The following is a 115,343-nucleotide window of genomic DNA, read 5'->3' as shown; positions in this document are numbered from 1 at the left end:
AGCCGAGAATCCGGCGGTGTTTGGTGAGCTGTATGAACGGCATTCTGCAGCGATTCACCGGTACGCGGTTCGTCGTGTTGGCGCGAGTGCCGCGGATGACGTCTTGTCCGACACGTTTCTTGTCGCTTTCGAACGCCGGTCGAGTTTTGACCTGACGTGGGCGGATGCCCGTCCCTGGTTGTTCGGAATTGCCACCAATCTGATTCGGAAGCATCACCGCGAGGAAAAGCGCGAGCTGAAGGCGGTGATGTCGAGCAACATCGACCTCCCGTTCGATGACACCGCTGCGGTCGGGCAGAGGGTCGATGCGGAGCGGGCGGTCCGCGGTATGGGTCAGGCTCTTCGCAAAATGCCGGCGAGGGATCGTGATGTGCTCCTGCTCTTTGCGTGGGGCGGTCTCAGCTACGAGGAGATAGCCAACGCGACGGGCTCCCCAGTCGGGACCGTTCGTTCACGCCTCAACAGAGCACGCACCACGCTACGCACCGCCACAACTACCGAAGCAAAAGTTTCACCGAAGGAGATGAACTATGGACGAGTTGACGCTTCTACGCAAAATTCATGAGACGCCGGAATCAACACTTCAGACGATTACTGAGGGGCGGAAAGCAATGGACAAAGCAATCAGCGGAGCCCGAACTCGCACAATCGCGAAGACGAAAGCTCGACGCCGAACAACCTGGACGCTCGGACTGACCGGAGTTGCAGCCGCCCTCGCCGTGGGGCTGGTCGTGACTGACGTCGTCGGCATCGCGGGTCTGCGACCGGGAGCTTCAGCCGCCGCCGCAGAAGTCTTGAACAGCGCAGCGCAGGCGGCCATTGCGACGTCGGACCCTGTAGTCGGCCCAAGCCAGTACCTGAGAATCAAGACGGACGCCGTCTTCGGCGGCACCCTCGGAAAGGATGATGGCACGTTGGTCACGTTTCTGGCGTCAAACACAGACACCCTCTACATTCCGGGAGATTCAAATCGCAACTGGGTGTGGGACCGTTCCGCGCGCAAACCCGTCAAATTCTTTGGGAACCTCACGGAGGAGGAGCAGGCCGATACCTGGAAGAGCCTTAATGCAGATGGCTTTCAAGGCCAAGAACTCCTTGATGCACGCAACGGCGCTTTCTATGGTTCCGACGCCATCGACACGCCTGAATCGCTCGCGAAGCTGTCTCGAGACCCGCGGATTCTGCTCAACCACATCTACCGGATAAACATCGGGGCCGGCCGGTCGGTCGACGGTCAAGCATTGGTGCATATTGCAGACATTCTGCGCACTGGCCTCGCGACGGCGGACCTCCGCGCAGCCCTCTACAAGGCCGCAGCCATGATTCCGGGCGTGACCGTCACGGAGCAGCAGGTGACTTTGGATGGGCGGTCTGGAATTGCGATTGGGCGCACCGAGGACGCTGACCACACACGTCAGGACATCATCATCGACCCCGCCAATGGGCTCGTCATCGGGGAGCGCGAGGTGCTCCTTGAATCGGCGAACGGATTCCCCGCCGGAACGAACCTCAGCTCAACGGCGGTGACAACCACCGTCGCCGACTCTGTTCCAACGGCCGCGTCCAAGTAGGTCAGCCCGCGAGCTGAAAGGAGACAAGGCATGAACGCACCACTCACCGCATATGGTGTCCCGATTGACCCCACCGCAATTTCGATGGCTCCAACCGAACCAATCGACATAGCGGACCTCATCGCCCGTCAGAAGACCGGCCGCGGCTCCGACTAGTTACTCGCCTCCAACAAAATGCGCCTCGCTCTCAAAGCGGGGTGCATTTTGTGGTGTGTGAGCCACGAAGCACACGTGCCTCGGTCGAACGACAGAACGCTCATTTGAGACCTGCTGCGACTCCGCCCCCGTATGGAATAGGTAGGTGGAGGCGGTGCCCACGCTTCAGCTCATCGCAGATGGCTGGCTGAATCGCGAGATAGGTCTGGCAGCTCCACTCCGTCAGCGGTAGCGGATGATGTCCGTGCAGGAGGTCATTCCCCTGGCCAGAGTCGAGCTTTCAAGCCTACTTCGAGCTTGGCGATTGTTTCCAAGTCGGGCCACACCCGCCCATCAAGGATGGAAGCGAGCGTGACGTGCACGAGGCCGCACTCAGTAGCGGCGGCACGGAGGCTTCGCTCGCCGATGGATGCTTTGAGATTGAGAGCGAACCGCCTGGCGACTTCCCCGGGGACCGTGGACGAAGGAGAATCGGGCCAGGCAACGGTCAGGTCGCGCGGTTTGGGTCGAGTCGGCCTAGGCATTGGACCGGAATGATACTGAGTTGGCCAGCGAGCTAAGAATCAAGCTCGCCTCCAAAAGTCTCACTGAGGTGGGAAAAGTCACATCTTGCTCAAGAAGTGACAAGTGAGCGGATGACGGGAATCGAACCCGCGCTATCAGCTTGGGAAGCTGAAGTTCTACCATTGAACTACATCCGCGCGACCGGGAATCTCAAGAACAGACACCGGAACGGTGCCAGCTTAGCAAGCTCGCGCCGATAGGCTGGCACCGTGCTTCTCTCGGACCGTGACATCAAGGCAGAACTTCAGGCAGAACGAATTGGCCTTGCGCCATACCAGCCGGAGATGATCCAGCCATCCAGCATTGACGTGCGCCTGGATCGCTTCTTTCGTCTGTTCGACAACCACAAATACCCCTTCATCGACCCGGCCGCCGACCAGCCAGACCTCACCCGTCTGATCGAGGCGGCGCCAGACGAACCCTTCATCCTGCACCCCGGCGAGTTCGTGCTCGGCTCGACCTATGAGCAGGTCACCCTGCCCGACGACATCGCGGCCCGCCTCGAAGGCAAGAGCTCACTCGGCCGCCTCGGCCTGCTCACGCACTCGACCGCCGGCTTCATCGACCCCGGCTTCTCGGGCCACGTCACCCTCGAGCTCAGCAACGTCGCGACCCTGCCGATCAAGCTCTGGCCCGGCATGAAGATCGGGCAGATGTGCTTCTTCCGCCTGTCGTCGCCGGCTGAGAAGCCCTACGGCTCGCAGGAGTACAGCTCCCGCTACCAGGGCCAGCGCGGTCCGACCGCGTCGCGCTCGCACTTGAGCTTTCACCGCACGGATGTCTCCGACGACCGCGGTCTCGCGCTGGAGCCCAGCGGCGAGTAGGCGCCGCCGCACGATATCTCATTGGTCGCGCCTGTCGAGACTCGGTGAATCGACGCTCAGACGCAACACGAGTTCAGAGATCGGCTCGCGGGATTTCGAGACACGTGCTCGCAAGCTCGCGCGCTCCTCGATCAACGAGGAGGTCAGGTGCTGGGCAGTGCGCACGTCGCGCCCGACGCACGCCGACATCACGAAATACGGATGCAACATCCCCCGGGTAAAATTGGGGCATGACCTCCGCAACCGACCCCCGTTTCGCCGAGGCGCTCACCGCCAGCGGCCCGACTCCGGACTACCCGGTGCGGATGAGCAGATTCGGCCAGCTGGTCGGCTCCTGGTCGGCGAAAGGCTCGCGGCTCGACGAAGCGACCGGTGAGTGGCACGAGCGAGAGTTCACCTGGATCGCCGAATTCATCCTCGACGGGCGCGCGGTGCAAGACGTCGAGGTCGTCGCGAGCGACACGCATCCGTCTGGCTTCGAAACCGTGGCGACGGCCGTGCGCGTCTACGACCCGCACGCCGGCGTCTGGCGAGTGAGCTACTTCGCGCCGACGATGGGGGAGTACTGCAACCTGATCGCCACAGCCTGGCGTCACGGAATTCGCCAAGATGGAACCCGCACCGACGGTCGCGCCATCCGCTGGAACTTCACCGGCATCACCGAAGACAGCTACACCTGGGAGGGCTGGCTGTCTGACGACGAAGGCGTGACCTGGCACCTGATCGAACGCAACGAGGGCACGCGCATTCGCTGAGCGAGTTCGGCGGGCAGACCATCCCGTTGGTCGAGGAACGAGCGAGCTGCGTGTCTCGAGGCCCAGCGAGCCAATCCCTCAACGCAACCACCGTTCAGGGATCGGCTCGCCTGATCTCGAGACACGTCCGACTCCGTCGGGCGCTCCTCGATCACCGAGTTGGAAGCACTACTCGGGGCGCAACCGCAGGTTCTGCATGCCGCCGTCGACGGCGATCGACGCACCCGTCGTCGAACCCGAACGCGGGCTCGCCAGGTAGGCGACGGCATCCGCTACCTCGCCGGCCTCGACCAGGCGCCCGTGCGGCTGGCGCGCATTCAGCGCGGCCCGCTCGGCCTCTGGGTCGGGAGCCTGCGAGAGCAAACGACCCACCCACGGGGTGTCGGCGGTGCCGGGGTTCACGCAATTAACGCGGATGCCCTCACGCAGGTGATCGGCGGCCATCGCGCGGGTGAGCGATAATACGGCACCCTTCGACGCGGTGTACAGCGCACGCGCAGGCAGCCCGGCGGTCGCGGCGATCGAGGACGTGTTCACGACGGATGCGGACGGCGACGCGAGCAACCAGGGCAGCGCGGCGCGCGTCACCCGGGCGATGCCAGTGACGTTGATGCTGAACACGCGCGCCCACTCGTCGTCGTCGTTGTCGGCGATCGTGCCGATCGCACCGATGCCGGCGTTGTTGATCACGATGTCGATGCGCCCGAACTTCTCCGCCACCGCGGCAACGGCCGATCGCACCGAAGCGTCGTCGGCGACGTTGGCCTGCACGGCGAAGTGTGCGGCATCCGCAGCCTCTGGCTGTAGGTCGAGCACCGCGACGGAGGCGCCGGCGTCACCGAGGCGCGCGGCAATCGCCGCGCCGATTCCTGAGGCACCACCCGTGACGATGGCGACGAGGCCGTCGAACTCCTGGCCTGACTGGCCCGGCTGGCTTGACTGGCCGGACTGGCCTGAGCGGCCCGACTGGCCCGACTGGCCCGACTGCTGGCTCATTTGGCTGCCTTTTCGTGTGCGATGAAGTCCTGGCGCTGACGGCCCAGGCCTTCGATTTCGATCTCGCAGACGTCACCGGCGGCGAGATAGGGGAAGCGTCCGGAGAGTGCGACACCCTCGGGCGTGCCGGTGAGCACGAGGTCGCCGGGCTCGAGGGCCAGGTACTGGCTGAGGTGCCAGATGATGAACTTCACGTCGAAGATCTGGTCGGCGGTGGTCGAATCCTGACGGATCTCGCCGTTGACCCAGCTCTTCAGCGAGAGGTTCTGAAAGTCGACCTCGTCGGGCGTGACGAGCCACGGGCCGGTCGGGTTGAAGCCGGGGGCGCATTTGCCCTTCGACCACTGGCCGCCGGACACCGCCATCTGAAAGTCGCGCTCCGAGACGTCGTTCGCGGTGACGAAACCGGCCACGTGGTCGAGCGCGTCGTCGGGGGAGTCGAGGTAGGAGGCCCGCTTGCTGATGACGATGCCGAGCTCGACTTCCCAGTCGGTCTTGGTGCTGCCCGGGGGAATTTCGACCGAGTCGTTCGGTCCGACGACGGTGTTCGGCGTCTTCAAGAAGATGATCGGAATCTCGGGCGGCAGCGAACCGGATTCGGCGGCGTGCGCCGCGTAGTTCATGCCGATGCAGATGACGGCACTCGGGCGCGCGATCGGCGCGCCGATGCGGAGTGCGGAGGCGTTCGGGATCTCAGGCAGCCAGCCGGCTTCGAGCGCGACACGGGCGCGCTCCGGCCCGTCGGAGGCGAGAAAGTCGCCGTCGATGTCAGCCGTGAGCGTCAAGAGATCGTAGTGACGCCCCTCGTGAAAAACTGTCGGGGTCTCCTGGCCGATGGGGCCGAGGCGGGCAAACTTCATGCGTCAACTCTCTTCTCTGGGGGTCTCGCAGCTGCGCTCGGCCGGGCCGGAACGTCAGAACAATAATGACGGTTTCCGGCCTTGATTCCAAGGAAAACGAGCCTGAAGCCACGATTGACATTCTATACATCGGATGTTTAGGCTCGAGGTGCCCGACTAAGGAGACTCCTCTGTGACTACTGTTCTCGCGCTGGAAACCAGCGACATCCGTTTTCCGACTTCGACTTCGCTCGACGGTTCGGATGCGATGAACCTCGACCCCGACTATTCGACCGCGTACGTGCGCATCGTCACCGACGCCGCCGACGGTCACGAGGGTCACGGGTTCGTGTTCACGATCGGTCGCGGCAACGACGTGCAGGTCGCCGCCATCCAGGCGCTCTCCGCCCACCTCGTGGGCCGCAATGTCGAAGACCTGCTCGACAACATGGGCGCCACCTGGCGCGAGTTCGTCTGGGACTCCCAGCTGCGCTGGCTGGGCCCCGAAAAGGGCGTCATGCACATGGCCATCGGCGCCGTGGTGAATGCCCTCTGGGACCTCAAGGCCAAGCGCGCCGGCCTGCCCCTCTGGCAGCTGCTCGGCCGGATGACCCCTGAGCAGATCGTCGAATTGATCGACTTTCGTTACCTCACCGATGCGCTCACCCCCGACGAGGCGCTGGCGATCCTGCGTGCTGCAGTCCCCGGTCGCGCCGAGCGTGAGGCGCAGCTGCTCTCCGACGGCTACCCGGCGTACACCACAACTCCCGGCTGGCTCGGCTACAGCGATGAGAAGCTCGTGCGCCTGGCCAAGGAAGCCGTCGCCGACGGCTTCAGCATGATCAAGCTCAAGGTGGGCGCCGACCTGCACGACGACATCCGTCGCATGCGCCTCGCTCGCGAGACGGTAGGCCCCGACATTCGCATCGGCACCGACGCCAACCAGCGCTGGGGCGTTGACGAGGCCATCGAGTGGATGTCGCACCTGGCCGAATTCGACGTGGCCTGGATCGAAGAGCCCACCAGCCCCGACGACATTCTCGCCCACGCCGCCATCGCCCGCGGGGTCGCCCCGATCCCTGTCGCCACCGGCGAGCACATGGCCAACCGCATCATGTTCAAGCAGTTCTTGCAGGCCGACGCCCTGCAGATTGTGCAGATCGACGCCACCCGCGTGGGCGGCGTCAACGAGAACATCGCCATTCTGCTGCTCGCCGCCAAGTTCGGGGTGCCGGTCTGCCCGCACGCCGGCGGCGTCGGCCTCTGCGAAGCCGTGCAGCACCTGTCGATGTTCGACTTCGTCGCCGTGTCGGCCACCTCAGAGGGTCGTGTGATCGAGTTCGTCGACCACCTGCACGAGCACTTCGTCACCCCCGTCGTCATGCGGGGCGGCGCCTACCAGGCCCCGACCGCACCGGGCGCCGGCACCGAAATGCACGCGGCCAGTCGCGCGCAGTATGCGTTTGGTTCCGCAGATTCCGCCGCCTCCATGCTCGCCTCCCATGTCTAACCCGAACGTCGGGCGCGCGGGCGTCGACCCGGTGGGCGTCGACCCGGTGGGCGTCGGCGGTGTGGGCGTCGACCCGGTGGGCGTCGGCGGTGTGGGCTTCGGTCGCCTCGGCCTCGGCACCGCCAATCTCGGCAGTATGTATGTCGAGATGACGGATGCGACCGCTCACGAGATCCTGCAGGCCGCGTGGGATGCCGGGGTGCGCTACTTCGACACCGCGCCGCACTACGGGCTCGGCCTCTCCGAGCGTCGCCTGGGCGCGTTCCTGGCGACCAAACCGCGCGGCGAATACCTGGTCTCCACCAAGGTGGGCCGGTTGCTCCGGCCCAACCCGGAGGGGGTGGGGGCTTTCGACATGGAGAACAGCTTCATGGTGCCTTCAGATCTGAAGCGCGTCTGGGATGCGTCTGCCAACGGTATCCGTCGCAGCGTCGACGAATCGCTGGAGCGCATGGGTCTCGACCGGTTCGACGTCTTGTTCCTGCACGATCCCGAGCGCTACGACCTGGCCCAGGGCATCAACGAAGGCATCCCCGCCCTGGCCGCCCTGCGCGAGGAGGGTCTCGTCGACGCGATCGGTGTCGGCTCGATGACCACGGAGGCGCTGCTCGCGAGCGTGAACACGGGTCTGATCGACCTGCTCATGATCGCGGGCCGGTTCACCCTGGCCGAGCAGCCGGCGCTAGCTGACGTGATTCCGGCCTGCCGCGCTGGTGGCGTCGGAATCGTCAACGCCTCGGTCTTCAACTCTGGCCTGCTCGCCACCGACAACCCGGGTGCGAACGACCGCTATGAATACGGTCAGGTGCCGGCCGAGCTGCTCGCCCGCGTGCAGCAGATCGCCGCGGTCTGCAACGATTTCGGTGTGAGTCTTCCCTCCGCCGCCCTGCAGTACACGCTGCGCGACGAAAGCGTGCGCACGGTGGTGGTCGGGGGCAGCCGCCCCGAGCAGATCGGCCAGAACGTGTCGCGCATCAACGCAGAGATCCCCGAGGCACTCTGGGATCGATTGACCGAGAAGGGTCTCCTCCCGGCATGAGTTCACACCGCACGCCGTCGCCGTCGCCGCGCATCGACGCGCACCTGCACCTCTGGGACCGGTCGGTCAGCGACTACGCCTGGCTGGTGCCGGAGTTCGGCGCGATCTACGACGACTTCACCCCCGTTCAGGCGAAGACGGAGCTCGATGCGGCGGAGATGGTCGGCGCGGTGCTGGTGCAGGCCGAGGATTCCCTCGTCGACACCCAGTTCATGCTCGACGTGGCCAGCGGTCATCCGTGGGTGCTGGGCGTCGTCGGCTGGGTTCCCCTCGACGATCCGGATGCCGCGGTGCAGGCCCTCGATCGGTGGCTCGCGCACCCGGCATTCTGCGGCGTGCGTCACCTCCTGAACGACGACCCCCGTGCCGACTTTCTCGATCTGCCGCCGGTGCGCACCTCGCTCGCCGAGCTCGCCAGGCGCGGGTTGCCGTTCGATGTGCACGACGCGTGGCCCCGGCACCTCGGCCAGGCGGAACGGGTGGCTGCGGAGCTCCCGGAGCTCACCCTGGTGATCGATCACCTGGCCAAGCCCCCGCGGGGACGCCCGGATTTCGGTGACTGGCGCCAGAGCATGGCTGCCGTCGCTCGCCATCCCAACACCGTCGCGAAGCTGTCGGCGCTCCGCCGGCCGGATGCGCCGTTCACCGTCGACGCCCTGCGCGAGGTGTGGGACTTCGCCCTGGAGCACTTCGGACCCGACCGCCTGATGTACGGCGGCGACTGGCCGATGACGGTGGCGGCCGGCGGCTACCAGCCCACCTGGCAGGTCATGTCACAGCTGGTGGGCGAGCTCAGTGAGGCCGAGCAGCGCGCGATCGTGGCCGGCACGGCGAGCCGGGTCTACGGCATCCGTTTGCCTGCGTAGCGACCAAGTAGCTGCCTCGCCGCGACCTCGCTGCGACTTCGTCGAAATGGCGTCGCGCGGGTCGAATGCCGTTACGCCGGTTGGCGCCGACCGGCGCAGCGGCATTCGACCGGCGCAGCGGCCATTTCGGCCACGTGGGCCATCTCGTTGGTTGAGGAAGGTGCGAGCGCAGCGAGCCCCTGTCTCGAAACCCCGTGAGTCGATCTTCGAACGCAACCCGCGTTCACGGATCGGCTCACGAGATCTCGAGACACGGCCGACTCCGTCGGCTGCTCCTCGGTCAACGAGAGGGCGAAATTATGCCGCTAGTGCATCTCGATCGAGCGCACAGCGTTGACCTTGTCGCGGATGAACCGGTTCGCGTGCGCAGCCAGATCGTCGGAGTCGTCCCAGAGATTGCGCCAAATGCCGAGCATGCGCGAGAGGTCGGCGTTCACGACCGACGACGAGAACGATTCGAACACCACAGGGCCGTCGTAGTTGACCCTGGCGAGCCCGCGAAAGAAGGAGTCGAAGTCGACAGTGCCGGAGCCCAGGTAGCCACGGTGGCTCTCACCGATGTGCACGTAGCCGAGCCGATCGGCGACGTCGAGAACCGGGGAGAACATATCCGACTCCTCGATGTTCATGTGATACGTGTCGAGGTGCACCGACACATTGGGGTGATCGACCTCGTCGAGAAAGCCCAGCGCCGCGCGCCCCGTGTTGAGCAGGTTGGTCTCGTAGCGATTGACGACCTCCAACGACAGGTGGATGCCCAGGTCGGCTGCGCGGGTGGCCAGACGGTTGATCGCGGCCGCGCTCGAGGCCCGTCCGGCCGTCGTCGGCGGTTCCATGTACTTCTTCATCGCGCTGTAGATGACGCCGCAGAGGCGGGTGCCGCCCATCGCGCCGACGATGTCGAGACACTCGGTGAGCATCCGTTCGCCGGCGTCGACGACCTGAGTGTCTGGACTGGTCAGATCGGTGGACTCGCTGAGCCCGAGCGACGCGGTTGCCCCGAGGTCGTGATCGGCGAGAAGCCGGGCGGCCAGATCGCGGTCGAAGGTGGCCGGGCCCATCAGCGGGATCTCGATGAGATCGAAACCGGCCTTTTTGGTCTTCTCGATGGCCGTGGTCAGACCGGCCCGGTCGAAGGTTCCGGTGAATACGAGGGCGTGTGCGCCAATTTGCACGGAAGCGCCTTTCTACAAGTTCGTCATTGAATTCGGCTCGCGCCGGGGGTGTGCTCAACCATAATCGGATTCGACAAGATTAGATACATTAAGATACAACTGGAACTGAGGCCGATTCGATATCTAAATTGGTCCGACGTTTACTCGATTTATGTGGCATGCTCTAAGTGCTCCAACCCGTGAAATACCCTCCAGTGAAGTAGGTGAAAGTGTGACAACGCAGCTGTTGAAGGTCAGCGGAATCAGCAAGGCCTTCCCGGGCGTCCAAGCGCTTAAGGACGTGCAGTTCGAGCTGAACCGCGGTGAGGTGCTCGCCCTTGTCGGCGAGAACGGCGCTGGCAAGTCGAGCCTGATGAAGATTCTTTCCGGCATCTACACCAAGGACGAGGGAACGATCGTTTTCGAGGGCAATGAAGTCGATATCGACAGCCCGAAGACGGCGCAGGCACTGGGCATCAGCATCATCCACCAGGAGATGAACCTGATGCCGCACCTGAGCATCGCCCAGAACATATACATCGGACGTGAGCCGCGCACCGGTCTGTTCCTGCAGGAAGGTGCCCTCAACCGTCAGGCCGCCGAACTTCTGAACCGTCTCGGCATCGCGCTGAACCCGCGCGACCTCGTCGAGACCCTCACGGTCGCCAAGCAGCAGATGGTCGAAATCGCCAAGGCGCTCTCGTTCGACGCGAAGGTGCTCATCATGGATGAGCCGACCTCCGCCCTGACCGACTCTGAGACCGAGACGCTGTTCACCCTGATCGAGGGCCTGAAGCGCAACGGCACCGGCATCATTTACATCTCGCACCGGATGGATGAACTGCGTCGAATCGTCGACCGGGTCTCCGTGCTGCGCGACGGCCAGTACATCGGATCTCTCGACAAGGGCGAGATCGATATCCCGACGATCATCGAGATGATGGTCGGCCGCCACATCGAAGAGGGCGCCCGCCCCCAGGCACGTGCACACGCCGATGCGCCGATCGTGCTCAAGGTCGACGGACTCAACACACGCGCCCTGCTCAAAGACGTCGGTTTCGAGCTGCGCCGCGGCGAGATTCTCGGCTTCGCGGGCCTGATGGGCGCCGGACGCACGGAGGTCGCCCGGGCGATCATCGGCGCAGACCCGTCCGAGAGCGGCACCGTCGAGGTCGCAGGCAAGGTCGTCACGATCACCCAACCGGCCGATGCGGTCAAGCACGGCATCGGCTACCTCTCCGAGGACCGAAAACACTTCGGACTGCTGCTCGAGCAAGACGTGAACACGAACATTCTGCTTGCTTCGCTGCGCGACTACACGGATGCCCTCGGCTTCGTGCACACGGGCAAGGGCAAGCAGACATCGCGCGACTACGTGAAGTCGTTGCGCATCAAGACTCCCTCGATCACGCAGACGACGAAGAACCTGTCCGGTGGAAACCAGCAGAAGGTCGTCATCGCCAAGTGGTTGGCACGCGACTGCGACATCCTCATCTTTGATGAGCCGACTCGCGGCATCGACGTCGGTGCGAAGGAAGAGATCTATCAACTTCTGAACGATCTGGTGGCAGAGGGAAAGTCGATCATCATGATCTCCTCCGAACTGCCTGAGGTGCTTCGGCTATCCCATCGCATTGTCGTCATGGCCGGCGGTCGCATCACCGGTGTGCTCGATAACGAAGACGCAAGCCAGGCGAAGATCATGGACTACGCAACCCGCATGGGCGACGAGAAAGAGTAATGACACCTATGAATGCAACCCCCGTCATCGACAAGGCGCCCACGCCCGACACCGTCAATCAGAAGCTGGGCGCGAGGAATTTTCTTCAGGCGAAACTCCAGCAATCGCTCGCGTTCGGCACGCTCGTTGTGCTGCTGGTGTTCTTCTCCCTCGCGAGCAACAACTTCTTCACCTGGAGCAACATCTCCGGAATCCTGCTCTCGACGGCAGTGATCGGGATTCTCGCCCTCGGCACCACCTTCGTGATCATCACTGGCGGCATCGACCTCTCGATCGGCACCGGTATGACCCTCGCGGCGGTCATGACGGGCGTCTTCCTGGTGAACATGCAGTTGCCCCTGATCGTGGGTGTGATCGGTGGTATCGCCACGGGAGCGTTGATGGGTTTCATCAACGGTTTCAACATCGCGGTGTTGAGGTTGCCTCCGTTCATCGCCACGCTGGCCATGATGATGATCGCCCAGGGCCTGGCCCTCGTGATCTCGGGTGTTCGCCCGATCTACTTCAGCAGCGTTCCCGGCTTCAAGGCGATTGCGCTCGGCACCATCATTCCCGGGCTTCCGAACGCCGTGCTCATTCTCTTCGTGCTCGCCATCGTGGCATACCTGGTGCTGAGCAAGACGATCGTCGGCCGCTACACCTTCGCGATCGGCAGCAATGAAGAAGCAACGCGTCTGTCGGGTGTTGACACCCGCAAGTGGAAGATCATCATCTACACGGTCGCCGGTGTCTTCACCGGTATCGCCGGTGTCGTGATCGCCTCCCGCCTCGACTCCGCGCAGCCGCAGCTCGGCAGCGGATATGAGCTCCAGGCGATCGCCGCCGTCATCATCGGTGGCACGTCGTTGCTCGGTGGTCGTGGCTCGATCATGGGCACCGTCATCGGCGCCCTGATCATGAGCGTGCTGATCAACGGTTTGCGCATCATGTCGATCCAGACCGAATGGCAGAACGTCGTCGTCGGCGCCGTCATCCTCGTCGCCGTCTTCACCGACTCGCTGCGCCAGCGCCGCTCGGGCTCCTAGCTCAACCAACACTCCTCCAGACACGGAACGGCGGCTTTCCCCGAGGGACCGGGCCGCCTCTCCTTGCCGACCCTGCGTCGGCAACCCAGCGAAATTCCCACCACGAGCACGAACCTGCAGCGCCCGGTACTTTTCGCGCACCTTTCGGCCCCTCACACACAGTGCAACTAACAATGGAGTTATCGATGAAAACAGGTAAGAAGGCCATCTTCTTCGCCGCCGCAGCAGCTGTGGCAATCGCCCTTTCCGGCTGTTCGGCCGACGCCGGAGCAAGCGGCGGTGACAGCGCCAGCGGCGACCAGCCGTACATCGCGCTCGTCTCGAAGGGCTTCCAGCACCAGTTCTGGCAGGCCGTGAAGACGGGTGCAGAGAGCAAGGCCAAGGAGCTGGGCGTGAAGGTCACGTTCGAAGGCCCCGCCGCCGAGACCGAGATCGACAGCCAGCTGCAGATGCTGCAGGCCGCCATCGACAAGAAGCCGGATGCCATCGGTTACGCCGCGCTTGACCCCGAGGCTTGCATCCCGCTGATGGATGCTGCCAAGGCTGCAAGCATCCCGGTCGTGCAGTTCGACGCGGGGTGTAACAGCGACTACCCGCTGAGCATCGCCAAGACTGACAGCCTCGGCGCCGGTGCGCTGGCGGCCGACAAGATGGCCGAACTGATCGGTGAGAAGGGTGAGGTCGCCATCGTCGGCCACAGCCAGATCAACTCGACCGGTGTCGAGCGTCGTGACGGCTTCGTCGACCAGATGAAGAGCGCGTACCCCGACATCACGATCGTCGACATCCAGTACGGCGATGGTGACCACCTCAAGTCGGCCGACATCGCGAAGGCTATGATCGCGGCCCACCCGAACCTCAAGGGCATCTACGGCACCAACGAGGGCTCCGCCATCGGCGTTGTCAACGCGGTTGGCGAGCTCGGCCTCAAGGCCGGCGATATCACCATCGTCGGTTTCGACTCTGGCCAGGCTCAGATCGATGCCATCGACAGCGGCCTGATGGCCGGCGCGATCACGCAGAACCCGATCGGCATCGGTGAGGCAACCGTTCAGGCCGCCTTCGACGCCATCAACGGCAAGACCCCAGAGAAGGTCATCGACACCGGTTACTTCTGGTACGACAAGACCAACATGACCGACCCGGAGATCGCGGCGGTTCTCTACAAGTAATCTGTACGGCTAATCTGTACGGCACGACCTGTTGGGCCCCTCTTCGAACCGGAGAGGGGCCCAACGGCTTATCTGCCCTAGCCGTCTGCACGCCCGACCGTTGGCACATTTGGAAGGAACACCGTATGTCCGCGAATGAACCCCGCCGGTTCGAGCCGGCCGTGCCGTTCGGCAAGCTCTCTTTCGGGGCGGCCTCCCTCGGCAACCTCTTTCAGGCGATCTCCGACGACGAGGCCGAGGCGACCTTGGAGACCGCCTGGCACCTGGGCATCCGCTATTTCGACACGGCGCCCCACTACGGGCTCGGCCTGTCGGAGCGGCGCCTCGGCCGGTTTCTCGCCGGCAAGCCGCGCGATGAGTTCGTGATCAGCACCAAGGTGGGGCGGTTGCTCGAACCGACGCCGGAACGGGCTGCGGAGCGGGACAGCGCCTGGTTCGACGTGCCGGCGACCGCGCGGCGGGTCTGGGACTACTCATTCGATGGCATCCGTTCGAGCCTGGACGATTCACTCGAGCGGCTCGGACTGGACCGGGTCGACGTGCTCTACCTGCACGATCCGGAACAGTACGCAGGGCCAGGCACGCTCGGGGCGGTGGCATCCGGTGCGCTTGCCACCCTCGTGGGCCTGCGTGAGGAGGGCGTCGTCTCGGGTATCGGAGTCGGATCGGCCGATCTGGGCATCCTCGCCGACGCGCTGGATCAAGCCGACCTCGACATACTCATGGTCTCCAATCGCTACAGTCTGCTCGACCCCTCCGCACGCGCCGAGCTGGCCCCGATGTGCCTCGAGCGCGGGGTGTCGATGGTCTCCGTCGGAGTGTTCAACTCCGGCCTCCTAGCCGAGCCGGTGCCGCGGAGCGATTCGCATTTCGAATACGGCGACGTGCCTCCCGGGATGCTCGCCCGCGCGCAGCTCGTCGCGGAGGTGTGCTCCGACCATGGCGTGGAGCTGCCGGCGGCGGCGCTGCAGTACAGCCTGCGCCATCCGGCTGTCGTCACCGTCGCCGTCGGTGCCGGCCACCCGGAGCAGGTTCGACAGAATCATGAACGCATGCACGCCGAACTGCCCGATGAGCTCTGGTCGGCACTGCGGGAGCATGCTCAGATTCCGGTCTAAGCGGGCATTTTCTGCTCATCCGAGCAGTTCGGTCACGAACGTGTATCTACGTGGCCTTTTGGGTCGGCGACCCCACTAACCTATTCGAATCGGCAGAGCTGCCGATCATGACGATGGAGTTATAAATGGGGATTTCCAAGAGTGCCGTATTCGTGGCGGGGGCCGTTGCCGCCGCTTTGATCTTCACCGGATGCTCGGCCGACACGTCGACGACAGAGGCCGGCGGGGGCTCGTCGGACAAGCCGTACATCGCCCTGATCTCGAAGGGGTTTCAGCACGAATTCTGGCAGGCCGTGAAGAAGGGCGCCGAGCAGAAGGCCAAGGAACTCGACGTCACGATCACGTTCGAAGGCCCGGCCTCCGAGACCGAAATCGACACTCAGCTGCAGATGCTGCAGGCGGCCATCGACAAGAAGCCGGCCGCGATCGGCTTCGCACCCCTCGACCCGGTCGCGTGCGTTCCGCTCTATGAGGCGGCCGAAGCAGCAGGCATCCCGATCGTGCAGTTCGACGCCGGCTGCGACAGCGACTACGCGCTGAACACCGCCAAGACCGACAGCCTCGCTGCCGGTGCGCTGGCGGCCGACAAGATGGCCGAACTGATCGGTGAGAAGGGCGAGGTCGGCATCGTCGGCCACACCCAGATCAACTCGACCGGTGTCGACCGTCGCGACGGCTTCGTCAACCAGATGAAGAGTGCCTATCCCGACATCACGATCGTCGACATCCAGTACGGCGACGGTGACCACCTCAAGTCGGCCGACATCACCAAGGCCATGATCGCGGCCCACCCGAACCTCGCGGGCCTTTACGGCACCAACGAGGGTGCTGCCGTCGGTATGGTCAACGCGCTGAGCGAGCTGGGGCTGAAGCCCGGCCAGATCACCGCCGTCGGCTTTGACTCCGGCCAGGCCCAGATCGACGCGATCAACAGCGGCCTGATGGCCGGCGCGATCACGCAGAACCCGATCGGAATCGGCGAGTCGCTCGTGCAGGCTGCAGTCGACGCCATTAACGGCAAGACCCTGGAGAAGACCACGGACACGGGCTTCTTCTGGTTCGACAAGACCAACATGGATGACCCGGAGATTGCCCAGGTTCTCTACAAGTAGTCGGCTACTCACCGAACAGGGCGCTCGTGCTTCGGCGCGGGCGCCCTTCTCTGTGTTCGTTCGTGCTCACGCGTGCGCTCAAATCGTCGCTCGGAGGGCAGGTCGGGCGACGATTTGAGCGCACGCGCGGGTGCTGCGTGGGGCGGAATCCGATCCGCGCCGCGGCGATTCGGCCATCTCGTTGATCGAGGAGCAGCCGACGAAGGAGGCCGCGTCTCGAGATCTCGCGAGCCAATCCCACGAACCGGGGTTGCGTTTGAAGGTCGGCCAGCGCTGTCTCGAGACGCTCGCTGGCGCTCGCTCCTCGACCAACGAGAGAACGGCTCAGGGCGCGCGCGACGGCCCCGACCACGCGAGAAAACGCTGGGGATTGGCGGTCAGCATCTGCTCGACCGCGTCGGTTCCGATGCGTGCCCGCAGCTGCGGCAGATAGCGCTCGCCCAGGTAGGCCAGGCCGGGCATGCCGCCGTAGGCCAGGTATCGGGTGCGCCGTGCGACATCGCCCCCGAGCAAGATCTGAGCGGATGCCCCACCCTCGACGACCGCGGAGGTCAGGTCGAGAAGTTCGGCGTCGCTGCGCGTGCGCGGCCGGGCCATACCGTCGTAGCCGAGCCAGGCGCCGCGCGCGGCCAGCTCGAGGTGCAGCGCCGGATTCGGATCGCGGTCGGCATGGGCGAGCACGACACGGTCGGCGGGAACCCCGTCGATGGCCAGAAGATCGAGTGCCTCGTGTGCCGCGGTGCAGAACTCAAGGTGCACCATCACCGGGGCGCCGGTTTCGACGTGCGCGGCGGCGACGGCCTCCAGGGTGGCCCGTTCGAACGGGGTGATCGACCAGTAGCCGATTCCGGCCTTGATCAGGCCGGCCCGCACTGGTGCGCCGGTGTCGTCGGAAGCGCGGGGGTTCTCGTCGTCGATCAGGGGACTGTCGTTCCGGGGCCCGCCATTCTCGGCCCCCTCGTTCCTGACCACGTCGCGCCGCGGCATCCCGTGCAGCAGCTCGTCGAGGTATCGCTCGGCCCGCTCCGATGCCGACAGGCCGCGGATCGGGTGATCAGTCGGGTAGTGCGCTTCCCGGTGCGCCCCGGTGGTGGCGACGATCGCGAGGCCGGCGGCCAGGCTGATGCGCGCCAATGCCTCGGGATTTCGGCCGAGGCCCGACGGGGTCGCGTCGATCATCGCGTCGAATCCGCTCGCTACCAACAGTGCGGCCTCCGCGCCGGAGGCCGCCTCGTCGTCGAGCTCGTCACCGGGCAGCAGCGGGCTCACCTGAAACAAGTGCTCGTGATAGTTCACCCGGCCGAGCAGCGCCGGGTCGAGATCACCGCGCACGGTGCGCACGAAACTCATCGCGTCGCCGCTGCCGCCTCGGAGAGGGCCTGAACCAGTTGCTCGTTCAGTTCGACTCCGAACACCTCGGCGATCACCTGCGACCAACCGTGAATGAAGTAGCGCCAGCCGTCGACGACAACAAGGTTGCCTGAAGCCTGCTGCGCTCGCGCCTGGGCCAAGAACTCGAGGCTTCCGCGGTAGTTGAACTCCCAGACCACTGCCTGCGCCGGAAAGCTGGCGCCCTCGGGTACCGGGGAACCCGGGCGGTCTTTGCCGAGGCCGCTGGCGTTGACGACGAGGCTGTGCGGCGGTGCGGCTGCGAGGAGATCGCGCGTCACCTCCGGGCTGTCGGCGAGCAGATAGCTGATCAGTCCGGCGGGAGTTCCGCGGCGCGCGTGTACAGCGGCCAGGTGGTCGAGGCGCTCCTGGCTGGTGTCGGTGACGACGATCGACGCCGGAGCGTCGGCGCGTTCGGCCAGGTACCAGGTGAGGGCCGTGCCGGCGCCGCCTGCGCCGAGGCAGACGACGTGCCCGCCGGTGCGGGCGAAGTGATCGTTCGAGAGAAACTCGCCGGCCGCGAGGCCGACGGTGATCGGGTCCTTGGCATGGCCGATCAGTTCGCCCCCATGTTTGGAGATGCTGGACACCTCGCCGCAGAGGCGACCGAACCGGTCGACCTCGTCGAAGAGCGTGCCGGCCGCTTCGTAGAGACCCATCTTGTGGGTGGTGACAAGTGCGCCGCGGTGATCGGGGTCATCCCGAATCTGTTCGACAAGCGCCCTGTACTGCTCGGGCGTCGCGTCGAGCGGCAGATCGTGGCCGATCAGCCGGTCGGTGGGGAGACCGAGAATCTGGGCCCAGGCCGGAAAAATCGTCATGATCGACGACTGGGCGGTGCTCACGCCGACGAAGCCCATGTATCCGGCAGAGAGGCTCGTGCTGGTCGAGAAGCTCGCGCCGTTGGCCGCGCTCGTGCCGTTCGACTGGTTCGTACCGTGGGTGCCTGCGTCGCCGCTCATGCCGCGGCCCCGGTCTCGGATCCCAGACCGCTGAACAGGCGAGCCTTGCGCTCGACCTCGTCGAAGCGCCCGGCCGCGAGGTCGGCGGCCGATACCAGGTCGCCCCCGGCGCCGACAGCGATGGCGCCGGCCGCAAACCACTCGTCGATATTGCTCGGAGTGACCCCGCCGGTCGGCATCAGCGGCACGTGCGGGAACGGGCCGCGCAGCGCCTTGAGAAACCCGGGGCCGCCGAGGGAGGCCGGGAAGATCTTGACGACATCGGTGCCGTAGTCGACGGCGGCCATGACCTCGCTGGGGGTCAAAGCGCCCGTCATCACGACGAGCCCGGTCGCCTTCATCGCGGCGGTGAGCTCGGGCCGGGTGCCGGGACTGACCAGAAAGCGGGCGCCGGCCTCGGCGGCATCCGTCGCCTCGATCGCGGTCGTGACGGTGCCGGCGCCGAGGTAGATGCTCGCGCCGTAGCGGGCCGCGAGCTCACGGATAACGGCGGGCGCGTCGGGTGTCGAATAGGTGATTTCGAGGCCGGTCACGCCACCGGCGACGAGCGCGTCGGCCGCCTGCAGGGCCACGGCGGCAGAGGGGGCGCGCACGACGGCGAGAATGCGGGTGCGGGCGAGCAGGGCAAGGGGGTCGGTCATCGACTCAGCCTTTCGGGGTAACGAGATGGGGAGGGGTGTCGCCCGCGAGAACCGCGAGCAGGTTGGTCACGGCGATCGAACCCATGTTGTCGACGGCTTCGACGGTTTGGGCCCCGAAGTGCGGGGTCACGAGCACCCGGTCGGCGAGGTCGTCGGCCAGCAACGCCGAGGCATCGCCCCGGGTGTCGCCGGCCAGGGTGTCGGCCGCAAACGCGGCCACGGTGCCCGCCCGCAGCGCGTCGGCCACGGCGTCTTCGTCGATGAGATCTGGCCGGGCCGTGTTGATGATCACCAGCCCGGGGCGGGCGGATGCGAGCCAGACACGTGTCACGATCGTGGCTCCCCCCGGAGCGTGCAGGGTGATCACATCGCAGTCGCCGGCCATCGCCGCGATGCTCGACGGGGTTGCGCCGGCCTCGATCAGCTGTGCGTCGCTCTGCCAGGGGTCGTGGGCGAGAATGCGGGAGCCGAAGCCGGAGAGACGTCGCGCGACGCCCTGGCCGATGCGCCCGAAACCGACGATGCCGACGGTGAGCGAGCCGAGTTCCCTGCCGCGAAACACCGACCAATCGCCGGCACGCACCCGGCGGTCGCCGAGGGTCGTGCCGCGAAGTGCGGCCAGCATCAGGCCGACCGCGTGGTCGGCGACCGCATCGCTGTTGGCGCCTGGGGTGTTCGTCACGATGATGCCGCGCTCGGCGGCGGCCTGCACGTCGACGGCCTCGAAGCCGACGCCGTAACGGGCAACAACACGCAGATTCGGCGCCGCGTCGAGGTGGGCGGCGGTCACCGGGCCGGTGCCGGCGACCCAGCCGACGGCATCCTGCAGCAACGGCCGCAACGCATCCAGTGAATGGTCGGCCGGTCCAGTCACGACGCAGTGCCCGGCCGCGGCCAGGCGGTTGACGAGGTCGACCGAGCCGGAGGAGAAGGAGCGGCTGGTCGCGAGAATCGTGCTCATCAGTTGCCCATTCGTTTCGCAAACCAGGGTTCGAGGCGCTGGTAGCCGTCGGTGAAGAGGGCGTGGCGTTCGAGGTAATCGGTGTGGCGGGAGGCGTCTGGCGTGAACTCGGCCGTCACCTCGGAGAGGTCGCGCGCCGCGCCGAAGTCATCGACCAGGCCGAGCCCGACGGCAGCGGTCACTGCCGCGCCCAAGCTGTTGCCCTCTTCGACAATCGTGCGTCGGCGCACGGTCACGCCCCAGATGTCGGCCATGATCTGCAACCAGACATCGCTGGCGGCGCCGCCGCCGATCGCATCGACGCGTTCGATGGGTGCGCCAGACTCACGGAAGGCCTGGATGCAGCTCAGCAGGTTGAACGCCACGCCCTCCAGCACAGCCTTGGCCATTTCGGCTCGGCCATGGTGTCGAGAGATGCCGAGAAACGCGCCGGCGGCATCGGGGTTCCAATGCGGGGAACGCTCCCCGAGGAGGTAGGGGAGAAAGTAGAGCCCTCCGGTGGCCGCGTCGGCGGTCGATGCTTCGGCGACGAGGGTCGACAGCGCGGCGCCCGACGGTTCGGGGGTGACCAATTCGGTGACCCACTGCAGCGCGGCGCCACCGGCCTGCATCGTCGCGGTCGGCACGAAGCTGCCCGGAACGACGTGATTGAAGGTCATGGTGCGCATCAACGGGTCGTGCACGGGCGTGGTGCTCGCGAACGAGATCCAGGAGGAGGTGCCGAGGCAGACATAGGCACCGTCTTCGGGCGCGACGACGCCGGCGCCGACCGCGGCGATCGGTCCGTCGCCGCCACCCATCACGACGCGCGTGCTGCGATTCAGGCCGATCAGGTCGGCGGATGCGGCGGTGAGCGTGCCGAGGATGTCGGTCGAATCGAGAATCTCCGGAAAGATCGAGGCGGGCAGGCCCGCAGCCTCGATCAGCTCGGTCGACCATGCGCCCACGCTTTGGTCATAGGCGTTCGTGCCAGACGCATCCGATCGGTCGGTGGCGAGGCGACCGGTGAGTCGGTGGGCGATGAAGTCTTTCGCCACGCAGAAGTGACGCACGCGCTCGAACACATCGGGTTCGTTGTCGCGCACCCACATCACCTTCTCCAGCGAGTAGGTGGGGTTCAACCGGTGGCCGAGCAGTGCGTAGCCGCGCTCCTGGCCGATGCGGCGCTCCAGCTCGGCGGTCTGCGCGGTGCTGCGGGTGTCGGCCCAGATCAACGCGGGCCGCACTGGGAGGTACGCGGCGTCGAGCAAAACGGCGCCCATCATCTGGCCGCTGACCGTCAAGCCGGTCACGTCGGACGGGTTGACTTCCGAGCGCGTGATCAGGGTGCGGGTGGCTTCGACTACGGCGTTCCACCAGTCCTCTGGGTTCTGCTCTGCGGAGCCGCCCGATCCGAAGTTCACGCCGTAGCTGACGGTGATCGCGGCGACGAGGCGCCCGTCATCGTGGTGCAGAGACGCCTTGTTTCCGGTCGTGCCGAGGTCGTGGGCGATGATCATGGTGTCAGTCCCCGGAGTATGCGACGAACTCGACGCCCGTGTCGGTGCCGGTGTTGCCGTTGGCGGCGGTGTTGTCGTCGGTGGCGGCCAACACGCGCAGGCCCATGCCGTGCTCCAACACCCAGCCGTAGTCGTGGCCGGCCCCGCCCGGGTAGACGGCGAGAAAGGAGTACGGCTCGGAGCCGATGTTGATGCTGCGGTGCGCCCAGCCGGGCGGCATGTAGCCGATCGTGCCGGGCGTCATCTCGACCCAGCGGGTCTCGGCGCCGTCGAACATCAGTAGTCCGCCGCGGCCGGAGATGCCCAGGTAGATCTCGCCCTGGTGGTTCGGGTGCTGGTGGCCCTTGGTCATCCAGAGTTCTCCGCCGGTGGCACCTGGCTGGATCGTGGTGATCGACTGCGGCAGTTCGCGGTCGACTTCGGGAACCTGCGAGGAGACGACGGAGTAGACGACGGGGTCGCCGTCGGCAACGGCCTGCTCCCAGGCGGCGCGGTCACGGAACAACCCTTCGAGGTCGGACATGCGACGGGTCAGGGTCGGGCCTTCGGGGCTGAGAGTTCCCGCCGCCGGGTCGAACCGGATGCTCATCGGGGGAACGGGAAGGGGGGAATACTCTGACACGGCGGTCTCCTCGGTCGGTGTGCTGCTGCTCTGCGGCAAATTCACCCTACCTGTAATTACAGGCAGCCTGTAATTACAGGTTGAAAATCAGGGCCGGTCTCCGAATCCGACCCGGCGTCGTGACGTTCCCCACTCGTCGAACTGTGTCACATGACGGGTTTTCGCACGCGGAAACGGTCATGTGGCACAGTTCGGCGCCGGGTCTGGCTAGCTGGTGCCGGTATGCCGCAGCGCCGCCGTGCTCTGGTCGTCCGGCGATGCGGTGAGCTGAAATTCGAACCGGCTGCGGTCACCGCGGTGGTAGGCGATGAAATACTCCATCGGGCGGTCGAGCTCGTCGTAGCCGACGCTGCGCAGCACGAGAAGAGCCTGGCCGACATTCACGCCGAGCAGGGCGCTCTGCTCCGGATCGGCCGAGGAGGCCTCCGCCGAACGCACACCGCGCACCGCGCGCACGCCGTGCGTCGCGAGCAAGGCGTACAGGGACTGGTCGCGGAGATCTTCGTTGAGCACCAAGGCACCGACCTCGTAGGGCAGGTAGGTGGTGGTCCACGACCACGGCTCGCTGTCGATGAACCGGAGCCGGTCGATGGCGACGACCGGAGTCGAGAGCGCGACGCCAAGGGCATCCGCTACCTCATCGTCGGCGGGAACCACCTCTTGCCGACGCACATCGCTGTGCACGTGCCCGCCGCGGGCGGTGACTTCCTCGAAGAGGCCGGTGAGGGTGTGCACGAGGCTCTCGGGGGTCTTCGGGTAGGCCACGAAGGTGCCCTTGCCCTTGACCCGGTCGATGACACCCTGATGTTCGAGCTGCGACAGCGCCTGGCGCACCACGGTGCGGGAGACGCCGAACTGTTCGCAGAGCCTGTGCTCGCCCGGCAGCACGTCGCCGGGGCGCAGGTTCAGGCGCGCGATGTCCTCGATGATGCGGTGTTTGAGCTGGTGGTACATCGGCAGCGCGGAATGGCGGTCGAGGTCTCCCGTATCGCCCAGGGTGTCGCCGCGGGTATCGGGTGTCGGCGTCGCATCGGGCTGCGCGGCAAGCAAATCAGCTGTGTTCATCAGTGGGCCTTTGTCATCGGGTCAGTTGTCGTGCAGAGGCGAGCAGTGCGTCGACATCGTCACGGTGGGGGAGGCTGGGTGAGGCTCCGCGCTTCGTGACGGTCAACGAGCCGGCCGCGATGGCCCGCTCGATGGCGTCAGGAAGCGGATAGCCGAGGGCGAGGGAGGCCCCGAGGTAGCCGGCGAATGCATCGCCGGCCGCGGTCGTGTCGACCGCGGTGACGGGGATGGCCGCGAATCGCACCACATCGTCGGCGGAGACCAGCACGGCACCCGCCGCGGCCATGGTGATCAGGGCATAGCGCGCGCCGCGCGTGGTGAACCAGCGCCCGGCTTCAATGGCGGATGCCTCGTCGGTCACGGCGATCCCGGTGAGGATGGTGGCCTCGGTCTCGTTGGGAGTGACGATGTCGACCAGCGGCCAGATCGCATCGTCGAGCACTGCCGCAGGGGCGGGGTCGAGCACGACGGTCAAGTCGGCCTCCCTGCCCTTGCGGATGGCGTACTGGGTCAGTGCCCAGGGAATTTCGAGCTGCGTGAGCAGCACCTTCGAGGTGGCACCGTGCTGGGCGAATGCGGAGTCGATCTGGGTCTCGCTGAGGGCCGAGTTGGCCAGCGGCACCATCACGATGTCGTTCTCCCCCGAGTCGTCGACACGAATGTGCGCGATGCCGGTCGGGCCGCCAACCGCGCGCACGTGGTCGATGTTGACGCCGGCGGCGCGGAGGCCGTCGGTGACCAGATTCGAAAAGAGGTCGGTGCCGACGCAGGCGACCATGCGCGCCGAACCGCCGGCGAGGCCGGCCGCCACCGCCTGGTTGGCGCCCTTGCCGCCGAGCACGAGCGTGAAATCGTCGCCGAGAATCGTCTCACCGCGGGCCGGGAGACGGCGGGAGAAGGTGGTGAGGTCGGCGGTGATGCTGCCCACAATGAGCACACCTCCGACTTCGGAGTGCGCGGCGGCGTCCGACAACGTTGTCTGGCTCATGAATCCCTTTCACAGTTCCGGCGCCCTCAAATGCGGCCATGTGGACGCCCAGCCCCGGCATTAAGTACATTAGCGGACAGGAATGAGTGGAGCGCGGCTGATTTTCGGTGCCGTCGCTCGCACGCGCTCAGAATCGATGCGGTGCCACCTGCACCTCAGAAGGAGAGTTTGGCCATGCCTCGCGAGATCCGTTTTTACGCCGACAGTGCAGTCCTCACCGAAGTCGGTGAGCTGCTGGCCGACGGCCTGGTTCATGGGGTGACAACCAACCCGACGATTCTGGAACGCGCGGAGCGCGGAGTGCGCGACATCCCCGCACTGTATGCGCGCTGGGAGGGCGAGGGCGCCGAGGAGATCTTCTTCCAAGCCTGGGGTGAGAGCAAGACAGAAATGCTGCGCAACGCACACAGCATTCTCACGCTCGGCTCGCGGGCGGTCGTCAAGGTTCCGGCGACCCGGATCGGTTTCGCCGCGGCCAGCACGCTCGTCGCCGAGGGGGCAAGCGTGCTCGTGACCGCGGTGTATTCACAGGCGCAGGCGCTCGCCGCTGCATCGATGGGCGTGCGCTATGTGGCGCCGTACCTGGGCCGGCTGAAGGATGCCGGTCGGGACGGAGTCGCGGAGATCGCCGCCATGCAGCAGCTCATCGCGGGCACCGGCACCGAGGTGTTGGCGGCGAGCCTGCGCACCCCCGCCGATATCATCGACCTCGCTGCTGCGGGGGTGAGCTACTTCACCGCGGCCCCTGCGGTCATCCTCGCCGCGCTCCAGAGCGATGTCAGCGATCGATCGGCCGAGGAGTTCGAGGCCGCGGTGCGTCGCGGCCTGTAGGCGCCGTGCGGGCGGCGGTTCCGGTCGCTGCCCGGAAGGCCGTCGCGCGGGTCGGGCGCCGCTGCGCGCGTTGGCGCCGACCGGCGCAGCGGCGCCGAACCCGCGCAGCACGTCTGACCGGCCCGGCCGAGGGCATCCGTTCTGAAGCGAGGCCTCGTCGACGGATGCGGTTAGTCGACGAAGACGACACCCTTCTGCAGCAAGAAGCAGCTGTACGGCAGCGTTTCGAGGATGTGCACGATTGCGTAGGCGTTCTTCGCGCGCTGATAGAAGTCGAGTCGGGGAATGATTCCGAACTCGAGCGGGCGGTCGTGCGCGGCGCGCGCCAGCTCCAGCACGGCAGCCTGTGACTCCGTCACGATGCTCGGATCGTCGTCGACCTCCATCCGCTCGAGCGGCGTCTCGACGTAGGAATCAAGGGGAAACACGCTCAGGATGGCCTCCAGCGCGCGCACCGCGGTGGCTTCGCCGAGCCGGATGACCGGACGCCCCGACGCGAATGCCGGGTAGTTGCGGTCGACGAGGAGCAGCTGGTCGCCGTGTCCCATGTCGTCGAGAATCTTCAGCAGATCGCCGTTGAGCAGTGGATCGATTCCCTTGAGCATGTGTTCTCCTTCGTTGCAGATGCCACAATCGGCTGCACCAGCCTAGTGAGGCTGCGGTGCACAACCCGCTCTGTCGCCACGCCCACACACTGCGTAGCCTGAGGGCATGGCCGAGACAACGAAAAACTCGATGGTCAAACGCTGGGTATTTTGGCCCGCCGCTGTGGTCGTGGTCGTCTTCGTCACGTTCGCCCTCGTGGCGCCCGACGTGGCCGAGAACCTGTTCAAGTCGATTCAGTCCGGCATCGTCGACACCTTCAACTGGTATTACGTGCTGATCACGGCGTTCTTCGTCGTGTTCAGCCTGTTCCTCGGCTTCAGCCATTTTGGCGACATTCGGCTGGGGCGCGACGACGACAAACCCGAGTTCTCACTGACTGCCTGGTTCTCCCTGCTCTTCGCTGCCGGAATGGGTATCGGCCTGGTGTTCTACGGGGTCAGTGAGCCGCTCAGTCATTTCGCGAACCCACGGCCGGGCGTCACCGGCACGCCGGCCCAGCTCGCGCAGCAGGCGCTGAGCCAGACCTACCTGCACTGGGGCATCCACGCCTGGTCGATCTATGTGATCGTCGGGCTGTCACTCGCCTATGCGATTCACCGGCGCAAGCGGCCGCTTTCCATTCGGTGGGCGCTCGAGCCGCTGCTCGGCAAGCGGGTGCAGGGCGGCTGGGGCAACGCGGTCGACGTCATCGCCCTGGTCGGCACTCTGTGTCTCGAGACCGCGCGAGCCGGTGTTCGAACTGAACCCGAGTTCAAGGATTGGCTCGCGAGATCTCGAGCTTCCGGGCCGCTGCGCGGCATTGTGGTGGACGAATATCACCATTTCGTTGGTCGAGGAGCGAGCGCCAGCGAGTGTCTCGAGACCTCGCGAGCCGACGTTCAAACGCAACCCGAGTTCAAGGATTGGCTCGCGAGATCTCGAGACGCGTGCTCGCAAGCTCGCGCGCTCCTCGATCAACGAAATGGCCCATATACCTCATAGACGCGGCCTCCTGCCTCGGCCGCTCCTCGATCAACGAAATGGAGCACCGACTCCGTCGGGCGCTCCTCGATCAACGAACGTGTTCGACTCCGGCGGTGATCAGCGAAGCTAGGCCGAGGTGGCCGCATCGCGCAGCCACTGCTCGACACCCGAAATGTGCACCACGGTGAGAGCCTGCGCGAGTTCCGCGTCGCCGCGCTCGAGCGCATCCACAATCATGCGGTGCTCGGCCAGCGTGCGATGCACCGAGTTCTCCTGGGTGAGGCCGCGCCAGATGCGGGCACGCACGGTGTGACTCGACAGCGACTCGATCAGGCTCGCCAAGTAGCTGTTGCCGGCCGCCGCTGCGATGGCACCGTGAAACTCGAGGTCGTGGGCGACGAGGCCCTCGACGCTCGTTGCATCGTCGACAGATCCGATCTGTGAGCGCAACTCGTCGAGGATGTCGGGCGTCATGTGCGCTGCGGCCAGGGCCGCGGCGGCTGGTTCGAGGATGCGCCGAACGGCAAAGAGCTCGAGAATCGACGAGTCATCGTGCAGGTCGACGACGAACGACATCGCCTCGAGCAGCAGGCGGGGCTCGAGGCTCGTGACGTAGGTGCCGTCCCCGCGGCGCACGTCGAGCACTCGGATGACCTCGAGCGCTTTCACTGCCTCTCGCATCGAACTGCGGGACAGCCCAAGCCGCTCGCTCAACTCTTTTTCGGGCGGAAGCCGGTCACCAGGACCGAGCGCGCCGGAGATGATCATCTCTTTGATCTTGAGGATCGCTTCGTCGGTGACCGCCATGCAATGATCCTACCTTTGCGCCGGTTGGGTGCTCGCGACGGGACGCGCGCTGCCGAATGTCGCGCTCATTCCGTGCATGGATATTCCCGCCTGCTGGGGTGCCGACATCCGCTCGCATCGCCTCACCCACCCCGCCGAGCTGTGGCAGATGACCATTTCGGGCGCGGAAAACGGTCATCTGCCACAGTTCGGCGAAGGATGTCGGTCGGGGTTCGGGCGCGTGCCTCGACACATCCGCTCGCTCACTCATTTCCCATCCGTCCCACCCCGCCGAGCTGTGGCAGATGACCATTTCGGGCGCGGAAAACGGTCATCTGCCACAGTTCGGCGAGAGAAATGACCCCGGGGAGACCGCCTAGCTTGACGCAGGACAGGATATGGCCACGGCCGCACGCACACTGCCGAGCGTCGCACTCGCGAGCATCGGGCGCCCGGTCAGCGGATTCTCGATCAGCACCGCGTCGACGTTGAAGACCTCCCGAATGAGCTCGGCAGTGAGCACCGCGCGCGTCTCCCCGGCCGCGACGACCCGTCCGGCCGACAACACGATCACGCGGTCGCTGGATGCGGCGGCGAGTCCGAGGTCGTGCAGGGCCGCCAGCACCGCCATGCCATGGGTCGCCAGCCCGCCGAGCAGCTCCAGCGTGGCCAGCTGGGCCTGAATGTCGAGGTGGTTGGTCGGCTCGTCGAGGATCAGCAGCTCCGGTTCCTGAGCGAGAGCCCGCGCCAGTTGTACCCGCTGGCGCTCGCCTCCCGACAGGCTCGTGATCTCGCGCTCGGCATACTCACTCATCCCGACGCGGTCGAGCGCCGAATTCACGATCGAGGCGTCGAGAGCGGAATCATGTGACCAGAGGGAATGGTGCGGGGTGCGACCGAGCGCCACGACCGCCGTGACCGACAGGGCCAACTCGGTGGAGGCATCCTGCTCGACGAGCGCAATGCGGCGGGCGCGCTCGCGCCGCGGCATGCGAAACAGGTCGGTCCCGGCCTGGGTGACACTGCCCTGATCGGGGCGATCGATGCCGGCCAGGATGCGGAGCAGGGTCGACTTTCCGGCTCCATTCGGGCCGACGAGCGCGGTGAGAGTGCCGGCGGGGGCGGTGCAGTCGACGCCGTCGATCAGGGCGCGGCCGTCGACGGTGCGGGTGATGCGGTGGGCTTGCAGGCGTGGGGCGTCGAGCCGCGGCACACTGTCGCGAGGGTCGCGCGGACCGTGCGCCTCAGAACCGTGCGCGTCAGATCCGTGCACGTCAGAATGCGCCTCAGAACGCGGCCTGGTCATGAGATCCTCCGATTGCGGCCGAGCAGCAGGGCGAAAACCGGGGCGCCGATCAGGGCGGTGACGATGCCGACGGGAATCTCCCGCGGATCGAGCAAGGTGCGCGCGATCGTGTCGGTCCAGATCAGAAAAATGGCGCCGACGAGCGCGACGAGCGGGAGCAGTGCGCGGTAGCCGGGCCCGACCAGCAGCCGCACAGCATGCGGCAGGATCAGCCCGACGAAGCCGATCGACCCGCTGACCGACACCATCGCCCCGGTGAGCAAGGCGGTGCCGGCGAGCAAACCGAGCCGCGCGGTCTGCACATTGACGCCGAGTGAGGCGGCGGCGGTGTCGCCGAACGCGAAGGAGTCCAGTAGGCGCCCCGCGAACAACAGGGGCAGGCCCGCGACGGCGAAGCCAACCGCCGCGATCGTGACCGCCGACCAGCCGGCGCCCGAGAGCGACCCCATCAACCAGCTCAAGATCTCGCGGTAGGAATCACCGGTCGCCGTCCAGAAGATCACGAAACTGGTGACGGATGCCGCCAGTGACGACACAGCGAGACCCGCGAGCACCATGCGGGTCGGGGTCAATCGTCCGCCGATGCCGGCGAGCAGCACCGTCAGGGTCAGGGCGAGCAGTGCTCCGACGAATGCCGCGACTGGAAGGAGCAGACTCACTCCGAGCAGCAACACGGCGACGGCGCCGAGCGACGCGCCGGAGGAGAGGCCGAGCAGATAGGGATCGGCGAGCGGATTGCGGGTGAGGCCCTGCATCACCGCGCCGCTCACGGCGAGACCGGCGCCGACGAGTGCCGCGGTCAGCACCCGGGGCATCCGCAGCTGCCAGATGATTCCGTCGCGCAGCGTCGACGACGTACCGTCGCCGATGCCGAGGTGGTGGGCGATGGTCGCCCAGACCTCGCCGATGCCGATGTCGGCCGGGCCGAAGGTGACGGCCACGACAATCGACAGCAGCAGCAGGAGAACAAGAATCGGGGCGATGATCGCGACCCGCCGCGACCCGCCGCCGGGCGGTCGGCGAGCCGGTGCGCGCGTGGCCGGGGCAAGACCCGCGACAGGACCCGCGGCGGACCCCGAGACAGCACCCGACACAGAACCCGCGACAGCACCCGACACAGAACCCGAGACTGAACCCGAGACTGAACCCGAGGTGAGGCCAGACCCGGCCGGCCGCGACGACGCCGCAACCACTAGTCGCCCAGGTTGAGCGCGGCCAGCTGGGTGGACAGATCGGCTGCCGCGTCAGCACTGCGCACGCCGGCTTCGCTGGCCGGGAACGGAATGGTGAGGTAGCGCTGGTTGATCACCGCGTCGAGACGAGCGGTGGCCGGGTTGGCGGCGAGCATTTCTTTCTTCTGGGCCGCGGTGTTCCAGGCGGCATCGACGAGCACGATCACGTCGGGGTTCGCCTCGACGATGGCTTCCCAGCTGTAGGAGGCCCAGGTGTCCTTGACGTCGGCGGCGATGTTCGTGAGGCCGATCGTGTCGAGCAAGAGCTGGGGAGCGCCACTGCCCGCACCCACGTACGGGGTGTCGTCGCCCGACGAGTACCAGAGAGCGGACAGTCCGGCGGTCGATTTCGTGATGCCGTCGAGGGTCTTCTGCTGTGCGGTGAGCAGGGGCGTCGCATCCGTGTGGAAAATCGAGGCGACCTCGCTGATCTCACCGAAGATCTGCGTGAAATCGAGGCTCGTCGGCTTGTAGCCCTCTTCTTTGCAGGCGGCGGGCGAGACGTAGGTGTGCACGCCGAGCGCTTCGAGAGACGCGCGCTCGCCGGCTCCTTCGGCGGAGAAGTTCGACTCCCAGCCCGCGTAGACGAGGTCTGGCTCGGTGTTGAGCACGACTTCTTGCGACGGGAGCTGGTCGGAGAGGGTCGTGAGAGCGGATGCGGAGTCGGCCAGTGACGCAGGAACCGGGCCGTCTTGGAAAGCGGTGCCGACGATGCGATCGCCGAGTCCGAGCGCGAGCAGCATCTCGGTCGACGTGGATTTGATCGTCACGACGCGTTCGGGTGCGGCCTCGAACGTGACCGGAGTGCCACAGTTGTCGACGGTGACCGCAGCGGCGACGGTCGGGGTCTTCGACGGCGTCTGCTGGGCGCCGGAGCCGGCGGTGGTGCCGGTGGCGGCGCATCCGCTCAAGACGACGAGCGCGGTGCCGGTCAGGGCGAATGCGGCAAAAGACAGGGGGGAGCGGGTCATGGAGGTCTCCATCGGCAGTAGGGCACAGGGAATGCGCGGCTCAATTGTCGCGATGACCTGCCGCCCCAAACCGGGACCTGCTCACCGAATCAAAGATGGATTCGGGGGTCTGCAGTCACTCTACACAACGCCGGATCCACTGAACCACAGCAGTTCTGACGCGGTGCTTCGTCGTGGGGCGATCGCGCACTCGCAGGAGCACAGAGATCTGCGACGTAAAGGAGGAGATTCTGCAACACACCGTGCCAGACCGGCGATTTGATTCGGCATGTCGCCGAATCTCCTCCTTTGCGTGCACGAGACGAGCGGATGCCGCACCCGGTCAGCGACGAAAGCGGCGACGGTCAGTTCACATGCCGGTTCGTCGACTCGCGAATCCGCAGCTCATTCTCGATCAGGGGCGGCGTCAGATCGGTGTCGCCCTCGAGTCGGCGCACGAGCAGGGCGACGGCCTCCCTGGCCGTTCGCTCCGGCATCAGATCGACAGAGGTAATGGGCGGCGAGCTGTTTCTGGTCTGTTCGGAATCGGAACCGGCCACGACCAAAACGTCGGCCGGGATCGAGTACCCGGCCTCCTGCAGGCGCGTCTGCAGGCCGGCCGCATGTCGACCGGTCAGGCAGTAGACCGCATCCGGGATCGGCGACTCGCTCGCCAACATCTCCTCGGCGACCGCGCGTCCGCCTGCTTCGCCGGATGTCTCATCCTGGCGGTAGAGAATGACCGGCTGGCCCTGCTCGGCCGCCCAGGACAGGTACGTGGTTTCGCTGTCGATGTTCCAGGAGTTGACGTCGGTTCCCGTGACGATTGCGATGCTCTTCGCGCCGCGTTCGCAGAGGTGCGCGATGATTGCGGCGCAGTCCGCATTCGCGCCAGTGCCGACCCAGTCCGTGAATTCTGGGTGTTCGACATCGCGGCCGACCGTCACCAGGGGGATGTCGTTGCGATTGAGCAGAGCAATCACCGGATCGTTGCCGATCGGGTCCGAGATGACGAACCCGTCGACGGCGAGGGCAATGTCGGGCACCCGTGAGGTCGTGGGATCGCGCACCAGCATCAGGCCGAAGCCCCGATCGAGTGCTTCGACGGCCGCGGCGCCGGCGAAACGCATGAAGTAGTCGACGCCGACCGGCTGATATGAGTCGAGTGAGTCAAGCGGGCGGATGACCAGGCCGAGCACTCCGAGTCGGCTGCTGCGCAGCCCCCTGGCAATGGCGTCAGCGCTGTACCCCATGCTCGCGGCAACGTCGACGACATGTTGCCTGGTGGCCGCAGCAACAACGCCCTTGCCATTCAGCGAATGGGACACGGTCGTGATCGAGACCCCCGCCTGTTTCGCAACATCGTGGATCGTCACACGGCGCCGCCCTTGTCCGCTGTTCACCCCTGCAGACTACAGGAAACCTAGATTTAACAAAACGTTTTGGGATACTGCTCGCACAAAACGTTTTGGTCGGCTATCGTCACAAATCAAACGCTCACGCGATTGCCTCGCGTCATGACCATTGGGAGAAGTTCGATGAAGAAAAGAACCAGAGCATTCGCCGTCCTCGGAGTGATGTCACTCGCCCTGACCGGCTGCGCGAGTGGGCCAACCACCAATTCGACGACCGCACCGGATCTCACCGACCTGTTGGTCACGACGCCCGCCGCCACCGGCGAGCTCGATCTGGCCACCTGGAATCTTCCGTTCGGAGAGCCGGCTTCGCTCGACCCGATCAAGGCGTTCAACTACCCGGAGAACACCGTCGTGGCGAACCTGTGTGAGGGCCTGATGCAGCTGCAGCCCGACTACAGCATCAAGCCGGGCCTCGCCGAGAAGGTCGACAGCCCCGACGCATCCACCTACATCTACACGGTTCGCCAGGGCGTGACGTTCTGGGACGGCCAGCCGATGACCGCCGACGATGTGCAGTACAGCCTGAGCCGCCAGCTCGACCCCAACGAAGGCAGCTACTGGGCCGGCGGAATCGTCGAGAACATCGCCTCGATCGAGAAGACCGGCGACTGGGAAGTCACCGTCAAGCTCAAGGCACCGGACTCCACCTTCAACTCCTACATGGTGACGCCCATTGGAAACATCGTCGAGAAGGCCCACCGCGTGGCAGCCGGCGACGACTACGGCAACCCCACCGGCCAGGTCATGTGCACCGGGCCGTACTCGGTCGGTGACTGGAACCAGGGCCAGAGCATTTCGCTCATCCGCAACGACAGCTACTGGAACGCCGAGAAGAAGGCCAAGACCAAGCAGGTCGACATCAACTTCATCGTGGATGCCGCTGCGATCTCCAATGCACTGAGCACCGGTGCCATCGATGGGTCCTATGACGTGCCGCTCGGCGCATTGAGCTCCCTCGAAAACGCCACAGATGGCGACCTGTTCCTCGGTCGTTCTGTACAGCTCGTCGCGATCATCGGCACCGGACACGGCGCATTCGCCGATCCAGCCGTGCGTCAGGCCTTGATGATGGCGACCGACCGCGAAGCCATTGCCGACACGGTCTTCGAAGGCACGGCGCAGGCCTCCCGCTCACTCATCCCGAACAATGGCTGGGCCTACGGCGACAGCGAGTTCGCCAGCGGTCGCGAGAAGCTCGCCCCCAGCACTGTTGATATCGAAGGCGCCAAGGAGGCTCTGAAGAAGGCCACCGTCGATCTGACTCAGACCATCAAGATCGTCTACCCGTCAGAGCGCAGCTACTACGCCGACATCATCTCCGAGATCTCGAACGGTGCGACGGCCATCGGTCTGAAGGTCGAGCCGGAGGGCATCCCGAGCGCCCAGTTCGGTGCCTTCTTCTCCGACCCCAAGGCCCGTGAAGGTCACGATGCGTTCGTGACCAACAACTACATGGATGTCCCCGACCCGCTGGCCTTCCTGCGCACAATCGTCGGCACGGGAGGCTCGCAGAACTACAACGACTACAGCAACCCAGAGGTCGACAGCCTGCTCGCCGAGGCCGCAGCCGCGAATGACGAGAACGAACGTGCTGCGCTGACCAATCAGATCCAGGAGATTGCCATGGCAGACCTCCCCTGGATTCCGATCGTCGACCCGTCGGTTCGTCTGTTTCTGAACAAGCGGGTCACCGGAGTGCCGGCCTCGTTCGTCTACCTCTACTACCCCTGGGCCGCCGATCTCGGGGCCTCAGGCAAGTAAGTACGGCGTCGTTCACACCGCTGTGAAGAAGGGGTTTTCTCAATGATGTTTGTCCTCCGCAGAATGCTCGCCCTCGCTGGAGTATTGGTGGTGTCGAGTTTTCTCGTCTTCGCCGCGATGTACGCAGCGCCGGGCAGCCCCGAGAACTTCTTGGTGCAGGGGCGCACGGTTTCGCCCGACGTGCTCGCTGCGATCCGCCAACAGTACTCATTAGATGACCCCTTCTTCGTGCGGTTCTGGAACTGGCTCGTCCAGGTGCTCCAGGGCAACTTCGGGCAGTCGCTGGCCAACCGTCAGGATGTCGGAAGCCTGCTGGCCGACCGGCTCCCGACCACCCTGACCCTGGTTCTGATGGCCGCCCTCTTCATCACCTTTTTCGGGATCGGTCTCGGCGTCATCGCCGGTACCAGAGACGGATTCGTCGACAAGCTGGTCATCCTCGGCTCAAGTCTGGGGTTTGCGATCCCGACCTTCTTCGCCGCGCTCATCCTGATGAGCATCTTCAGCGTCAGCCTCGGCTGGTTTCCGGTCTTCGGCTCCGGCACCGGCGTCTTCGACCGAATCTGGCACCTCACCCTGCCCGCCATCGCGTTGGCACTGCCATCGACCGCCGTGGTGGCACGCATCACCCGCACCGCCATCCGGGAGGAACGCGACTCAGAGCATGCGGTGATGGCCCGCGCCAGAGGCGTGCCCGGCAGTCTGGTGTTGCGCCGACATGTGATTCGCAACTCGATGCTTCCGGTCAGCACGATCGTCGGCGTGCACATCGCCGGCCTGATCGCGGGGTCATTCGTGGTGGAGTACGCCTTCACCCTCGACGGCATCGGCACGCTGCTGGTGAACGCCGTGCAGAAGAAAGACTTCGCGGTCGTTCAGGCGATCGCCATCATCATGGTCGCTGCGTTCGGGGTCATCAACCTGCTGGTTGATCTGCTCTACGCCTCCATCGACCCACGAGTACGAGAGGTGCGCACCCGATGAGACGCTTCATTGAACGGATGGGCCCCATCGGCACCGCCGCCGCCGTGCTCGTGCTCGTCGTCGTGCTGGGCGCTTTGCTCGCGCCGATCATCGCGCCATACGACCCGACTGTCGGATCGGTCACCCAGCGCTACCAGGGCCCCAGCCCCGCGCATCTGCTCGGCACAGACCAGGCCGGACGCGACATTTTCTCCCGACTGCTCTGGGGCGCCAGGTCGAGCCTGATCGGCCCGCTCATCGTCGTCTCGGTGACGGCGGTCTTCGGCACGGCGATCGCGCTGATCAGCGTGTGGTGGGGCGGGGCCGTCGACTCGTTCCTCAGCCGAGTGCTCGACTTGCTGTTCGCCTTTCCGAACCTACTGCTGGCCATGCTGGCCATCGCCGTCTTCGGCCCGAGCCTGACCACCGCGGCGCTCGCGCTCTCCGTGGCCTACATCCCATACACGGCCAGGGTCATCCGCAGCACGGCGCTGCGGGAGCGCAACCTTCCGTACGTGCGTTCGCCGCAACTTCAGGGAATCTCGGGCACCACGATCACGGCCAGGCACCTGCTGCCGAACGTCGCGCCGCTGATCGTGACCGGGGCGACGATCAATTTCGGATTCGCCATGATCGAGCTCGCCGCGCTCTCCTTCCTCGGCCTCGGCGTGCAGCCGCCGGCCGCCGACTGGGGGCTTATGGTCTCCAACGGCCAGCAATCCCTGCTCAAGGGGTACCCGGCCGAGAGCATGCTGGCCGGCCTGTGCATCGTGCTCACGGTGGCGAGCCTCGGCTACATCGGTGAACGTTTGGGCGGCCGCGCGGCGGCAGGGAGGAAGGCCTGATGCTTGAAATCACGAACCTGTCGCTCGCCCTGGCGGTCGACCGCAGCTCCATCGAGATTCTGAAAGAGGTCTCGATCAGCGTCGCCGCCGGCGAGGCCGTCGGTCTGGTCGGTGAGTCCGGTAGCGGAAAGTCGATGACCCTGCGCTCCATCCTGCGCACCTTGCCGGCCCGATCTACGCTCGACGGCACCATCACCCTCGACGGTGTCGACGTGTTGGGCCTGCGCGGTGAGGCACTGCGACGGATGCGCGCAGACGACGTGTCGATGATCGCCCAGAACCCGCACGCCGTGTTGAACCCGGTTCTGCCGGTGGTGCGTTACCTCGTCGAGGGAATGCATGACGCGCAGGGGCTGTCGACGAGCGTCGCCCGCCTGCGTGCCGGTGAACTACTGGAGCAGGTCGGCATCGACGCCGTCGACCGGGTGCTCGGCGCCTACCCGCATCAACTCTCGGGCGGAATGCTGCAGCGGGTCGTGATCGCCGGGGCGATCGCCGGAAAGCCGAAGCTGATGCTGGCCGACGAGCCGACCACGGCACTCGACGTGACGACACAGGCCGAAGTCATGGCGATTCTCGATGAGTGCCGCCGCAACCTCGGAATGGCCATGCTCTTCGTGACCCATGACCTCGACCTGGCCGCGGCGGTCTGTGACCGCATCAACGTGATGAAGAGCGGCGAAATCGTGGAGAGCGGGGTCCCTGACCAGCTCAGGGACAACCCGCAGCATCCGTACACCCGCATTTTGATGGATTCGCGGCCACAAGGCATCAACTGGACCCGCACGATCGGAGGCGCCGCATGACCACCCCGGCAATCGTCGTCGAAGCATTGACCAAAACGTTCACGACCGGTCGACCCAAGCAGACGGTGACGGCGCTTGACGCCGTGTCACTGACCGTTGAACCCGGCACCTGCCTGGCTGTTGTCGGCGAATCGGGGTCAGGCAAGACCACACTGGCCCGCATCATCGTCGGGCTCGAGACCGCGGATTCCGGAACCGTGTTGCTCAACGGGGAGCCGGTTGCCCCGCGCGCCAACCGCAAGGAGCTGGGCCGCAGGGCTCGAGTGATTCAGATGGTGTTCCAGGACCCGCAGAGCTCGCTGAACCGCCGGTTGCGCGTGCGCACCGCCGTCGACGAGGTGCTCCAAGCGCACACCTCGCTCGGTCTCGCGGCCCGGCGCGAACGATGCGTTGAGCTCTTCACCCTGGTCGGCCTCGAACCGCGCCACCTCGATGCGCTCCCCGACGAGCTTTCCGGTGGGCAGCGGCAGCGCGTGGCGATCGCCCGTGCGCTCGCCGCTGAGCCGGCGGTCATCGTGCTCGACGAATCGGTGGCGGCGCTCGACGTGACGGTGCAGGCGCAGATTCTGGAGCTATTGGACGAGTTGCGCACCTCGAAGGGCCTGACCTACCTCTTCATCACGCATGACCTCACCGTCGTGCAGATGATCGCCGATTCGGTTGTCGTCATGCGCCGCGGGGTCATCGTGGAACGCGGCGACACGGCATCCGTCTTGCAGAACCCGCAACATCCCTACACGCAGCTCCTGCTGGAGTGTGCGCCCAAACCCGGCTGGAAGCCACAACGCGGCGTGATTCGCGCGCTGCGAGAGGAGATCGCCTCATGACCCTGGCTGTTCCCACTGTCGTACAGATGTTGTCGACGGATGCTTACGAGCGCGGTGTCGAGCGTGGCCTCGCGATTCGCGAGACCCTCGCCGATGCGCTCCGAATCTACTTCGAGCTCTTCGAGGTCGTCGGCATCTCCCCAGACGCGGTGCGGGCGGATGCGCTCACCTCGATCGCGGCGACGGAACGGTGGAGCCCGGCGCTGGTCGAGGAGATGCGCGGAACCGCGGAAGGAGCTGGCGTTGAACTGTGGCAGATCGGTGCGCTGAACGCGCGCACCGAGATTCTGGCCGCGGCGAGTGGGGCGAAGCCCGGCGAATGCTCGACGATCGTGAGCACCCGGGCCGACGCCGTTGGCGCGCAGACCTGGGACTGGCACGATGAGCTGTCGCACTGCTGGCACCTTCAGGATGTGCGGGGCACCCCGCGCAGCTTCGTCGGGCTGACCGAGCATGGAATCCTCGGAAAGATCGGTATGAACGACGCCGGCGTCGGAATCATGTTCAACATTCTCGGGCACCAGCAGGACCGCGCCTTCGGCGTTCCGGTGCACCTCGTCGCCGCCCGGGTGTTGGCCGAAGCCGGCACGCTCGCCGAAGCCGTGGCGATCCTGAGCACCGCTCCGGTGAGCACCTCCAGTGCCATCACGGTCGTCAGCACCGACGGCGCCGTCATCGTCGAGCTGAGCCCCCAAGGCGCCGCGGTGCTGGAACCGCAGAACGGCGCGTTGTTGCACACCAACCACTTTCTGACCGAGCGGCTGGGCGCAGGCGAGAAGCCGGGACTCTACGACCCGGATTCGCAGCTGCGCTATGCGGTGTTGCTCGAGCGGGTCGCCGCTGCGCCGCTGCCGACGAACGCGGCAGAGCTCATCCCGTACCTGGTGTCTCAACCCGGAGACGAAGCCCAGCTCTGCTGCGTGCCGGCGCCAGACGCGGTCTTCGGCGACCGTTGGGCGACTTTGGCCACCGTCACTCTGGATGCCGCGGCTCGCGCGATGACCGTCGCCGCCGGTTCGCCGCTCGATGCGCTGAGCGGGGAGCCGTTGCGTCTGGTTGCGGGAGACGAGTCGGTCCGCTGAGTCTCTCGTTGATCGACCCGAGACCCCCCATTCGACGGAGATTGATCGCAAATCCGGCCAGATTCGGCTAAAAACGGGCTCATCGGCGAAAATCTCCGTCGAATGGGAGGGGCCCTCGCTCCATCACTCGACCACAGGGTTAGTCGAGCTGCTTCGGCTTCGCCTGCACGGGCAGCAGCAGGGCGAGCCCGATCGCCACGATCAGCACGATGCCGAGGATGCCCCAGTACTGCGCCCCGCCGATGGTCACGAACAGCGCGAAGGCGGTCGGCGCCAGGAACGTGGCCGCCTTGCCGGTTGTCGCGTACAGACCGAACACCTCGCCCTCGCGCCCGGTCGGGATGACCCGGGCCAGGAACGATCGGCTGGCCGACTGGGCCGGCCCGACAAAGAGGCAGAGGGCGAGGCCGAAGGTCCAGAATACGATCTGGCCGCCGTCGTGCAAGAAGAACACGGCGGAGCCGCAGACGATCAGGCCGATCAGCGACGCGACGATGACCGGCTTCGGGCCGATCTTGTCGTCGAGCAGGCCGATCGTGACGGTGGCGACACCGGCGACAACGTTCGCGGCGATGGCGAAGATGATCACCTCGCCAGCTGAGAATCCGAAGGTGCCGGCCGCGAGGATGCCGCCGAACGCGAAGACCCCGGTGAGGCCGTCGCGGAATACCGCGCTGGCGATCAGAAAGAACACGGTCTGTCGGCTGGTCTTCCAGAGGGCTTTGATGTCCCGACCGAGTCGGCCGTAGGAGGCGAAGAATCCGACCTTCTCGCGCTGCACCTTCGAGGGGGCGTGGTACTCGGGCACAGCCAGCAGAACGGGCAGGGCGAACAGCCCGAACCAGGCGGCCGAGATGAGCATGGCCACACGCACCGACAGGCCATCGGCATCCGTCACGCCGAACAATCCGACATCGGGGTGGATGAAGCCGAAGTACACGATGAGAAGCAGCACGATGCCGCCGAAGTAGCCCATCGACCAGCCGAACCCGCTGACCTTGCCGATCGAGCGCGGGGTCGACACGGAGGCGAGCATCGCGTTGTAGTTGACCGACGCGAACTCGAAGAACACGGTTCCGACGACGAGCAGCAGCAGTCCGAGCCAGAGGTAGCCGGGCTCCGGCTTGACGAAGAACATCAGCGCCGTGACTGCGACAACGATGTAGGTGTTGACCGCGAGCCAGAATTTGCGGCGACCCGAGACATCCGAACGCTGCCCGGTGATTGGCGCGAGCGCCGCGACGATCAGACCGGCGATGGCCAGCGTCCAGCCGAGCTGCGCCGAGACGAATGCCTCTCCGCCGAAGGCCTCGCCGGTGAGATAGACGGTGAAGACGAAGGTGGTGACGACGGCGTTGAAGGCCGATCCGCCCCAGTCCCACAAGCTCCAGGCGAGGATGCGACCCTTGCGAGCGCCCTGCGCGGCAACCGCCTCAACCTGGCCAGTGTCGACCCCGATCGTGGCGGCGGCGCCGTCGGCATGGGTCAAGAGGGCCGGCGGAAAGTTGCGCGGCGCATCGCGCGGCGTTTCTGAGGGGTCCGGCGTCGAATTGTCGGTCATGGCCTCAGGGTAGCGGTGGCCGGCAAACAAGCGGATGCGGCGCGGCCAGATCAGTGAGAGGGCGGCGGGAACGGGGCCGTGAACGGTCAGATCCGAGAGACCGAACGTCGTCGAAATCGGCGAAACCTGAGAGTTGAGTCAATGTGACTCAACTTTGCCAGTTCTGGTTTGACATGATTTTCCTGCCCTGGCATACTTGAGCCACCGGGACTCAACTCTCGGACCCACAATTTTGAATCACCCGAAACACATTGAAGGAGAATCGCATGGCTCGTGCAGTAGGAATTGACCTCGGAACCACAAACTCGGTTGTCGCCGTCCTCGAAGGTGGAGAACCCACCGTCATCGCTAACGCCGAAGGCCTCCGCACCACCCCCTCGGTGGTTGCATTCACCAAGGATGGCGAGGTGCTGGTCGGTGAGACCGCCAAGCGCCAGAACGTCACCAACGTCGACCGCACCATCTCCAGCGTGAAGCGCCACATGGGCACCGACTGGAATGTCGCCATCGACGACAAGAAGTACACCCCGCAGGAGATCTCGGCCCGCATTCTGGCCAAGCTCAAGAGGGACGCCGAGCAGTACCTCGGCGACAAGGTCACGGATGCCGTCGTCACGGTTCCCGCGTACTTCAACGACGCTGAGCGTCAGGCCACCAAGGAAGCCGGCGAGATCGCCGGTCTCAACGTGCTGCGCATCATCAACGAGCCGACCGCTGCTGCTCTGGCCTACGGCCTGGACAAGGGTAAAGAAGACGAGCTCATCCTGGTCTTCGACCTCGGTGGCGGAACCTTCGACGTCTCGCTGCTCGAAGTGGGCAAGGACGACGACTTCTCGACCATCCAGGTTCGTGCGACCTCGGGCGACAACCGCCTCGGCGGCGACGACTGGGACCAGCGCATCGTCGATCACCTGATCAAGAAGTTCAAGGAGACCACCGGCGTTGACGTCTCCGGCGACAAGATCGCCAAGCAGCGCCTCAAGGAAGCCGCAGAGCAGGCCAAGAAGGAACTCTCGAGCAGCATGTCGACGAGCATCCAGCTGCCCTACCTCTCGCTGACCGAGAACGGGCCAGCCAACCTCGACGAGACGCTGACCCGCGCCCAGTTCGAGCAGATGACGAGCGACCTGCTCGACCGCACCAAGAAGCCGTTCCAGGACGTCATCCGTGAGGCCGGCGTCAAGGTCAGCGACATCGCACACGTCGTGCTCGTCGGTGGATCGACCCGTATGCCCGCCGTTTCCGAGCTCGTCAAGCAGGAGACCGGTGGACAGGAGCCCAACAAGGGCGTCAACCCTGACGAGGTCGTTGCTGTCGGTGCCGCACTGCAGGCCGGCGTGCTGAAGGGCGAGCGTAAGGACGTTCTGCTCATCGACGTCACCCCCCTGAGCCTCGGTATCGAGACCAAGGGCGGCATCATGACCAAGCTCATCGAGCGCAACACGGCCATCCCGACCAAGCGCAGTGAGACCTTCACGACCGCCGACGACAACCAGCCGTCAGTTGCGATTCAGGTCTTCCAGGGCGAGCGCGAGTTCACCCGCGACAACAAGAACCTCGGAACGTTCGAGCTGACCGGTATTGCACCGGCTCCGCGCGGCATCCCGCAGGTTGAGGTCACCTTCGACATCGACGCCAACGGCATCGTGCACGTGTCCGCCAAGGACAAGGGCACCGGCAAGGAGCAGTCGATGACCATCACCGGCGGTTCCTCGCTGGCGAAGGAAGACATCGAGCGCATGGTTCGCGAGGGCGAAGAGCACGCCGCTGAGGACAAGAAGCGCCGCGAGGCCGCCGAAGTTCGCAACGGTGCAGAGCAGCTCGCCTACTCGATCGACAAGCTGATCAAGGACAACGAAGACAAGCTGCCCGAAGACGTCAAGAGCGAGGTGCAGGGCGATGTTGACGCTCTGAAGTCCGCTCTCGCCGGCGACGACGACGACGCGGTGAAGACCGCGTTCGACAAGCTGAACGCCAGCCAGGGCAAGCTCGGCGAGGCCATCTACGCCTCCAGCCAGGCCGATGAGGCAGCTGCATCCGCATCCGCTGACCAGCCCGCCGACGCGTCTTCTGACGAAGACGTTGTCGACGCCGAGGTTGTCGAAGACGAAGAAGAGAAGAAGTAGGTAAACATGGCAAACGACACCAATGCAGGGGGCAACCCTGCGGAAGAGCCGTTCGACCAGTCGTCAGCTGAGGAGGCGCCCACCGGCGCCACCTCGGCTGCGGCCGACGCTGAGGGAATCGAGGAAGACGAGCTGACCGTTCAGGACATCCTGGATGCCGCAGATCTCGAAGCCACCGATCCGTCGGATGAGCACCTCGCCGATCTCAAGCGCGTGACGGCCGAATACGCCAACTACCGCAAGCGCACCGAGGCGAACCGTGAGATTGAGCGCGAGCGCCTCACCGGCGGAGTCATCGCCATCCTGCTGCCGGTGCTGGACGACCTCGACCGTGCTGAGAAGCACGGCGACCTGGTTGCCGAAACGCCGTTCGCGACGATTGCCGCCAAGCTGCGCGCATCCGTCGAGAAGCTCGGCCTGACGCCGTTCGGCACCGTCGGTGAGCCGTTCGACCCCACGCTGCACGAGGCTGTTTTCCAGCAGCCGAGTGCCGACGTCGAGGTCGAAACCGTCGCCGATGTGGTCGAGACCGGCTACAACCTGGGCTCGACGCTGCTGCGCGCGGCCAAGGTCGTGGTTCAGGTACCGAGCGATGGCTAGCCAGGACTGGTTCGACAAGGACTTCTACAAGATCCTCGGTGTGGGTAAAGACGTCACACCGGCCGAGCTCAAGAAGGCCTATCGCAAGCTGGCGCGCAAGTATCACCCCGATTCCAATCAGGGCGATGCGGCTTCTGAAGCGAAGTTCAAGGAGATCAGCGAGGCCCACTCGGTGCTCGCTGACCCTGAGCAGCGCAAAGAGTATGACGCAATCCGTGCCATGGGTGGTGGAGCTCGCTTCACCGCCCCCGGTACGGGTGGCGGCCAACAGGGCGGTTTCGACGACGTCTTCGGCGGCATGTTCGGCGGGGGTGCCGGTCAGCAGAACTACCAATACCAGCAGGGCGGCAACTACGACGACATTCTCGGCGGACTGTTCGGCGGACGACAGGGGGGTGGCCGATTCGGCACCTCATCTGGCGGCTACCGCGGCGCCGGCGGGCCGACTCGGGGGCGCGACGTTGTCGCGTCGACGACCATCGACTTCGTCACGGCGACCCACGGCGATCAGATCACCCTGCAGACGCAGGAGGGTCGACCGATCAAGGTCAAGATCCCGGCCGGTGTGGCCGACGGTCAGAAGATCAAGCTGCGTGGCAAGGGTCAGCCGAGTCCGGATGGCGGTGAAGCCGGCGACATCGTTCTCACGGTGTCGGTGCGCAAGCACCCCGTCTTCGAACGCGACGGCCTGAACTTGCGCGTCACGGTTCCGATCACCTTCGTGGAAGCCACGCTCGGAGCGACGATCGAAGTCCCCACCCTCGGTGGGCCTCCGGTCAAGCTGCGGGTGGCACCAGGCACCCCGAGCGGCCGCATTCTGCGCGTCAAGGGTCGCGGTGTCGAAACGGCCAAGGGCACCGGCGATCTTCTCGCCGAGGTTCAGGTTGCCGTGCCGTCACACCTCTCGAAAGAGGCGGAGGAGGCCATCGAGGCGCTCGCCGCCGCCCTGCCAGACGAGAATCCTCGTGAAGAGCTTCTCGCCAAGGCACGGGGATAGTAGGAATCGCAATGGATGAGTTCAGCCGAGTCTTCGTGATCTCCACTGCCGCAGAGTTGGCGGGGATGCACCCGCAGACCCTGCGGCAGTACGACCGCTTAGGTTTGGTCAGTCCCGGGCGCACCCCGGGCAAGTCGCGCCGCTACTCGATGCGCGATGTGGCCAAACTGCGGGAGATCGCGGAACTCGGTGCTGAAGGCGTCAGCCTGGAAGGCATCCGTCGCATTCTCGAACTCGAAGATCGCGTGCGCGGGCTCGAATCACGCCTGCGCGAGCTGGAATCGGCTCTGGCCGATGAGCTGCTCAGCCGGCCGGGCCGCCGCGTGTTCGCGGCGGGCGCGGCCGGCGACGTCATCTCGATGAAGGCGGGCACGCGGATGCGCCGCTCGAATCAGATCGTCGTCTGGCGGCCGCTCGACCGCGGGTAGCCGCGATCGCGACTAGTCGCGGCACGCCTCGATGATCTTCGTCGTGGCGAGTTCTGGGTTGCTGAACATCGTTTCGTGCGAGCCTTCCATCTGAACCAGCCGGTGCAGGCCGAGACGAGAAGAGAATCGTGGATGCCAGGCGAATTCACCGTGGGGCATGGCGGTGTCGCCGGTGGCGTTGAGATAACTCACTTTGAGGGCGCCTGCGCCAATCAATTCGTAAAACCGGGTGAGGTCGAGCTTCGTCTCGAGCATGCTCATCGGCTCTGCTGAGAGCTGGTCGTAAGACGAGCGAGCGAGCTCCTCGGTGGCATCCTGAATGAATGCCTCACGCCAGAGTGGGAACGGCAACATGAATGTTCCATCAACCTGGGTCGCGTTCATTAGCTCGCGATAGAGGGCAGGGGATTCATCGTTGATGGAGTTGCCGTTCTCGAGCACGAACGCATTCCAGAAGACGAGACGCCGGATTCGTTCCGGAACCTGCTCTGCGACTTTGGAGATGATCGTGCCGCCGAAACTGTGCCCGAGGAGGAGGAAATCGGTGACATCGTTCTCAACGATGTAGTCGACGATTGAGCTCACCCCCTCGGCATGCGTCACATCTTTGGGGGCGTTTTTCCCATGTCCGGCCACTGTTGGAGTATGGACGGTATGCCCGGCTTTCCGCAGGCGGCCGGCGATCGGTTCCCAGAGATCGCCGTCGTGCCAGGCGCCGTGGATCAGGACGAAAGTGTAGCTATCGGTCATTACTCTCCAATTTCAGTTGGGCTAGGGCGAGTATTCACGGCGACTCAGCCTGAACACGAGTTGAACCCTACTGCTTGTCCTCATCGGCCCGATGCCCGCCCACGGCGACCGGCTCAACCGCCGGCATCCGTTTCTGACGTTTTGTTGCAGTTTCGGATGCGGGTGGCCGAGTGGGCGCGCACGATGGGGAGATGACCAGGCAGATCCGATTCAACGCGTTCGACATGAACTGTGTCGCCCACCAGTCCTCCGGGCTGTGGCGCCACCCGAAGGACCAGTCGGCGCGGTACACCGACCTGCGCTACTGGACCGAGCTCGCGAAACTGCTGGAGCGTGGCCGCTTCGACGGCATCTTCATCGCCGATGTGCTCGGCACCTACGACGTCTACGGCGGCAGCAACGAGGCGGCAATCCGCCACGGCGCCCAGGTTCCTGTCTCCGACCCGCTGCTTCTCGTCTCAGCCATGGCGCTCGTGACCGAGCATCTCGGCTTCGGCGTCACCGCGGGAACCGCGTATGAGCATCCGTACCCCTTTGCCCGACGGATGTCGACGCTCGACCACCTGACCAACGGTCGCGTCGGCTGGAACGTCGTCACCGGCTATCTGCCCTCCGCCGCCCGCAACATGGGCAACGACGACCAGCTTGAACACGACGAGCGTTACGCCCACGCCGACGAGTACCTCGAGGTGCTCTACAAGCTGTGGGAGGGCTCGTGGGAAGACGACGCGGTCGAGCGCAACCGCGAAACGGGCGTCTTCACCGACCCGACGAAGGTGCATGAGATCGGCCATGTCGGCAAGCACTTCACGGTGCCGGGCATCCACCTCTCCGAGCCGTCGCCGCAGCGCTCTCCCGTGATCTACCAGGCCGGCGCGTCGCCGCGCGGGATCGGCTTCGCCGCCGAGAACGCAGAGGCGATCTTCGTCGGCGCCTCGACGAAGGCCGGGCTGAAGTCGACGGTCACCAAGATTCGGGATGCCCTCGAGGCGGCGGGGCGCGATCGGTATTCCGCGCGCATCTACACGCTGCTCACGATCATCACCGATGAGACGCCAGAGAAGGCGCAGGCGAAGTACCAGGACTTCCTGAGCTACGCGAGCGAAGAGGGCGCCCTTGTCTTCATGTCGGGGTGGATGGGCATCGATCTCTCCACCTACGACCTCGATGAGCCGATCGGCAACGTCAAGAGCAACGCCATCCAGTCGGCGGTCGCGAATTTTCAGCAGGCGGCCGAAGACGGCAGCCAGTGGACCGTGCGCGACATCGCTCGGCACGGCGCCATCGGTGGGCTCGGCCCGTTCATCGTCGGCTCCGGCGTCGAAATCGCCGATCAGCTGCAGGAATGGGTCGACGAGACCGACGTCGACGGCTTCAACCTCGCCTACGCGATCACGCCGGGCACCTTCGAGGATGTCGTCGAATTCGTCATCCCCGAGCTGCAGCGCCGCGGAGCCTATCCGACCGAATACATCGAGGGCACCCTGCGTCAGAAGCTGCATGGTCGGGGCGACCGCTTGCCGGCCGAGCACCGGGGTGCGAGCTACCGGGTGACCCCGACGCCGTCCGTCGCCGACTGACTTTCGTTCGTTTCCAGTGCGCGAGTGCGGGCAAACGGTCGCTCTGAGCGGCCCTTTGCCCGCACTCGCGGTCATTCGTGGGTGTGCAGCTTTCGCGCGTGCGCTCAAATCGTCGCCGGGGCACGCGCGACCCGACGATTCAAGCGCACCCACGGCTGTCGACCCGCCGTGTGGGTTCGCGCGTGCGCTCAAACTGTCGCCAGGGCAGAGGCGAGCCGACGATTTGAGCGCACGCGCGGGGCCGGCTGACGCACGCGCGGGGCCGGCTGACGCACGCGCGGGGCCGGCTGACGCACGCGTGCGGCTGACCGGCGCACGCGCGGGGCAGGCGAGCGGATGCGCGAGGTAGCGTTAACGGAGTGACTTCTGAATTCTCGTTCGACCTTCTGCGCCGCTGGCCCGACGTCGAGGCCGACAATCTGTTCGCCGTCGACGCGAGCGACCGGCTGATCCTCGCTGAGGCGGCCGACGACCTCGCCACCGCCGCGGCCACCTCCCCGAGCGACGCCCCCGGCACCGTCGTTGTGCTCGAAGACCACTACGGCGCGCTCACCCTCGGTGCCGCAACGCAGGCTGGGCTTGCCGACATCCGGGTGCATCAGGATGCCCTCTCCGGCGAACTCGCTCTCGCCGCGAACGCCGCGGAGGCGGGCTTGACCGGCGTCTATCGTTCGCTCGACCTCGGCGCCGAGCTTCTGCAGGGCGCCCGCGTCGTGCTGATGCAGTTGCCCCGCGGCCTGTCAGCGCTCGACGAGCTCGCTGCGGCCATCGCTCGCTATGCCGACCCATCGGTGCGCGTCTACGCGGGCGGGCGCGTCAAGCACATGACCCCGGCCATGAATGAGGTGATGCGCCGGCACTTCGGCGAGGTGACGGCCTCGCTGGCCGCCCAGAAGTCCCGAGTGCTCACTGCGTCGAAGCCGCTGGCGGCGGGTGGCACGGGTGACACGGGCAGCACGGGTGACACGGGTGACACAGGCAGCACGGGCGAAAGCACAGCCGACGCAGCCGCGTCAGAGTGGCCGCACCGCATGGTGCACGCCGACCTCGGCCTGACCGTCTGCGCGCACGGCGCCGCATTCGCCGGCACCACGATCGACATCGGCACCCGCTACCTGCTCGAGTTCATCGACCGCATGAAGCCGGACGCCCAGGCGGCCATCGACCTCGGATGCGGCACCGGCGTGCTGGCCAGTGCGCTCGCGCGTGCCCGCCCGGCCGTGCACGTGACGGCCAGCGACCAGTCGGCTGCTGCCGTCGCATCCGCTCGCGCCACCGCCGAGGCCAACGGTGTGTCCGACCGGATCACCGTGGTGCGGGATGACGCGCTGCAGAGCCAACCGGATGCCTCGGCCGAGCTGATCGTGTTGAACCCGCCTTTTCACATCGGGGCGTCGGTGCACGCCGGAATCGCACTGAAACTGTTCGAGGACGCAGCCCGTGTGCTGAAGCCCGGCGGCGAACTCTGGACCGTCTGGAACACCCATCTCGGCTACCGCTCCGCGCTGAACCGCATCGTCGGGCCGACCCACCAGGTCGGCCGCAACACGAAGTTCACGGTCACGGTCTCCACGCGAGGCTAACTAGCTTCGGTTCACTGCCCGCGCGTTCGCGATGGCCCACACGATGCACAGCACAATCACCTGCGCGGCCGCGAGGAGAACGAGTTGACCGAGAAGCGTCGCGAGAACAAACTCGACGACCGAGAGGATCAATGCGGCGGCCCCGACGGCCGCAAACCCCTGCTTGGCCAGGAGACGATCTCGTTCGTCGCGGTACTCGATGGCATTGATGCGGGTGATGTCGCGAGAGTCGGGGCGGCGCGCGTAGACGGCGCCGGCAAGCCCGAACAATGCGAGCATAAGCAGCATGACGGTGCCGCCCCAATTCTTCGTCAGGGCCGAGACGGCGGCTCCGGCGAGAAGCGTCCCGACAAGGACGACGTTTGTTATTGAGAGAGGCAGTCGGCTAGTGATCTTCAACGTGAAACATCTCCTCAAGTGTTGACCCGAAGAATCGGGCCAGGCGAACGGCGAGGGTCAGGGAGGGGTCGTACCGCCCGGTCTCGATGGCATTGATGGTCAAGCAAGCTTGTCATCGCGTGGTACCCGCAAAGCGGCCCGTGAGGTGCCAACTTCTGCTAGTCCGCGGCGGTCGCAACTAGCAGAAGTTGGCACCTCACGGGGGAGGCAGGCGCGCTCAGCGCTCCAGCGCCCGAATTGCGAGCCACGCCGCCGTGCGATCGTCGGGGTCTGACATCGACAGGCCGGTGAGCTCCTCGATGCGCTGGATGCGACTCGCCAGCGTCTGGCGATGGATGCCGAGCTGCGTGGCGGTGACACCCCACGAGCCGTGCTCGGCCAGGTAGACCCGCAGGGTGCGGGTGAGGTCACCGTGCCGTCCGCCGTCGTCGCGCAAGCCGTTGAGAGCATCGGCGATCTGCGCCGTCGAGTCGTCGTCGAGACGATCGAGCACGTAGTGTACGGTCGGCAGCGCACGGTAGCGGGCGACCGGCCGACCGTCGGTCACGGCCACATCGTGCGCTTGCCGCGCCTCCGATGCGCTGCGACCCAGGGCATCGATGCCCGCACTCGAGCCGATGCCACAGCGCAGCGGAACCTGCACCTCGCTCGCGTAACTCTCCACCAGGGCGGCGATCGACGCCACGTGGTCGTCACGCACAAAGCCGAGCACCCTGCCGTTCAGCGTCGTCATCACATGCACCCAGCCCAGCTCGTCGAACCAGCGCGTCACCAGGCGTTCCAGGTCGACGGCCTTTGACCGCGAGCTGAGCACAAACGCGGTCAGCGAGGTCTCGTGAACACCCCACCGCTGCAGCAGGGAGGCCGCGGCAGCGGGAGTACCAGAGAGCAGAGTCGTGATCATCACCTCACGGCCGAGCCGCTCGGTGACGGTGTGGTCGTGCGTGCGCAGGATGAGGTCGAGCAGCGCCGCCGCCTGCGAGGCCAGATCGCGGTTGCGGCTCATCGACCGCTCGTGCGACGCGATCACCAGATAGGCGGTCAGGTCTTCATTCGGTCCGACGGGGTGCACCTGCAGGCCGGGGTGGCGCACCCGCACCGGTCGGCGAAATGCCACCGCCGTCGCATCCTGCACATGCAGCGCACCGGCGCCGGCACTGGCGATCGGATGCCCCTGGCCGTCGAGCAGCACGGCCCAGCCGTCGATGCGCAGCGCGAGTTCTGCGATCACCGCGCTCACCCCGCCGCGCCGGGCGACCTGGGTGAGCACCTTCGTTCCGCTCGTCACGAGGCGATCCTCCGCCGCCTGGTCGGTAGCCAGGAGCGCGACGAGGGTCGGATGCAGCACCCGGGCGTCGGCTCCGGAACAGAGGATCGCCGTCGCCCGCGACGCCTCGATCAGCTCGCGCAGCTCCCGGGAATCCTCGGTGGTGACCAGAACCGCCTTGCGAACGGCTTCGCGGCGGGGGTCGGCCGGATCGAGCAGCGCACGAAGCTCGACCGGAGTCGCGACGACCAGGCTCGCGAAATTCGGGTGGGCATGCACGGTGAAATCTTGGGCCGGCACCGCCGAATCGACCGGCGCGCCGCCGCTGACCGAGCTGCCGATCAGCGTGCCGGCAAGCACCCGGGCAACTGAAGAAACGTCACGAGCCATAGAAGCCATTGTACGAAATGTTGAAGAAGCACGAATTGCTCACACTTTTTCGCAGTGAATGCGGCGAGATTCGCTCCTACCATCGGCGTATCCCGCTTTTCAATCCCAGGAGGATTTCATGAAGGCCGTTGTCTTCCGCTCGCCCGGTGCGCCCCTTGAGTACATCGACGTCGAACTCGCCGCCCCGAAGGCCGGAGAGGTGCGCGTCAAGATCGCCGCCGCCGGCGTCTGCCACTCCGATCTGCACGTCAAGCGCGGCGAGTGGGATGCCCCGGCTCCGCTCGTGATGGGTCACGAGGGTTCCGGCGTCGTGGTCGAACTCGGCGAGGGCGTCACCTCGCTGGCAGTCGGGGACCACGTCGTGCTCTCCTGGGTTCCGCCGTGTGGCGAATGTCGCTACTGCCGTTCCGGTCACGAGGCCCGCTGCCAGAAGGTGGCCACCGTCGTTGCCCCGCTCGGAGTGCTCTTCGACGGCACCTCCCGCCTGTCGATCGACGGCGACCCGATTCACCACTACCTCGGCGTCTCGTCGTTCGCCGAAGAGGTTGTCGTTCCGGCCTCCGGCGCCGTCAAGGTGCGCGACGATGCTCCGCTTGACGTGGTCGCCCTCGTTGGCTGCGCCGTCGCGACCGGTGTCGGCGCTGTGCTCAACACCGCGGCCGTCGAGCCAGGCTCGACCGTCGTGGTGATCGGCTGCGGCGGTGTCGGCCTCAACGTCGTGCAGGGCGCCAAGCTCGCCGGTGCCGAGCGCATCGTCGCCATCGACGTGAACGCCGACAAGACCGCTCTTGCCGCGCAATTCGGCGCGACCGACAGCATCGACGCCTCGCAGACGGATGCCGTCGCCGCACTCTACGAACTCATCCCGGATGGCGTCGACTACGCGTTCGACGCGATCGGGCGCACCTCCACCACCGAGCAGGCCATTCAGATGCTCGGCCTCGGCGGCGCGGCAGTGATCGTGGGCCTCCCTCCGACCGGAGCCCGCGCCTCGTTCGAGCCGCTCGTTCTGGCCGAAGCCGACCAGCGCATCCTCGGTTCCAACTACGGCAGTGTGCGCCCCTCGATCGACATTCCAGCGCTCGTCGACCGCTACATGGACGGCCAGCTCAAGCTCGACCCGCTCGTTTCCGGGCGTCGCCCCCTCGCGGAGGCCGCCGAGGCCTTCGAAGACCTCGAGTTCGGCGGCGCGCTGCGCACCCTGCTCATCCCCTAAGCCGCGGGCGTTCCCCGACGCATCCGCATCCGCTCACGCGCTTCCCCGCGCGTCAGTCTTTCCCACCCCTTCACGACTCACAGGAGAGTTCGTCAATGTCTACAACCACTCGAACAGCGACCAAGCAGGCCGATCAGCCACCCACCGACGCCGGATTGCGCCGCGGCGTGATGAGCGGTCCTGAGCTCGCTGCTCAGGCCATCGCCAACATCGCACCCACCGCGGTCGTCGCCTTCACCGCAGCAGCCATCTTCGTCGGCGCAGGCCGCGGCACGCTGCTCTCGATCATCCTCGCGACGATCGTCATCCTCTGCGTCGGCTACACGGTCGCCACCTTCGCGAAGCGGCACGCCTCCGCCGGCTCGCTCTACACCTACGTGTCGAAGGGCCTCGGTCCGTTCGGCGCCTATCTGGCCGGCGTCGCGCTCATCATCGGCTGCTGGGGCATCGCTGCGGGTTCGCTCGGCGGCTCGGTTGCGTACATGAGCCAGTTCCTCGTGCTGATCGGCCTCCCTGCCAGCGGAGTGCTCGCCAAGATCGCGCTCGCCATCGTGCTCGGCGGGCTCGCCACGCTGTTCACCATCCGCGGCATCCGCCTGTCGGCCCGCATCTCGCTCGTGCTCGAACTGCTCTCGGTTGCGGTCATTCTCGTGCTGCTGGTGCTCGCGCTGGTCTGGGCGGGCCCGAACGCCTGGGATCCGTCGCAGTTCTCCTTCACCGACGCCCCGATCTCGGGCGTCGCAGCGGGAATGGTGCTCGGTATCCTCGGCTTCGTCGGCTTCTCCTCAGCGGATGCGCTCGGTCGCGAGGCGAAGAACCCCTACGTCGCGATTCCCCGCGCCATCATGTGGAGCGCGGTTGCCGTGGGCGTGCTCTACGTTTTCGCCGCCTACACGCAGGTCGTCGTGCTCGGTGACAGCCTGGCCACGAGCGCCAGCCCGCTGGAAGACATCTCCACCACGATCGGCATGCCGAGCTGGTTCGCTCCGATCCTGACCTTCGGTGTCGGCGCATCCTTCTTCGCCGTTGTCGTCGCACCGCTCAACGTCGTCGGACGCATCATTTATGTGATGGGCAAGGAAGGCGTCGTCAACGAGAGCTTCGGCCGCACCCACGACCGTCACCTCACGCCGCACCGCGTGCTGCTCGTCGCCGGCCCTGCCGCGATCCTGCTCGACATCATCATGCTGGCGGCAGGGGTTGCGCCGATGGACATCACGGTCTGGGTCGACACCTTCGGCACCTACGGCTACATGGTGGCTTACTCGCTCGTTGCCATCGCCTGCGTGATCTACACCCGCCGCGAGAAGATTCCGAACGTGCTCGTCTGGATCGCGGCCATTGTCGCAGTGCTCAGCATGATCTACGTCTTCATCGCCAATGTCTACCCGGTGCCGGCCTACCCGCTGAACGTGATCCCGTACATCTTCCTCGTGGTGATGCTCGCGGCGATCGGCTGGTACGTCTACCTCGCCAAGAAGTTTCCCCAGGTGATCGTGAACATCGGCAACACCGAGACCGACAGCCTGGAGGGCATGGGCTAGACCCCGCCCCCTGCCATCGCCAGCCTGCGATTCGAGGGCCGCGCCTCCCCTGACATCCACCCCAGGATGTCGGGGGAGGCGCTTTTCTGTACCGCACTCGGCAGGATTCGCAAGGATTCGCACGTGACTGCTTGCACGCACAGGAGCGATTGGGCTATATTCTGGACCATTCCCTATTTGCCCCATGATCATCCGAGCTGAGGAAGTCCCATGAGCATGACAACAACGCAGTTGAACGGCGATACCGGCCCTCGATCCGAAGCGCGCACCCTGCGCGGAAACCTGGGGGCGACGGCAATCACCTTCATGGTGATCGCCGCGGCCGCGCCCCTCACCGTCATCGGCGGCATCGTTCCGATCGGTTTTCTCATCGGCAACGGGCTCGGCTTTCCGGTCATGTTCCTCGTGGCCACCGGCATTCTGCTGCTCTTCTCTGTCGGCCTGGTCTCCATGAGCAAGTTCATCCCGACCTCTGGCTCCTTCTTCACCTTCGTCAGCCATGGCCTCGGTCACGTGCCGGGGGTGGCCACCGCCCACCTCGCGCTGGTCTGTTACACGACGGTGCAGATCGCCGTCTTCTCTTACCTCGGCGGCACACTGAGCTCCAGCATCGTGCTGCTCGGCGGCCCCGAAATCCCGTGGTGGCTTCTGACCCTGGCCTCCATCGCCGTCGTCGGTGTGCTCGGCTACCGTCGCATCGAACTCAGCTCCCGCGTGCTCATCGTTGTGCTGCTGGCCGAGATGGGCATCGTGCTGCTGCTCGCCGTCGTGATCATGATCACCGGTGGGGCCGAGGGGCTCTCGGCCAGCCCGTTCTCGCTCGAGCACATCCTCTCCGGCTCACCGGCTCTCGGCCTGATGTTCGCCATTGCCAGCTTCATCGGCTTCGAATCGACCGTCGTCTACCGCAGCGAAGCCCGCGACCCCGACCGCACCATCCCGCGTGCCACCTATGCCTCTGCCATCGTCATCGGCGCGTTCTACGCCTTCGCCGGGTGGGCGCTCATCATGGGTTTCGGTCCGAGCGATGTCGTCGCTGAGGCAGCGGCCGACCCGGCCACGTTCGTCGCGCGGGTGACCGAGCTCTACCTCGGCCCGGTCGGGTCACTCGTGGTCGCCGTTCTCTTTCTCGGCAGCATGTTCGCGGCAGTTCTCTCGCTGCACAACGTGCTGACCCGCTACCACCACTCGATGGCCAACGCCCGCCTGCTGCCCGACCGCATCGGACGCGTGCATGCGAAGCACGGCTCGCCCCACGCCGCCTCGCTCGTGCAGGTGATCACCGCAGCCGTCGGCGTCGTGATCGTCGTGCTCGTCGGCTTCAGCGCCGAACAGGTCTTTGCCTGGTTCGCCGGCATCGGCACCTTGGCCATCGTCATCCTGATGGCGCTCACCTGCGTCTCCGTGATCGTCTTCTTCGCCCGCACCCGCAAGCTCACGAGCCCGTGGCGCACGCTGATCGCCCCCGGGCTCGGCTTCATCGGTCTGACCATCTCGGCCGTGCTGATCGCCGTCAACTTTCCGCTCCTCGTCGGCGATGTCGACGCGGCAGGCGAGCCGGTCTGGGGCGTGCTCAGCATCATCCTGATCGCCGTCGTCGGGCTGGCCCCGCTGACCGGCATCGCGCAGGCCCTGATCCTGCGCTCGCGCAATCCTGAGGCCTACGCCCAGATCACCGAGAAACTCGACCAGGAGTAATCCGGTCGTGCAGTACAACGATGGCCGGTTCGGCCACCAGGAGCAGTCAATGACGAAGAAACCACTGATCGGGCTGAGCGGCCGCCGCGGGGCCGGCCAGATGCTCGGTGCCCCGCGCGGGTTCGCCGACGCGCCCCTCGACATCTACATGAGCGAGTACGCCACGTCGGTGCAGCGTGCAGGCGGAGTGCCGGTGCACGTCGCCCTCGACTGCGTCGCAGAGGAGATTGTCGAACACCTCGACGCCGTCGTCTTCTCGGGCGGAGAGGATGTCGACCCTCGCCGGTACGGTGCGGCCCCCGGCCCGCACACCGCCGCCATCGACCCGCACCGTGACCGCTTCGAGCTGGAACTGTTCCACGCGGCGATGGCACGCGGCCTGCCGATCCTCGGCATCTGCCGCGGCGCCCAGCTGATCAACGTGGCCAGGGGCGGCAGTCTGATCCAGCACCTCGAGATCGGCTCCGGCCAGTCCCACGCGTCGTATGCCTACCCGCGCGCACACCGCGTGCACGCCGTGACCCTCGAGGCCGGGTCGACGGCGGCGGCGCTCTACGGCGCATCCGTCACCGTCAACTCGTTTCACCACCAGGCCGTCGACCGCCCGGGCGACGGAGTGATCGTCACCGGCCGCGCCGACGACGGCGTCGTCGAATCGTTCGAACTCGCCGGCCTGCCCGTGCTCGGTGTGCAGTGGCATCCGGAGGTATTCGGCGGCGACCCCGTCTTCGACTGGCTGCTCGACACAGTGCGCACACGCGCCACAACCCAGAACCCACCCAGATCCACCATCGGCGCCGAGGAGGCAGCATGACCACGAGACACGCAGACAAGAACGCATTCATCACCGGTGCCGGGTCAGGGATCGGCCGCGAGACCGCCCTGCGCCTCGCCTCCGAGGGTGCCCGCGTGCTCGTCACCGATGTGAACCTCGCCTCTGCGGATGCAACGGTTGCGCTCATCGAGGCGGCCGGCGGTGTCGCGCTCTCTGCGCAGGTCGATGTGCGTGACCGGGCGCAGATCGCCGCGGCAGTGCAGAAGGCGAAGGATGCCTGGGGCTCGCTCCACCTGCTCGTGAACAACGCGGGTGTCGTGACCACGCACTCCTTCGCCGACCTCACCGAGGACGCCTGGGACTTCGTTGTCGACATCAACCTCAAGGGCCAGTGGCTCGTTGCCCAGGAGGTGACCAAGCTGATCGCCGAATCCGGTGGCGGCGCGGTCGTCAACCTCTCCACTGTCGAAGCACTCGTCGTCGTGACGAGCGGAACGACGGCGCAGCCGCACTACAACGCCAGCAAGGGTGGTGTGCCCATGCTGACCAAGGCCCTCGCCGTGGAGCTGGCCGAGAAGAACATCCGGGTCAACTGCGTCGCACCGGGCCCGATCGCCACCGACTTCTTCGACCTCGAGGGCGTCACCAGCCCCGAGGCATTCGAATTCATGAAGACCCGTTTGCTGGTGCCGCGCATCGGCATGCCGGCCGACGTCGCTTCGGCGGTGTCGTGGTTGCTCTCCGACGAGGCGAGCTTCGTCGACGGCATCCAGCTTCCGGTCGACGGTGGCTGGCTCACGCGATGACGACTCACGACTACCTGCTGAAGCCGTCCGAGCTGCTCGCCGCCGGCATCCGCACCGTCATCGTCGCTTCTCCCGATCTGCAGGGGCGGCTGATCGGTCGCCGGATTCCCGCCGAAGGTTTCGATCGGGTCGTCGAGAACGGTGTCGATGTTTGCACCTGCGTGTTCGCCTGGGATGTCGAGCAAGGGCTCGAACTGATCGAGGCCAATGTCTTCAAGCTCTGCGGCATGCACAACGGGGTTCCCGACGTCACTCTGCGGCCCGACCTCGGCACGCTGCGCCGCGCGGCCTGGCTCGATGGCGTCGCCATCTGCCTGGCCGACCCGGTCGATGTGAAGACCGGCGAGCCGCTGCCCTTGTCGCCACGGGTCATGCTCAAGCAGGAGCTCGCCCGGTATGAGGAGCTCGGCCTCATCCCGCAGGCCGGCACCGAGCTGGAGTTCTACCTCTTCGCCAACTCTTCGCGGGAGCTGCGCACCAACGGCTTCCGTGACCTCGTGCCGACGACGCTCATCCCGAGCGACTTCATGATCCATGAGGGCAACACTTACGAGCCGTTCTTCCAGAAGCTGCGCGCCGACCTGCTGGCCAGCGGCATCGAGATGGAGGCCGCGCAGTCAGAGTGGGGCACCGGGCAGTGGGAGATGACCTTTGCCTACGGGCATCCGCTCGAGATGGCCGACCGGCACTCGCTCTACAAGCTCGCCGTGCGCGATGCGTCGGCCGCGGCCGGCATGACGGCCACGTTCATGGCTCGCCCGCTGAACGGCCAGCCCGGATCCTCGTGCCACGTGCACTTCTCGCTGCTCTCCGCCAACGGCGAGAAGCTGTTCTGGAGCGACACCGCCGAGCACAATATGAGCCAGAAAATGCTGAATGCGCTCGCCGGCGTGCTCGAGCACACGCCCGACTTCATGGCCTGGTATGCGCCGACCATCAACTCGTACCGCCGGTCGAATTCGACGGATGTCGCGGGCTTCGGCCGCACCTGGGGCCTCGACAACCGCTCGGTCTCTGTGCGCGTTGTCGGCCACAAGCCGCAGCACATGCGCTTCGAGTTCCGGCTGCCCGGTGCCGACACCAACCCGTATCTCACCCTGACCGGCCTGCTCGCCTCGGCCCGCGACGGGTTGGAACGTGAGTTGACGCCCCCGGCGATGGTCGAGGGCAACGCCTACGAGCTGCCGAACGACCCGGCGATGCCCATGCATCTGGCCGAGGCTGCGGCGAGCTTCGCCGCGGCGCCGTTCGTGCAGGAGACCTACGGCGCAGACACCGTCGATCACTTCCGCATCCTGCTCGAACATGAGTGGAACGTCTACCAGGCGACGGTGAGCGACTGGGACCTCAACCGCTACTTCGATCGGATCTAGCTCAATGAACCTGCCAGAACTGACCACCTGGATCGACGGAGCGGCCGAACCGAGCGAACTGGCCGACGACACGTGGCTGCACGACCCGAACACGGGGGCTCAGCTCGCACCGTCACGTTCGTCGTCGACCGCCCAGGTCGATCGTGCGATCGCTGCGGCGCACGCGGCGCACGTCGACGGCGAGTGGCTGCGCCTCGGTGTCGCCGGGCGTGCGCCTTTTCTGCTCGCCCTGGCCGACCGGCTCGATGAGCTGGCCGCCGAGATCGCCGAGCTCGACGCGCTGAACAGTGGCGTGCCGATCAGCGTGACGCGGCTGTTTGCCGGCAGCAACGGCGACACGATCAGGTCGGCGGTTGCCCGGGCCGTCGCGCTCGGCGATCACACGGTTCTGGCCGCCGAGCAGGGCGGGGTGCAGCTGCACCGGGTTCCGTGGGGCGCCACCGCGCTGATCATGCCGTGGAATGCCCCGTCGGCGATGGCGGTGAAAAAGCTGGCCTATGCGCTGGTTTCGGGAGCGCCGGCCGTGATGAAGCCCTCGCCCGCCTCACCGTGGAGTGCACTTCTGATCGCTGCAGCGACGGCGGAGCTCGGCTTTCCGGCCGGCGTCGTCAACCTGGTTCTCGGCGGGGCAGCGGTGGGCAATCAACTCGTCAGCGACCCGCGCATTCGGGCGATTTCGATGACCGGCTCCACCCCCACCGGGCGCGCGATCGCCGCGGCGGCCGGCCCGAACCTCACGCGCCTCCGGCTCGAACTCGGCTCCAACAACGCAGCGATCGTGCTGCAGGATGCCGACCTGTCGGCCGCCGCCGCGAGCATTGTCTCCGGGGCGATGAAGCTGTCTGGGCAGTGGTGCGAGGCCCCGCGCCGGGTCATCGCGCCCCGCGAACTCGTCGACCCGCTGGTCGAAGCGCTCGTCACGGCGATGTCCGCCCTGCGCATTGGATCGAGCCTCGATGAGCAGACCGAGCTCGGCCCGGTCGCCTTCGAAGGACGCAAGCTCGAACTGGAGCATCAGCGTGAAGCTCTGCGGGCAGCGGGCGGCGTCGTGATTGAGGTCGGCGCGGCCCCCGCGGACGGCTGGTTCTTCGCCCCGACGCTCGTGGTGGGCGACACCATCGATCTCGACCTGGAGATCTTCGGGCCCATGCTCACCGTGCAGCCCGCCGACAGCGTCACCCACGCCATCGACCTGGCGAACGCCGGTCACGTCGGACTGGCCGGCTACGTCTTCGGCCAGGACGAGAGCACAGCGCGCGCCGTCGGCATCCAGCTCGATGCCGGAGAAATCAAGATCAACGGCACCAGCGTGCTCGATCTGTGCGCCGACTCGGCGCAAAGCTTCTTCGGCTCCAGCGGAATCGGCGGTCACGGTGACGCCGACGTACTAGATTTCTTCTCAGGGAAGCGAATCATCGGTACCGACAAACCAGGATTGCCCCTGTGAGAAATGGCTGGTGGAGCTGTGATGGGCACCGATAGCGGCAACGTCGTCGAGATTGACCAAACCAATGTGCGGGCGATCCCTGGCTACCAGGCCGTCGTCGACTATCTGCGCCGCGAGATCACTCTCGGGCGGATTCGGCCGGGCGACCGGCTGCCCGCCGAGCGCAAACTCGCCGCACAGCTCGGCGTCGCCAGGGAGACCCTGCGGCAGGCGCTGCGCATCTTGGAGGGGAGCGGCCAGGTCGTCATCCACCGAGGTGCGGCCGGTGGCCCCGTCATCCAGGAAGCCCTGATCGACCCGCAGATGATCAAGCTCGACATGGCCGGTCGGGCCGAAAGTATCCTCGACCTGGCCGAGTTCCGGTCGATCACCGAGTCGGCCGCCGCACGGATGTCCGCCGAGCGCCGATCGGACGACGACCTGGCCCGCATGCACGAGGCACAGGCCGAGCTGCTCGCTGCGAGCACCAAACACGACTCCCGCCTGGCCGACACCACATTCCATCTCGCGATTGCGGCATCCGCCGGCAACTCGATGCTGCTGCAGTCGATCGAAGACGCGCGGGTGAAGATGTTCGCCCCGGTTGACCTGATGAGTTTCGAGTTCGTCAAGGACTCGAGCTATGAGGCGCACGAGGAGATCCTCGCCGCCATCGCCCGGCACGACGCCGACGCGGCGGGGGAGGCCATGCGCGCCCATCTTGCGACGACGAAGCTCGAGTTCGAGCGCCTGATCGGCGACGCGGCCCCAACTGCCTGACGCTCCCTGACGCTCCCTGACGCTCCCTGACGCTCCCTGACGCCGCCAGACGCCGCCAGACGCCACCTGACGCTGCCTGAGTCGCGCGTTCTGCTCGAGCCGCTCGTTCCCTCCGCGCTCGCGTGCAACCTTCCGCGCGCGTGCATCAATCCGCGAGTGCGGGCAAATGGTCGCTCTGACTCGCCCCGAAGCGACCATTTGACCGCACTCCTGGAGTCGCACGTGCCCGGAGTCGCCTGCCCAAATCGCGTGCCCACCCCCACTCGGGTCACCCCCGTGAGACGGTCATCCGGTGAACGCCGAAACCCCAAGCTGAGCCAGAGTTGAACACTCTCTAAAGCTTGAACCAACACCCCTCGTTGGGCCGATTTCGCGCGTTACGTTGACAGCGCTGCCGGTCATATTGCTGTGCCGCGGCTCCACTGACACTTCGTGACGCGACCGCGTCCACCACCCAAGGGGGCATCCACCGGGATGATCGGCAATCTGATGACGCGCTGGGCGAATTCGCCGAAGAAGCGCAACACCGTAGTGGCCGGCGGCGTCATCGCCGCACTGGCGCTGACCGCCGCGGGTGGAGGGATCGCCTTCGCCGCCGGAGGTCTCGCTCCGCCCCCGGTTGCGCCGGCGAGCGTGCACCTCGCCTCTGCCGTGCCCGACCGGGTGATTCTCACCCCGAGTGCGACGCCGGCGAGTAGCCAGAATGTGTCGTGGCGCACCTCGTCCGACGTGACAGCACCGCAGGTGCAGCTGGCCGCCATGACCGACGGCCCGATCACCGCATCGACCACCGTCTCAGCCGTGAGCACCACCCAGATCGCCACGGACCTCGGCTACGCGATCAAGTACCACACCGCGACCCTGACCGGCCTGGCCGAATCGACGAGCTACGTCTACCGAGTCGGCGACGGCGAAACCTGGAGCGAATGGTTCGAGTTCGCCACGGCATCCGCAACGGCTGCGCCCTTCAGCTTCTTGGTGCAGGGCGATGCCCAGAACGATGTCAAGTCGTATGCATCGCGCTCGTTCAGGGCTGCGTTCGAGGCGCGTCCCTACGCCAAGGCCGTCGTGCACCTCGGCGACCTCATCGACACCGACATCGCCGATGCCGAATGGGGCGAATGGTTCTCGGCCGCCGGCTTTCAGAACGCGTACCTCAACGTGATGGCCACCCCGGGAAACCACGAGTACTACCCGGGACCGCTGCTGACGAAGTACTGGAAGGCACAGTTCGAGTTTCCGGAGAACGGCCCGGCCGACACCCCGGAGATCAAGGCGCAGTTCAGCGAGAACACCTACTTCGTCGACTACCAGGGCGTTCGGTTCATCTCGTTGAACGCCTCGCAGATCAACGGCGCCGACATGACGGCGCAGACCAACTGGCTCGACGCCGTGCTCACCGAGAACCCGAACAAGTGGTCGGTCGTATCGTTCCACCAGCCGGTGTTCTCAGTGACCAGTGGCCGCGACAACAAGACCATCCGTGACGCCTGGTTGCCGATCTTCGAACGCCACAACGTCGACCTCGTGCTGCAGGGCCACGACCACGCCTATGGGCGCGGCAACCTCTTCGCGAACGAGCAGAACCTGCCAGCCGGCGCCGACCCGGCCACCAGCCAGACCGGCCCGGTCTACATGGTCACCGTCGCCGGACCCAAGATGTACGTGCCAGACGACCCGGCCAGCAACAACTGGATCACCAACGGCGCCCACCTGCGCAGCATGAACCGCGACACCCAGATGTACCAGACGGTCGATGTGACGAACGACGAAATCCACGTCGAAAGCCGCAAGGTCACCGGTGAGCTGTTCGACGCATTCACGATCACCAAGACGGATGCCGGCGCCAAGCTGGTCACCGACGAGACGGTCGCACGCGCCAGCGGCCCCGGTTCAAGCCGATCGACGATCAACGCCCCTGAGCGGCCGCCGGTCACGGTGCCGAGCACCCCGACGACTACTCCGCCGACCACCCCGACCCCGACCCCGACCCCGACGCCGACGCCCACGCCGACGACGACTCCGAAACCGACCGCGACGCCGAAGCCGACGGTCACGCCGACCGCGACGCCGAAGCCGACGACGGAGCCGACGACGGAGCCGACCACGGAACCCACCGCATCCCCGACCCCTGCGCCCGGCTCGCTGGAGCTCTCGGCGACGGGAGTCGCGGCCGGCGGCAACTTCTCGATGAAGGGTTCCGGCTTCACTCCGAACGAGGACATGGAGGTCACGCTGCACTCCGACCCGGTCATCCTCGGCTACCCGACCGCCGACGAGTCCGGAAACTTCACCTTCACCGGGCGCATTCCGGCGGGGATTCCGGCCGGCACCCACACGGTGATCGCCCGAGGCCTCGAGTCGGGGGTGACCGCAACGGCCTCCGTCACGGTGCTTCCGGTCGGCTCTGCGAGCACCGGGGTGCGTGATCTGGCCAGCACGGGCGTCGCACAATTCGGAACGATCATGGCCCTCGTGGGACTCACCGTTCTCGCCGGCCTGACCCTGCTGATCCTGGCCCGTCGACGTCGCGCCACCCGCGGTGACAGCGCATGATCCGCGCCGACACGACCGATGAGTCACAGCCGTCGCACGAACCGTCGCAGCAGCCGTCGCAAGATCAGTCGCAACATCCGTTGAAACACAACGCCAGGAAAGGCCGACAACCCATGACGAGTTCGTCATCATGGTTCCGCAGCAGCCCACGCAGTAGCCCGAACAGCGGCCCACCGAGCGGCGGGCGGCGCGGCACGCGACGCGGCACGCGGGCGGCGGCCACGCTCATCGTGGCCGCCCTCGCGGGAGCATTGCTCACACCGATCATCGGCGTCACTGCCCCCGCCTCGGCGGCGACTGTGACCCCGGCCGTGCAGCACGGACCCTCGCGCATCCCCGACCGCATCGTGCTCACGCCCTCCGGCGACCTCGCCACCTCGCAGGCCGTCACCTGGCGCACCGCCACCGGGGTCACCACGGCGCAGGCGCAGATTCGGCAAGCCACCGCCGAGCCCTACCGCACCGACTACAAGACGGTCACGGCGTCCGACACCGAATCGGTGTCGACGACGCTGGGCTACACCGAGCTGTTTCACAGCGTGAAATTCACCGCCCTCACCCCGGCCACGCAGTACATGTACCGGGTCGGCGACGGCACGAACTTCAGCGAATGGCAGCACTTCACCACGGCTGCGGCCACGGCGGAGGACTTCTCGTTCATCTACCTCGGCGATGTGCAGAACGGAATCAAGGCCGACGCCTCCCGCGTCATCCGCAACGCGTTCCGCGACCGTCCCGATGCGAGCATCGTGCTGCAGGCCGGCGACCTGATCGATGACGCCAACGACGACGCCCAGTGGGGAGAGGTCTTCGACGCCGCCGGCTACAACTTCGGCACGCAGAATTTTCTCGCTGCGGCAGGCAACCACGAATACGAGGGCGCCGCGCTCTCCTCGCAGTGGCAGGCGCAGTTCGAGTATCCAGACAACGGCCCGAAGGGGTCCGCCGAGGTCAACGCGCTGCTCGACGGCACCGTCTACTCGACCGACTACCAGGGTGTGCGGTTCATCTCGTTGAACAGCAACATCACGGATGCCCCTGCGCTCGCCGTGCAGACCGAGTGGCTGAAAACGACGCTCGAGACCAACCCCAACAAGTGGACGGTGGTGTTCTTTCACCACCCGGTGTTCTCGCTCGATGAGGGGCGCAACAACCGGGCCATCCGTGAAGCCTGGTTGCCGCTGTTCGAAGCAAACAACGTCGACCTCGTCTTGCAGGGACACGACCACAACTACGGTCGCGGCAACTCGAACGACGCCGAGAAGGGCAACCCGACCGACTGGAACTCCACCCTCGCCTACGACGGCCCCGTCTACGCGGTCTCCGTCGTCGGTTCCAAAATGTATGCCGGAGCCGGACCCCGCCTCTGGACGGAGAACGATGCCCACCTGCGCAAGCTCGGCGGCGGCATCGAGCTCTACCAGCTGATCGATGTCTCCGGCGACGAACTCCGCTACGAGTCACGCACGGCAGACGGCGAGTACTACGACGGGCTCACCATCGTCAAGAACGATGCCGGCAAAGCGGTGACCGACGACACCGCACCGCAGGTCATCGACCCGGGAACCCCGAACCCGTGCCTGGGCTGCAACCCGAACCCTGACCCCAACCCGAATCCGGGAACGGGCGAGCCCGGCGACGCCGTCGACTACACGGTTGACGGCAGCATCGCCTCCGTGAACAAGACGAACGCGAAGCTCCCCGCCGGGTCGGCCTATTCGGAGGACAAGGACCGCCTCTACCTCGGCGACCAGAACTCGCGCGAGATCTTCGAGGTCAATCCCGACACCGATGAGGTCACCCGCCAGATGACCCTGCCGGAGAACATCCGCGACATCGGCATCGACGACGACAAGCAGCTGCTCTATGTCGGGCAGCAGAACCGCAACTGGGTGGTCGTCTCGATCGCCGATGCCACCTTCGGTCAGGTTGTGCGCGGCCCGTTCCCCTTCATCGAGTCGAACCGTTCGATCGACGTCGACCCCATTCGGGGCTACGTCTATGGCGCCGTCCCGTCACGGGGTATCGAGGTTTTGAACGCCGAGACCGGTGAATCCATCGGTGTGGTCGGTGGAACCGCCGACGCCTACTACGTGGCGGCAGACCCAGAGAACGGCCGGGTTGCAGCCGCCTACTTCAGCGATGTGGCCGATGCCGTCAATATCGAGGCCTTCGATGTCGACCACGACTTCGCGTCGCTCTGGGAGAAGACCAGCCGCGCCAACCCGCGTCAGCTCGACTTCGACTCGACGAACGGCCTGCTCTACGTCGGCTACACCGGAACGACGGCCGGAAGCGGCGGATTCTCAGTGCACGACCCGGCAACGGGTGCGGTGCGCGGCGACTTCGCCGATCCGTCCTACGGCAAAGACGGCTACGGCATCTCGGTCGACGAGGAGCACCAGCGGGTCTTTGTCTCCAACCGTGACTTCCGGCTGAATCCGCCCGGTTCGGAAATGGCTCCGGTGGCCGTCACGATCAGCAAGCGCGTGCTCGACGCAACGTTCGACTACGCGCCGGTTGCCAACCTCGCATCCGTGAGCAAGCCGAACGCCCAGCTGCCGGCCGGTTCCGCCTATTCCGAAAGCCGGGACCTGCTCTACCTGGGTGACCAGAACTCGCGCACCATCTTCGAGGTGAACCCTGACACCGACACCGTCGTGCGCCAGATGACCCTGCCGGAGAACATCCGTGACCTCGGCATCGACGACGCGAACAAGCTGCTCTACGTCGGGCAGCAGAACCGCAACTGGGTGGTCGTCTCGATTGCGGATGCCGACTTCGGTCAGGTCGTGCGCGGGCCGTTCCCCTTCATCGAATCGAACCGTTCGATCGATGTCGACCCGGTCAAGGGCTACGTCTACGGCGCAGTGCCGTCGCGCGGCGTCGAGGTGCTCGACGCCGTCACCGGCGCCTCGCTTGGTGTGGTCAACGGCACCGCGGATGCCTACTATGTCGCGGCCGACCCGGCCAACGGCATCGTCACGACGACGTACTTCAGCGACGTGCCCGATGCGACAAACGTCGCGGCGTTCGATGCGAACAACGACTTCGCGATGCTCTGGCAGCAGACGACCCGGGCAAACCCGCGTCAGCTCGACGTGGACTCGACCCACGGGCTTGTCTATGTCGGCTACACCGGAACGGCCGTCGGTTCCGGCGGATTCTCGGTGCACGACCTGCGCACCGGGGCCCTGTTGGCCGACCTCGCCGACCCGAAGTACGGCAAAGACGGCTACGGCATCTCGGTCGACGAAGAGCACCAGCGGGTGTTCGTGTCGAACAGGGACTTCCGTCTGAACCCGCCTGGATCGGAGATGGTCTCCGCCGCGGTGACGGTCAGTCAGCGAGCACAGGCCGGCGGGCCGACCACCCCGACGACTCCGCCGACGACCCCGCCGACAACTCCGCCCACCACACCCCCGACTACCCCGCCGACGACCCCGCCGACGGATCCGCCCACTGTGCCGACGGGTCTCAGCTATACGCCCACCGCGCTCGCGGCCATCCCGTCAGCGCAGGCCAACCCTGATCTCGACACGAAGCCGGTCGGCTCCGTCGTCGACTCGAAGACCGGTCACGTCTTCGTCGGAAATGAGCAGCGGCCGGCACGGGTCGTCGAAATTGACCCGAAGACCGACACCGTCGTGGCGACCCACCTGATTCCGGGTGGCACGGCCGAAGGTGTGCGCGACGTGGCCATCGACACGGCGAAGAACGAGCTCTACGTGGCATACGGGGCGGCGTGGGCCGTGCTCAATCTCACCGACGATACCCTGGTGCGCGGGCCGTTCGCGTTCTCCGGCAACGTGCGGGGCATCGACGTCGACCTGGTCGGCGGGCGTGTGTTCGGCACGACCCGGGGCACCGGCTTCGATGTGGCGGATGCGACGACGGGGGCTCTGACGACCACCGTCACCACGGTGGACGCCAACTGGCGCTCGCACGGCATCGCCTACGACCCGAGCACGAACCGCCTCTACCTGAGCAATTCAGACGTCACGAATGCGACGGCGGCGGTACGGGTCTACGACGGCACGAGCCTCACGGTCGTTGACGAGGTGGCCACGGTCTCCGCTCCCGACCTGCGTTCGGTGGCGGTCGACCCGATCAGCCAGCGGCTGTACCTCGGTCACCAGAGTGACGCCTACGAGGCCAGCGGCGTGTTGATCCTCTCGGCCACGGATCTCAGCAAGATTCAGGACTACACCGGCACGGCCTTCGGCAACAAGGTCTACGGAATCTCGGTGGACTCCGCTCGGGGCACGGTCTATGTCTCGGCTAGAGATCGGCTCCCGGCCGGGCTCGTCTCGTTGCAGCGGGCCGCCCAGTAGGGGCAGTGTTGTAGCCCGCAGCGCACTGCAGGGCATGCTCAACGCAGCCGGTGCCACCCTCGAAGCGGGGTGGCACCGGCTGCTTTTTCGGCGGACTCACAGCCATCCTGCCCTGCTGCAGCACGAACGTTCAGCGGGCGTGCGATAAAATTCAGGGATGACCGACGCGCCGACAAAACTGCCGACCACCCGTCAATATCCCCCGCAGAACCGCTGGCTGCAGAGCGTCGGCTTTCTGATCTTCTTCAGCCGTTGGCTGCAGGCGCCGCTCTACCTCGGCCTGATCGTGGCCCAGGTTGTCTACGTCGTCGTTTTCATCACCGAGCTTGTGCACCTCGCCGGGGAGGTCTTCAACGACCTGAGCCACATCGACGAATCGATGATCATGCTCAGCGTGCTCGGCCTGATCGACGTCGTGATGATCGCCAACCTGCTGATCATGGTGATCATCGGTGGCTACGAAACGTTCGTCTCGAAGATCAAGATCGACGGCCACCCCGACCAGCCCGAGTGGCTCTCTCACGTCAACGCGAACGTGCTCAAGGTCAAACTGGCCATGGCCATCATCGGCATCTCGTCGATCCATTTGCTCAAGACGTTCATCGAGGTCGGCGACATGGCTCCCCGCGGCGAGGTGAGCACCGGCAAGAACATCACCGGTGAGAGCTACACCTGGGACGGCGTGATGTGGCAGGTCATCATCCACATGGTCTTCATTGTCTCGGCCATCGCCCTCGCCTGGATCGACAAGATCTCCCGCAGCGATGACCACCACCAGGCACCCGTTCTGGTTTCGCACCAGGTGCAGGCGTCGGTAGATCACGCTCCGACGGCGAACGCCTCGCACGCCCACACGTCAACGCATGTGCCGGCCGCTCACGTCGAGCCGCTCGACCACTCGCATGGGGGCGGCCAGCACCCGCACCACACCGCAGAGCCGGAGCGCGAACGCGTCTAGCTTCCGGTGGTCGAGCCTGGCGAGACCGGGCGAGCCATTCACTCAGGCTGGGTCACGTCTGAGGATTGGCTCGCGAGGTCTCGAGACACGGGCTCGCTGCGCTCGCACGCTCCTCGACCAACGAGCTAACGCACCGCAGAGCGCGCGACGCGGGCTGCGACCACCGCAGGCTCGGTGGCCCGCCCGCTGGCCAGCATCCAGAGCCGTTGCACCGACCAGCCGAGCATCACGATCAGCATGGCGTTGCGCACGGTGAGCACGATCAGGGCTGCCGGGTCTCCGTCGATCAGCGGCAGGTAGAAGACCGGAAAGATCAGGGTGGTCAGCACGCCGATCGCGAGCATCAGGTAGGCCGGGATGCGCCAGCGCTGCCAGTCCGTTGCGACGCCGACGGCGATGATCGGCGCGATCCAGAGCATGTATTGCGGTGAGCCGACCTTGTTGAAGACCACGAGCGCCGACGAGAGGGCGAGTGCGCCGAGCAGCAGCAGATGAGCGCTGTCGGCGTTGCGTCGTTTCGCGAGGAGGATCAGGGCCACCACACCGCTGATCGCCAGAATCATGAGCGGGGTCATCGCGGAGGCGGCAGCGGCGGCGCCGGGGCCGGCGACTTCCCTGGTCGCGATCGCGAAGTTTTGGTAGACGAAGCTTCCCGGCGATCCGAGTGCGGCCAGCCACACCCAGGGCGTTGAGACGGGGGCCTCCAGCTGCAAGGCCCGGTCGGATTGCATCGTGATGAACCCGGTGAGATAGCCCAGGCCGTCCAACGCCCAGACGCCGGCCACGACCCCGGCCGACACGACGACGGCGGTCGCGATCACGCTCATCCGGTGCCGGGAGACGGCGACGATGGCGAGCAGCACGGCGACCGGCCAGACTTTGATCCAGGTGGCGACGGTGAGCAGCACCGCGGCGATGACCGGCTGTCTGGCGAGCAGCACCAGCGCGATGATCACGAGGGGGGCTGTGATTCCTTCGAGTCGGAGCAAGGCGACCGGGCTGAGCACGAAGCACAGCAGCATCCACCACCAGGCGGCCGCGTAGCCGCTGGAGCGACGCCCGAAATCGGTGAGGGCGGCGATCGCCCCGGCATTCAGCGCCATCGTCATCAGAAACCAGAACACAAGATAGAGGCCCGGCCCGCCGAGCGCGGCGAGTGTGATCGGCGCGAGGGCGCCGATCGGATAGACCCAGGGCAGGGTGAGGCCGGGCCAGATCTGACTGTTCAGGCCTTCCTCTGCCCAGGTGCGATAGAGCGGAAGGTCGCCGAGCGCCCCGCCCACGACGATCGTGGGGAGGAGCGCCAGAAAGTAGATCAGGTGCACCAGCAGAAACCCGATAAGCAGCGTGCGCGGGCGGGTCAGCCAGGCGCGACGCTCCGGCGTGAGTGTGGTCGCAACGCGCCGGTCGACATCTTCGAGAAAAGCTGACAAAACCCACGCCCTCTGCCGCTGGTCACAACTCGCCGTCGTCCCCTGAAACGGAGGTCGACATCCCTTGGCAGCTTAGAAAGCGAGCTTGGGAGAAGGGCGATCCGCAACCGACATTTCGGGGTCTCAAACTGAGAGTGCTCTCAGTTGCGCTTTCCGTCAACGGGGCGTGCGTCCCCGGCGCCGAGCTTGACACTTCCGGTCGAGTTGCCCTGTTCTGCCGGGCAAACTCGACCGGAACGCACAAACTCGGCGACAGCCCGGGGCCCGCGTCAGGACAACAGCTCGCGGATGTCCGCCGCGCTGAGGCCCGTTGCGCTCACCGCGCCATCCGTCATCACGCTCTCGAACAGCTGCGCTTTCTGCGCCTTGAGCGCCATCACCTTCTCTTCGATGGTGTCCTTCGAGACCAAGCGGTAGACCATCACATTCTTGGTTTGGCCGATGCGGTGCGCGCGGTCGACGGCCTGCGCCTCGGTCGCCGGGTTCCACCAGGGGTCGAGCAGGATGCAGTAGTCGGCTTCGGTGAGGTTGAGCCCGAAACCGCCGGCCTTCAGGCTGATCAGAAACACCGAGGTGTTGCCGTCTTTGAAGTCGGCGATGGCCTTCGCCCGGTTGCGGGTCTTGCCATCGAGGTAGGAGTACGAGACGCCGGCGGCGTCGAGACGGTCGCGGGCCTTGCCGAGATACTGGGTGAACTGGCTGAAAATGAGGGTGCGGTGCCCCTCGGCCACGACATCCTCGAGCAGCTCCATCAGCGCGTCGAGCTTGGTCGACGGCACATCGGAGTACTTCTCGTCGTAGAGGCTCGCGTCGAGGCTGAGCTGACGAAGCATGGTCAGTGATCTGAAGATCTCGAACCGGTTGGCGTTCATGTCCTCGATCAGCCCGAGCACCTTCTGCCGCTCGCGCTGCAGGTGCATCTGGTAGACCTTGCGGTGCTTCGGGTGCAGCTCCAGCTCGAGCACCTGCTCCTGCTTTGCCGGCAGATCCTTGGCGACCTGGTCTTTGGTGCGACGCAGCATGAACGGGCGGATGCGGCGGCGCAGCTGCGCGAGGCGCTCGGAATCGGCGTCTCTCTCGATCGGTTTTTGGTAGTACTCCGCGAAGCGTGACGGGCTCGGGAACAGCCCGGGAGCGGTGATCGAGGTCAGCGACCAGAACTCCATCAGGTTGTTCTCGAGCGGGGTTCCGGTGATCGCCAGTTTGAACGGAGCCTTCAGTCGCCGGGCGCAGAGATGCGCGCGCGATTGGTGGTTCTTCACGAATTGGGCCTCATCGAGCAACAGCCCGGCCCAGCCGATGGCGTTGTACTCCTCGAAATCGAGCCGGAACAGCGTGTACGAGGTGATCACGACATCCACCTCAGCCGCGGATGCCGCCAGATCGGCCGAGCGCTTGGCCGACGTCTCTGTGACGGCCACGACCCGCAGATCGGGCGCGAACTTCGCGCATTCGGCCGCCCAGTTCGACACGACACTGGTCGGCGCGACGACGAGGAACGGGGCCGGCGCGGTGCCCTGCTCTCGCTGCCTGTCGCGGGCATGGGCAATCAGGGCGATCGCCTGCAGGGTCTTGCCGAGGCCCATATCGTCGGCGAGGATGCCGCCGAGCTGGTTGTCGTAGAGAAAACTGAGCCAGTCGAAACCGCTCTGCTGGTATTCGCGCAGGCTCGCGTTCACCGACTCCGGCAGCTTCTGGGCGGCGACCTGGGTCGCATCCGTCAGCCCCTCGACGGCCTGCCGCCAGGCTGAGGCCTGCGCGGCGACGAGACCGAGCTCTTGCAACTCCACCCAGAGGTCGGTCTGAAACCGGCTGATTCCGAGCGAGGGGGAGTGCGAGTCTTGCAGGCCGCGCGCCTCTTCGATCAAACGGCGCAGCTGGGCGAACTCCGGCCGGTCGAGACTGAACCAGGTGCCGCTGCCGAGAATGAGCAGCTCCTGCTCGGTGGCCAGCGCGCGGAACAGATCGTCGAACGGAATCTCCTCGCCCTCGATCGACACTGTCACCGCGAGGTCAAACCAGTCGCGGTCGTCGGGCCGCTCGGTGGTGGCGAGGCTGATCACCGGGGCCTCGTCGGCCTCCCGGTACTGGGGGCCGTCGTCGGGAAGCTGCACGAACACGTGACCGGATGCCGTCAGTGCGGCCGTCGCGCCCGCCAGAAACTCGATCATGCGGGCACCGGTCAGCGTGCTGCGTTCGGCCAGCCGGGGCCGACCGCCGCTCTGCTCGAACAGGCTGTCGAAGGGCGCGAGCACCGGGGCGAGCTCCCGCAGGATCTCGGTCTCATGCGCCGGGTCGCGGTACTCGGAGTCGGATTCGGGGGCGCGGAGGCGGAGTCGGGGGCCGGCGTCTGCGGGGGCGGATGGGGCGGCGGTGGCGGTGGTGGCGGCGGCGGCGATGGCCGCTTCCGGCTCGGTCGGCTCTGTCGTTTCGGTCCCGGGCTCGGCAGCCGAGTCGGCGCCTGTTGCGACTGCGGGTTCAGCCTCCACCTCAACGCGAGGCGTGGCGTACTGCCAGGCCCAGTTCAACGCGATGCCGGCATCCGTCGTGTGTGCCAGCTCAAGCGAGAGAAACGGGCGAGCCGTTGCGGGAAGCTCGAACGAGCCGTCGCTGCTCGTCAGCTCAAGCTGGCGACGCAAGAACGGGTAGTAGTCGGCCAAGAAAGCCGGCTCGTCGCCCGGCGGAATGACGATGTTCTCCGGCGCAGCGAGCAGACGGCGCAGGGGAGTCTCGAGCTTCGTGGCCAACGGGGCCAAAGTGATGCGGGCGCCGGTGGCCGAACCCGTGGCGGGAGCGCTGGCCGAACGCCGCGCCGAGTCGCGCGTCGAGCTGCGTGTTGACCGGGCCGAACTGCGCGGTGTGCTGTGGGGGGAGTCCGGCAGCTGCCACGCGAAAACGCCATGCGCGGGCTCGCCGATGAACCCGAAACGGATGCCCTCGGAGCGGTCGTCGGCATCGGCATCGGCATTGGAGTCGGCGTTGGCGTCGCTGCTCGTGCCGGTGCCGGTATCCCTGCCGTTGCCGCCGTCGACACTGCTCTGCATCGCGGGCGCGGGCGCGGGCGCGGCCTCGGTCAAGTTCAGCGCTGGCGCCAGTTCCAACCCGGTCGAACGCCGAGTCAGGTCGAGGGCGACGGTCGCCGGTGCGCTCAGCAGCGTGATCGGCTCCTGTCCTGGCGCCGTCGAAATCAGCGGAAGGCCGCTGCGGCGGGCGTCGTCGAGCAGCTCCCACAGCGCCCGGCTGCCGAAGCCGTCGAGGTGCATCCACTGGTCGATGTGCACAAAATAGCTCTGTCCGGCCGAGTAGAGGGCGTAGAGCGCACCGAGAATCTTCTGGTGCTCAGCGTTGTAGGTGCCGCGGGCGTAGCTGAGGTTCGTCCAGTTCAGGTTGCCGCGAATCCAGGCGCCCTTCTTGCCCATCACCATCGGGCGGATGCCGAGCCGGTACGTCGAGGGGCCGGGCGTCATCCGGCTCGATCGAGTCGCCTCGAGCACCTCGAATTGCAGGGCGAGCGGAGTACTTGTCGACGCGGCTGGCGCGCGCGTCGGATGGGCCAGCGGGGCGAGCTGGCGCTGCCAGGCCGGGATGGCGGGGGCGCTCGCGGCACCGCGTGAGGTCGCGCCGGCTCTCGCGCCGGTCGAAGGAGTGAAGGCGGTTGCCGTACCCCGGCCGGTCTCCGCGTCGCTGCCGCCCTCAAAGTCGGGCACGAGAGCGGGAAACGAGACGCCACGTCGGGCAGACGAACTGCCGGCGGAGCTGCCGAACGGGCCGGCACCTGCGCCGTCACCGTCGGCGAAGTCGGTCGGCTCTGGCCGGCGGCCGGCGATCAACAGTGCGGCGACATGCTTGCAATTTCGGCCGACCGGGCAGCTGCAGACTCCCGACACGTTCATCACGATGCCCGACTGACTGACCGCGAAGGAGATGGTCACCGAATAGGGAGTGTCGGTTGATCCGGCAACGCGGCCGAGCAGCTGGGTGCCCGACTCCGGCCAGACCATGTCAACGACGTTGCCGTTGCGCGCGTAGCGCTCACCGCGTGAGAAAACCTGGCTGCCGACAAGGCGGGCGATCTCGTGAGTGCTGAGAAGAGGGGTCATAGAGTGCGCAAATTCCAAACGTGACGGTCTTTCATTCTCGCACGCCGCATCCGCACAAAAGCTGGCAGCGAGAGGGTGTGGAAAGCCGGCGCATCGCCGAGTCGGCGTCGCGGAGGGCGCCTGTCGGTCTCGACGGCTCCTCACCGGCAGCGCGTGCGCTCAAATCGTCGCCTCGTGACGGCGCAGACGACGATTTGAGCGCACGCGCGGGTCGATAGGGTCTCGGCAGGCTCGACCAACGGCTTTGGAATGCGAGGACGTGACTAGTCGCGGCGCGAGAGCCGGCCGACGCGCGCCACGCCGGTCAGCCAGGGGGATGCCGGTGTGCGCAGCACGGCGAGCCCGATCAGCCAGGGAACGGTGAGCGTCACCACGAACAGGAGCCAGTTCGGAACAGGCGGGGCGAACCTCAGCATCAGCCAGAACACGAGCGGATGGAGGAGCACGACGGTGAGCCCGGCGTAGGCCAATCGGGTGGCGCCGACGTTGAGCCACGGGGACAACGTGGAGTGGCGCGAGACCGCCAACCGCGCGAAGGCGCTCTCGGCCACCAGCACGAGTCCGAAGGAGATGGCGGAGGCGGTCAGCACGCTCACGCCGGGGGTGCCGTAGTTGCCTTGCTTGATGTCGAGAGGTGCGGAGATTCCGCTGGCCACGAGCGCGGCGGAGCCAACGAGCAGCACGGTCCCGACCAGGCCGGGTCGAGCGATGTGCGGGCGCAGATCGTGGGCGATGGTTCCGAGCACCAGGAAGATGAGGCAGGGAAGCGCCGAACCGATCGCGAAGGGAGTTTGGGCGAGCTCGTCTCCCGCGAGGTATCCGAGCACGGAACCGCCGACCGCGATCGCCCAGACCAGCGGACGGGGCAAGAGAAACAGGAGGCGAAAAAGCATGACGGTGGCGAACAGCGCTGAAACAAACCAGAACGTCGTGTACGGCAACGCTGAGTGCCTGCCGTTGAAGAACGGACCGAGGAGCCGGGCCCCCGTCGTGGTCTCGAGCGTCGCATCCAGCGGCACGAAGACCAGCGCAATGAGAATCCACCACGATGCATACGGCCGCACGAGAGTTCGTGTTCTGGCCTTGAGTTCCACCATGAACGGTCTCTGGGCTGACCAGAAGTAGCCGGCGAGAAAGAAGAACAGCGGCACGTGCCAGCTGTAGAAGAGCGGGCGAACCAGGGGCGTGGCCAGAGTGTGGCCCGCGACGACGGCCGCGACACCGAGAACGCGCACCGCGTCGATCGCTCCAGACCTTGTCACGTTCGGCTCACCTGCTCACCAGTAGATCACCATCTCGTTGGTCGAGGAGCGAGCGCCAGCGAGCATCTCGAGACCTCGCGAGCCGATGTTCGAACGCAACCCGAGTTCAAGAATTGGCTCGCGAGATCTCGAGACGCGGCCTCCTTCGTCGGCTGCTCCTCGATCAACGGAATCATCATCTACCTAATCGACCTCGCGAGCCGATGTTCGAACGCAACCCGAGTTCAAGGATTGGCTCGCGAGATCTCGAGACGCGGCCTCCTTCGTCGGCTGCTCCTCGATCAACGGAATCATCATCTACCCAATAGACGCGTGCTCCTGCGTCGCGTGCTCCTCGACCACCGCAAGCAGTGGCATGTGGACGGTCAGGTCGATAGCGTGGAGTCAGTCGCACTCGACCGATGCTCGACCGTGGAGGACTTCAGATGCAAGCCGGACAGCAACCGCCCCAGGAAGACGCAAAGACCGCTCTCGAGCAATACGGAGTGAATCTCACCGAGATTGCGCGCAGCGGCAAACTTGACCCGGTGATCGGACGTGACGCCGAGATTCGCCGGGTCAGCCAGGTTCTGACCCGCCGCACCAAGAACAATCCGGTGCTGATCGGCGAACCCGGCGTCGGCAAGACCGCGGTCGTCGAGGGGCTCGCCCAGCGCATCGTCGCCGGCGATGTGGCCGAGTCGCTCAAGGGCAAGCAGCTCGTCTCTCTCGACCTGGCCGCCCTCGTGGCCGGCGCGAAGTACCGCGGCGAGTTCGAAGAACGTCTGAAGGCCGTGCTCAAGGAGATCGACGAGGCCGACGGTCAGATCATCACCTTCGTCGACGAGCTGCACACGCTGATGGGCGCGGGCGGCGGCGAGGGCTCGGTCGCGGCCTCTAACATGCTCAAGCCCATGCTGGCCCGCGGCGAACTGCGACTGATCGGCGCCACCACGCTCAACGAGTACCGCGAATTCATCGAGAAGGATGCCGCGCTCGAGCGCCGCTTTCAGCCGGTGCACGTGGGGGAACCGAGCGTCGAAGACACCGTTGCTATTTTGCGCGGGCTCAAGGAGCGCTACGAAGCCCACCACAAGGTGACCATTGCCGATGCGGCCCTCGTCGCGGCGGCATCCCTCTCGAACCGTTACATCACCGCCCGGCAGCTGCCAGACAAGGCCATCGACCTAATCGACGAGGCGGCCAGCCGACTGCGGATGGAGATCGACTCCGCGCCGGTGGAGATCGACGAACTGCGCCGCAGCGTCGACCGGCTCAAGCTCGAAGAGTTGGCGCTGAAGAAAGAGAAAGACGACGCGTCGAAGGCGCGGCTGGCCAAGCTGCGCGAAGACCTCGTCGAGCGTGAGAGAAACCTCCTCGAGCTCCAGACGCGCTGGGACAAAGAACGTGCTTCGCTCAACCGGGTCGGCGAGTTGCGCGAGAAGCTCGACGCCGCACGCGGCGCGGCCGATCGTGCCCAGCGGGAGGGAAACCTGGAGAAGGCGTCCCGGCTGCTCTACGGCGACATCCCGGTGATCGAACGTGAACTGGTCGAAGCGGAGAAGGCCGAGTCGACGGGGCCGCGGATGGTCAACGAACAGGTCACCTCCGAAGACATTGCCGCCGTCGTGGCCATGTGGACCGGCATTCCGGTGGGGCGTCTGCTGCAGGGCGAGACCGAGAAACTGCTCAACCTCGAGGGTGAGCTCGGCCACCGGCTGATCGGCCAGAAGCAGGCCGTGCGCGCGGTTGCCGATGCGGTGCGCCGCAGTCGGGCCGGCATTTCAGACCCCGACCGGCCGACCGGATCGTTTCTCTTTCTCGGCCCGACCGGTGTCGGCAAGACCGAGCTGGCCAAGGCGCTCGCCGAGTTCTTGTTCGATGATGAGAAGGCGATGGTGCGCATCGACATGAGCGAGTACGGCGAGAAGTTCGCCGTCTCGCGTCTCGTCGGCGCCCCTCCCGGCTACATCGGTTACGAGCAGGGCGGTCAGCTGACCGAGGCCGTGCGGCGTCGCCCCTACTCGGTGATTCTGTTCGATGAGGTCGAGAAGGCGCACCCCGAGGTCTTCGACGTGCTGCTGCAGGTGCTCGACGACGGCCGATTGACGGATGGCCAGGGGCGCACCGTCGACTTTCGCAACACGATTCTGGTGCTCACCTCGAACCTCGGTTCGCAGTATCTCGTCGACCCGGCGTTGACGGCAGAGGAGAAAGAGGCGGCCGTGCGCGCGCTGGTGCGGCAGTCGTTCAAGCCGGAGTTCGTGAACCGGCTCGACGACATCGTCGTCTTCTCCGCACTGTCGAAAGAAGATCTCGGCCAGATCGTCGAGCTTTACATCGATCGTATGCAGACGCGGCTCAGCGACCGTCGTCTCGAATTGGCCGTCACACCGGATGCGCGGGCGTGGCTGGCCGAGCGCGGCTACGACCCGATCTACGGGGCGCGTCCGCTCCGCCGCCTGATGCAGCAGGAGATCGACGATCATCTCGCGCGGGCGCTGCTCTCCGGGGCGGTGCATGACGGCGACGTGGTGCGGGTGGATCTGGCGCCAGACGGCGACTCGCTCAGCGTGGCATCCGCTGGCCGGCCGAGTGTGGATGTCGACGTGGAGGCGGACAGCCTCGACCAGCTGTAGGGCTCGTTGGTCGAGGAGCGAGCGCCAGCGAGCAGCTCGAGACCTAGCGAGGGTGGCTACCCGCCCAAGTAGCTACGTGCGCGGCGGAAAGACGCCCTGCAATGCGATGCAGAAGCTGAGTGTGAGATACGGCGACAGGTTGTTGTGCGGCTGATTCTGGCCGGTCCGAGAGATCGCAGCGTTCGTGACGGGCTGGCCGGCGGTGGTGGAGTAGGCCTTCTCGGTCGCACGCCCGTAGCGCGGAATGGCCCAGAGAGCTCCCTCGGGCGAATTGAGGGTGCCCGGGATGTCGAGGGCCTGGATCTGGTGGGTGTGAGACGGGATCTCACTTTCGAGCAGCGTCACGGTGTCGACACCAGAGCTTTCGCCGAGGTCGCGAAGACTCAATCCGGGGCCCTGGCCGGGGGCGATCAACGATCTGCCCTGCAAATCAGGAAGTGCGAAGTTGCTCTTTCCGTCTCCGCCGTACGTCGTACCGAGCAGGGAGAACAGCGCCGTGTTCTGGGAGAGCGGCAGGAGCTGACCGTCGCAGAACGCCCAACCCCTGGGGGCGAAATTGAACGGAAAGATGCGGATCTCGGCGACGAATGGGTCAGCCATGGCAAGTCACACTCCAGATAGTTCGGGCATCGATGGCGGGTTAGGTCTGACTCGGGAAGATGCCCTCGAGCGCGATCATGAAGGACACCGTCAGAATCGGCGGGAGGTTCAGGTGGGCTTGACTGTCACCGATCGCGGTGATTGCGGCAGGATTCATCGCCACGAGGTCGGTGGAGGTGGTGAATGACTGCTTGCCCGGAGCAGCGAAATAGTTGCCTTCTGGCGTCAGGGCGTTGGCCGGGGATGCGACATTCAGTCCGTGAGTGTGCGCCGGAAGCTCCGCCACGGTGAGAGTGTGCGCTTCCGCTCCGCCATTCTCGCCGAGGGTGTGCCCCTGCCCGGTGTGCATGGGCATGCGTCCTTGCAGATTGGGCAGGGCGAAGTTCACCCGGCCGTCACCGCCGTAGGTGGTGCCGAGCAGGGAGAACAGCGCCTGGTTCTGGTTGATCGGCAGGAGCTGTCCGTTGCAGAGGGCCCACCCCTTGGCAGCGAAGACGAAGGAGGTCATGCGTATCTCGGCCAGGAACGGTTCAGCCATGGAGGCTCACTCTCTCACTCATTCGGGCAGGCATCAGCGGATTAGGTCGGGCTCGGAAAAATGCCGAACAGCGAGATGATCAGGCTGAGCGCAAGGTACGGGGGCATATTGTCGTGCGGCTGGCTGCCGCCGGTCTGCGCGAGCGCGGCCGGATGCAGCTTCTTGGCTCCGGTGACAGCGGCGTCGCTGTAGGGATTGTCCGACCAGGCGGCCCAGGCCTTCGCGTCCGGAATCGACGAATTGCCCGCCGACTTCGAAGCGAGCGGAACATGGTTGTGGATCGGAATCTGCTGGGTGGTGAGCGTCACTGCTTCTGCACCGCCCGTTTCTGCCAGGGTGTAGCCGTTTCCCTGGTGGATGGGGAACCGCCCGCGAAAGTCGGGCAGTGCGAATGTCGACTCCCCGTCGCCCCCATAGGTGGTGCCAACAAGCTGGAAGAGTGTCTCGTTCTCGGAGATCGGAATGAGCTGTCCTTCACAGAACATCCAGCCTGCGGGAGGAAAGTTTCCGGCGAAGATGCGAATCTCTCCGACATACGGTTGAGCCATGGGTGGTCAGCCTTCCTGCACGGTGAAGTGCGCGTCGTAGACGATGCCGAGGGAGGAAGAACTCACCGGCACGATAAAGATTGCGCTCGGCTCGAGGCCCTCGGCGTCAAAGATGAAAGTGCCCTGCCCGAGTGGGGTGGCGGCGCTTCCCCGAAAGCTGAGTGAGTAGGAGAACCAACCGCCGGATGTGACGGCGGGGCTGCACTCGACGAGCTCGAGATCGACGTTTCCTTCGGGTTCGACAGCGACAGTGAACGTCGCGCCAACACGGGTGGCGAAATGCTGGTAGTCGGATTCGGGCGTTGCGCTCATGCGGGAATTCCTTGTTTCAGGTGGGCCGGACGCCTCATCGCGAGCCGGCCGCCGACCGCGCCAGTGGTGATGAAGTTGTGTCGCTGGTACCACCGAATCGCCGGTTCGTTGAGCTCCCAGACCGAGAGCTCAACCGTTCGGACGGTCGCGTCGGCGTGGCTGAGCAGCGCATCCAGCACAGCTGTTCCGAGACCGTGGCCCTGGTGCTCGGCAAGCACGGCGATGTCCACGAGGCGAATGCTTCCGGGCAGCGTGTTGGTGACGATGTGGCCGACGGGACTCCCGTGTGCGGTGATGACCTTGTGCTCTGCATCGGGGTACCTGGTCGAGAGCATGGCGGCGTGTGCGGTGAACTGCAGGTCGACGATGGCCTGCGCCGCCGCATCCGTGCCGGGCAGGTGAGCGAAGTCGGCAGCCCGCGAGTCGGTGAAGAGGCGGCGGATGAGTGCATCGTCGCCTCGCGCGGCAGTGCGCAGAGTAACGGTGACGGCGGAATCGAGAAGCATTAGGCCTGCCGGTTGACGAGGGCCTGCAGAGTGCGCACCTTCGCCTCGGCGTTCACCGGCGAGACGAACAGTTCGGTCATCGGAACACCGGGGCGGCTGATCTTGTAGATGCCCTGTTCGAATCGAGCATCTTTCGACTCGAACAACAGGTTGAATCGGTCTTCGTCATCGGCGATCGTCATCGGGGCAAGATCGCCGATTGATGCCAGGGTGACAGGAAAGCTTCCGGCCGAGGACACCGCCGTGAAAACCTGGCCGACCGAGCCCGCGAAAATGGACCGCGCCGGAATAGCAGGTGGGCCAAAAGAAGCGGCCAGTGCAGAAAGCGAAGCACCGACCCGACCCGGGTTCGCGGCAATGGTGACGGCGGTGAGGCCGAGGGTGCCGAGCCCGAGGGCAACAGCGGTGCGGCGTGACACATCCGGCACAGCGAGACCTCCCAGAACTCAAGTGGTCAATTCGAACACCGACAGAAATCCTATGCGATGACAAAGCGGAGCAACCACCCCCACTTTGGGGAGTTCGCTCGTGTCGCAAATCTGGCAGTCTGGCAGACGATGATTTCGCTCACCGTACCTTCGCGCCGTTCCCGCATCCTGGCCGCGTTTGTTGCGCTCGGCCTCGTCTCCTCTGGTTCGTTGCTTGTCGTGTCGCCGGCCCATGCCGTGGCCGGCTCTCCCATCGTCGTCACCAGCACGGAGGATTCCGACGCTCCAGGAGCGTGCGTGAGCTCATCAAACACGACATTGAGCATTCCCGTCACTCTACGCAACGCCCTCTGCGTTGCGAACAACCGGGGTGGCGTCGTCGACATCACGCTGATGGCTGGGCAGTATCAGCTCAGTGCGGCATCAGGCGGTGCCCTCCGCATCGGTACCAAGTCCGGATCGGTGATTTCTCTCACTGGCACAAACGCGGCATCGACCACTATCCGTGGTGACGGCGCCCACCAGGTCATGGTGCTCGACGAATCGATGGTCGGCGGCGTGGCAGTGAATCTGCGCGGTCTGACGATTACCGGAGGAGTGGACAACGTCTACGGTGGCGGCGGAATCATCGGCGGATCCGGTTCCTCCGACGTGGCGCCGGACACCCTGGTGGTGACCGACTCCGAGATCACGGGCAACAGCGCCAACACGACGGCCGATTCGACGCTGAACCCGGGTGGCGGCATCCAGTTCATCGGCGGCTCACTCAGCATCGTCAACTCGACCATCAGCGACAACTCCTCTGGCAGCAGCGCCGGCGGTGGTATCGCCTATCAGGCCGTTGGCGTCGGCACGGAGAAGCTGACGATCACCGGGTCGACGTTCAGCAGAAACAGCACGACCACGAAGACATCTCTGCCGAACGGCGGCGCAGCGCTCGCCCTGGATGACGTCGGCGGCAAGGCCACGATGGCCATCAGCACCAGCACATTCATGAGCAACACAGCAGGGGCATCGGCGTTCCCGGCTGTCGGGGCTGCAATCTGGCAGCGCGGTGGAACCCTCTCTCTCGATCAATCGATCGTGACCGGAAACGCGATCACTGGCCCGGCCGGCGGAGGCGCGCTGCAGATCGATGGCGGTGCAGTCACCGCTCATTTCAACCGCATCGTCTCGAACAGCGGCGCAGTGGGGCTCGCGAGCGCGGCCTCTCCTTCGCCCACGATCGTAGCGACGAACAACTGGTGGGGTTGCGCTCCAGGGGCCAACGGATGCTCCGCGGTCACCCTGGCCTCGGGAGCCGTGGCCGAAGTCAAGGCAGTTGCGCACCCGTACCTCACCCTGACCGCGACTGCCAACACGACTCCGATCGTTGCGCCAGCGAAGTCGGCAACAATCACTGCGACTGTACTGAAGAACTCTGCCGGAACCGCGATATCGGCGGCCAACCTGCAGGTACTTGAGGGTCTTCCGGTCGCCTGGGGCAACCCGCTTCCGAGCGGAGCCACCCTCGTTCCCGTCTCGACGACGTTAGCCAACGGAACAGCAACTGCGACGTTCGACGCGAAGACGACCGAGGGGCCCGGGTCGGCGCAGGCCTCGGTCGACGGCATCGCGGCTACGGCACCGCTCGAAATTCACACACCGCCGAAGATCACCAGCGCTGCATCCTCCGGCGCTGTAGTCGGCGCCCCCCGCACAGGTGATCTCGTCACGACGACCGGGTTCCCTGCTCCAGTGATCAGCCGAACTGGCACGCTGCCGACCGGACTGACTTTCACCGACATGAAAAACGGTATTGCCACGCTGACCGGAACACCGGCTGCGGGGCAGGGCGGCGACTACCCGATCACTGTCACCGCCGACAACGGCGTCGGAACTGCTGCCACCCAGACGATCGCCCTGCGAGTGAGCGAGGCACCCGGCATCGGCAGCGCGGCGAACACGAGCTTCACCGTCGGGCAAAGCGCAAGCTTCACTGTGACCACCGGTGGGTTCCCGGCGGTATCGACAATCGTCGAGAGCGGAACCTTGCCGACCGGGGTCACGTTCACCGACAACTCCGACGGCACAGCGACGTTGGCCGGAAAACCGGCCGTCGGCACAGGCCGAATCTACCCACTCACCTTCACCGCTACGAACGGCACCAACCCGAACGCGAGCCAGAGCTTCGTGCTGACTGTCATCGAACCCGCGGTGGTCACCGCGCAGCCGACGTCGACGACCAACGTCGCAGGCACAACAACAAGCTTCTCGGCCGCTGCCACCGGGTTCCCGGTGCCCACCGTGAAATGGCAGGTCTCGACCAACGCCGGCGCGACATTCACCGACGTGCCAGGCGCGACCGCGACCACCCTGAGCTTCGCAGTGGCACAGTCCGATAACGGCAACCGCTACCGCGCCGTTTTCAGCAACGGCTCAACCGCTACGTCCAACGCGGCCACGCTGACCGTCGGAACTCCGCCGACAATCACGAGCGCGGCATCCGCCACGTTCACGGTGAACGGAACCAGCCAGAACTTCGCCGTCACGAGCACGGGCACGCCCGCTGCAGCGCTCACCCTGAGCGGTGCGCCGGCCTGGCTCAGCCTGGTCGACGCCGACGACGGAACCGCTGTGCTGAAGGGCAAGCCGCCAGTCGGCAGTGGCACCGCCTCGCTGCCGCTCACCATCACCGCAGCCAACGGCTTCGGTACGGATGCAACGCAGGCGTTCGTCCTGACAGTCACCGAAGCGCCACGCATCACCAGCGCGACGGAGGCGACCTTCGTGGTCGGCACTGATTCATCCTTTACCGTGACGACGGCCGGCCACCCCACCGCGACGACTCTGACGCAAACCGGTGCGCTACCGACTGGTGTCACCTTCACGGACAACCACGATGGAACCGCGACCCTCGGCGGAACTCCCGATACCGGCCAGTGCGGCGCGTATGAGGTGGCGTTCACGGCGAGCAACGGCGTCGGGACGAACGCTGAGCAGACCTTCGCGCTGTCGGTCAATGAAGCACCGGTGGTCACCGGGAACCCGGACGATGTAGCACGACTCGTCGGTGACCCGGTCGGCTTCACTGCCGTGGCCAGTGGATATCCCGTTCCCACCGTGCAGTGGCAGGTCTCCAGCAATGGCGTGGACTACGCGGATGTTGCCGGCGCGACGGCAGCCACCCTCGGCTTCATCGCATCTCAATCACAGAACGGCAACCGCTATCGCGCCGTGTTCACCAATAGCAGTGGCCCGGCAGTCACGACTGACGCCAGTCTCGTCGTTGGAACTCTCCCCGTGATCACGAGCGCCCCGCAGACTGCCTTCGCCCTCACCGGCGGGTTGCAATCTTTCACTCTCACGGCGTCAGGTGGGCCGGCGCCCGCGATTGGTGTTCCCAGTGGGCTGCCCAGCTGGCTCACGCTGATCGACGCGGGCAACGGTACGGCGACCTTCGCGGGCACGCCGCCGGCAGGGTCGGCGGGAACATACTCCTTCACTATCCATGCAGAGAATCTCTTCAACGAAACTGAGCAGGACTTCACGCTCACGGTCAGCTCAGCACCCTCGATCACGAGTGGCGACACCGCCGCTTTCGCTGTCGGCTCCGCTGGCACCTTCACCTTTACTACCGCACCCGGTTTTCCGGCTGAAACAACTGTGAAGCTGACCGGAGACCTTCCAGAGGGCGTTGGTTTTGCCGACCTCGGTGATGGAACCGCGACCCTCACCGGCACTCCGGAGGCGGCGGCGGGCAAGAGCTACCCGCTCACACTGACCGCGAGCAACACCGCGGGTGACACGACCCAGGTCTTCACGCTGGTCGTGAACGAACCATCGACGTTCATCAGCAGCATGAATGCGGCATTCACCGTCGGCACATCGGGCAGCTTCACGGTGGCGACCGGAGGCGGCTATCCGGCCGTAGCCTCAATTGCCGCAGTGCCGAGCGGCGCAGCGCTGCCGACCGACCTGGCATTTGTCGACAACGGCGACGGCACGGCGACCATCTCCGGCACGGCAGCGGCCGGCTCCGGCGGCGTCTACACGCTGCAGCTCACCGGTGTCAGCGGTGTCACGCCCGACGCGACGCAGACGCTCACTGTGACGGTGTCCGAGGCACCGGCCATCGGGGCGAACCCGGCGGCCACCACGGTGACCGCGGGCAGCACCGCCACCTTCACCGCACTCGCCACCGGTTACCCCGCCCCGACCGTGAAGTGGCAGGCCTCGATCGACGGCGGCTCGCACTACACGGATGTCTCCGGCGCGACCGCTGCAACGCTCAGCTTCACCGCCAGCCAGCCCCAGAACGGCACGCTCTACCGAGCCGTCTTCTCCAACGGCGCCTCCAGCACCGATGCGACGACGACTCCCGCCCAGCTGACCGTCGGCACCCCGCCGGTCGTGACCAGTGCCGCATCCGCCACGTTCCTCGTTGACGGCTCGGCGCAGAACTTCACCGCCACCACAACGGGCAGCCCGACCGCCGATCTCACCCTGAGCGGCGATGTGCCGAGCTGGCTCGACTTCACCGACAACGGCGACGGCACGGCCACTCTGAGCGGAACGCCCGAGGCCGGCAGCGGTGGCGACTACGTGATGACGCTGGGAGCGACAAACACGTTCGCTCCGGATGCCGCCCAGACGCTGACGCTGACGGTCGCTGAGGCGCCGACGATCACCAGCGCAGCAGACACCGCGTTCGAGGTCGGGGTCAACGGCAGCTTCGCCATCGAAGCGGATGCCGGCTTCCCGACGGTCACCACGTTCAGCCTCACCGGCACCGTTCCGGGCGGTCTGACGTTCACCGACAACGGCGACGGCACGGCTTCGCTGGCCGGAACCCCGACGCCGGGCGCCGGCGGAACCCACGCGCTGACGGTGACCGCGGCCAATGCGGGTGGGGTATCGGTCAGCCAGACCCTCACAGTGACGGTGAACGAGACGCCGCACTTCACGAGCGGCGCGGCAGCGACCTTCACCCACGGCATCACCGGTTCGGCCACGATCGAGACCGGGGCGGGCTTCCCTGCCGCGACGAGCATCACGGCGACCGGTGAGCTGCCGCACGGCCTGACCTTCACCGACAACGGCGATGGCACCGCGACGCTCGACGGCCTCACGACCGCTGAGCCGGGCACCTACCTGCTGGATCTCACCGCGGGCAATGGCGTCGGAACCGATGCAGCACAGACGTTCACGGTTACGGTCGTGGCGGCTGCGACCGTTCCTCTGCCGATCGTTGTCCCGGAAAGCGATGTCTCCCTCATCGGCGTTCCGGCCACGGCCACGCCAGGCCAGAAGCTCACGGTGACCGCAGATGGGTTCGCGGCCGCTGCGCCGATCACATTCGGGATCTACTCGGTGCCGCGCCAGTTGGCGGTAGCCGCGGCGGATGCCTCGGGCAGCGTCACGGTGGAGCTCACGTTGCCGACTGACCTCTTCGGAAAGCACACAATCGTGGCCTCGGGTCTCGATAGCGACGGAAACCAGCGTTTCGTCACCTCGGTCATCACGATCGAGAAGGCGGTGGTCGATCCGACGGATCCGACGGATCCGACGGATCCGACGGATCCGACGAACCCGACTGATCCGACTGATCCGACGAACCCGACGAACCCGACTGTCCCGGGCGGAAACCCGAGCGTGCCGGGTGGCACGTCGACGACTCCGCTCGCCGGAACCGGTGTGAATGACGGGCTGGCGATGGCCGGGATGTTCGGAGTGCTCATGCTGGTCGCCGGGGCGTTCGTGCTCGTGCGTCGCCGCCGCATCCGCTCGTAGGCGGGTCGGCTGCATCGGTTGCCTCCCACGCGCGGAGAGTTCAGCTGCGCGCAGACGGGCAGACGGATGCTGCGGGGCGGGCTCCCGCGCCGCCACCCAGGCACGCGGGTTAGGCTCTGCACATGCGTGCGACAGTGATTTACGGTGAACGAGACATCCGCCTCGACGAGGTAGCAGACCCCAAGCTTTCTTCTGGCGGTGACGCCATCGTGCGCGTCGTGGCCGCGTGCGTCTGCGGCTCAGACCTCTGGCCGTACCGCGGCGTGACCCCGACGACCGAGCCACACCGGATCGGCCACGAGTTCGTCGGAATCGTGCAGGAGATCGGTCCCGATGTGCAGACCGTTGCCGTCGGCGACTTCGTGATCGCCCCGTTCTACGACTGCGACAACACCTGCGTCAACTGCCGAAATGGGGTGAGCACCTCCTGCCTGAACGGTGGGTGGTGGGGCTCAGAAGACAAGTTCGGTGGGTTCGCGGATGGCGCCCAGGGAGAGCTCGTGCGCGTGCCGCACGCTGACGGTTCGCTCGTCGCCACCCCGCAGATGCCGGAGGCCGAGCAGGTTCCCGGTCTGCTGACGTTGGCCGATGTGATGGGCACCGGGCACCACGCGGCTGTCTCGGCCGGTGTGACTCTGGGCAGCACCGTCGTCGTGGTCGGCGACGGCGCCGTCGGACTCTGCGCGATCATCGCCGCCAAGCGTCTCGGCGCCTCCCGCATCGTGGCCATGTCTCGGCACGCCGACCGGCAGGCGCTCGCCCTCGAATTCGGGGCGACCGACATCGTCGAGGAGCGCGGCGACGAGGGTGTCGCACGCATCCGGGAGATGTTCGACGGCATCGGCGCGGACTGCATTCTCGAGTGCGTCGGCACGAAGGAGTCAATGGACCAGGCGATCCGCTCGGCCCGACCCGGCGGCATGGTGGGCTATGTCGGTGCCCCGAACGGTGGCCCCGAGCTGCCGGTTCGCTCCCTGTTCAACCGCAACGTGGGCGTGAACGGCGGTGTCGCATCCGTGCGCGGCTACATCGAGGAGCTTCTGCCCGAGGTGTTGTCTGGCGAGATCGACCCCGGTCGCGTGTTCGACCTGCAGCTGCCGCTGGCGGATGTCGCCGAGGCGTATGCCGCGATGGACGAGCGTCGGGCGATCAAGGTGTTGTTGCGGCCGTAACCCATTTCGTTGATCGAGGAGCGCCCGACGGAGTCGGCCGCGTCTCTGAGGTATATGGGCCATTTCGTTGGTCGAGGAGCAGCCGACGCAGGAGCGCGCATCTCGAGACCAGGCGAGCCGATCTCTTGACGTGGGTCGCGTTTGAGGATTGGCTCGCGACGTCTCGAGCTCGACCGCCACATTGCCGCCGCGCGGGTCAGGCGCCGTTACGCGCGCCGGCCCCAGTGCGCGCCGCGGCATCGAACCCGCGCAACGGTATTTCGCCTGAAAGCGGCCGGGCTTCCGACCCGCGCGGCGGCGCTCAACCCGCGCAGCGCCATCCGTGGTCGGCCCGTTTCGCAATCCGAGGGTCGAAAGCCGCGACGCCCATTGAGTTCAGTGGGCGTCGCGGTTCTCGACCTGCGCAGCACCAACGATCGGCCTGAGGCACATGCCGATGGCCGGGGCGGGCACGCTGAGCGGCTAACGGGGTCGGCAAGCTCGACCAACCGATCGGTGATCGAGCCGCTTCGGTGATCAAGGAGCAGCCGACGTAGGAGGCCGCGTCATTTCGTTGGTCGAGGAACGAGCGAGCGAAGCGAGCCCGTGACTATGAGGTATATGACCGTTTCGTTGATCGAGGAGCGCGCGAGCTTGCGAGCACGCGTCTCGACCAACGGGTGGGCCCTAGTCGTTGGCGAGCAGCAGCTCGTCGAGCGGCTTGCGGGTACGCGGCGTCGACTCACGTTCGAGAATCTCGGCGCTCATCGACGAGACATCCGCCAGCGTGCCGAGCGCGGTGACCGAGACCACGGTCTGCTTGTCGCTCAGACCGAAGGCTTCGGCGATGGCCGCTGCATCGAAGCCACCCATCTGGTGGGTGTGCAGGCCCTCGTGCTGCGCCTGAACCGAGAGGTGCGCAACAGCCTGGCCGAGGTCGTAGGAGGCCCAGGGGTTGTCCTGCTCCGGCTTCATGGTGGCGTCGGCCACGTTGGCGATCAACACGGATGCACTGTCGGCCCACATCTTGTTGAAGCCGGCCAGCTGGTCGTGAATCTTTGCGAAGCTGTCGGTGCCACGGCGGGTGACGATGAAACGGGCCGGCTGGATGTTCGCGGCGGAGGGAGCCCAGCGGGCGGCCTCGAGCACGGTGGTCAGGGTGGCCTCGTCGATGACGGCGGTGGCGTCGTAGCCGCGCGGGCTCCAACGCTCGGCCAGGGTGGTGAGCAGCGGCGCGTCGGTGTCGGCGGAACGGTTGACGGTGTCAGTGATGAGTGTCATGGGTGTGGATCTTTCCTCGCGTGGACTGGATGCGGGGCGACTCTGACCCACCCGATACAACCGGTATGGGGCACAGGTATTCCGAACCTGTGCATCCTCGAAGAAATCGGCGGAGTGTGATCGGCGGAGGAACTTCGCCGGTGGACCGCACGCAGATTGCGAAGTACCGTAGACCGCATGCGAGCCACTGCGGGTGAAGCATCCTGTCCGACTGTCCGTGCACCTCTTGACGAAGCTGCCGCCAATGAATGACGTCGGTGCTGACGGTATCGGTGCTGACGGTGTCGGTGCTGATCGTGTCGGTGCTGACGAGTCGCGCCCGCGACCGCCCGGGCATCGCTGGACGGGGCCGACGGTAGCGAACGCCACCAAATCTGTCATCGCCATGGCCGGCGTATATCGCACCGAATATGCGATCTACGGCACCGTCTTGGTCAGCGCGCTCATCGCAGTGGGCTGGAAGTTCAACACGGACTGGGAAGTGTTGGTCTTCACGGTGGGCACGATCGGAGTGTTCTGGCTGGCCCACATCTACTCGGGCGTCGTCGCGCGGGAGGAGACGATCGGCCCACGCTGGAAGGCGATCAGCCATGCCGCATATCGCTCGGCGCAACATTCGGTCGGCATGGTCGTTGCGATGCTGCTGCCGGCGTTCTTTTTGCTGCTCGCCGTGATGGGACTGCTCGACGAGTACGTCGCCTACTACATCGCGCTCTGGGTGGGCGTGGGGATTCTCGCGGTTCTCGGCTTCGTGAACTCCGCGCGACGCGGGCAGCGCTGGGGACTACGCCTGTTGAGCGCTGCCGCGACGTCGCTTCTCGGATTGGCCGTGATCTGGCTGAGTACCCTCGTGCACTGAGCGGATGCGAGGTGGTTGCGCTGGGTCAGCCCGCCGTGCGCGTCAGCTGCTCCCGCACCTGGCGGCGCAACACCTTGCCGATCAGCGAATGCGGCAGCTCATCGACCTGCACGATGGTGCGGGGCACCTTGTAGGCCGACAGCAGGCCGCGGCAGTGCTGGCGCAACGCCGGGGCGTCGAGAACCGCGCCAGGCACGAGCACGACGGCAGCGGTGACAACCTCTCCGCCTGACTCATGCGGGATGCCGACCACCGCGACATCCGCCACCGACGGATACGCCAACAGCGCCTCTTCGACCTCCGACGGCGCCACGTTGAAGCCGCCGGTGATGATGAGTTCCTTCATCCGGTCGACGATCGTGATGAAGCCATCCGCCGAGACGCGCACAATGTCGCCGGTGCGCAGCCAGCCGTCGGCGAGCAGCACCGCGGCCGTCTCGTCTGATCGGTTCCAGTAGCCGGCGAACACCTGTGGCCCGCGCACGAGCAGCTCGCCCTCTTCGTCGAAGCCGCGGTCGACGCTCGGATCGTCGGGGTCAGTCACCCGAATCTCGGTGCTCGGAAACGGCACCCCGACGGTGCCAGGTCGCCGGCTCGGGCCGATCGGGTTTCCGGCCGCAACCGGCGAGGTCTCAGTCATGCCGTACCCCTCGACGAGCAGGCCGCCGGTGGCTGCCTCCCAGCGTTGGACCGTTGCGACAGGCAGGTTCATCGCGCCAGAGATGGCGAAGCGGATGCCGGTCAGGCTGACTTTGCGCTCGGCTGCGGCCCGCTCGAGGCGGTCGTAGATCGGCGGGACAGCGGGCAGAAACGTCGGCGGCGTGGTGCGCGCAGCATCCAACACCAGACCAGGGTCGAACTTGGGAAAGAGCACCAGCCGGGCGCCCATGCTCATCGCGAAGGTCAGGCAGAGGGTGAGGCCGTAGGCGTGGAACATCGGCAGCACGGCGTAGAACACCTCTTTGCCGGGCTGGAGACCCGGCACCCAGGCCGCGCCCTGCAACGCATTGGAGTAGAGGTTGTTGTGAGTGAGGATGGCGCCCTTCGGCGATCCGGTGGTGCCGCTCGTGTACTGCAGCACAGCAATGTCGGTGACCGCCGGGCGCGGGTGCGAACGGCGAAGCGCCCGTGAGGTGACGAGGGTGTCCCAGCTGATCGCACCCTTGCTCAGGGTAGACGAGGTGAGCGCGGCGCGAGCGGTGCGGGCCTTCGGGATGGGCAGGCGCAGCGCGACCCGTTTGCCGAACGGCATCGCCCTGGTCACGTCGACCGAGACCGTCGCGCGCACGGCGATGTCCTTCGGAAAGGCCAGCACGGTGTCGACGACCTTGTCCCAGACGATGGCGACGCGGGCGCCGTGATCCTCGAACTGGTGGCGCAGCTCCCGCGGCGTGTAGAGCGGGTTGTGTTCGACGACGATCGCGCCGAGGCGCAGCACGGCATAGAAAGCCACGATGTGCTGCGGACAGTTCGGCAGCACGAGGGCTACCCGGTCGCCGGCCTTCACCCCAAGCTTCGCCAGGCCATTCGCCACGCGGGAGATTTGCTCACCGAGCAGGCTGTAGCTGGTGGTCGCGCCGAAGAAATCGAGGGCGACGGCCGACGTGTAGGTCTTCACCGTCGCATCCATCATGTCGACGAGCGACCCGGTCGGCGGCACAATCGTCGCCGGAACGCCCTCCGCGTAGGCCGAGAGCCAGGGCTTGTCTGCGAAGGCGTTCATCGTCGATACTCCTCAATCATCTGCGCGGGTGGTGCGTGTCGCGCTCGGTTCTCCCGAGCTCGCGCGTGCGCTCAAATTGTCGCGTCGACCGGAGCTGAGCCGACGATTTGAGCGCACTCGCGAGGCGGGAAGGGCGGTCACGGGGCCGAGAGCTCCTGGCGCAGCGCCGCGATGAACGCGTCGATGTCGTCTTCGCTGGTGTCGAATCCGCACATCCAACGCACCTCGCGGGTGGCCGGGTTCCAGTCGTAGAACCGGAACGACTCGCGCAGGCGATCGGCGACTCCGGCCGGCAGAATGGCGAAAACCGCGTTGGACTGGGTGGCCTGCGTGAACGAGAGGCCGTGCAGCGAGCCGTCGGCGAGGCCCGCTTCGAGGGCGCTGCGCAGGCGCTGGGCCATCCCGTTGGCGTGGCTGGCATTCTGCAGCCAGAGGTCGCCCTCAAGCAGCGCAATGAACTGGGCAGACACGAACCGCATCTTCGAGGAGAGCTGCATGTTGAGCTTGCGCAGGTACTTCAGGCCGGCGGATGCAGCGGGGTTCAGCACCACGATGCACTCGCCGAGCATCATGCCGTTTTTGGTGCCGCCGAAGCTGAGCACGTCGACACCGGCGTCGCGGGTGAACTCCCGGAACGGTACGCCGAGGCTGGCCGCCGCGTTCGAGATGCGCGCGCCATCCATGTGCAAGCTCATGCCATGGGCGTGCGCGTAGTCGGCGATCGCGCGAACTTCGTCTGGCGTGTATGCGGTGCCGAGCTCGGTGGTCTGGGTGATCGACACGACGAGCGGCTGCGCGCGGTGCTCGTCGCCCCAGCCCCAGGCCTCTTGGGCGATGAGTTCGGGGGTGAGCTTGCCGTTGGGCGTCTCGATGCCGAGCAGCTTGAGGCCGCCGACGCGCTCGGGGGCACCGCCCTCATCGGAGTTGATGTGCGCGGTGGTGGCGCAGATGACAGCACCCCAGCGCGGAACCATCGACTGCAGTCCGGTGACATTGGCGCCGGTTCCGTTGAACACCGGAAAGGCTTCGACGCCCTCGCCGAAGTGGCTGACGAAGACCTCGGTGAGGCGATTCGTGTAGACATCGTCGCCATAGGCGATCTGATGTGCACCGTTCGCCGTGGCGATGGCCTCAAGGATCTGCGGGTGGATGCCCGAGTAGTTGTCGGATGCGAAACCGCGGGACGTCAGGTCGTGGAGTTGGGTCACCCCCCTATCTTCCCGTACAACAACGCGCCGATTCTGTGCGTGGGCTGCATGAAACGTGCGGGGCAGTGGCCTGTGACGCAGCATCCGTCTCCCGCGTGGCGCGCTTCGTCGTGGAGACTACCTCGTCGCCACCGGCAGGTACGTTTTCGCTGCGTGTTCCCACCATTCGACGGAGATTCCACGCGAAACGGGCCCAATCGGGCCCGAATGCGTCTGTGGGAGAAAAATCTCCGTCGAATGGGGAGAGAGCGCTGAAGGGCTAGCCCCGCAGCGCCTCCTTGAGGCTGACCCGGCCCCCCATGCGCAGCAGTGAGTTCGAGTAGATGCGCGAACCGAGCGCGATCACGACGAGGGTCGTCACGATCAGGATGACGAGGGCGAGCAGTGGCTCCCACCACTCGGCGGTGCCGAGGAAGATGCGCATCGGCATCCCGACCGGGGCGCTGAATGGAACATAGGACATGATCGTCAGCACCGTGGGGTTGTCGTTGAAGAAGATCACCAGAAAGTAGGGAAGCATCACGAGCATCATCACGGGGGAGGTGACGGATCCCACGTCCTCTTGGCGGGAGACCATCGAGGCGGTTGCGGCGTAGAGCGCGGCGAGCAGCACGAAGCCGAACGCGAAGAATACGGCGAACCAGACGACCGATGGGCCGAGATCAGTCAGCAGCACCCGTTGACCGGTCACCGCCATCGCGGTGGAGACGAGTACTCCGATCAGGGCGATTTGGGCGAAGGCCATGATGCTGTTGCCCAGGATCTTGCCGGCCAGCAGGGCCCGCACCGGCACGGCCGACATCAGGATTTCGACGACGCGGGTCTGCTTCTCCTCGACCACGCTCTGCGCGATGGTCGTGCCGAAGGTCATGGCCGAGATGAAGAAGACCAGCCCGAATCCGATCGCGACGAGGTATCTCAGAAAGCCGTTCTGGCTGGGCGGTTGCAGCAACTCGACGCTCGGCGAGACGCTGAGCGCGCCCATCACCCCGCTGGGCGCCGACTCGAGGGCGATCACCGAGATGTCGAGCGGGGAGTCAGCGGAGGTGGCCGGCACGATGGCCGCCTCGACCGAGCCGTCACGCACCAGCGCTTCGGCGGCGGCCACGCTCTCGGCCGGAACGGCGTCGAGGGCGGGGTTGTCGGCGATCACGGCGGCGGCCGAGCCGACGACGGCGACCTTGGGCAGCGTCGGGTTGGCACTGGTGATTCCGCCGGCGACGACGGAGCCGACGGCGAACAGCAGCAGGATTCCGGTGGAGATCAGGAACGCCTTGCTGCGGATGCGTGCCATGATTTCACGGCTCGCGACGAGCCAGATGCTCTGGCCGATGGCGGGGGCGGGGCGGGTGGTGCGCGGGCGGATGTCGGTGCTCGGGGCGCCGTGTGAGCCGGATGCGACGGCCGGGGCGGTGGTCGGTGTGGTGTTCATCGAACGACCTCCTTGAAGATGGTGGCGAGCGAGGGGCGCTGGGGTCCGAATGACTTCACGCCTCCTCTGGCGATGGCCTGGGAGAGTACCGACTGGCTCGCGGCATCCGTCTCGGCTTCGAAGGCGGCATACCCGCCGTCGAAGTCGACGACAGTGACGCCGGTCACGTCGCGGATCCAGCCGGCGTCGCCGTCGGTGTGGATTTCGAAGAGGGGGGTGCTGAACTGCTCGCGCAGCTGCTCGCTCTGGCCGGCGGCACGAATCTGGCCGTCGGCGATGATGACGAGGTCGTCGCAGAGCCTTTCGACGATGTCGAGCTGGTGCGAGGAGAAGAGCACGGGAACGCCGCCGGCGGCGTAGTCCTTGAGCACGCTCTGCACGGCTTCGACGGCCATCGGGTCAAGGCCGGAGAACGGCTCGTCGAGTACGAGGAACTCGGGGTCGTGCACGAGGGCCGCGGCGATCTGCGCGCGCTGCTGGTTGCCGAGGGAGAGCCCTTCGACGGGGTCGCCGGCGCGCTCGCCGAGGCCGAGTCGCTCGAGAAGTTCTGCGGTGTTGCGCCGGGCTTCGGCCGGGCTGAGACCGTGCAGGCGGGCCAGGTAGACCAGCTGCTCTGCCACCTTCATCTTCGGGTAGAGCCCGCGCTCCTCCGGCATGTAGCCGAAACGGCGGCGGTCGCCGGCCGTGAGCGGTGTGCCATCGAGCAGCACGGATCCGGAAGCGGGGCCGCTGTCTGGCGCGAGCACGCCGAGGATGATCCGCATGGTGGTGGTCTTGCCGGCCCCGTTGCCGCCGACGAAACCGGTCATCCGGCCGTTGCCGACGGTGAAGCTCACATCGCGCAGCACGTGGCGGCTGCCGTAGTGCTTGTTGACGTCTCTGATCTCGAGCATGAGTGCCCTTTCGTCTGCTGGTGGTCTCAGACTAGGGAGCGGACCGGCTGCGGCGCATCCGTCGCGTGGGTGAACGTCAGAAGGTCGGTGGTTGGAGGCTCCGCCGTGCGGGGGAGCGCGCGATAGGTTGGAGCCCAAGCGGAGGGGAACGCATGGGGAGCGACGGCAGTTCACGCGACGGCAGTTCACGCGATGGCACCGACAGTGAAACGGATGCGGTCGGCGGCGACATTCTGCCACGCACGCCGGCCGCGGGCCGGCTCAGCCGCCCCGGTGCCGTGCTGCCCGGGCGCACGATCGGTGAATCGTTCATCAGGGCGCTCTCGCTCGGCGCGAAGCTCGGCGCGGGGATCGGACTCGTTGCCGGTGCGTTGTTCGGTGTGGCACTCGACCTGGAGGAGCCCGGAGGCAACACTGTCGGCATCGCGATCGCTGGCGCGTTTGCCGGCGTGCTGATTGGAGTGCTTGTCGGTCTGGTCTGCGGGTGTAGTGCGGCGTTGGGGGTGCTCGCGGGGGTCGGTGTCGGCGCGACGGGCCGGTGGGCCAAAGCGATAGCGGGAGCGGTTGGAGCGCTCCTGGGCGTTCTCGCCATTGCTGGCGTTGCCGAGGGCAATGGGCGCCCCTGGATCACCGCAGTTCTTTCTTCTGGCTCGTTGGTCGGAGGGCTCGGGGCGTTGGTCGCTCTGGCGGCCGTCGCTGCTGCCGCGCTGAGCATTAGCGTTCTCGACTCCGACTCGCGGCGACTCGCGGCGGTTCGTGCGTCGACAGAGAGACCAGGTGCGGCGGCATCGGCGGCACCGATGGCGTCGCCCGGCGCCGAAGCTGCCCCAGCGGCGGCCGTTCGACGGGGGCCGCCGCCGATTCCAGGTCGGGTCAGTGGCGACGCCGACCTCACTCCGACGCCAGGCGGGGTGGCACTGCTGACCACCTGCATTCTCGCCGTGACGCTGCTGAGCGGGATGGCGCTGCTCGGCATGGTCACGGATGCACGGGATGCGTACGCCGAACAGCAGCAGTGGCTGTGGCCAACGGAGCCGACTGAATTGCACGAGACGGTGCCGCCTGTTGCCGGGGCAGCACCCAACCCGGAGGCCGACCCGAGCGAACCGGGTACGCAACTGAACGCATCCGAGGTGCACATCGGCATGCAGGCGGTGCTTGATGCCGCGGTCACCGCCGCGGGGCCGGCTGCGGTGTGGACTGTCTCGCACGGCGACGGTACGCGCGGTGCGCTGGGTGAGGCTCCCGCTGAGGAGCCCGCTGAGGCTCCCGTTGTCTCCTTCGAAGCCTGTGCCGAGGGGGCAGGGGTGTCGACGATCTATCCGGATGTGAGTTTCACCACCGGCGTCATCACCGACACGACCTCCGATGAGCATGACCGCGAGGTCACCGACTCAAACGTGGCGGCATCGGAGCGCATCGTCGCGGCGTGGGAGGCGCTCGGCTACAACGAAGACAGCGATCTGGGTGGAAACATCGACCTCGCGGGGTCAGCCGCTCTGCCGGCGAAGAGTCTGCACGTGCGTTACTCGTTCGGCTTGGTCACGCTCGTGCGGGTGGGCCCCTGCCTGCCGGGAGGCTGATCCGGTTCCGCGCGCATCCGTTGGGGCGCCCTTTTCGCGCCGAGCTTGATACTTCCGGTCGAGTTGCCCCGGCACAGCAGGGATTCTCGACCGAAACGGTCAAACTCGGCGGCGCGGAAACCGCCGGCCGAAAGCCGCGGCTTAGAGCGCCGCGATCGTCCAGCCGACCGAGGCGAGCTGCCCCGGCTTGAGCATGATCAGGTCGGTTCCCGAGTTGAACGCGTCGGGCGGGCAGGTCATCGGCTCGACAGCCAGGCCGCGGCGGCTGGTCGCAGGATCGGGCTGGTCGGCGGTGTGCACCTGCACCCACTTGCAGCCGGTGCTCCAGCGCATCGCGACCCCGGTGCCCGACGGCGCGGTCACGCGCACCTCGGCGATGCCGTCCTCGTCGCGGCTCAGCCCGGTGAAGGCGTGGTCGATCATGGTGTCGCCGATCACGCGGGGCGTGCGAAAGTCGAGCGCCCCATCGCCCTCGGTGGCGACATCCGTCAGCTCAATCGGAATCAGCCGGTCGTCGGTGACGGTGAGTACTTCAGCGGCCGGCAGGCTGAGCGTCCAGGAGTCGATCGTGCCGTCGCCGGCCACCAGGTAGGGGTGGGGGCCGGTTCCGTAGGGGGCGGCATCCGGGCCGACGTTGCGGGCCATCATGGTGGTGCGCAGGCCGTCGGCGTCGAGCGTGTACTCGACCCGCAGCTGCAGGCGGAAGGGGTAGCCCACCTGGGGCTCGATGGTCGTGGCGAGCACGAGGCGGTCCGCTGCCTCCTCGAGCGCGATGAAGTCGAGCCAGCTGGCGAGACCGTGGAGGGCATGGCCGCGGCCCGGCTCGGTGAGGCTCAGCTGCTGGCTGACCCCGTCGATCGTGTAGCGACCGTCGACGACCCGGTTCGGCCACGGGGCCAGGATGGCGCCGCGAAACGCGGGGCGCACCTCGTCGGCGTCGAACGGAACAATGAGGTCGCGCCCGGCGTGCGCCAGGGTGCGCAGAGTCGCGCCCACGCTCGCGACGGTGGCGGTGTAATCACCGAAGGAGAGCTCGAACTGGGTGCCGGAAAGCGGAATGGTCATCTGTCAATTCTGCCGGTGATTCGGGTGGTGCGGTGACGCCTCAGCGCACGATGTCGGCTGCCGAGGCGCCGAGGCGCTCGCCGGGCACCACGAGGCCGTGTTCGTAGGCATAGACGACGGCCTGAATGCGATCCCGCAGCCCCAGTTTCATCAGCACCTTCGAGACGTGGGTCTTCACCGTGGCCTCACCGAGAAAGAGCCGGCCGGCGATCTCGGCGTTCGCGAGGCCGAGCGCCAGCAGGCCGAGCACCTCGGCTTCGCGATCGGTGAGGTCGTCGAGCGCATCGGGCAGCGCGTGAACGGATGGTGCGGTGTCTGCCGGTCGGTCGGCATCCGAGCCAGGGTGCGCACCGGCGCTCGCCCGTGAAGTTGCCGCTACGCTCCCGCTCCCGCTCTCGCGACCGCTCGCGGCACCTGCAGTGCTCGGGCCAGCGGAACTCGCCCCTGCGCCGCTTTCGTCGGCGACGTTGCGACCGGCAGTGGCCCCTGCCCCGGCCACAAACCGCTCGATCACCCGGCGCGTGACGTCGGGAGCGAGCAGCGCATTGCCCTGCGCGAGCACCTGCACCGCCTCAATCAGGGCCTCGGGCGACGAGTTCTTCAGGATGAATCCGCTCGCGCCGTGCTGCAACGCCTCGAACAGGTAGTCCTCGCGGTCGAACGTCGTCAGCACCAGAATCGCCGAACGGATGCCCGGGTTTGCGACGATCTCGCGGGTGGCGGTCAGGCCGTCGACGCCGGGCATCTGCACGTCCATGCAGATCACGTCGGGGTTGAGGGCGGCAGCCGCTTCGATCGCAGCGTGTCCGTCGGCGGCCTCGCCGACCACGACGATGCCCGGCTCCGACTCGAGGATGATGCGGAATCCGGCACGCACCAGCGCCTGATCGTCGACCAGGAGCACGCGAATGGGGGCGGGGTTCATCGGCTAGTTCTCCAGCTCTGCGGGGTGGGTGGGCGAGTGCGGTGGCGCCAGCGGAAAGCGTGCCCGCACCCGGTAGCCGCCGCGGGGTCGCGCGCCGAGCTCCAGCGTGCCGCCGCCGGCCGCGACGCGTTCGCGCATGCCCAGGTGGCCGTGGCCGCCGGAGGCGGCGGGACCGCGGGTGCTTCCCGCAGCGGCTCCCGTGGCGACGCCAGACGTGACTCCCGCGGCGACTCCCGCAGCGGCGCCGGAAGCGACTCTCGCGGCGACTCCCGTTCTCGACGCCGGCAGTCGACCGACCCCATCGTCCGTGACCTCGAGCTCAACGGCATCCGTTTCATAGCGCAACCGCAGGTCGACGCTCACCCCGGATCCCGCATGCTTGCGCGTGTTCGTGAGCGCCTCTTGGGCGATGCGATAGATGTTGAGGCTGATCGTGCCCGGCAGCGTGCGCGGGTCGCCGACGATGCCGAACTGCACGGGAATTCCGGCCGCCCGACTCTGTTCAGCCAACTCCTCAAGCTGGGCGACGCCGCGGGTGCTGCTGCTCAGGCTCGCTGGGGTCGGCCCGAACGCCAACCCCTGCGTCACCCCAGGCGCAACGTCAGTTGCGTCGGCCGCGTCATCCGCGTCATCCGCCCGCAACGCGGTCAGCAGCGCGCCGAGCTCGTCGACGGCGCTGCGAGCGCTCTGCTCGATCTGGCTGAGCGCCTGCGCTGCTGCTGCCGGATCTCGATCCAGGATGCGCCGCGCCGCGCCCGCCTGCACGCCCATCACCGAGACGTGGTGCGCCACGACATCGTGCAACTCCCTGGCGATCCTCACGCGTTCGAGCGCGACCGCCTGCGCGGCGCTGTGCTGACGTTCGCGCGCGAGTTCCTGGGTGCGCTCCTCCAACACCGCCGAGCGACGCGCGGATTGCCACGCCGTGTCACCGAAATAGTAGGCAGCCCCGAAGTAGAGCAGGTTGATCAGCACCTGCAGCAGCCCCCAGGCGGCATACGGCGAGAACGCCCCGTCACGCGAGAGACCGGGCATCGTCGTGGCCTGGTTCGCCTGTGTGATCAGCGCCCAGAACAACCAGACGAACATGGCAACGACGATGAAGAGACGCAGCCAGCGCGCCAGCATCCGGTTCTGCCCCCACGCCCCGACCGTGAAAATGGCGACGTAGAGACAGATGTTGCTGAACAGTAGATCGACGGCACCGAGCATGGCCCCGCCGGCGAACACAACGGACACGAAGACGGCCACGGCCTCCGGCCAGCGGCGCCGAGCGGCCAGCGGAAGGGTGATCCCGGCGACCCAGAGCGCAGCGAGCCACACGGGGGAATCGGAGTAAATTCCGGCTCCGCGCGAGAGCGAGATGCTCAGCGCGGTGCCGGCGGCCAGAACCACAGCAATCCAGGCGTCGGCACGGTAGGCGGATGCGCCGGGCCGGGGCCGTCGCCAGCCCTCGGCTGACGGGTCGGTCAGGTCGGTCATTCCTCCACGGTACTGGGCGGGGCCCCTCTGCGGATCCGTCGCGCGGGGGAGAGGCCCGGTTCTCCCCGCCCGTCCACGTCCATGCGAGAGAAGACGCGCGCGCGTGCGCCCGAAACGTCGCTTCGCGCGTGGGCAGGCGACGATTTGAGCGCACGCGCGGCGCGAGACGGGGGATCCCGCGAGACGGGGCATCCGCTCACGGAGGGGTGTTGCACTCCCGGGCACGCAAAAGGGGGCGCAGCCTGTCGGCCGCGCCCCCTTCGAACTACGAGTGGTTAGACGTGCGCGCGACGGCGACGCACGGCCACCAGGGCTGCCACGCCGAGGAGGGCGAGCAGCGCGGCGGTAGCGCCCAGCGGTGCCGGGTTGGCGCCGGTCTCTGCGAGTACCGCAGCGACACTGATCGTGACGCTCGACACGGTGCCGCTGAACTGGCCGACGACGACGAGCGTGTGCGAACCAGCGGCCAGCTGACCGAGCACGTCAGCGCTCAGGGTGACCTGGGCGACGCCGTTCACGACCGGGAATGAGCCAACGCTGATCGGCGAGGAGTACAGGTAGGCGTCGACGAAGCTGTCCGATCCCGCGAACGGCACGTTGGCGGAGTAGCTCTGGGTCGGGTTCAGATCGCCGGCGGGCAGGCCTGCGGCGGTCTGGGTCAACGGCGCGGAACCGGCGGCCTCGAGGAACGCGGCCAGGTCGGCTGAATCGGCGACCGGTGCGGCTGCGATCGGCAGCTGCGGGGTGCTGCTGGTGTTTCCCGTGGAGTATCCGTCTGCGAAGCCGTCCAGGTGGCCGATGGCCTGCACCCAGATGAGCTTGCCCGCGAGTTCAGCGGTCACGGGAAGCTGCGCTGCGTCGAAATCGTGGATGTCGCCCGAGTTCTGCTGACCCGGAGCAACGGCGCCCCACTGGTAGCTGAACGTCGTGCCGGCCGGCCAGCCGGCCGGGGTCGCGGTGAGTGTGCCGCCCGCGACGTGGTCGCCGGAGAGCGTGACGGTGCCGGCAGGCACAGGCGTCAGGAGTTCAACGCTCAGGTTGACGTCTGCGTCAGTGATGGAGACGGTCTTGTTCTGGGTTGCGTATCCCTCTGCGGCAATCACCACGGTGAGGTCAGCGGCGGGGAGCAGGTTCTCAAATGAGAACTTTCCGTCTGCGTCAACCGGCGTGTACCAGGGCGAGGTTCCATCACTGGGGTAGAGCGTGGCGGTGGGGGCGAAGGCCGGGTTGGCGTCCTTGGCCGTGATCACACCGTTGATCGAGAACCGTGCGGGCTCTTCGGGCAGGTCCTGCACCAGGTTGAACTCGCCGAAGTCGACGTTTGAGCCTTCAACGTCGAGACCGCTTGAGTAGGGGAGGTAGCCGTCCGCGGAGATAGTGAACTCGTAGTGGCCATCTTCTACCGACAGGGAGAAAACGCCATCGCTATCGGTAACGGCGGAAGCGCCATCTTCGATCGCGAACTCAGCTCCGGTCAGAGGGGCATGACCGGTCTCGGTCATGCCGGTGACTGTTCCGGTTGCCGTGTGGGTTTCGGGAGCAGCCGAAGCGGGCGCGGCGGCCACGAGGGAAAGCCCGCCGATCATGGCGAGGCCGAGGCCCAGGGCGGCAACGCGGCGCAGGCCGCTGGTGGGAGTTTTTTTCACGTTTTTTGGTCCTCATTCACTGTGGAAAGGTAACTGCTGGTGGAGACCGGTGAATTGTGAACGCAAAAAAGTCCTCTGCCCCCCGAAAGGCTCCGCCGCGAGTCTATCGGCGGATTCGCAGGCGATATGCGATTTTGACCCCAAAGGGGGGTAGAGGGGTGTCGTTTTGTTGCCGTACTGAGACCGTCGTGTCGGGCCTCGGCCGACGCAACCAACCCAGCTACGCGCCGAGTCGCACCCGCGCGTTGTTGACGGATGCCGCATCCGCGTTCCACAGGCCGACAACCTGGCTCGCCAGTTCGGCTTCCAACCCCTCGAGCGAGCGCACCACGAAGATGACCGCCGCGGCATGCGGGGCCTTCGCGAACCCCTGCCCGACCGCGCGGGTCCAGGTTTCGGCCGCAGCCTTCGCGGCGGCATAGTTCGCACCGCCCGGTGCCGGCTTGTCGACAGAGACACTCGACACGATCGCGAGCCGCCCGGCCGGCGAGGCCAGGAGGTCGGCGTTGAACGCGCGCGTTGTGTTGCGCAGCGTCGTGACCACATTGCGGTGCAGAAAGTCCCAGTCGTCGTCGCTCTGGCCGGCAAGTCCGCCGCCACCGCGCCATCCGCCCACCAGGTGAATCAGCCCGTCGACACCGCCATGCCCGTGCTCGGCTGCCCGGTCGCGAATCTCTGACGCCAGTGCCGTCACCGATTCGAAGTCAGCGAGGTCGCAGACACGCGTGATGGCGCCCGGAACCTGCTCGGCGAACCCGGCCAAACGCTCAGCGTTCGAACCCACCGCGATCACGCGGGCGCCGGCCGCCCGGAGTGCGGTCGCGACCGCGACCCCGGCCGCGCTGGTCGCACCGGCAATGAGCACGGTGCGACCAGCGACGGTCGAGGGGGCGGCGACAGCCGACGAGTCGGCGTCGTTAGTCACGAGCGGTGATGCCCTTGGTCGACTCGATGACCGTCTTCATCTTCTTGTCGAGTGCCTCGAAGAACATCGACAGCGGAAACTCGTCGTCCATCACGAGGTCGGTGTACCCCTTCGGCGGTCCGGCGAGCACCTCGAGCGGAAGCCCGCGTGCCCAGGCCGAGGCCGGGTTCGGCGTGAGCGTCTCGGCGATCATGTCGTACGCGGCCAGCCAATGCGCCTTCTTCGGGCGGTCGATCGACTTCCAGTAGAGCTCGTCGATCTGGGCGCCGAGCGCGATCACGACATCCGGAACCGCGTCCCAGTCGAAGTCGAGCTTGGTGTCGGTCCAGTGCAACACGTGGTGCTGGTGCATCCAGGCGAACAACAGCTGTCCGCCGAGGCCGTCATAGTTGCGCACCCGGCTGCCGGTGATCGAGAACCGGAAGATCCGGTCGAAGATCACGCCGTACTGAACCAACTTGGCGTGCTTGCGTGCCTCGGGGCTGGCGTTCTCGTCCCGCTCGATCTTCACCGACTCGCGGAATGCGGTGAGGTCGCAGCGCAGTTCCTCCAGTGAGTAGAGGAAGAACGGCATCCGCTGCTTGATCATGAACGGGTCGAACGGCAGGTCGCCGCGCATGTGCGTGCGGTCGTGGATGAGATCCCACATGACGAACATTTCTTCGGTCAGGTGCTGGTCATCGAGCAGAGTCGCCGCGTCTTCGGGCAGTTCGAGACGCGTGATGTCGGCTGCCGCGCGCACGACCCGTCGGTAGCGGGCCGCCTCGCGGTCCTGGAAGATCGCGCCCCAGGTGAAGGTCGGAATCTCGCGCATCGCCACGGTCTCAGGAAACAGCACGGCCGAGTTCGTGTCGTAGCCGGCCGTGAAGTCGAGGAACCGAATCGGCACGAACAAGCCGTTGGTGTACTCCTCTTCCAGCGCGGCGATGAACTCCGGCCAGATCACCTCGACCAGCACGGCCTCGACGAAACGGATTGTGCTGCCGTTCTGCGTGTACATCGGAAAAACCACGAGGTGACGGATGCCGTCGGCTCGGTGCTGCTGCGGCTGGAAAGCCATCAGCGAGTCATAGAAGTCGGGCACGCCGAAGCCACCGGCTCCCTCTGCACCGACCACCCAGCGCACGAAGTCGGCACGGAGCGCGCTGAGGTAGGCAGCGTCGTGCGGGAACAGCGGCGCGAGTTCTTCGACAGCCTGGGTCAGCGTTGCGACCTGGGCCGCGGCATCCGTGTGGTCAGCCGCGTCGGGAATCGAGCCATCCTGGGCCTGCACGGCCTGAAGCGCCGTCGCGGCGTTCTTCAGACGGAGCCAGGCGGGGTGGGTTTCGACGCCGACGGCGAGGTTGCTGGTGCGGGCGTCTTCGACAACCTCGGGCTCACCGACCAGTGCAGATGCAATGTAATTCGACATGGGAACCTCCCGTCCTCGTTGATAGGCCGCGGATGCAGCATAGAGTGGCGCAAAAACTGCGCCACTCTTCAGGCTAGCGAGGGATGCCCAGCGTTTTCTTGCAGGCTTCGCAGGAAAGCTGCGTCAGGCGCGGGTGGACGCGTCTTCTCGTCGGCCTTCTCGCAAGTCTTCTCTTCAGTCTTCTCTTCAGCGCGAGCGAGCGCGGGTGCGGAAGGAGAGCAGGAGGCCTGCCGCGAGCAACGCGGCCGCCAGACCGCCGGCCGGAATCAGGTCGGGCCCGGTGGAGGCGAGTGCGCCGGCGGGGGTGCTGCTGCCCGGAGTTGTGCCGGGGACGGCGGTTCCTGGATCGGTGCCAGGATCGGTTGCGGGATCGGTGCCTGGATCGGTGCCTGGATCGGTGCCTGGATCCGTCCCTGGATCGGTTCCAGGGTCGGTGCTGTCGTCTTCAACGATCATGAGGGCGCTCCAGCCGATCACCTCGTTGTCGTCGTTCTGCACCGCGATTCGGTGAGCACCGAGCTCCGCGTCGACCGGAATCGTCACCGTGATGGAGAGATCGCTGCTGACGGTGAACCAATCGCCGAGGGGCAGCGGCGTGGAGTGCAGCCAGGCCGAGACCTGGTCGCCCGCTGCGGCAGTCGGAACGGTGACGATAACCTCGTCGCCGACCTGGGCGGTGCTGCGGTCGAGCGTGATGCCGCCTTCCAGCGCAGGGGTCAGTGCCGTGTCCGGCATCCCGACGGGGGCCCCGCGAGAGACGCTCAATGAGAGGTCGATGGTTGCCGCGGCCGTGACATCGTTGCTCGCGGTCACGGTAAAGGCCGAGTCGCCGATGGCGGCCGGAGTGCCGGAGATGAACCCAGTTGCGGCGTCAAGCGTCAGGCCGCTCGGCAGCGTTCCGGCCGATACGGCGAAGGTCGGGGACGGCTTTCCGCTGGCGGTGAGCTGGAACGAGTAATGCACGTTCTTCGTGGCAGCCCCTGGGGCGGCCGAGGTGAATGCGATGGTCTCGGTGAGAAAGGCGGCACGGATGTCGGTGGCGCTGTCGTCGAGGTAGTCGTAGATCCATACGGCGGTCACGCGACCGTCGGCGCCGACGGCAAGCTGAGGCTCGTTGGCGTAGCCGGGGTTGACCGGGGCGACCGGTGTGCTCCAGGTGGCGCCGCCATCCGTTGAGCTACTGCTCTGGATGGCGTCGGGGCCCGGGCGGTGACCCCAGGCTGCGGTGATGGTCCCGGCGGAGTCGACCACGAGCTGCGGAGCAAAGCTTTTATCGCTGCTCGTGACGTCGACCGGTGCCGACCACGTTGCGCCGCCATCGGCGGAGTGGCTGCTCTGCACCACTTCGGCCGTGGCCGACATCGAGATCCAGGCGGCGGTGAGGTCACCGTCCGGGGCAACAGCCAGGGTGTGACCCTGCTTCGGATCGCCGCTGGTCACGGCGGCGGGAGCGCTCCAGAGCACTCCGTCGCTCGAACTGCTCGCCGTGATGGTCGGGGTGCCGGTGACGACTGCGAGCCAGAGGGCGGTCGAGGTGCCGTCGGCAGCGGTGACCAGATCGGGGGATTCGGTGCCCGTCCTCTCGCCGAGCACGATCGAAGCCGACCACGCGGTGTCTCCGGCGGCGAGGTGGGCGCTCTCCACGACGCTGGCTGCGCCGGCGTTCACGTTCCACACGGCGCTGAAGGCTCCATCGGCATCCGCTGCGATCGCCGGAGCGCTCGTATTGAAGGTGGCGGAAATCGTTGCCGGCGCGGTCCAGGAGAGACCGCTGTCGGCGGAGGTGCTGCCCTGGATCTGACCGCCGCTGGCAGCACTGTTCACCCAGACCGCCCCGAGGAGGCCGTCTGAGGCGGCGACGGTCACGTTGCCGCTGTTGCCTGAATTCGAGACGGCAACCGGCGCTGACCAGGTCGCGCCGCCGTCAGGGGAGGTGCTGCTCAGAACTGTCGACAGCGTCACGACGTTGTTCCAGACGGCGTTGTCCCAGACCGCGGTGACGACACCCGCGGCGCCGGCGACAAGGTGGGCCCCCGAGTTGTTGCCAGCGGTGGAGATGGCGGTGGGGGCGCTCCAGGTCAGCCCGTCGTCATTGGAATAGCTGCTTTCGAGCACCATGTCACCCGAGGTGTAGTTGCTCCACGCGGCGACGAGGTTACCGCCAGGGATGCTCACAACGGTCTGACCGGAGGCATCCCAATTGGTGGTGGTCGTCACGGTGACCGGAGCAGACCATCCGAGCAGTGCAGGGGTACCAGCCGCCGAGGCAGCAGGTGCGAGCCCGAATGCGAGGAGGGCAGCCGTGAGGGCTGCGACGGCGGTGAAACGGGTGGCAGGTCGAAAGGCAATCACCGTGCAAAAGTACCGAATGACCTGCGCTTTTTTCTCCTCCCAAAGCGGGTGCCCTCCGTCCTGGGGGCAGCGCCCGGCTCTAGACTCTCGGAATGAATACTGCGCAGCAGCTTCAGTCGGCTCTGGCCGGGCTGGCGAACCCCGAGGATGCCCTCGGCGCCGCACGATTCTTCAAGACCGGTCCCGGGGAGTATGGCGAGGGGGATGTCTTCATCGGGGTGCGCGTGCCGGCCCTGCGTCAGGCGATCAAGCCGTTCGCCGCGCTGCCGCTTGACGAGGTGCAGCTGCTGTTCGACAGTCCGGTGCACGAACACCGCTTGGCCGCCGGCCTGATCCTCGTCGGCCAGTTTCAGCGGGCGAGCAAACCGAAGACATTCGACGATTCCGAGCGCACGCGGTTGTCGGACTTCTACCTCGCCGCAGTGCGCCACGGACGAGTCAACAACTGGGATCTCGTCGACTCGTCAGCGCCGACTCTGCTCGGCGACTACCTGTTCGACCGAGAGCGCGGCGTACTGTTCGAACTCGCGGCCAGCAGCATCCTCTGGGAACGACGCGTGGCGATGATCGCGACGCAGGGGCTGATCGGGCGGGGCGATGCCTCGACGACGCTCGAACTGGCATCCGTTCTGCTCCCCGATCGCGCCGATCTCATGCAGAAAGCGGTGGGCTGGATGCTGCGCGAGGTGGGCAAACGCGTCGACCGCGCCCTGCTGCTCGGCTTTCTCGACGCGCATGCGGCCGAGATGGGGCGCACGGCGCTCAGCTATGCGACGGAGCATCTCGCGCCGGAGCTGCGGTCCGAGTATCGGGCGCGCTGACCACCTTCGTTGATCGAGGATCGCCCGACGAAGTCGGCCGTGTCTCTGAGATGTATGGGCCATTTCGTTGGTCGAGGAGCACGCGACGAAGGAGCGCGTATCTATTAGGTATATGGCCTTTTCGTTGATCGAGGAGCGCGCGAGCTTGCGAGCACGCGTCTCGAGATCTCCCGAGCCAATCCTTGAACTCGGGTTGCGTTCAAACGTCGGCTCACGGGGTCTCGACCCGATCGCGGGCGGCCCTCCTCGACCAACGAAATGGTCTAATTCGTCCACCACTATGCCGCGCAGCGGCCCCATAGCTTGAGATCTCACGAGCCTCTCCGTGAAGGTGGGTGGCGTGCCGCGTCGGCTGCTGCCATCCGTCGTCACGCGGGTCGGCTGCCGGAGCGCGGGTCGGCTGCCGTCACGCGGGTCGGGCGCCAACGCCCGCCAGGCCCCGATTGACGTTGCGCGGGTCGAATGCCGCTACGCTGGTCGGCCCCAATAGGCGTGACGGCATTCGACCCGCGCAACGGGCGCCGAGCGCGAGCATCGTGCGATCTCGGCAGACGCGATCGACGGGATTGCTCTACGCCGCAGCGAGCCGCCAGAGCGACGTGACCTCGGCGGCCCGCGCGGCGTGAAGCGGGTCGGTGGTGTCGACGGCTTTCGGATGCGTCGGGCGCGTGTCGAGGCGGGCCACGACGGTGAGTCCGGCGTCTTCGATCAGGTCGAGAAGTTCGCCGCGGGAGCGCAGCCCGAGCCGCTCGGCGATGTCGGAGATGATCAGCCAGCCTTCGCCGCCGGGGCTGAGGTGCTCGGCCAATCCTGCGAGAAAGCCGCGCAGCATGCGGCTGTCGGGGTCGTAGACGGCGTGATCGGTGGAGGTGGTGGCCGGCGCGGGAATCCACGGCGGGTTGCAGACGATGAGGTCGGCGACGCCGGGCGCAAAGAGGTCGGCGCGCACGACCTCGACCTGCTCGGCGAGGCCGAGACGGGTGATGTTCTCGGTGGCGCAGGCGAGGGCACGTGGGTCGAGATCGGTGCCGATCACCCGGGTCACGCCGCGCTGGGCGAGGATGGCCGACAGCACGCCGGTTCCGGCGCCGATGTCGAAGGCGACGCCGCCGGGTGCGGTCGCCGCGGCAGGCAGCGGAGCCTGGGCAACGAGATCCAGGTATTCGCCGCGCACCGGTGAGAAGACGCCGTAGTGCGGGTGGATGCGCGCGCCCAGTGCGGCCACCGGCACGCCTTCGCGGCGCCATTCGTGAGCGCCGATCACGCCGAGCAGCTCGCGCAGGGCGATGAGTGAGGGGCCGCGTGCCGAATTGTCGGCCGGCCCGAACACCTCGAGGCAGGCCTCACGCACTGCGGGGGCGCGGCGAAGCGGAACGGTGTAGTCCGCATCAAGCGGCACGAGGATCAGGCCGAGCAATCGGGCGCGGGTGGCCGCATCCGCCCGGTAGGTGCGAAAGGCTGTCGCGAGATCGGTGCGAGTCGGGCGGTTGCGCTTGTCGATCCGGCGGCCCAGGGCGCTGAGCAGTTGGCGGGCGTTACTGAAATCGCCGCGCCAGAGCAGGGCGGTGCCGGCAGAGACCAGTCGGTAGGCGGCATCCGCTGTCATCGCGTCGTCGGCGATCACGACCGTTGTCGGTGCGGGCCAGCCGCCGTCTGACCTCCACAGCGCGGTGCGCTGCTGCCCCCCTTCGAGCCAGCTGACCTGGTCGACGAATGCCGGGGGCACAGAAACCGGGGATGTGCTGGTCATGCGTCAACTCCTGTGACACGACACGTCTGAGGCAACACCGCTCTCGTTCGTGCACGGGGGCGGATGCGGCCAGGTCGGGCTCCGCGGTCTGGTTCGAGTATCGCAGGCTGCTCTGGGCGCTCGCCGCTGGTTCACCCGCGAGGCTGCAGTTGTCGGAGGCTCACGGCGCGGGAAGCTCCGACAACTGCAGTTTCGCGGGTCGGCGAGCCGACTTGACCTTGACATTAGTGTCAAGGTTGGACACTGGCGTTATGTCCTCGTCACCCCTCACCGCACCTGTGCCGGCAGCCCTGTTTCCCGAATCTGCATCGCCCGGAATCGCGCCCGATCGTGCGCCCGAAATTGCGCCTGATCAGGCGCTCGACATCGCGCCCGATCGTGCGCCCGATCGTGCCGGCGAAACCGCGCCGAGCGCATCCGTCGCCCCGCCGCGCCTTCCCGTCGGCGGACTCCTCGCGCTCGCCGCCGTCGTCTTTCTCGCCGTGCTGACCGAGACCCTGCCGGCTGGTCTGCTGCCCCAGATGAGTGCGGCTCTGCGCGTGTCCGAGTCGCAGATCGGCCAGCTCGTCACTGTCTATGCCTTGGCCACGGCGCTGACGGCGATCCCGCTGATCGCCGTGACCCGCGGCATCCCACGTCGAACGCTGCTCCTGACGCTGGTGGTCGGCTTCGCCCTCGTGAACGTGGTCACCGCGGTGTCGTCGAGCTACGCCGTGATTCTGGTGGCGCGCGTGGCCGGCGGGGTGCTCGCCGGGCTCCTCTGGGCGATGATGGCCGGCTACGCCATGCGGATGGTTGCGCCCGCGCAGGCCGGACGGGCGCTCGCAATCGCGATGGCCGGCACGCCACTCGCGTTTGCACTCGGCCTGCCGCTCGGCACCCTCCTCGGCTCGGTGCTCGGCTGGCGCATGATCTTTGGCCTCATCGCCGTCGCGACGGCGCTGCTCGTGGTGTGGGTGTTGCTGGCGGTTCCCCGGTTTGCGGGCGAGCGCGCGGGTGAGCGGGCGACGCTCTGGCAGGTGTTCCGCACGCCGGGGCTGGCCGCCATCCTGGCCGTCACCCTCACCTTCGTACTCGCTCACAACGTGACCTACACCTACATCGCGCCGCTGATGCGGGCATCGGGCTGGAGCGACCGCCTCGACGTCGTGCTCCTTGTTTTCGGGGCGAGCGCCATCGCAGGGCTCGGCCTGGTCGGCGTGCTGATCGACCGGCACCTGCGGCCGCTCGTGCTGTGGGCGACCGCGGCCCTCGCGGTGGCGACGCTGGTGATCGGCGTGGCCGGCTCGAACCCGGTCGTCACGATCGTGGCCGTCGGGCTGTGGGGAATGGCCTACGGAGGGGCGCCGGCGCTGCTACAAAACGCCCCGGCACGAGTGACGGGCGCCGCGGCCGACGTGGCTCAATCGATGGTCGTCACAGTCTGGAACGGGGCTATCGCCGGGGGCGCGTTCCTGGGTGGGGTCGTGCTCGATCTGGGGGGAGTCGGCGGGCTCCCCGTCGTCGCCGGAGCGATCGCGCTGGTCAGTCTCGCGCTCGCTTTCGCGGCGCGCACGGGGTTCGCGGCGCTTCGACGGTGAGTGTCCGCGGGGCGTGTGTGAGGGGCCCGCCTGAGGGGTGCGCTGGCGGTCGGGTGAGCGGATGCCGCGTGCCGCTCGGCGGTGAGTCAGCCGGCCTGCTGGCCGACGGCATCCGTTCGGGTTGCCTCGGCCAGATAGGCGCTGACGGCGTCGCGGTTGCGGGTGAGGCAGTCGATGCGTTTGGCGAGTTGGTCGCGGCGCTGAAAGAGAGTCTCGATCATCTCAGGCGTGATCTTCTCGACCTGCACCGACGGGAGGCCCTTGAGGCACGGGATGATGTCTTTGATCAGTGCCGTCGGGATGCCGGCGTCGATCAGCCCGCGAATCTGGGTGACCCGGTCGACGGCCGACTCCGGGTAGTCGCGGTAGCCGTTGCTCTCCCGGTCGGCGGTGAGCAGGTTCTGCTCCTCGTAGTAGCGCAGCAGGCGGGTCGACACCTCGGTGCGCTTGGCCAGTTCGCCGATCTTCACGATGTCCTCCGTTGGCTTGAGCGTGTTGGCTCGGTCGTGCTTGTTCGAATCACCTTCACATGCGTGTGAAGGTAAGGATACCTCGCGGAGGCGTTCGAATGTCGCAGTCCGTAGAGATCGGCCCCCGGTCCGCAGAGGTTCCGTGAGCACCGCCCACCTTCTTCCTCGCGTGGGGAAGTCCGCCGATTCCGTGAGCACCGCCCACCTCTTTCCTCGCGTGGGGAAGCCCGCCGACTTTGACACTTTCGGTCGAGATTCCCTGGTGTGACGGGGTGTCTCGGCCGCAAGGGTCAAACTCGGCGAGGCGGGCTTAGCGCCCGAGATTGCGGTGCAGATCCGCATCGAGCGCGGCGCCCCCGGCGAGCTGCGCAAGCAGCAACTCGAGTTGCTCCGACTGCTCGGAGGTGAGTGGGGCGAGCAGCTCGGCCTCATGCTCCTCCGCGATCACCCGAAGTTGTTTCAGGATCGCGCGGCCGGCATCCGTCAGTGTGAGCTCGTAGTTGCGTCGATCGGTGCTGCTGCGTTCGCGCCCGACGAGGCCACGGCTTTCGAGTGAGTCGATCAGCGGGACGATGCGGCTCGGGACCGCCCCGAGGCGATCGGCGAGTTCGCGCTGGCTGAGGCCCGGCGTGCGACCCAGCAGGCGGAGCACGCCGGCGTCACTGGGGGTGAGGCCGATCTCCCGCGTGCGCTCGGCGAATCGCGCCGAGGCGAGCGCGCCGAGCTGCGAAAGCAGGAAGGCGGTGCGTTTCGGTCGAGGCGTCGTGGGGGAGTCCATGCCTCCAGATTAGCTCCTTGACAGAACAATTCAAGAGGTGAATCATTCTTGATATGACTCAATTATGAGGAGGCATGACATGACTGACACCGCGCTCCAGCGCGTCGATCGACCGGCGCAATCCGGCGGACCCAATCCGGGAATCTTGGCTGTGGTCAGCCTGGCTCTCACACTCGCCGGCCTGCTCGTTGCTGCGGCGATGACCGGCGGCAACTTCTTTGTCTCGCCATTCGAACCGGCGAAACAGGTCTCCGACTACTTCCAAACCAACCCGGACGCCACACGCATCTCGAGCCTGTTCATCTTCGGCTCAGCCGTGCCGCTCGGCATCTTCGCTGCCACAATCTACGCGCGCCTCCTGCGTCTGGGCGTGCGCGTTCCTGGGCCAGGCATCGGCTTCTTCGGCGGGGTCGCGGCATCCGTCTTCTTGATGCTGTCGGGGTGCGTGACCTGGCTGCTCAGCCGGCCGGAGATCACGACCGACGTCACGCTCACCCACGCGCTCGCGTTCTTCGCGTTCATCACGGGCGGTGTCGGCTTCGTCGTCGGCCTCGGGCTGCTCGTCGCAGGGATCGCCGTTCCCGCGCTGATCCTGCGCTTCGTGCCCCGCTGGCTCGCCTGGGTCGGCCTGGTGATCGCGGCGCTCGCCGAGCTCAGTTTTCTCTCAATGGCGATCGAGCCGCTGCAGTTTCTACTCCCGATCGGCCGATTCGGCGGACTGCTCTGGCTTGTCGCCGTCGGTTTTCTCCTGCCCCACAATCGGGCCGCAGCGAACAGGGTGGCACGATGAACGCCGAGGCTTGGCCGGGCGGCAGCAGAATCGATGGCTCTGAGACGGATGTTGCCGGCGTGCTCCCGGAACCGCTCACTGCTCCTGTCGCGGGAACCATCGCTGGCCCGCTGACGGGCAAAGTTGCGCTCGTCACCGGCGCAAGTCAGGGCATCGGCGCCGCAATCGCCCAGGCGCTGGCGGATGCCGGTGCACACGTCGTTCTCGCCGCCCGCGGGGAGGCTGCACTCGCCCGCCAAGTCGGACTGATCGAGGCCGGCGGCGGCAGCGCTGTGGCGATCCCCGTTGACGTGACGAGCGAGGATTCGGTGCGGGACCTGTTCGACGCGATCCGGTCTCGGTTCGGGCGGCTCGACGCCGCGGTCAACAATGCAGCCGGTGGCGGGCTCCCTCCCACCCCACTTGCTGGCTGGCCGGTCGAGAGCTTCGACAGTGCGATCGCGGTAAACCTACGCGGCACCTTCCTCTGTCTCAAGTACGAGGTCGGGCTCATGCTGGAGAACGGCGCGGGCGCAATCGTGAACCTCTCCTCGACAGCAGGGGAGCAGGGCGTCGCCGGCCTCACCGGTTATGTGGCGAGCAAGTTCGGCGTCGGCGTGCTCACCCGTGTGGCCGCCCTCGACTATGCGGAATTCGGAATTCGGGTCAACGCGATTGCTCCGGGCCCGATTCTGACCGACCGTCTCGCCGCGGCGGGCCCCGCCGCTCAAGCGGGAGCGGCCAAGGCAGTGCCGCTCGGTCGAGTCGGGCGCGCCGACGAGGTTGCAGCGGCTGCAGTCTGGCTCTGTTCCGACGCGTCGTCGTTCGTCACCGGCACCGTGCTCGCGGTCGACGGCGGGCGCCTCGCGGGGGTTCCCGCGTTCACCGTTCCGCAGCAACCAACCCGCCGAGATTGACACTTCCGGTCGACTTTGCCCGGCAGAACAGGGCAACTCGACCGCAACGGTCAAGCTCGGCGAGGTGGTGGCGCGAGGCGACCCGCGCTACACCGGAGCGACCCGCGCTACGCCAGCGCCGACACGGCCTCCCGCGCTACGCCAGCGCCGACACGGCCTCCCGCGCTCCGAGCAGCGCCGGCATGACCTCGCGCTCGAACAGCTCGATGCCCGAACGGTCGTAGGCCGCCTCCGGAAAGTAGTGGATGGAATAGCCGAGCCCGAGCTCCTGCATCCCGGTGAGGCGTTCGACGATCTGCTCGGGAGTTCCAACGCCGAGAGCCTCGCCGCTGCGGTACTCCGACACGAACTCGGCCGCCTTCGCCTCGCCGAGGGAGGGCGTGACCCGCGCCTCGATCGCATCGATGCGTGAGGCGACCTCGGCCTCGGTCGCGGCGACGATCGTGTTGTAGTTCGACGACCGGGTGATCGCGTCGAAGTCGGTGCCCAGTGCCTCACAGTGCCCGCGCAACAGGGCGCTCTTCTGCGCGAAACCGGCCGGCGAGCCGTCGAAGTTCGTGTACTGGGCGTACTGCGCCGCGATGCGCAGCGTCACCTTTTCGCCGCCGCCGGCGATCCAGAGCGGGATGCCGCCCTCCTGCAACGGAAGCGGGCGCACGATGGCATCCTCCACCTGATAGTGCTCGCCCTGCAGGGTGGCGCGACCGGTTGTCCACGCCTGCTTCATGATCTGCACGCCTTCCTCGAGGCGGGCCAGACGTTCGCCGGCGCGCGGGAATCCGTAGCCGTAGGCCTTCCACTCCTGCTCGTACCAACCGGCGCCGATGCCCATTTCAACACGGCCGCCGGAGATGAGGTCGGCCGTCGCGGCGACCTTCGCCAGGTAGGCCGGGTTGCGGTAGCTCATGCAGGTGCACATCTGGCCGAGGCGAACGCGGCTGGTGGTCGCGGCGAAGGCGGCCATCAGGGTCCAGGCTTCGTGAGTGGCCTCATCCGTCGCCACCGGAACGGTGTGGAAGTGGTCGTACACCCAGATCGACTCCCAGGCGCCGGCATCCGCGTGGGCGGCCAGGCTGCTCATCGCCGCCCACTGCTCGGCGGGATCGATGCCTACGAGGTCGTGTCGCCAGCCCTGGGGTACAAAAAGTCCGAATCGCATGCGCCCAGCCTAGGCTCGCTTTCACTCGTGAGGTGCCAACTCTTGCTAGTGCCGAGGCGAAACAACTAGCAAAAGTTGGCACCTCACGAGAGAGAGAGGGCTAGGCCCAGCGCCGCTTCGCCCATCGCTCGAACAAGCCGACCAGGGCATCCGTCAGCTTGCCGAGCACGGCGAGCAGAACGATGGCGAGCAGGATGCGATCGACGCGGCCGTTGCCGCCGGACTCGGTGAGCAGAAAGCCGAGTCCCATTGACGCGCCGAGCATCTCCGCGGCGACCAAGAACAGCCAGGCCTGCGCGAGAGCCAGTCGCAGACCGGAGATCACCGACGGGATCACGGCCGGCAACTGCACGGTGCGAAACAGGGCCACCCCGCGCAAACCGAACGCGCGACCCGCCTCAACGAGCTGCTTGTCGACGTGCCGCAGAGCCTGCGTCACCGTCGTGTAGACCGGGAAGAAGGCGCCGATCATGATCAGCGCGATCTTGGAATCCTCACCGAACTTGAGCCAGAGCAACAGCAACGGCACCCAGGCCAGCGACGGCACCGCACGGATGGCGCCGAGCGTGGGGGCGACGAGAATATCGGCGATGCGCGAGAGCCCGACGACGGCGCCGATCGCGAGTCCGAGCGCGGCGCCGAGGGCGAAGCCGATCAGCACCCGCTGCGTGGAGATCGCGACGTAGAGACCCAGCTTTCCCCGGTCGGCCAGCTCGACGGCCGCCTGCCAGACCATCGCGGGCGAGGGGAGCTGCGTCGTGCTCACCAGCCCGGTTGAGGCGCCGAACTGCCAGACCGCCAGAATCAGCACGGGCACCACGAGTCCGCCGACAATGATGAACCAGCTACGCGAAGTGAGCGGCCGACGCGGCGGTCGGGCAGCATCCGTCGGCGTTGAACGCGCTGTACGCGTCGCACTCGCTTGCGCCACGGATGCGGCGGGGCGGGTAGGCG

Annotated in this window: 94 protein-coding genes, 1 tRNA gene and 1 pseudogene (2 of these 96 cut by a window edge); 47 read left to right on the top strand and 49 right to left on the bottom strand. The window is 66.4% G+C overall.

Features of this window, described 5'->3' with window-relative positions; genetic code table 11:
• The 3 genes in view from ABD791_RS10065 to ABD791_RS10055 are tightly spaced (at most 46 nt apart) and all read left to right on the top strand, a layout consistent with a single transcriptional unit that may run on beyond the window.
• A protein-coding gene (locus ABD791_RS10065) for an RNA polymerase sigma factor (RefSeq protein ID WP_345065703.1) crosses the window boundary here: on the top strand, nt 1-565 show its 3' portion. It extends 38 nt beyond the left edge of the window; the window shows 565 of its 603 coding nt (coding positions 39-603); the start codon falls outside the window, past its left edge; its stop codon occupies nt 563-565.
• 46 nt (nt 566-611) lie between these two features.
• Nucleotides 612-1,571, top strand: a complete 960-nt coding sequence (locus ABD791_RS10060) for a CU044_5270 family protein (protein ID WP_345065700.1) — start codon at nt 612-614, stop codon at nt 1,569-1,571.
• Between the two features lie 30 nt (nt 1,572-1,601).
• Complete coding sequence (locus ABD791_RS10055; RefSeq protein ID WP_345065697.1) at nt 1,602-1,727, top strand: hypothetical protein; 126 nt, start codon at nt 1,602-1,604, stop codon at nt 1,725-1,727.
• Nucleotides 1,728-2,357: 630 nt separating this feature from the next.
• On the opposite strand, the gene ABD791_RS10050 is transcribed toward ABD791_RS10055, so the two are convergent.
• A tRNA-Gly gene (locus ABD791_RS10050) sits at nt 2,358-2,428 on the bottom strand.
• Between the two features lie 72 nt (nt 2,429-2,500).
• On the opposite strand from ABD791_RS10050, the gene dcd reads away from it, so the two are divergent.
• Nucleotides 2,501-3,115, top strand: coding sequence for a dCTP deaminase (dcd, locus tag ABD791_RS10045; protein WP_345065694.1), 615 nt, complete (start codon nt 2,501-2,503; stop codon nt 3,113-3,115).
• 230 nt (nt 3,116-3,345) lie between these two features.
• Entirely contained in the window at nt 3,346-3,870 is a 525-nt protein-coding gene (locus ABD791_RS10040; protein WP_345065691.1) for a hypothetical protein, read from the top strand.
• A 168-nt stretch (nt 3,871-4,038) separates the two neighbouring features.
• Here ABD791_RS10040 and ABD791_RS10035 read toward each other — a convergent pair whose 3' ends face one another.
• The gene (locus tag ABD791_RS10035) at nt 4,039-4,866 is read right to left on the bottom strand and encodes an SDR family NAD(P)-dependent oxidoreductase (protein ID WP_345065688.1); all 828 of its coding nucleotides are present in this window, start codon (nt 4,864-4,866) and stop codon (nt 4,039-4,041) included.
• A complete protein-coding gene (locus tag ABD791_RS10030; RefSeq protein WP_345065686.1) occupies nt 4,863-5,726 on the bottom strand; it encodes a fumarylacetoacetate hydrolase family protein in 864 nt (287 codons plus the stop codon). Before ABD791_RS10030 ends, ABD791_RS10035 begins: the two co-directional genes overlap by 4 nt.
• A 172-nt stretch (nt 5,727-5,898) precedes the next feature.
• On the opposite strand from ABD791_RS10030, the gene ABD791_RS10025 reads away from it, so the two are divergent.
• The 3 genes from ABD791_RS10025 to ABD791_RS10015 are packed head-to-tail and all read left to right on the top strand — an operon-like array spanning nt 5,899 to nt 9,120.
• Nucleotides 5,899-7,215, top strand: a complete 1,317-nt coding sequence (locus ABD791_RS10025) for an L-fuconate dehydratase (protein WP_345065683.1) — start codon at nt 5,899-5,901, stop codon at nt 7,213-7,215.
• Entirely contained in the window at nt 7,208-8,254 is a 1,047-nt protein-coding gene (locus ABD791_RS10020; RefSeq protein WP_345065680.1) for an aldo/keto reductase, read from the top strand. Before ABD791_RS10025 ends, ABD791_RS10020 begins: the two co-directional genes overlap by 8 nt.
• On the top strand, nt 8,251-9,120 hold the full coding sequence (locus ABD791_RS10015) for an amidohydrolase family protein (protein ID WP_345065677.1): 870 nt from the start codon (nt 8,251-8,253) through the stop codon (nt 9,118-9,120). Before ABD791_RS10020 ends, ABD791_RS10015 begins: the two co-directional genes overlap by 4 nt.
• A gap of 305 nt (nt 9,121-9,425) precedes the next feature.
• Here ABD791_RS10015 and ABD791_RS10010 read toward each other — a convergent pair whose 3' ends face one another.
• Nucleotides 9,426-10,295 (bottom strand): sugar phosphate isomerase/epimerase family protein, encoded by an 870-nt coding sequence (locus ABD791_RS10010; protein WP_345065675.1) that lies wholly within the window; start codon nt 10,293-10,295, stop codon nt 9,426-9,428.
• A gap of 211 nt (nt 10,296-10,506) precedes the next feature.
• Here ABD791_RS10010 and ABD791_RS10005 point away from each other — a divergent pair, with 211 nt between their 5' ends.
• From ABD791_RS10005 to ABD791_RS09985, 5 genes are all read left to right on the top strand, one after another.
• Nucleotides 10,507-12,015, top strand: coding sequence for a sugar ABC transporter ATP-binding protein (locus tag ABD791_RS10005; RefSeq protein ID WP_345065672.1), 1,509 nt, complete (start codon nt 10,507-10,509; stop codon nt 12,013-12,015).
• A gap of 8 nt (nt 12,016-12,023) precedes the next feature.
• Entirely contained in the window at nt 12,024-13,040 is a 1,017-nt protein-coding gene (locus tag ABD791_RS10000; RefSeq protein WP_345065669.1) for an ABC transporter permease, read from the top strand.
• A gap of 185 nt (nt 13,041-13,225) precedes the next feature.
• The gene (locus ABD791_RS09995) at nt 13,226-14,212 is read left to right on the top strand and encodes an ABC transporter substrate-binding protein (protein WP_345065666.1); all 987 of its coding nucleotides are present in this window, start codon (nt 13,226-13,228) and stop codon (nt 14,210-14,212) included.
• 125 nt (nt 14,213-14,337) lie between these two features.
• Nucleotides 14,338-15,330, top strand: coding sequence for an aldo/keto reductase (locus ABD791_RS09990; RefSeq protein WP_345065663.1), 993 nt, complete (start codon nt 14,338-14,340; stop codon nt 15,328-15,330).
• A 125-nt stretch (nt 15,331-15,455) separates the two neighbouring features.
• Nucleotides 15,456-16,442 (top strand): ABC transporter substrate-binding protein, encoded by a 987-nt coding sequence (locus ABD791_RS09985; protein ID WP_345065660.1) that lies wholly within the window; start codon nt 15,456-15,458, stop codon nt 16,440-16,442.
• A gap of 324 nt (nt 16,443-16,766) precedes the next feature.
• Here the strand turns inward: ABD791_RS09985 and ABD791_RS09980 are convergent, their stop codons facing one another.
• From ABD791_RS09980 to ABD791_RS09945, 8 genes are all read right to left on the bottom strand, one after another.
• Complete coding sequence (locus ABD791_RS09980; RefSeq protein ID WP_345065657.1) at nt 16,767-17,792, bottom strand: phosphotriesterase family protein; 1,026 nt, start codon at nt 17,790-17,792, stop codon at nt 16,767-16,769.
• Nucleotides 17,789-18,793: a shikimate dehydrogenase family protein gene (locus ABD791_RS09975; protein ID WP_345065655.1), complete on the bottom strand. Its 1,005-nt coding sequence runs from the start codon at nt 18,791-18,793 to the stop codon at nt 17,789-17,791. The genes ABD791_RS09980 and ABD791_RS09975 overlap by 4 nt, the downstream gene beginning before the upstream one ends.
• Nucleotides 18,790-19,434: a bifunctional 4-hydroxy-2-oxoglutarate aldolase/2-dehydro-3-deoxy-phosphogluconate aldolase gene (locus ABD791_RS09970; RefSeq protein WP_345065652.1), complete on the bottom strand. Its 645-nt coding sequence runs from the start codon at nt 19,432-19,434 to the stop codon at nt 18,790-18,792. The genes ABD791_RS09975 and ABD791_RS09970 overlap by 4 nt, the downstream gene beginning before the upstream one ends.
• 4 nt (nt 19,435-19,438) lie before the next feature.
• Nucleotides 19,439-20,395, bottom strand: a complete 957-nt coding sequence (locus ABD791_RS09965) for an NAD(P)-dependent oxidoreductase (protein ID WP_345065649.1) — start codon at nt 20,393-20,395, stop codon at nt 19,439-19,441.
• Nucleotides 20,395-21,894, bottom strand: a complete 1,500-nt coding sequence (xylB, locus tag ABD791_RS09960) for a xylulokinase (RefSeq protein ID WP_345065646.1) — start codon at nt 21,892-21,894, stop codon at nt 20,395-20,397. The genes ABD791_RS09965 and xylB overlap by 1 nt, the downstream gene beginning before the upstream one ends.
• Before the next feature lie 4 nt (nt 21,895-21,898).
• Nucleotides 21,899-22,516 (bottom strand): glucose-6-phosphate isomerase family protein, encoded by a 618-nt coding sequence (locus ABD791_RS09955; RefSeq protein ID WP_345065643.1) that lies wholly within the window; start codon nt 22,514-22,516, stop codon nt 21,899-21,901.
• Nucleotides 22,517-22,723: 207 nt separating this feature from the next.
• Nucleotides 22,724-23,581 carry a GntR family transcriptional regulator gene (locus tag ABD791_RS09950; protein ID WP_345065640.1) on the bottom strand — a complete coding sequence of 286 codons (858 nt, stop codon included), beginning with the start codon at nt 23,579-23,581 and terminating at the stop codon, nt 22,724-22,726.
• A 13-nt stretch (nt 23,582-23,594) separates the two neighbouring features.
• The gene (locus ABD791_RS09945; protein WP_345065637.1) at nt 23,595-24,569 is read right to left on the bottom strand and encodes a ribokinase; all 975 of its coding nucleotides are present in this window, start codon (nt 24,567-24,569) and stop codon (nt 23,595-23,597) included.
• A 174-nt stretch (nt 24,570-24,743) separates the two neighbouring features.
• Between ABD791_RS09945 and ABD791_RS09940 the strand changes: the two genes are divergently transcribed.
• Nucleotides 24,744-25,400 (top strand): transaldolase family protein, encoded by a 657-nt coding sequence (locus ABD791_RS09940; RefSeq protein ID WP_345065634.1) that lies wholly within the window; start codon nt 24,744-24,746, stop codon nt 25,398-25,400.
• Nucleotides 25,401-25,570: 170 nt separating this feature from the next.
• On the opposite strand, the gene ABD791_RS09935 is transcribed toward ABD791_RS09940, so the two are convergent.
• Nucleotides 25,571-26,005 (bottom strand): RbsD/FucU family protein, encoded by a 435-nt coding sequence (locus ABD791_RS09935; RefSeq protein ID WP_345065631.1) that lies wholly within the window; start codon nt 26,003-26,005, stop codon nt 25,571-25,573.
• A gap of 106 nt (nt 26,006-26,111) precedes the next feature.
• Here ABD791_RS09935 and ABD791_RS09930 point away from each other — a divergent pair.
• A pseudogene (locus ABD791_RS09930) lies at nt 26,112-26,714 on the top strand (BCCT family transporter); the annotation flags it as partial.
• 381 nt (nt 26,715-27,095) lie between these two features.
• On the opposite strand, the gene ABD791_RS09925 reads toward ABD791_RS09930, so the two are convergent.
• The 5 genes from ABD791_RS09925 to ABD791_RS09905 form a co-directional block, all read right to left on the bottom strand.
• Nucleotides 27,096-27,776: a FadR/GntR family transcriptional regulator gene (locus tag ABD791_RS09925; RefSeq protein WP_345065629.1), complete on the bottom strand. Its 681-nt coding sequence runs from the start codon at nt 27,774-27,776 to the stop codon at nt 27,096-27,098.
• A 355-nt stretch (nt 27,777-28,131) separates the two neighbouring features.
• Complete coding sequence (locus ABD791_RS09920; protein ID WP_345065625.1) at nt 28,132-29,061, bottom strand: ABC transporter ATP-binding protein; 930 nt, start codon at nt 29,059-29,061, stop codon at nt 28,132-28,134.
• Nucleotides 29,058-30,047, bottom strand: coding sequence for a putative F420-0 ABC transporter permease subunit (locus ABD791_RS09915; RefSeq protein WP_345066177.1), 990 nt, complete (start codon nt 30,045-30,047; stop codon nt 29,058-29,060). The genes ABD791_RS09920 and ABD791_RS09915 overlap by 4 nt, the downstream gene beginning before the upstream one ends.
• 206 nt (nt 30,048-30,253) lie before the next feature.
• Complete coding sequence (locus ABD791_RS09910) at nt 30,254-31,264, bottom strand: putative F420-0 ABC transporter substrate-binding protein (RefSeq protein ID WP_345065623.1); 1,011 nt, start codon at nt 31,262-31,264, stop codon at nt 30,254-30,256.
• Between the two features lie 344 nt (nt 31,265-31,608).
• Complete coding sequence (locus ABD791_RS09905) at nt 31,609-32,646, bottom strand: LacI family DNA-binding transcriptional regulator (RefSeq protein ID WP_345065620.1); 1,038 nt, start codon at nt 32,644-32,646, stop codon at nt 31,609-31,611.
• A gap of 135 nt (nt 32,647-32,781) precedes the next feature.
• Here ABD791_RS09905 and ABD791_RS09900 point away from each other — a divergent pair, with 135 nt between their 5' ends.
• Genes ABD791_RS09900 through ABD791_RS09875 form a run of 6 tightly spaced genes read left to right on the top strand, consistent with a single transcriptional unit; the run spans nt 32,782 to nt 38,945 of the window.
• Complete coding sequence (locus ABD791_RS09900) at nt 32,782-34,422, top strand: ABC transporter substrate-binding protein (RefSeq protein ID WP_345065617.1); 1,641 nt, start codon at nt 32,782-32,784, stop codon at nt 34,420-34,422.
• Between the two features lie 42 nt (nt 34,423-34,464).
• A complete protein-coding gene (locus tag ABD791_RS09895) occupies nt 34,465-35,406 on the top strand; it encodes an ABC transporter permease (RefSeq protein WP_345065614.1) in 942 nt (313 codons plus the stop codon).
• The gene (locus ABD791_RS09890; RefSeq protein ID WP_345065611.1) at nt 35,403-36,230 is read left to right on the top strand and encodes an ABC transporter permease; all 828 of its coding nucleotides are present in this window, start codon (nt 35,403-35,405) and stop codon (nt 36,228-36,230) included. The genes ABD791_RS09895 and ABD791_RS09890 overlap by 4 nt, the downstream gene beginning before the upstream one ends.
• Complete coding sequence (locus ABD791_RS09885) at nt 36,230-37,036, top strand: ABC transporter ATP-binding protein (RefSeq protein WP_345065608.1); 807 nt, start codon at nt 36,230-36,232, stop codon at nt 37,034-37,036. The genes ABD791_RS09890 and ABD791_RS09885 overlap by 1 nt, the downstream gene beginning before the upstream one ends.
• Nucleotides 37,033-37,863 (top strand): ABC transporter ATP-binding protein, encoded by an 831-nt coding sequence (locus ABD791_RS09880; protein ID WP_345065605.1) that lies wholly within the window; start codon nt 37,033-37,035, stop codon nt 37,861-37,863. The genes ABD791_RS09885 and ABD791_RS09880 overlap by 4 nt, the downstream gene beginning before the upstream one ends.
• The gene (locus ABD791_RS09875; protein ID WP_345065602.1) at nt 37,860-38,945 is read left to right on the top strand and encodes a C45 family autoproteolytic acyltransferase/hydrolase; all 1,086 of its coding nucleotides are present in this window, start codon (nt 37,860-37,862) and stop codon (nt 38,943-38,945) included. The genes ABD791_RS09880 and ABD791_RS09875 overlap by 4 nt, the downstream gene beginning before the upstream one ends.
• Before the next feature lie 139 nt (nt 38,946-39,084).
• On the opposite strand, the gene ABD791_RS09870 is transcribed toward ABD791_RS09875, so the two are convergent.
• Nucleotides 39,085-40,506: an MFS transporter gene (locus ABD791_RS09870; protein WP_345065599.1), complete on the bottom strand. Its 1,422-nt coding sequence runs from the start codon at nt 40,504-40,506 to the stop codon at nt 39,085-39,087.
• 266 nt (nt 40,507-40,772) lie between these two features.
• On the opposite strand from ABD791_RS09870, the gene dnaK reads away from it, so the two are divergent.
• The 4 genes from dnaK to ABD791_RS09850 are packed head-to-tail and all read left to right on the top strand — an operon-like array spanning nt 40,773 to nt 44,657.
• The gene (gene dnaK / locus ABD791_RS09865) at nt 40,773-42,632 is read left to right on the top strand and encodes a molecular chaperone DnaK (RefSeq protein WP_345065596.1); all 1,860 of its coding nucleotides are present in this window, start codon (nt 40,773-40,775) and stop codon (nt 42,630-42,632) included.
• Nucleotides 42,633-42,638: 6 nt separating this feature from the next.
• Complete coding sequence (locus tag ABD791_RS09860; protein WP_345065593.1) at nt 42,639-43,232, top strand: nucleotide exchange factor GrpE; 594 nt, start codon at nt 42,639-42,641, stop codon at nt 43,230-43,232.
• Entirely contained in the window at nt 43,225-44,229 is a 1,005-nt protein-coding gene (locus ABD791_RS09855; protein ID WP_345065591.1) for a DnaJ C-terminal domain-containing protein, read from the top strand. The genes ABD791_RS09860 and ABD791_RS09855 overlap by 8 nt, the downstream gene beginning before the upstream one ends.
• A gap of 11 nt (nt 44,230-44,240) precedes the next feature.
• Nucleotides 44,241-44,657, top strand: a complete 417-nt coding sequence (locus ABD791_RS09850) for a heat shock protein transcriptional repressor HspR (RefSeq protein WP_345065588.1) — start codon at nt 44,241-44,243, stop codon at nt 44,655-44,657.
• Nucleotides 44,658-44,669: 12 nt separating this feature from the next.
• Here the strand turns inward: ABD791_RS09850 and ABD791_RS09845 are convergent, their stop codons facing one another.
• The gene (locus ABD791_RS09845; protein ID WP_345065585.1) at nt 44,670-45,407 is read right to left on the bottom strand and encodes an alpha/beta fold hydrolase; all 738 of its coding nucleotides are present in this window, start codon (nt 45,405-45,407) and stop codon (nt 44,670-44,672) included.
• Nucleotides 45,408-45,598: 191 nt separating this feature from the next.
• Here ABD791_RS09845 and ABD791_RS09840 point away from each other — a divergent pair, with 191 nt between their 5' ends.
• Both ABD791_RS09840 and ABD791_RS09835 read left to right on the top strand, forming a co-directional pair.
• Nucleotides 45,599-46,987 carry an LLM class flavin-dependent oxidoreductase gene (locus tag ABD791_RS09840; protein ID WP_345065582.1) on the top strand — a complete coding sequence of 463 codons (1,389 nt, stop codon included), beginning with the start codon at nt 45,599-45,601 and terminating at the stop codon, nt 46,985-46,987.
• A gap of 359 nt (nt 46,988-47,346) precedes the next feature.
• Nucleotides 47,347-48,570, top strand: coding sequence for a class I SAM-dependent methyltransferase (locus ABD791_RS09835; RefSeq protein WP_345065579.1), 1,224 nt, complete (start codon nt 47,347-47,349; stop codon nt 48,568-48,570).
• Here the strand turns inward: ABD791_RS09835 and ABD791_RS09830 are convergent, their stop codons facing one another.
• From ABD791_RS09830 to ABD791_RS09820, 3 genes are all read right to left on the bottom strand, one after another.
• Nucleotides 48,571-48,969, bottom strand: a complete 399-nt coding sequence (locus ABD791_RS09830; protein ID WP_345065575.1) for a hypothetical protein — start codon at nt 48,967-48,969, stop codon at nt 48,571-48,573.
• Nucleotides 48,956-49,072, bottom strand: a complete 117-nt coding sequence (locus ABD791_RS09825) for a helix-turn-helix transcriptional regulator (RefSeq protein ID WP_345065572.1) — start codon at nt 49,070-49,072, stop codon at nt 48,956-48,958. Before ABD791_RS09825 ends, ABD791_RS09830 begins: the two co-directional genes overlap by 14 nt.
• A 114-nt stretch (nt 49,073-49,186) precedes the next feature.
• Complete coding sequence (locus ABD791_RS09820; RefSeq protein ID WP_345065570.1) at nt 49,187-50,626, bottom strand: PucR family transcriptional regulator; 1,440 nt, start codon at nt 50,624-50,626, stop codon at nt 49,187-49,189.
• A gap of 118 nt (nt 50,627-50,744) precedes the next feature.
• On the opposite strand from ABD791_RS09820, the gene ABD791_RS09815 reads away from it, so the two are divergent.
• The 11 genes from ABD791_RS09815 to ABD791_RS09765 all read left to right on the top strand — a co-directional run bounded on the left by ABD791_RS09815 (nt 50,745) and on the right by ABD791_RS09765 (nt 68,092).
• On the top strand, nt 50,745-51,842 hold the full coding sequence (locus ABD791_RS09815; protein WP_345065568.1) for an alcohol dehydrogenase catalytic domain-containing protein: 1,098 nt from the start codon (nt 50,745-50,747) through the stop codon (nt 51,840-51,842).
• A gap of 95 nt (nt 51,843-51,937) precedes the next feature.
• A complete protein-coding gene (locus tag ABD791_RS09810) occupies nt 51,938-53,386 on the top strand; it encodes an APC family permease (protein ID WP_345065565.1) in 1,449 nt (482 codons plus the stop codon).
• A 210-nt stretch (nt 53,387-53,596) separates the two neighbouring features.
• Nucleotides 53,597-55,084, top strand: coding sequence for an APC family permease (locus tag ABD791_RS09805; RefSeq protein WP_345065563.1), 1,488 nt, complete (start codon nt 53,597-53,599; stop codon nt 55,082-55,084).
• Nucleotides 55,085-55,133: 49 nt separating this feature from the next.
• Nucleotides 55,134-55,898 (top strand): gamma-glutamyl-gamma-aminobutyrate hydrolase family protein, encoded by a 765-nt coding sequence (locus tag ABD791_RS09800; protein WP_345065560.1) that lies wholly within the window; start codon nt 55,134-55,136, stop codon nt 55,896-55,898.
• Nucleotides 55,895-56,665 (top strand): SDR family NAD(P)-dependent oxidoreductase, encoded by a 771-nt coding sequence (locus ABD791_RS09795; RefSeq protein WP_345065557.1) that lies wholly within the window; start codon nt 55,895-55,897, stop codon nt 56,663-56,665. The genes ABD791_RS09800 and ABD791_RS09795 overlap by 4 nt, the downstream gene beginning before the upstream one ends.
• On the top strand, nt 56,662-58,038 hold the full coding sequence (locus tag ABD791_RS09790; RefSeq protein WP_345065554.1) for a glutamine synthetase family protein: 1,377 nt from the start codon (nt 56,662-56,664) through the stop codon (nt 58,036-58,038). The genes ABD791_RS09795 and ABD791_RS09790 overlap by 4 nt, the downstream gene beginning before the upstream one ends.
• A 4-nt stretch (nt 58,039-58,042) precedes the next feature.
• The gene (locus ABD791_RS09785; protein ID WP_345065551.1) at nt 58,043-59,485 is read left to right on the top strand and encodes an aldehyde dehydrogenase family protein; all 1,443 of its coding nucleotides are present in this window, start codon (nt 58,043-58,045) and stop codon (nt 59,483-59,485) included.
• A 21-nt stretch (nt 59,486-59,506) separates the two neighbouring features.
• A complete protein-coding gene (locus ABD791_RS09780; RefSeq protein ID WP_345065548.1) occupies nt 59,507-60,244 on the top strand; it encodes a FadR/GntR family transcriptional regulator in 738 nt (245 codons plus the stop codon).
• Nucleotides 60,245-60,676: 432 nt separating this feature from the next.
• Entirely contained in the window at nt 60,677-62,800 is a 2,124-nt protein-coding gene (locus ABD791_RS09775; protein WP_345065545.1) for a purple acid phosphatase family protein, read from the top strand.
• Nucleotides 62,801-62,913: 113 nt separating this feature from the next.
• Nucleotides 62,914-67,134 carry a metallophosphoesterase gene (locus tag ABD791_RS09770; RefSeq protein WP_345065542.1) on the top strand — a complete coding sequence of 1,407 codons (4,221 nt, stop codon included), beginning with the start codon at nt 62,914-62,916 and terminating at the stop codon, nt 67,132-67,134.
• A 157-nt stretch (nt 67,135-67,291) separates the two neighbouring features.
• Entirely contained in the window at nt 67,292-68,092 is an 801-nt protein-coding gene (locus tag ABD791_RS09765; protein WP_345065540.1) for a TIGR00645 family protein, read from the top strand.
• Between the two features lie 125 nt (nt 68,093-68,217).
• Here ABD791_RS09765 and ABD791_RS09760 read toward each other — a convergent pair whose 3' ends face one another.
• The 3 genes from ABD791_RS09760 to ABD791_RS09750 all read right to left on the bottom strand — a co-directional run bounded on the left by ABD791_RS09760 (nt 68,218) and on the right by ABD791_RS09750 (nt 74,887).
• On the bottom strand, nt 68,218-69,525 hold the full coding sequence (locus tag ABD791_RS09760) for a glycosyltransferase 87 family protein (RefSeq protein WP_345065537.1): 1,308 nt from the start codon (nt 69,523-69,525) through the stop codon (nt 68,218-68,220).
• A gap of 269 nt (nt 69,526-69,794) precedes the next feature.
• Complete coding sequence (locus tag ABD791_RS09755; RefSeq protein ID WP_345065535.1) at nt 69,795-73,625, bottom strand: DEAD/DEAH box helicase; 3,831 nt, start codon at nt 73,623-73,625, stop codon at nt 69,795-69,797.
• A 263-nt stretch (nt 73,626-73,888) separates the two neighbouring features.
• A complete protein-coding gene (locus ABD791_RS09750; protein WP_345065533.1) occupies nt 73,889-74,887 on the bottom strand; it encodes an acyltransferase family protein in 999 nt (332 codons plus the stop codon).
• Between the two features lie 425 nt (nt 74,888-75,312).
• Here ABD791_RS09750 and ABD791_RS09745 point away from each other — a divergent pair, with 425 nt between their 5' ends.
• Entirely contained in the window at nt 75,313-77,505 is a 2,193-nt protein-coding gene (locus tag ABD791_RS09745; RefSeq protein ID WP_345065531.1) for an ATP-dependent Clp protease ATP-binding subunit, read from the top strand.
• A 72-nt stretch (nt 77,506-77,577) separates the two neighbouring features.
• Here the strand turns inward: ABD791_RS09745 and ABD791_RS09740 are convergent, their stop codons facing one another.
• Genes ABD791_RS09740 through ABD791_RS09715 form a run of 6 tightly spaced genes read right to left on the bottom strand, consistent with a single transcriptional unit; the run spans nt 77,578 to nt 80,437 of the window.
• Nucleotides 77,578-78,105, bottom strand: coding sequence for a phage tail protein (locus ABD791_RS09740; protein ID WP_345065528.1), 528 nt, complete (start codon nt 78,103-78,105; stop codon nt 77,578-77,580).
• Nucleotides 78,106-78,145: 40 nt separating this feature from the next.
• Nucleotides 78,146-78,643, bottom strand: coding sequence for a phage tail protein (locus ABD791_RS09735; RefSeq protein ID WP_345065525.1), 498 nt, complete (start codon nt 78,641-78,643; stop codon nt 78,146-78,148).
• Nucleotides 78,644-78,684: 41 nt separating this feature from the next.
• Complete coding sequence (locus ABD791_RS09730; RefSeq protein WP_345065523.1) at nt 78,685-79,191, bottom strand: phage tail protein; 507 nt, start codon at nt 79,189-79,191, stop codon at nt 78,685-78,687.
• A 6-nt stretch (nt 79,192-79,197) separates the two neighbouring features.
• Nucleotides 79,198-79,503, bottom strand: coding sequence for a DUF6916 family protein (locus tag ABD791_RS09725; RefSeq protein WP_345065520.1), 306 nt, complete (start codon nt 79,501-79,503; stop codon nt 79,198-79,200).
• Entirely contained in the window at nt 79,500-80,009 is a 510-nt protein-coding gene (locus tag ABD791_RS09720; protein ID WP_345065517.1) for a GNAT family N-acetyltransferase, read from the bottom strand. Before ABD791_RS09720 ends, ABD791_RS09725 begins: the two co-directional genes overlap by 4 nt.
• On the bottom strand, nt 80,009-80,437 hold the full coding sequence (locus ABD791_RS09715; protein ID WP_345065514.1) for a DUF6916 family protein: 429 nt from the start codon (nt 80,435-80,437) through the stop codon (nt 80,009-80,011). Before ABD791_RS09715 ends, ABD791_RS09720 begins: the two co-directional genes overlap by 1 nt.
• Before the next feature lie 129 nt (nt 80,438-80,566).
• Between ABD791_RS09715 and ABD791_RS09710 the strand changes: the two genes are divergently transcribed.
• A complete protein-coding gene (locus tag ABD791_RS09710; protein ID WP_345065511.1) occupies nt 80,567-86,209 on the top strand; it encodes a beta strand repeat-containing protein in 5,643 nt (1,880 codons plus the stop codon).
• A gap of 122 nt (nt 86,210-86,331) precedes the next feature.
• Complete coding sequence (locus tag ABD791_RS09705) at nt 86,332-87,381, top strand: zinc-dependent alcohol dehydrogenase family protein (RefSeq protein WP_345065508.1); 1,050 nt, start codon at nt 86,332-86,334, stop codon at nt 87,379-87,381.
• Between the two features lie 666 nt (nt 87,382-88,047).
• Here the strand turns inward: ABD791_RS09705 and ABD791_RS09700 are convergent.
• On the bottom strand, nt 88,048-88,641 hold the full coding sequence (locus tag ABD791_RS09700) for a nitroreductase family protein (RefSeq protein ID WP_345065505.1): 594 nt from the start codon (nt 88,639-88,641) through the stop codon (nt 88,048-88,050).
• A 244-nt stretch (nt 88,642-88,885) separates the two neighbouring features.
• On the opposite strand from ABD791_RS09700, the gene ABD791_RS09695 reads away from it, so the two are divergent.
• Entirely contained in the window at nt 88,886-89,500 is a 615-nt protein-coding gene (locus ABD791_RS09695) for a hypothetical protein (RefSeq protein ID WP_345065502.1), read from the top strand.
• 25 nt (nt 89,501-89,525) lie between these two features.
• Here the strand turns inward: ABD791_RS09695 and ABD791_RS09690 are convergent, their stop codons facing one another.
• From ABD791_RS09690 to ABD791_RS09675, 4 genes are all read right to left on the bottom strand, one after another.
• Complete coding sequence (locus ABD791_RS09690) at nt 89,526-91,223, bottom strand: long-chain-fatty-acid--CoA ligase (RefSeq protein WP_345065499.1); 1,698 nt, start codon at nt 91,221-91,223, stop codon at nt 89,526-89,528.
• Between the two features lie 137 nt (nt 91,224-91,360).
• Entirely contained in the window at nt 91,361-92,431 is a 1,071-nt protein-coding gene (locus ABD791_RS09685; protein WP_345065496.1) for a threonine aldolase family protein, read from the bottom strand.
• A gap of 259 nt (nt 92,432-92,690) precedes the next feature.
• Nucleotides 92,691-93,863 (bottom strand): ABC transporter permease, encoded by a 1,173-nt coding sequence (locus ABD791_RS09680; RefSeq protein ID WP_486326971.1) that lies wholly within the window; start codon nt 93,861-93,863, stop codon nt 92,691-92,693.
• Nucleotides 93,860-94,756: an ABC transporter ATP-binding protein gene (locus ABD791_RS09675; RefSeq protein ID WP_345065493.1), complete on the bottom strand. Its 897-nt coding sequence runs from the start codon at nt 94,754-94,756 to the stop codon at nt 93,860-93,862. The genes ABD791_RS09680 and ABD791_RS09675 overlap by 4 nt, the downstream gene beginning before the upstream one ends.
• Before the next feature lie 152 nt (nt 94,757-94,908).
• On the opposite strand from ABD791_RS09675, the gene ABD791_RS09670 reads away from it, so the two are divergent.
• On the top strand, nt 94,909-96,339 hold the full coding sequence (locus tag ABD791_RS09670; protein WP_345065490.1) for a hypothetical protein: 1,431 nt from the start codon (nt 94,909-94,911) through the stop codon (nt 96,337-96,339).
• 141 nt (nt 96,340-96,480) lie between these two features.
• On the opposite strand, the gene ABD791_RS09665 is transcribed toward ABD791_RS09670, so the two are convergent.
• The 7 genes from ABD791_RS09665 to ABD791_RS09635 all read right to left on the bottom strand — a co-directional run bounded on the left by ABD791_RS09665 (nt 96,481) and on the right by ABD791_RS09635 (nt 106,145).
• A complete protein-coding gene (locus tag ABD791_RS09665; protein ID WP_345065487.1) occupies nt 96,481-97,404 on the bottom strand; it encodes an aldose 1-epimerase family protein in 924 nt (307 codons plus the stop codon).
• Between the two features lie 40 nt (nt 97,405-97,444).
• The gene (locus tag ABD791_RS09660) at nt 97,445-98,329 is read right to left on the bottom strand and encodes a response regulator (protein WP_345065484.1); all 885 of its coding nucleotides are present in this window, start codon (nt 98,327-98,329) and stop codon (nt 97,445-97,447) included.
• Between the two features lie 3 nt (nt 98,330-98,332).
• Nucleotides 98,333-99,811, bottom strand: coding sequence for a sensor histidine kinase (locus ABD791_RS09655; RefSeq protein ID WP_345065480.1), 1,479 nt, complete (start codon nt 99,809-99,811; stop codon nt 98,333-98,335).
• Between the two features lie 275 nt (nt 99,812-100,086).
• Nucleotides 100,087-101,457 carry a carboxypeptidase regulatory-like domain-containing protein gene (locus ABD791_RS09650; RefSeq protein ID WP_345065477.1) on the bottom strand — a complete coding sequence of 457 codons (1,371 nt, stop codon included), beginning with the start codon at nt 101,455-101,457 and terminating at the stop codon, nt 100,087-100,089.
• A gap of 220 nt (nt 101,458-101,677) precedes the next feature.
• Nucleotides 101,678-102,382 carry an SDR family NAD(P)-dependent oxidoreductase gene (locus ABD791_RS09645; protein ID WP_345065474.1) on the bottom strand — a complete coding sequence of 235 codons (705 nt, stop codon included), beginning with the start codon at nt 102,380-102,382 and terminating at the stop codon, nt 101,678-101,680.
• Nucleotides 102,375-103,793 carry a DUF6421 family protein gene (locus tag ABD791_RS09640; protein WP_345065471.1) on the bottom strand — a complete coding sequence of 473 codons (1,419 nt, stop codon included), beginning with the start codon at nt 103,791-103,793 and terminating at the stop codon, nt 102,375-102,377. Before ABD791_RS09640 ends, ABD791_RS09645 begins: the two co-directional genes overlap by 8 nt.
• A gap of 186 nt (nt 103,794-103,979) precedes the next feature.
• On the bottom strand, nt 103,980-106,145 hold the full coding sequence (locus tag ABD791_RS09635) for a putative Ig domain-containing protein (protein ID WP_345065468.1): 2,166 nt from the start codon (nt 106,143-106,145) through the stop codon (nt 103,980-103,982).
• A 92-nt stretch (nt 106,146-106,237) separates the two neighbouring features.
• Between ABD791_RS09635 and ABD791_RS09630 the strand changes: the two genes are divergently transcribed.
• The gene (locus tag ABD791_RS09630) at nt 106,238-106,966 is read left to right on the top strand and encodes a DNA alkylation repair protein (RefSeq protein WP_345065465.1); all 729 of its coding nucleotides are present in this window, start codon (nt 106,238-106,240) and stop codon (nt 106,964-106,966) included.
• Between the two features lie 571 nt (nt 106,967-107,537).
• Here the strand turns inward: ABD791_RS09630 and ABD791_RS09625 are convergent.
• Nucleotides 107,538-108,716 carry a methyltransferase gene (locus tag ABD791_RS09625; protein WP_345065462.1) on the bottom strand — a complete coding sequence of 393 codons (1,179 nt, stop codon included), beginning with the start codon at nt 108,714-108,716 and terminating at the stop codon, nt 107,538-107,540.
• 251 nt (nt 108,717-108,967) lie between these two features.
• Here ABD791_RS09625 and ABD791_RS09620 point away from each other — a divergent pair, with 251 nt between their 5' ends.
• Nucleotides 108,968-110,296 (top strand): MFS transporter, encoded by a 1,329-nt coding sequence (locus ABD791_RS09620; protein WP_345065458.1) that lies wholly within the window; start codon nt 108,968-108,970, stop codon nt 110,294-110,296.
• Nucleotides 110,297-110,382: 86 nt separating this feature from the next.
• On the opposite strand, the gene ABD791_RS09615 is transcribed toward ABD791_RS09620, so the two are convergent.
• Complete coding sequence (locus ABD791_RS09615) at nt 110,383-110,766, bottom strand: MerR family transcriptional regulator (RefSeq protein ID WP_345065455.1); 384 nt, start codon at nt 110,764-110,766, stop codon at nt 110,383-110,385.
• A gap of 310 nt (nt 110,767-111,076) precedes the next feature.
• On the bottom strand, nt 111,077-111,544 hold the full coding sequence (locus ABD791_RS09610; protein ID WP_345065452.1) for a MarR family winged helix-turn-helix transcriptional regulator: 468 nt from the start codon (nt 111,542-111,544) through the stop codon (nt 111,077-111,079).
• A gap of 79 nt (nt 111,545-111,623) precedes the next feature.
• Here ABD791_RS09610 and ABD791_RS09605 point away from each other — a divergent pair, with 79 nt between their 5' ends.
• On the top strand, nt 111,624-112,334 hold the full coding sequence (locus ABD791_RS09605) for a hypothetical protein (RefSeq protein ID WP_345065449.1): 711 nt from the start codon (nt 111,624-111,626) through the stop codon (nt 112,332-112,334).
• Nucleotides 112,331-113,230 (top strand): SDR family NAD(P)-dependent oxidoreductase, encoded by a 900-nt coding sequence (locus ABD791_RS09600; RefSeq protein ID WP_345065446.1) that lies wholly within the window; start codon nt 112,331-112,333, stop codon nt 113,228-113,230. The genes ABD791_RS09605 and ABD791_RS09600 overlap by 4 nt, the downstream gene beginning before the upstream one ends.
• A gap of 136 nt (nt 113,231-113,366) precedes the next feature.
• Here ABD791_RS09600 and ABD791_RS09595 read toward each other — a convergent pair whose 3' ends face one another.
• On the bottom strand, nt 113,367-114,389 hold the full coding sequence (locus ABD791_RS09595) for an LLM class F420-dependent oxidoreductase (RefSeq protein ID WP_345065443.1): 1,023 nt from the start codon (nt 114,387-114,389) through the stop codon (nt 113,367-113,369).
• Nucleotides 114,390-114,489: 100 nt separating this feature from the next.
• On the bottom strand, nt 114,490-115,343 hold the 3' portion of the coding sequence (locus tag ABD791_RS09590; RefSeq protein WP_345065441.1) for an ABC transporter permease. The gene runs 10 nt beyond the window's last position; 854 of the gene's 864 nt are visible here — the last part of the coding sequence; its start codon lies off the right edge, out of view; its stop codon occupies nt 114,490-114,492.

Origin of the sequence: Glaciibacter kafniensis, from assembly GCF_039538945.1 — a bacterium.
In the GTDB taxonomy this organism is placed as follows: Bacteria; Actinomycetota; Actinomycetes; order Actinomycetales; family Microbacteriaceae; genus Cryobacterium; species Cryobacterium kafniensis.
The sequence above is the reverse complement of the archived record's forward strand: the minus strand, read 5'-3'. Positions and strand labels throughout refer to the sequence as shown.

Excerpts from the sequence above, each read along its gene's own strand:
- ABD791_RS10060 (WP_345065700.1), top strand. The coding sequence starts at position 612 with ATGGACAAAGCAATCAGCGGAGCCCGAACTCGCACAATCGCGAAGACG.
- ABD791_RS10055 (WP_345065697.1), top strand. The coding sequence starts at position 1,602 with ATGAACGCACCACTCACCGCATATGGTGTCCCGATTGACCCCACCGCA.
- ABD791_RS10040 (WP_345065691.1), top strand. The coding sequence starts at position 3,346 with ATGACCTCCGCAACCGACCCCCGTTTCGCCGAGGCGCTCACCGCCAGC.
- ABD791_RS10035 (WP_345065688.1), bottom strand. The coding sequence starts at position 4,866 with ATGAGCCAGCAGTCGGGCCAGTCGGGCCAGTCGGGCCGCTCAGGCCAG.
- ABD791_RS10030 (WP_345065686.1), bottom strand. The coding sequence starts at position 5,726 with ATGAAGTTTGCCCGCCTCGGCCCCATCGGCCAGGAGACCCCGACAGTT.
- ABD791_RS10020 (WP_345065680.1), top strand. The coding sequence starts at position 7,208 with ATGTCTAACCCGAACGTCGGGCGCGCGGGCGTCGACCCGGTGGGCGTC.
- ABD791_RS10015 (WP_345065677.1), top strand. The coding sequence starts at position 8,251 with ATGAGTTCACACCGCACGCCGTCGCCGTCGCCGCGCATCGACGCGCAC.
- ABD791_RS10000 (WP_345065669.1), top strand. The coding sequence starts at position 12,024 with ATGAATGCAACCCCCGTCATCGACAAGGCGCCCACGCCCGACACCGTC.
- ABD791_RS09995 (WP_345065666.1), top strand. The coding sequence starts at position 13,226 with ATGAAAACAGGTAAGAAGGCCATCTTCTTCGCCGCCGCAGCAGCTGTG.
- ABD791_RS09990 (WP_345065663.1), top strand. The coding sequence starts at position 14,338 with ATGTCCGCGAATGAACCCCGCCGGTTCGAGCCGGCCGTGCCGTTCGGC.
- ABD791_RS09985 (WP_345065660.1), top strand. The coding sequence starts at position 15,456 with ATGGGGATTTCCAAGAGTGCCGTATTCGTGGCGGGGGCCGTTGCCGCC.
- ABD791_RS09980 (WP_345065657.1), bottom strand. The coding sequence starts at position 17,792 with ATGAGTTTCGTGCGCACCGTGCGCGGTGATCTCGACCCGGCGCTGCTC.
- ABD791_RS09975 (WP_345065655.1), bottom strand. The coding sequence starts at position 18,793 with ATGAGCGGCGACGCAGGCACCCACGGTACGAACCAGTCGAACGGCACG.
- ABD791_RS09970 (WP_345065652.1), bottom strand. The coding sequence starts at position 19,434 with ATGACCGACCCCCTTGCCCTGCTCGCCCGCACCCGCATTCTCGCCGTC.
- ABD791_RS09965 (WP_345065649.1), bottom strand. The coding sequence starts at position 20,395 with ATGAGCACGATTCTCGCGACCAGCCGCTCCTTCTCCTCCGGCTCGGTC.
- xylB (WP_345065646.1), bottom strand. The coding sequence starts at position 21,894 with ATGATCATCGCCCACGACCTCGGCACGACCGGAAACAAGGCGTCTCTG.
- ABD791_RS09950 (WP_345065640.1), bottom strand. The coding sequence starts at position 23,581 with ATGAACACAGCTGATTTGCTTGCCGCGCAGCCCGATGCGACGCCGACA.
- ABD791_RS09945 (WP_345065637.1), bottom strand. The coding sequence starts at position 24,569 with ATGAGCCAGACAACGTTGTCGGACGCCGCCGCGCACTCCGAAGTCGGA.
- ABD791_RS09940 (WP_345065634.1), top strand. The coding sequence starts at position 24,744 with ATGCCTCGCGAGATCCGTTTTTACGCCGACAGTGCAGTCCTCACCGAA.
- ABD791_RS09935 (WP_345065631.1), bottom strand. The coding sequence starts at position 26,005 with ATGCTCAAGGGAATCGATCCACTGCTCAACGGCGATCTGCTGAAGATT.
- ABD791_RS09925 (WP_345065629.1), bottom strand. The coding sequence starts at position 27,776 with ATGGCGGTCACCGACGAAGCGATCCTCAAGATCAAAGAGATGATCATC.
- ABD791_RS09920 (WP_345065625.1), bottom strand. The coding sequence starts at position 29,061 with ATGACCAGGCCGCGTTCTGAGGCGCATTCTGACGTGCACGGATCTGAC.
- ABD791_RS09910 (WP_345065623.1), bottom strand. The coding sequence starts at position 31,264 with ATGACCCGCTCCCCCCTGTCTTTTGCCGCATTCGCCCTGACCGGCACC.
- ABD791_RS09900 (WP_345065617.1), top strand. The coding sequence starts at position 32,782 with ATGAAGAAAAGAACCAGAGCATTCGCCGTCCTCGGAGTGATGTCACTC.
- ABD791_RS09895 (WP_345065614.1), top strand. The coding sequence starts at position 34,465 with ATGATGTTTGTCCTCCGCAGAATGCTCGCCCTCGCTGGAGTATTGGTG.
- ABD791_RS09890 (WP_345065611.1), top strand. The coding sequence starts at position 35,403 with ATGAGACGCTTCATTGAACGGATGGGCCCCATCGGCACCGCCGCCGCC.
- ABD791_RS09885 (WP_345065608.1), top strand. The coding sequence starts at position 36,230 with ATGCTTGAAATCACGAACCTGTCGCTCGCCCTGGCGGTCGACCGCAGC.
- ABD791_RS09880 (WP_345065605.1), top strand. The coding sequence starts at position 37,033 with ATGACCACCCCGGCAATCGTCGTCGAAGCATTGACCAAAACGTTCACG.
- ABD791_RS09875 (WP_345065602.1), top strand. The coding sequence starts at position 37,860 with ATGACCCTGGCTGTTCCCACTGTCGTACAGATGTTGTCGACGGATGCT.
- ABD791_RS09870 (WP_345065599.1), bottom strand. The coding sequence starts at position 40,506 with ATGACCGACAATTCGACGCCGGACCCCTCAGAAACGCCGCGCGATGCG.
- dnaK (WP_345065596.1), top strand. The coding sequence starts at position 40,773 with ATGGCTCGTGCAGTAGGAATTGACCTCGGAACCACAAACTCGGTTGTC.
- ABD791_RS09860 (WP_345065593.1), top strand. The coding sequence starts at position 42,639 with ATGGCAAACGACACCAATGCAGGGGGCAACCCTGCGGAAGAGCCGTTC.
- ABD791_RS09855 (WP_345065591.1), top strand. The coding sequence starts at position 43,225 with ATGGCTAGCCAGGACTGGTTCGACAAGGACTTCTACAAGATCCTCGGT.
- ABD791_RS09850 (WP_345065588.1), top strand. The coding sequence starts at position 44,241 with ATGGATGAGTTCAGCCGAGTCTTCGTGATCTCCACTGCCGCAGAGTTG.
- ABD791_RS09845 (WP_345065585.1), bottom strand. The coding sequence starts at position 45,407 with ATGACCGATAGCTACACTTTCGTCCTGATCCACGGCGCCTGGCACGAC.
- ABD791_RS09840 (WP_345065582.1), top strand. The coding sequence starts at position 45,599 with ATGACCAGGCAGATCCGATTCAACGCGTTCGACATGAACTGTGTCGCC.
- ABD791_RS09820 (WP_345065570.1), bottom strand. The coding sequence starts at position 50,626 with ATGGCTCGTGACGTTTCTTCAGTTGCCCGGGTGCTTGCCGGCACGCTG.
- ABD791_RS09815 (WP_345065568.1), top strand. The coding sequence starts at position 50,745 with ATGAAGGCCGTTGTCTTCCGCTCGCCCGGTGCGCCCCTTGAGTACATC.
- ABD791_RS09810 (WP_345065565.1), top strand. The coding sequence starts at position 51,938 with ATGTCTACAACCACTCGAACAGCGACCAAGCAGGCCGATCAGCCACCC.
- ABD791_RS09805 (WP_345065563.1), top strand. The coding sequence starts at position 53,597 with ATGAGCATGACAACAACGCAGTTGAACGGCGATACCGGCCCTCGATCC.
- ABD791_RS09800 (WP_345065560.1), top strand. The coding sequence starts at position 55,134 with ATGACGAAGAAACCACTGATCGGGCTGAGCGGCCGCCGCGGGGCCGGC.
- ABD791_RS09795 (WP_345065557.1), top strand. The coding sequence starts at position 55,895 with ATGACCACGAGACACGCAGACAAGAACGCATTCATCACCGGTGCCGGG.
- ABD791_RS09790 (WP_345065554.1), top strand. The coding sequence starts at position 56,662 with ATGACGACTCACGACTACCTGCTGAAGCCGTCCGAGCTGCTCGCCGCC.
- ABD791_RS09785 (WP_345065551.1), top strand. The coding sequence starts at position 58,043 with ATGAACCTGCCAGAACTGACCACCTGGATCGACGGAGCGGCCGAACCG.
- ABD791_RS09780 (WP_345065548.1), top strand. The coding sequence starts at position 59,507 with ATGGGCACCGATAGCGGCAACGTCGTCGAGATTGACCAAACCAATGTG.
- ABD791_RS09770 (WP_345065542.1), top strand. The coding sequence starts at position 62,914 with ATGACGAGTTCGTCATCATGGTTCCGCAGCAGCCCACGCAGTAGCCCG.
- ABD791_RS09765 (WP_345065540.1), top strand. The coding sequence starts at position 67,292 with ATGACCGACGCGCCGACAAAACTGCCGACCACCCGTCAATATCCCCCG.
- ABD791_RS09755 (WP_345065535.1), bottom strand. The coding sequence starts at position 73,625 with ATGACCCCTCTTCTCAGCACTCACGAGATCGCCCGCCTTGTCGGCAGC.
- ABD791_RS09745 (WP_345065531.1), top strand. The coding sequence starts at position 75,313 with ATGCAAGCCGGACAGCAACCGCCCCAGGAAGACGCAAAGACCGCTCTC.
- ABD791_RS09740 (WP_345065528.1), bottom strand. The coding sequence starts at position 78,105 with ATGGCTGACCCATTCGTCGCCGAGATCCGCATCTTTCCGTTCAATTTC.
- ABD791_RS09735 (WP_345065525.1), bottom strand. The coding sequence starts at position 78,643 with ATGGCTGAACCGTTCCTGGCCGAGATACGCATGACCTCCTTCGTCTTC.
- ABD791_RS09730 (WP_345065523.1), bottom strand. The coding sequence starts at position 79,191 with ATGGCTCAACCGTATGTCGGAGAGATTCGCATCTTCGCCGGAAACTTT.
- ABD791_RS09725 (WP_345065520.1), bottom strand. The coding sequence starts at position 79,503 with ATGAGCGCAACGCCCGAATCCGACTACCAGCATTTCGCCACCCGTGTT.
- ABD791_RS09720 (WP_345065517.1), bottom strand. The coding sequence starts at position 80,009 with ATGCTTCTCGATTCCGCCGTCACCGTTACTCTGCGCACTGCCGCGCGA.
- ABD791_RS09710 (WP_345065511.1), top strand. The coding sequence starts at position 80,567 with ATGATTTCGCTCACCGTACCTTCGCGCCGTTCCCGCATCCTGGCCGCG.
- ABD791_RS09705 (WP_345065508.1), top strand. The coding sequence starts at position 86,332 with ATGCGTGCGACAGTGATTTACGGTGAACGAGACATCCGCCTCGACGAG.
- ABD791_RS09700 (WP_345065505.1), bottom strand. The coding sequence starts at position 88,641 with ATGACACTCATCACTGACACCGTCAACCGTTCCGCCGACACCGACGCG.
- ABD791_RS09695 (WP_345065502.1), top strand. The coding sequence starts at position 88,886 with ATGAATGACGTCGGTGCTGACGGTATCGGTGCTGACGGTGTCGGTGCT.
- ABD791_RS09690 (WP_345065499.1), bottom strand. The coding sequence starts at position 91,223 with ATGAACGCCTTCGCAGACAAGCCCTGGCTCTCGGCCTACGCGGAGGGC.
- ABD791_RS09680 (WP_486326971.1), bottom strand. The coding sequence starts at position 93,863 with ATGAACACCACACCGACCACCGCCCCGGCCGTCGCATCCGGCTCACAC.
- ABD791_RS09675 (WP_345065493.1), bottom strand. The coding sequence starts at position 94,756 with ATGCTCGAGATCAGAGACGTCAACAAGCACTACGGCAGCCGCCACGTG.
- ABD791_RS09670 (WP_345065490.1), top strand. The coding sequence starts at position 94,909 with ATGGGGAGCGACGGCAGTTCACGCGACGGCAGTTCACGCGATGGCACC.
- ABD791_RS09665 (WP_345065487.1), bottom strand. The coding sequence starts at position 97,404 with ATGACCATTCCGCTTTCCGGCACCCAGTTCGAGCTCTCCTTCGGTGAT.
- ABD791_RS09660 (WP_345065484.1), bottom strand. The coding sequence starts at position 98,329 with ATGAACCCCGCCCCCATTCGCGTGCTCCTGGTCGACGATCAGGCGCTG.
- ABD791_RS09655 (WP_345065480.1), bottom strand. The coding sequence starts at position 99,811 with ATGACCGACCTGACCGACCCGTCAGCCGAGGGCTGGCGACGGCCCCGG.
- ABD791_RS09640 (WP_345065471.1), bottom strand. The coding sequence starts at position 103,793 with ATGTCGAATTACATTGCATCTGCACTGGTCGGTGAGCCCGAGGTTGTC.
- ABD791_RS09630 (WP_345065465.1), top strand. The coding sequence starts at position 106,238 with ATGAATACTGCGCAGCAGCTTCAGTCGGCTCTGGCCGGGCTGGCGAAC.
- ABD791_RS09625 (WP_345065462.1), bottom strand. The coding sequence starts at position 108,716 with ATGACCAGCACATCCCCGGTTTCTGTGCCCCCGGCATTCGTCGACCAG.
- ABD791_RS09620 (WP_345065458.1), top strand. The coding sequence starts at position 108,968 with ATGTCCTCGTCACCCCTCACCGCACCTGTGCCGGCAGCCCTGTTTCCC.
- ABD791_RS09610 (WP_345065452.1), bottom strand. The coding sequence starts at position 111,544 with ATGGACTCCCCCACGACGCCTCGACCGAAACGCACCGCCTTCCTGCTT.
- ABD791_RS09605 (WP_345065449.1), top strand. The coding sequence starts at position 111,624 with ATGACTGACACCGCGCTCCAGCGCGTCGATCGACCGGCGCAATCCGGC.
- ABD791_RS09600 (WP_345065446.1), top strand. The coding sequence starts at position 112,331 with ATGAACGCCGAGGCTTGGCCGGGCGGCAGCAGAATCGATGGCTCTGAG.
- ABD791_RS09595 (WP_345065443.1), bottom strand. The coding sequence starts at position 114,389 with ATGCGATTCGGACTTTTTGTACCCCAGGGCTGGCGACACGACCTCGTA.